The organism is Vibrio sp. B7 (assembly GCF_963888765.1).
Lineage (GTDB): Bacteria > Pseudomonadota > Gammaproteobacteria > Enterobacterales > Vibrionaceae > Vibrio > Vibrio anguillarum.
This window is the reverse complement of sequence record NZ_CAWPKR010000036.1, coordinates 1-115,343: the sequence shown is the minus strand read 5'-3', so window position 1 is coordinate 115,343 and position 115,343 is coordinate 1. Positions and strand designations below refer to the sequence as shown.

The following is a 115,343-nucleotide window of genomic DNA, read 5'->3' as shown; positions in this document are numbered from 1 at the left end:
CACGCATAAATAGGTACATCCATCATCAACTCATGTTTGATCAAATGTGTTGTTTCAACCCCACCTAAGTAAGGCAGTTGGTTATCCATTAAGATAAGATCCACTGGATGATCTTTCACATAATCAATCGCCTGTAGACCATCCTCTACTCTTGTCACTTCCATACCGTATTTTTTGCAAAATGCTTGAGCAATAAAAGCGTTGGTATGATTATCTTCGACTAGCAACACTTTGATTGGTTTTTCAAACATTTCATGTGGCGGCGCGCGCTCATAAGATGGTATATCCTTCCCGCAGTCACTGACGACAACCAGCGGGAGTTCAACAGAAAATGTAGTACCTACTCCAAATTGGCTTTTCACGTTTACGGCACCACCAAGCATCTCAATTAAGCTTTTGACAATCGCAAGCCCCAAACCACTACCGCCGTATTCTCGTGTGGTGTTTGATTCTACTTGAGTAAAAGGCTCAAAAATAAGCGCGAGATCTTGCTCTCTGATGCCAATACCTGTATCACTAATCGAAATAAACAATTGGTGGTTATTCTTTTGCTGGAACTCAATGCTAATCAACCCATTATGGGTAAACTTAGTCGCATTATTTAATAAATTAAACAGAATTTGGTTCAGGCGGACTTGATCGCTATGGATCATCATATCAGGCGGAATATTGCTCTTTAGGCTGAACTCAATCTCTTTTTCGGCACATAATGGCCGATAGATACTTTCCACGGCAGAGATGACCTCAACCAGCTTAAAGTCAGACTCTTGAATTCTAAACTGTCCCTGCTCTATCTTTGAAAAATCAAGGATATCATTCAGCACCGCCAATAAATGTTCACCACTGCTGCATAACACATTCACTTGTTCAAGTTGCTCATGGTCACTGATTTCACGCTTAAGTAATTGAGAAACCCCTAAAATTCCATTCAATGGTGTTCTCAGCTCATGGCTCATTTTTGCAAGAAATTCAGCACGAATACGCGCCGACTCTTCCGCTTCTTGCCTTGCGAGTCGGCTCTGTTTGGCCGCCTCAGCGATTGTCGTAATATCTTGTCCTTGAGTGATGATTGACTCAATTCTCTGCTCAAAAATAATGGGCGATAAATTCCAGCGAAAAACCTTGTTGCCAACTTCAACGTTTATCTCTCGGAACGTTTCTTGTTCAAGCGCAAGGCGTATCTTTGGCTGCAGTTCTTGCTTTAATGCATCAAGAATGCACTGCTGTTGATCATTGCGACGCATGAAATATTTCTTTGCTGATGGGTTCATTTTGATGATATCACCGTCGATACTCCATACTATGATGGGCGAAAGTGAAAAATTGAACAGATCTTCAAATTGTTTTTCTTGCTCAGATAAACGTTGAAATGTGTGTTCTAGCGTTCTGCCGAAGTGATCAAATTCATAGATTTTAGAACCAGAAAAAAGCTCATAACTCCCAGCTTCTGCAGCTTTGTGGGTGTAATTCATCAAGCTACTGATTTCATTTTTGACACGCTGCTGTAACCACCAACGAGTCAAAATAGAGACTATTACCATCGCAAAAAGGGCAAAAATCATCCAAAAAAAATAATTTTCACGTAATTGCAATACGTTCTCATTGCTCTGCACACTGAGGACGTTAATATAAATTGGTACGCCTTCTATGGTTAACGCGGTACGGCTTACCATGTAATCGGCAAAACTATAGGCGTCAAAATTATCTTCTAAAACATCACGTTCCGTGTAGGTCTCATCACCATTAATTGTTGAGGCTAAGACCTTTTCACCCGTCGTCATCACGAGATTTTCTGAGTTACTCCCTTCACGTAATGTTTCTGCCAGCACGTAATTGTTGTTAAGTACGGTAGCAAGATGCAAAAAACCAATCACCTCTCCGGACTGCGAGTCAATAACGGGAGTACGTCTGACCATTAGGTAGGCATAGCCCAATTGAGAGGGCGATTTGATCATATGCCAGTTATTACTTAACGCGACTTTACGAGACATGTTTACCAGCTCGTTTTGTTCAATACCATAAAACTGAGCATTGCCATCTTCCCACATCAGGCTATCAGAATCAGAAATGAAACGAATGTCAGGTGTGTTGGCTACTTCTAGCTGGTCAACTCCAAAAAAGAACTGATCAATGCTGTCATTATCGCCCTTACGAATTGCTTTAACTAAACCTGCATTTTTTGCGCTGCTATCTTGGTTTATCTGCAGTAATGAAAGACGGAAGTTAAAGAGGTTCTGGATGAGACTAGAGGTTTGAGAAGCCGTACGTTGTACTTCTTGAGCAATGATTTTGCTACTGATCTGATAACTTTGAAATAAAACGCTGAGCGTCAATGCGCCAATCACCGCAATCATTGATTTGGTGATCACGGTAGCTATCTTTTGTTTTTTCTTGACGGTGCTTGACCTTAAACTCATTAATGACTCGATATATCAATGGTCAGAGTAACGAAATGCTCGTTTTTTGAGCTTTTCAATATCCGCTGAAGAGACCTCTTTGGTTACCAACTCAAAATCACCTGAGTAAACCGTAGGTACCGGCTTTCCTTCAAGATCCCACTTAATGGCTTCCGCCATAGCAACACCGGCATCATCATTGACACGCATGATAGTCACATCAAGTGTGCTATTTTGCAGCGCGTCCAATTCAGCCTCACCACCGCCCCAGCCGTTTAACGTAATATCTTCTCTATTTTGCTGCTGCAACGCATCCATGGCACCGAGAGCAACATCAGTAGAGCATGCGTAAATAAAATTAATATCTGGTGTTTGTTTAAGAATACGCAAAGTTGCATCAAATGCACTATCTCGTGTCGCTTTTGTATAAAACGAAGAGGCCAAGTGATATTTGCGGTCTCGACTCATTTCTTGGATAAAACTATCGCCGCGTGCATCGCTAACATAGCCTTCAGAATAATAGAGTACGGAATAAGCACTATTCTTTGGCGCCGACTTTTTGTAGTAATCCACCAGTTTCATTGTGCCAATTTCATGATCAAACCCCACGTACATAAAAGGCTGGCGATCCCCCCAACTTTTTACTGGCGTAGTGATATTTTGCAGAATAATTTTGGTTTGATTTGAACTTAACAACTGCTCGATAAATTTACGGTGGCGGATGGTATCAAGCGTAAACACCAAGTAATCGGATTTGTTTCTGATCGCTTCCATCAACGATAAACTTTGTTGGCGAATATCGACATTCGGACGAGTGAAGACTTGGTTAATTTGGTATCTAATCCCAAGTTCGTCTAAACGCATCTCAAAGGCTTTGATATTGCGCGCCCAATAATCGGAAACTTGTTGACCTGGATAAACAACAGAAATATGAATAGGTTTATCTTGCTCTATTGAGAGTACAGCGGGAGGTTGACGCACTGCCTGTATCATCTGGTCGGTAAGAGCCTGTTGCGCAGGATTAAGATCTAAAAACTCTTGATATCGCCAATAGCCATTTAAAACTTGCGCTGCAGCCTGAGTGGAGGCTGCCAAACTGACACTGAACACAAATGAAAGGAGCAGGATTTTTCTCATGGCATTCTCATTACACTAACTTCTGGATTTAATGACACACAATGGCTGATTTCGCACTCATCATATTCTCGGACTACCCAATGAAGGATCAAACAAGTAGCCCGTATATCATCTTGATTATTAAGTATGTTCCTCATAAATGATAGTGCAAACCACTAAAAAAGCTGACTTGCACTCATAACCGCTCATTTACTAAACAAAAGTATCAGAATGCTTTCCTATACTTAAAAGGTGAAAGCTAAATTTCCAGAAATGCCAAATTGATTATCTCCAGCATAGTTTCCTGCAAGATCGAAACTGACAAGATCTCCGGGGCTGATGCCAATGCCAAACGTCACGGCGTTGTCCAAAGTGTCTTCTAAATCGATTTCATAACCCGCACGAAGCTGTGCCCATCCCCAAGCATTACCTTCTAAGCCAAAGCGTAGGTATTGTGTATCATCTTTTTGGTCTTGGAAACGACTCTGCTTTGTTGCATCTAAATCGATTGCAGCAGTGAAAAACTCAGTGACATATCCACCCGAGATTGTGACTTGCGTATCCAAATCATATGAGCTTAAACCATCAATGGTTTTTAATTCTTGAGCAAAAAGATCCTTTACCGCAACACCCACTCGAAAATCGTTAATTAACCATACAGCCCCTAAATCAAGATTGAAGGCATTATCGTTCGTTTCGCTTTTGTCATAATCAGCAAGATCGAATTCTTTTACCGAAACATTTTGCTTATAGGTTCTTAATTGTTGAATTTTAGGCGTAATGCCAAATGAAAATTGTTGGCCACGAATGTTGTATATTTTGGCCAGTGCTAGGCCAAATTCTGAGTAACCAAATGCAATCAGATCAACGGTTGAATTTTTATAACGATTCTCAACGTCGGTGCCGCTACTGCCTGTATTTGCCGCAATATCAGAACGCGCAATCACCTCCGCGTACCCACGCGCAAAAATATTAAGTGAAACTAGATCGAGAGGAATTGCTATCGCCATACCAATGCCCGCCGATGCAGCAAGAGGCTTGTCATCGGCAAGCTGGTCTAAATACTGATTGAGTTTATCAATATCACTTTGACTGGGTGTACCGGAATTTTCAAACGCTTTGATGCTATCTTGAAGGTCATCAATGGATTTTAGGCTTTTGTCTGGGTCTCTAGCCGCACCACCTATCGCAGGGAAAAGCACGCCAAACGTGTCATTATTCCGATACACGGCCACCAAAGCAGGATTATAGAATGGGGCTAGCAGATAATCGGCCGTTGTTACGCCAGTATTCCCCATTCCATTACCACGTGCGTCAGCTATCGTGTTCGCCGCTTGTGCAGAAGCACAAGCCAACAATAGCAACGATACCACTGACCATTTGTTGTAACTGTCCATATTGCAACCAACCTTGTTGTTATTATTCCCTAAACAAGGTTAATACAATTTTTTACATTGCACATGAAATTGGCGAATAATGCCGCTGACCAAACCTAATCGTCACTAAAATCATCCATACCACTAACAGAGAAATGAACATTCTCTTGCCCTGCCACCAACTGTTCTTTTTGCAATTTGGTCAGTTTTTTAATCGCTAGCTCAGTTTTTAAAGCGAGGCTTTTACCGCCTTCTACACGTTGAGACCAAACCAATAACAACGGTCCTTTACCTCGTAACGCTTTTGCACCCTTCCCTGTTTGGTGTTGTACAAAGCGTCGTTCAACATCCGTTGTAATACCGCAATACAGTGCTTGATGGCGGGTTCGAACCAAATAAACCCACCAGTCCGGGCTATCTTTGTGGGGAACCTTATTCACTTACAGTAAGCTTTCCACCAAAGCGCGTAACTCGGCGACTTCATTTTTTAGTGCGTGAACCTCATGTTCAAGCTGATCAATACGAGCAGTCGCCCCACCTTCCGGAGCATGAGCAAAGGTTTGCTCTAAACTTTCAACGTCAACCTCTCCAGAAAAGAGATGTTGATAACGCGACTCTCGCTTACCCGGTTCACGCGGCAGCTTCACCACCAGCGGGCCTGATTCACGGTTGGCTAAACCGTCTAGAATAGTTTCGACTTCTTTTACATCGGTAAAACTGCATAATCGGTTAGTGCGAGTACGCAACTCTCCCGGCGTTTGTGGCCCACGCAGCAGCATGCAGCACACCAAACCAAGCTCTTGATTTGACAGCTTTAAATCGCCAAATTCGGTGTTGCAGAAACGGTGCTGATATTTGCTCACTCGGCTATTAAAACCACTTTCATCACTCATCAGGTGACGAGCGATCAAGCCCTCAGCGGCATCTTGAACCTCAGCTTCGGTTAATGACAGCACTGGCTCACGGTTACTTTTTTGGTTACATGCGGTGGTCAAGCTGTTGAGCGTTAATGGGTAGTAATCAGGCGTGGTCACTTCTTTTTCAATTAAGCAGCCAATAATTCGTGCTTCTAGGGGAGAGAGCTCAATGTTCATTATAATTTCCTTTTTTCTAAGCGGAGTTTCCTAATCGAGGCCACAATCGATGTTGCATTAGTGTTCTAACAACAGTGAAATTCGGATGATTTTCCCATTGCTATCAATCATCACAATCTTTGCACGGTTTAACTCTAACTCGGTCATCTCCAGCTTCTCACGTTCGCTAATATAAGCTTCACGCAATTTAACACTGTGATGCAGTTCAGCGTTTGCAGGTACATCCTTTCTTTTAGGTACTAAAATTTCTGAAAGTTGCATCTCTAAATACCATAAGATAGCGATTTGAAAGGTACATGATATAGCGCCTATCCGTACCAATACAATCACTCATGACTAGAGTGATTATTTCTTAATCAAGAGTGAGTCAGGATTGATCTAAAGGCTGTTATGAATCAGCTCGATATGATTTAATCAATGGCATTGACATTCAAGTTGGGAAAAGGAACCTATGAGTATCGTATTTGAAATTGTTAACCAAGCTCGCCGTAAAAATAAACTGAAACGTGAACTGCTAGATAACGAGAAAAAAGTTCGTGATAACCGTAAAAGAGTTGAATTGCTTGAAAACTTACTCGATTACATGAAACCGGATATGACCCACGAAGAAGTCATGGCGATCATCAATAACATGAAAGCCGATTACGAAGATCGCGTCGATGATCACATCATCAAAAGCGCAGAAATTTCAAAAGAGCGCCGTGATATTAGCCGTCGTATTCGCGAGCTGACCGATAAAGATAAACAAATGACTCAAGGCAAAAAGTAAAATTGATGCCGACCATCTTCGAAACCCGTCTTAAGACGGGTTTTTTTATGGCCAAAACATTCACAAAACAAATCAATATTTCTATCAACAAAAAGTGCGATAAATTTTATGTGATAGACATTAAACGTTTGCGTAATCGCTAACCTTCACCGAACCTAGTTTTGAGTCTTTTATCACATATTAGCTATTGTTATATTTATACACAGTAAATCAATTATGACCATTCGAGGCACGGAGCTTCCTCACTTATCTCACGGCGAGAAGATTGGTACCGACATCGTTCGGCATATATTAAGAGGGTCAAATTATGGAAATGAATGTGGTTGAAATTTTGGGCTATGCAGCTTCGATCATGGTGGCAATCTCGCTGACAATGAAAGATATCGTTAAACTGCGTATTCTTAATTTTGTTGGTTGTGCACTGTTTACCGCTTACGGACTAATGATTGATTCATGGCCTGTAGTGCTCACCAACGGTTTTATCGCCTGCGTAAATATCTACTTTTTAGCAAAGATGCAACGAGAAAAAAAAACGGCTGACGCCAAAAGCGCTGCATGATAAACCCAAAATAATAAAAATTGACGTGTAAAAAAATGCTCTGCCACGATGACAGAGCATTTTTTATCGATAAATCAGAGAGCAAAAACATAAATAGCCAAGCAAAAAGCCTCTAGCAGGGGGATACATAGAGGCCATAAGGCTAAGTATTACTCTTCGTCATCGTGCATAGTTGCCCAAGCTTGAGCACATTTCACCGCACGTTTCCAACCTTTATAGCGACGATCGCGCTTCTCTTCATCTTGATGAGGAACGAATGTTTTATCGATCACGGCTTTATCAGCAAGCTCATCCAAGCTTCCCCAAAAGCCAACCGCAAGACCAGCTAAATAGGCTGCTCCTAGCGCGGTCACTTCCGTCACTTTAGGACGGTGTACTTCGGTATCAAGCACATCTGATTGGAATTGCATTAAGAAATTATTGGCTACCGCGCCACCGTCTACGCGTAATGCTGACAGTTTGATGCCAGAATCAGCTTGCATTGCATCAAGTACATCACGTGTTTGGTAAGCGACACTTTCCAAGGTCGCACGAATAATATGGTTCGAATTCACGCCACGCGTTAAACCAACAATCGTACCACGGGCATAAGCATCCCAATACGGCGCGCCTAAACCAGTAAACGCTGGCACAACATAAACGCCGTTGGCCGTATCAACTTTCGTAGCGAAATATTCTGAGTCATGCGCATCTGAAATCAGTTTCAATTCATCACGCAACCATTGAATCGATGCACCGCCCATAAAGACTGCACCTTCAAGCGCGTAGTAAGGTTCACCAGCAGGGCCACAAGCTAGAGTTGTTAGCAAGCCATTATGTGAGGTGACTTTCTCTTTACCTGTGTTCATCAATAAGAAACAACCAGTGCCGTAAGTATTTTTTGCTTGGCCCGCCTCAACACACATCTGCCCATAAAGCGCAGCTTGCTGGTCACCCGCAATTCCAGCAATAGGAATACGTGTCCCGCCTTTACCACCAATGTTGGTTTGGCCGTAAACTTCGGAAGATTTCTTCACTTCAGGCATCATAGACAAAGGAATATCAAACTCTTTTAGGATTTTCTCATCCCAATGCAAGTTGTTGATATTGAAAAGCATAGTGCGAGAGGCATTGGTATAATCCGTAACGTGAACACGGCCTTGTGTCATGTTCCAAACGAGCCACGAGTCAATTGTACCAAATAGCAGTTTTCCAGCCTCGGCATCTTCACGAGCCCCTTCGACATTATCCAAAATCCATTTGATTTTGGTGCCAGAGAAGTAAGGGTCAAGCACTAGGCCTGTATTCTCGCGAATGTACTCTTCTAGCCCTGGGCGTGCTTTCAATTCTTCACAAATGGATGCGGTACGTCGACATTGCCATACAATCGCGTTGTAGACTGGTTTACCCGTTTCTTTGTTCCACACCACCGTAGTTTCACGTTGGTTGGTAATACCAATCGCCGCAATTTCATCACTGCGAATACCAGCTTTGCCAAGTGCTTCTACTAGCGTCGAACTTTGCGTCGCATAAATTTCCAGTGGATCATGTTCAACCCAGCCAGCTTGAGGGTAGATCTGGGTAAATTCACGCTGAGAAACACTGACAATGTTAGCATCATGATCTAACACTACAGCACGTGAGCTTGTTGTTCCTTGGTCAAGGGCAACAATATATTTCTGCTCAGTCATGGTCTTTTCCTTATCTTTCACGTTAATCGTTTTATGAAGTGTTATCGTTATTTTAGACGTGAGCTTGCTCACTTTCTTCTACGTCATCACACTGGTTTGGAATGGTGCAGCCTACGCCGACAGTGGGTAAGTACGCGCCAATAAATTTAGGGTAAGCCCATGCCCCAAAACAGGCACCAGCAATAGGAGCAATGATAGGTACGATGAAGTATGGGATATCTTTTGCACCTGTTAGTGCGTAGTCCCAGCCAGCTAAGTAGGCAAACAATTTAGGGCCAAAATCACGTGCAGGGTTCATCGCAAAACCAGTCAATGGGCCAAGTGAACCACCGATAACCGCAATCAGAATACCAATCAGCAATGGGTTCATTGCATTGCGATGTGCGCCGTTATTTTCATCACCTAGTGCCAAAATAGCGAACATTAGTACTGCTGTGATGACAAATTCGACCGCCAATGCACCAACAAATGATAATGAAGCATTAGGGTAGGTAGAAAAAATACCCGCTGTGGCTAACGCTTCTTGACTGCTGCGTACAAAATTGTGTGCGATTTCATAATCAGTAAAAAGGTTGCTGTACAAGCCGTAAACCAGAGCAGCAGAGCAGAATGCACCGAGCATTTGCGCCGCAATATAGGGAAGTACTTTTGCTTTGTTGAAGCCGTGGAAGGCGGCCAGTGCAATGGTCACCGCCGGATTAATGTGAGCTCCAGAAACACCCGCAGTGCAATAGATGGCAATTGCCACACCTAAGCCCCACATGATGCTGATTTCCCACTGACCAAATTGTGCGCCAGTAAGAACTAAGGCAGCAACACAGCCTACACCGAAAAAAATCAGCAATCCGGTGCCGATAAACTCCGCGATACACTCTCCGAGAAGAGTATGTTGTTTTGTTCGAGTCATAGTAAGTGTCCTTGTTTATTTTTTGTGTACACAATGTTTGTGTGTGGCAAATTTTGCACATTTTTCTTCCCACGAAAATTAAAAAACAGCATTTATGAGCGTTCGAACACAATTTTGTTACTTGCAATATCGTTTTTTGTTAATTAACTCATTATTTTGATCTTCTGCTCATTAACGCAGAGCTTAACAAATGATAGGAAACTAAGGGTGTCTCTATAAACAACGACATAATCAAGTGCAATAACGGATAGAGATATGATTTCATACTGCCAAGAGAGGCATGATGATGAAGTCATCGGATCAGCTCGTAAGCGCATTTGTTCTCTAAAATCCACTCCAGTTGTTAAATTAACCCAACCTAAATTGTTAAACCGTTCATCATTTTGATATGAAATAACATACAAAGATGAAATTACCGCCAAAATGAAACACAATTTCGCTCATTCGCGCTTTTGTGAGCAATATATCGAACATTTTCTATTGAAAATGCCACACTAAATATAAGTTTTTCATCGAATAAGGTTTCACCATGACCACAACCACACGATTTGAAACCGATGTTGTTATCATTGGTGGCGGAGCAACCGGTACTGGGATCATGCGCGACTGCGCACTGCGCGGCATTGCGTGTATTTTGCTAGAAAAGGATGATATTGCTTCTGGTACCACCGGGCGAAATCACGGTTTATTACACTCAGGAGCACGTTACGCAGTTACCGATCCTGAATCGGCCAAAGAGTGCATCCAAGAGAATCAAATTTTAAAAAATATCGCTAGACATTGTGTAGAGAAAACCGACGGCCTGTTCATTACTCTGCCTGAAGACGATCTTGCTTTTCAGAGCACGTTTATCGACGCGTGCGCTCAAGCTGGGATCACAACCGAGCCGCTTTCTGCCAAAGAAGCACTGCGTTTAGAGCCTCACGTTAACCCAAACCTTGTTGGCGCGATCAAAGTACCCGATGGCACACTCGATCCTTTTCGTTTATGCGCTTCCAATGTGCTAGACGCCAAAGAGCATGGTGCGCGGATCATGAACAAAACCATTGTGACGTCGCTGATCCGCCAAGGTGACACAGTATTAGGCGTGCGCTGTTTACAGCTCAACACTCATCAACAATATGAGATTTTCGCCAAAGAAGTGATTAACGCAGCTGGAATATGGGGACAAAACATCTGTGAATACGCCGATCTCAACATCAAAATGTTCCCCGCGAAAGGCTCATTGTTGATCCTTGATTATCGTATCAACAACCTTGTGATCAACCGCTGTCGCAAGCCTTCTGATGCCGATATTCTTGTCCCTGGTGATACCATTTCACTGATCGGTACTACCTCTGAACACATTGACTACGACCAAATTGACAACCTGCACGTGACTGAAAAAGAGGTTGATATACTACTGGCCGAAGGCGCGAAACTGGCCCCCATCATGGCGAATACTCGTGTATTACGCGCTTATGCGGGTGTGCGTCCATTGGTCTCTATTAATGATGATGGCAGCGGCCGAAACATCAGTCGCGGCATCGTATTACTTGACCACGAACAACGCGATGGATTGAAAGGCCTCACCACGATTACAGGCGGTAAATTAATGACTTACCGCCTAATGGCAGAATGGGCGACCGATTTAGTCGCTAAAAAACTGGGCAACAATACTCCTTGCGAAACTCATACTCGCGCCCTACCCGGCTCCAACGAAACCCCAAAACAGGTCAAAAAAACCGCCAGCATTGCCAAACCCGTCTATGAATCGGCTCTTTATCGCCATGGTGAGCGCGCACAAAATTTCTTATCTGATGATGCAAAGAGCCAAGCGGTTATTTGTGAATGTGAAATGGTGACCGCGGGCGAAATTGAATACGCAATTAAACAACTCGATGTAAATAACTTGGTCGATTTACGTCGCCGCACTCGTTTAGGTATGGGGCCATGCCAAGGAGAGCTTTGCAGCTATCGCGCCGCCAGCTTATTTCAAGAATATGGTCACGTTTCGGGAAACCAATCGAGCCAACTGTTGGTTGAGTTTTTAGAAGAGCGCTGGAAAGGCATTAAACCGATTTTCTGGGGAGATGCACTGCGCGAAGCTGAATTCAGTTACTGGATTTATGAAGGCTTGTTCGGAGCCAATGACATTCCAACGCAACACAAGCAAAATGAAAGTGAGGAGACGTTATGATGAAATACGACGTCACAATTATCGGTGGTGGAATTGCAGGTTACAGTGCTGGTCTTCGCTGCTTACAAGCGGGTCTAAAAACTGCACTGATCAGTCAAGGCCAAAGTGCTCTGCATTTTTCATCCGGTTCCATCGATGTTCTGGGTAAACTGCCTAGCGGCGAAGCGGTTGAATCCCCTTTGCTCGCCATTGAAGCATTACGTCAACAAGCCCCGAATCACCCTTACAGTAAAATTGGCGCTGACACTATTTCGCAAGGGTTAATGTGGTTTCAAAAAACGCTGCAGCAGCGCGGCATGCCGCTGACACACCAAGCGGACAACAGTAACCACTATCGCATTACTCCGATGGGGACATTGAAAGCCACTTGGTTATCACAACCTTATGTTTATCAACATAAAGCAAATGCTGATTTCAAGCGTATTGTGCTGCTCGCCATCGATGGTTACCGAGATTTTCAACCACACATGCTGCAAGATAACTTACGCGCTCTACCTGCATTTTCGGCTATCCCAAGTGAGATCATCAATATCACGATTCCGGGTTTCGAAGCACTTCGCCATAATCCCAACGAACTGCGATCCATCGATATTGCTCGTTTGCTCAAACAACCACATGCATGGCGCAGTTTTTGTGATCAACTGATCCGTCATGCCACTGTGCAAGATCTAGTGATCCTACCTGCCATCATGGGCAATGGTGATGGGTTAACCTTACTGAACAAACTCAAATTGGAAACCAACTTGCAGTTGCATGAAGTCCCGACCATGCCGCCATCATTAATGGGCATCCGCATTGAAGAGACACTCAGCCGAGCTTTTTTAACCATGGGTGGTACCCATTTAAAAGGCGATAAAGTCATCAGTGGTGAATTTGATGGTAACCGTTTGACCGCCATTCATACTCAAAATCTCAATGATATGCCGATTCAAGCTGACCATTTCGTGATGGCTACAGGGAGCTATTTCAGCCAAGGTTTACAGGCTTCTCATCACGGTATTAGCGAACCCGTGTTCCAATTAGAGACGGAGAGCTGTCATGATCGCGCTCTATGGCGAAACCATGCCTTTTTCTCAGCAAACTCTCACCCTTTCATGACCTTTGGTGTGCTGACCAACACGTCACTGAACCCAACTCATCAAGGTAATATCATTACCAATTTATACTGCTGTGGTTCGATGCTCGCGGGTTATGATCCTGTCTTTGAAGGCAGCGGTGGAGGCGTTGCTATTGCCAGCGCTTACCACGCTACCTCTCAAATTATGGCTCAAACTCAATCTCGACCAGCCATTCAGGAGGTATTAGCATGAGCACCTCTTTTGTTGAAGCCGCACCCAAAAATACCTCTTTTGATCAATGCATCAAATGCACTGTTTGTACCGTTTATTGCCCGGTTGCTAAAGCAAACCCACTCTATCCGGGGCCAAAACAGTGCGGACCGGATGGCGAACGCTTGAGGATTAAAAGCGCAGAGTATTATGACGACCTACTCAAGCTCTGCACCAACTGCAAACGTTGTGAAACCGCCTGTCCTTCCGGAGTAAAAATTGGCGATATCATTGCTGTGGCGCGTGGCAAACATGGTAAAAAAACGCTGAGTCCAAAGCTGGTGCGTGATTACGTGCTGAGCCATACCGATCTTTTTGGCACGATCGCCACACCATTTGCACCGATAGTGAACGCTGCTACGGCTATGCCGATGGTAAAAAGACTGATGCACAAGACCATTGGTGTGCACGATCATAAATCACTTCCCAAATATTCACACGGCACGTTTCGTCGTTGGTTTAAGCAGAACTGCACACGCCAACCCCTGTATAACCGGCAAGTGACCTATTTCCACGGCTGCTACGTTAACTATAACCACCCGCAGTTAGGTAAAGATTTTGTCTCTGTGATGAATGCGATGAATATCGGCGTACGGTTACTGGATAACGAGAAATGCTGTGGTGTACCGCTGATTGCCAATGGTTTTCACGATAAAGCACGTAAAAATGCGCTATTGAATGTGAAAAATATCGAAGCCGCGGTAGTTGATCGTCAAACAACGCTCCTCTCCACCTCATCAACATGTTCATTTACCTTACAACAAGAATATCCTCATGTTTTAGGGGTTGATAATAGTAAGGTGGTCAAACAAATCGAGTACGTCACGCGCTTTCTACTCAAAGAGTTCATGAGCGGTAATGCGCCTAAAATGAAACCCGTTAACTTGAAAGTGGTTTACCACACCCCTTGCCACCTTGAACGCAGCGGTAATGTCATTTTTACCATTGAATTATTAAAAATGATCCCAGGATTGGAGTTAGTGGTCTTAGACAGCGAATGCTGCGGCTTAGCGGGAACCTACGGTTTTAAAGAAGAGAACTATGACGTTTCAATGAAAATTGGCGCGCACCTGTTTGATGCAATCAAAACATCGCAAGCTGACTATGCGATTACCGATTGTGAAACCTGTAAATGGCAAATTGAAGAAAATACCGCGTTAGAAACCATTCATCCAATTAGCCTGCTCGCCATGGCGATTGCCTAGTTTACACACCTAGCATTGAGAGTAAAACAGGCCACATTGTGGCCTGTTCTCATACTGCTTGTACTGTGTGAACATTCGTTTTCTAAACGTTATTTAGATAGCGGGCGCTGCTGGCAGTGCTCAATTGCATTGGCCAATAATTCTAACGCACTGGACTGACACTCTGGTAACTGCGCTTGGCTACGGCTAATCGCGGTAACACGCTCGCCCCATTTGATGTGCCCAGCCCCCCAAGTTAAGCCCGCCCCGAAAGCGGCCACCAGCAGGTTATCATTCGGTTTGATTTTCCCTTGTTCAACCGCTTCACACAATGCAATAGGTACGGTCGCGGCAGACGTATTACCATAGTGTTGAATGTTAACGAATGCTTTATCTTGGCTAATACCTGATAAGTCACACAAGGTTTGAATGATACGAATATTCGCTTGATGCGGGATCACCACATCAACTTGCTCGGTTGAAAGACCGGAACGCGCCAGCACAGTTTGCGCCGCTGCGCCCATGCCTCGAACCGCACGTTTAAAAATCTCTTTCCCAACAAAATCAAAATCCCAATACCCATTGTCAGCGGCAAAACGATCCATCGATGAGCCAAATTTAGGCACCGCCAAAATATCACGCCCTTCTGCATCACAGCCGATTTGTGCATCTTGCAAACCCACTACTTTATCGCTTTTACTCAAGACAACAGCGCCAGCACCGTCACCAAACAACACGGCGGTATCACGTTTGGTCCAATCAATGTAAAAAGAGAGACGCTCAGCACCCACCACTAACGCATGGCGGTAATGGCTTGCTTGCATTAAACGCGTCGCTGTTTCTAATCCATAAACAAAACCGGTACAGGCTGCATTTAAGTCAAAAGCGGCTGCATTTTTAATCCCAAGATTCTGTTGCACTTTCGAGGCAATATTCGGGATAAGAGAATCTGGCGAACAGGTTGCGATGATGATGAGATCAATCTCAGTTGCATCAATCCCAGCACAAGCGATGGCGTGTTGGGCGGCCACCGTAGCTAAATCCGAGGTATTCACATGGCTAATGCGGCGCTGTTCAATCCCGGTGCGAGTTTTAATCCACTCATCGGAAGTTTCAATAAAGGTGCTAAGATCATGGTTTGAGAGCGTTGAAGGTGGTAGGCATTTACCCCAACCTGTAATTTCGGCATAGAATTTTGTCATTGTTAACCTGTTTTTGTTGTATTTTCTAATGCAATCCAAAGACCTAAAATTAAAAACTCATTGTATGGAAGAGAAATGAGACTCAAAAGGTCTTTTTGATGTCAGTCAGTATACGCGCTTTTGCTCTGACGTTAAGTCTAGTGCGTTAAATGCGACTGGAGCAAAACACAAAAATAAAGAGAGGAAACCATGTCAACATTTAATACTCGTTGTCCTTCGTGTCACGCAATGAACCGAGTTCCGATAGAACGAGTGACAGAAAGCCCAAACTGCGGTAAATGCCAAGCTCCCCTATTTGATGGAGCGCCCATTGAAGGAACGGAAGCCAATTTCGAAGCACTACTTAATAGTCGCCAACCCGTTGTCGTCGATTTCTGGGCACCTTGGTGTAATCCGTGTGTGGGTTTTGCTCCGGTATTCAGTGATGCTGCGACGGAACGAAAAGGAAACATTCGCTTTATAAAAATTGATACTGAAAGTGAACAAAGCCTCGCCACAAAATTTCAAATTCGCAGCATTCCAACCATTATGGTGTTTAAAAATGGTCAACGAGTCGATATGATCAATGGCGCTTTACCAAAAAGTCAATTTGATCAATGGTTAAACCAAGCCATATTGAAATAATCCATCATTATAACCAATAATAAAGTTGGCATTTTTTATCGATTTATGCCAACTTTACTGCTCATTTCTCTTGCTTTATTTTCGATTAATAAAATTAATCGTTAAGAACATAATTTTTCGTTTTACCTTTCTCAATATCAGCTCCATATTCGCCGCAAAATATCCCATCAATTCTGGTTTTGAGGCAAAGTCAATGGACAACATTACTGTGAACGCGTCTTCACCTCGCATTTCCGTTCCGGTCATTGCGCTATCGCTTTATGCGATTGCCTCAGGCTATTTAATGAGCCTGATCCCATTGATGTTGCCGCACTACGGGCTTGAGAGCTCATTGGCAAGCTGGCTTGCCAGTGTCTTTTACGCTGGCTTATTGATCGGCGCATTAGTCGTTGAACCTGTTGTCAACCGAGTTGGCCACCGAAACGCTTTTGTATGGTGCTTAGCGCTACTCATGTTAACCATTTTTGCCTTACCTGCTCTGCACTATGCCAGTGCTTGGTTAGTGGCACGTTTTGTTGCTGGTATTGCGGTGGCTGGTGTCTTTGTCGTTGTCGAGTCTTGGCTATTGCATGGTGATGAAAAAGGCCGAGCAAAACGCCTTGGTATTTATATGGCGGCGCTTTACGGCGGCACGGCATTGGGCCAATTAGGGATTGGTTATTTAGGCGTATCAGGCGGCGTGCCTTTCATTGCCATCATTACCTTGCTATTAATCGCCAGTGTGGTGCTGATTTATGGCGAATCTGACCAACCGTCAACTCAGCATGCCGTCAGCCTATCACTGAAACAGGTACTCAAACTAAACCATGCCGCCTTGCTCGGTTGCGGAGTTTCAGGGCTCACTTTGGGGGCTATCTACGGTCTAATGCCTGTTGAATTGGAACAACGCGGTATCAGCCATACCGACATTGGCAGCTTAATGGCGCTTGTAGTTTTGGGTGGCATGGCGGTGCAACCTATGGTGCCTTGGCTATCAAAGTTTTTGGGCCGAACACTATTAATGGCACTGTTTTGCTTGATTGGCTCTGCGGCGATTACCATAACCTTGTTCGATTCAACGATGATGATATTAGCTGCCAGCTTGTTTTTTTTAGGCATGGCGACGTTTGCCCTGTACCCAATCGCCATCAACTTAGGTTGTGATAAGCTCGATGCCAATTACATTGTCTCGGCGACACAAGTTATGCTGTTTAGCTACAGTATCGGCTCTGTGGTTGGCCCCGTGATCGCTGATTGGTTTATGCAAAGATCGCAAGGCTTAATGGGTTATCTCTTTATTGCTTTACTTGCGACTTGTATTTATATGTTGGCTTCAAGCCTCAAAACCAAACGCCAGTGGGTGGCGGGGAAATAAGTCGCAGCAAAGCGGATCATATTTTATCGCAAGGCGCACGGTTCAATCGTTGATGGCGATTTGATGCATGCGCCTTTGGTTTTTCTGGTAGTGCACGTTTTTCATGCAGTAGATGGCGGATCGCCAATATAGGGTGAGAGAGCAACATTCTTGGCCCTGCGTAACGCATCACCAATCTCATTTGTTCTTTCGGCTCAGGCTTATAGCAATGAATTGGGCAACGGTTACAGGTGGGTTTATGTTGGCCATAAGGACAGCGATCTAAACGTACTTGCGCATATTCCAACAAGGTTTTGCAACACGTACAGAGGCCAGATTGACAGCGATGATGGCGCTGACAATAAATGTTCACCATCGCCTCTACGGTGCGAAACTCACTGAGCAGCTCTCCCGTTAAAAGATCACTATGCATTTTTTCCATTGCCAATAACTCCCATTGAGATCGCAGATAAAAACAAGTATCCTGCGCCACCTTGTTCCTCACGTACCCAGACTTTGTGTCAAAGAGCAGACGACTATGAACCGCAAAAAGAAAATTAACCAAACACTGCAAAAGCATCTTAAAAAGAAGCATGCCAAGCTGCACGGCAGCAATAAGCCTCGTTATATTTCAAAAGCTGAACGTGAAAAATTAGACGCTGAACAAGCCGCTTCAACCGGCACGGTAGATACTCAACATAGTGAGATTGTGCCTGCTGAAGGTGAGCTACAACAGTAAGTCTTGCTCGATTGGAACAAACTGGCTGGCGACATCAATAAGGCTTTGAGCCGTCAGCCTTGGTACTCCGTACACTTCTACTTTTTTGTTAAAACGCTGTTTAATCCGTTCGACCAATAGCTCGAAATCACCATCTCCTGATACCAGAACAATCACATCCGCTTGCTCTGCCAGCTCAATCGCATCGAGAGTAATACCGACATCCCAATCCCCTTTTGCACTGCCATCACGACGCTGAATGAAGGGCTTAAGCTGAACCTCAAAACCAATACCGCGCAAAATATGGTGGAACTGGCGCTGCTTAGGATCTTGGCTAGCAATCGCATAGGCATTGGCTTTGATCACCTCTCGTCCTTGAGTGGCTACATACCAAAATTGGTTGTAATCAAAATGCTGGCGGTACTTCTCTTTACAGGTGTAATAGACGTTTTGAACGTCGACAAGAATGGCAACTTTTTCCATGAGCTCTCTTCTCAAATAGAAACAAAAACAGCGGCCTGTTCGCCGCTGCTTTGCAAATTGCGCTTAGTATACGCCAAACCACTTCAATTTGTCGTGCAAGCGAGTCACACTGCCGAGCACAATCAAGGCTGGGCTTTGTGCTTGTTGCGCTAAAAGGGGTAAATCGTCAAGCGAGCCCGTCAATACTCTCTGTTTATCTGTAGTGCCGCGTTCGATAATCGCGCAAGGTGTTTCTGCGCTCAGGCCAGCATCCAACAAGTTTCGTGTGATATTCGGGCACTGCTTTAACCCCATATAAAAAACCAAGGTTTGATTGTCTTGCGCTAAACATCGCCAATTGATCGCTTTACCTTCTTTTTGTAAGTGACCCGTAATGAACTGCACACTTTGTGCGTGATCACGGTGCGTCAGCGGAATCCCCGCGTAAGCCGTGCAGCCTGCCGCCGCCGTGATCCCCGGAACCACTTCATAAGCGATATGATGTTCAGCCAGCGTTTCGAGCTCTTCACCACCTCGGCCAAAAATAAAGGAATCGCCGCCTTTCAAACGGACAACTTTTTTACCTTCTTTGGCTTTATCGACCAGAATTTGGTTGATCTGATCTTGCGGCACACAATGAAAATCCAACTGTTTGCCAACGTAGATCATCTCCGCGCTGCTTGGCGCCAGATCTAAAATCGCTTGCGAAACTAAACGATCATACACCACCACTTGCGCTTGGCTGATCACGCGTAGCCCCTTAACCGTCAGTAGATCGGGATCGCCTGGCCCTGCGCCCACTAAAGAGACAAAACCGCAACTCGTTACACTGCTTACCATGATTACTCTCTACCTTATCGACAAAAGGATATCGTCATTAAGCGAGGTTAAACCTCACTTAACAATGGTTAGCCAAGGTTGCGTTGTGGCAAGGTTTTACCGTGAGTCATGTAAAGACTTAACCCGGTAAATAACAAGCCGCCCACTAAGTTACCCAATGTGGCCGGAATTTGGTTCCATACTAACCAATCGACGATGGTGAATTTAGCGCCCAACATCATGCCAAGTGGGAACAGGTACATATTCACTACGGCGTGTTCAAAAACCAAACCGAAGAAAATAAAAATAGGTAGCCACATCGCGACCACTTTGCCGCTCACAGTAGTTGATGTCATAGCACCGACAACACCTAGACACACCATCCAGTTACACAAGATGCCTTTCACAAACACGGTGATCCAGCCATTAATACCGTGTTCGGCAAAGCCAAGAGTGCGAGCAGTAGACGCTTTGATAAACGCTTGCCCAACCGCGCTCGGCTCGATACTGAAATTCATGGTGAAGGTTAGCGCCACTAAAAAGGCGACGGCAACGGCACCGATTAAGTTACCTAGCCCAACCAAGCCCCAATTCCGTAGAACGCCCGCTTTGGTTACTCCGGCGCGTTTTTCAAACAAAGCTAAAGGTGCTAAAGCAAAAACACCCGTTAATAAATCAAAGCCCATTAGGTTCAAAATACAAAACCCCACAGGGAAGACCAGAGCGCCAACAATAGGCACTCCGGTTTGCACAGCCGCAGTAATGGCCACAGCGACGGCGATAGCAAGAATCGCCCCCGCCATAATGCCACGAATCAGGGTATCGCGCGTTGACATGAAGATTTTGCTTTCGCCAGCGTCAATCATTGTTTGCACAAAATCGGCAGGTTTTACATAAGACATAATGGTCCTTATTGTCACCAAAGTTAAAATTAAAAAGGGAAATTGAATAGATAAAGGCTCCCAACCATCAATGCATAATCAAGAGAACTTGATGAACAAGGAACCTTTTTGCTATTGAATCTCATCGTCTCAAAAGCGGCTGTTAAGCCGCGACTTCGACCACACCGTCGGTGACTCGCACGGCATAAGCTTTCACGCTAAAGCGTTCATCTTCCATACATTGGCCTGTTATGAGATTGAAACGCTGCTTTTTAAGCGGGCTTGCTATCCAGAACTGCTCTTGATGTTGGCAAATAAAACCGCGTGACAACACATTGGCTCGAGCAAAGGGATCCATATTGCTTATCGCCATCACTTCTTGCGCCTCAGTCGGACGGAAGAGAGCCACTTGCTCACCATTCACCAGTGCACACACACCCGTTCCGGGAACAATGTCATTAATGCCACAGATGGCTTGAAATACTGTGTTATTGGCCATAGTTATTTCTCCAAAACAGGGGTAGAGATTGCTGAATCAGCAAGCGCAATGTGGAATATATCGCCTTTCGCTTCTGGGTGTTTTTCGCTATAAGTCGCAGGACGGTGCTGCTCACGAGCGCTGACGAACACGACGTTCTCATCGCGTAAATCAGAATTAATGAAGTGAGTAAAACGAGTTAATTGCTCAGGATGATTAAGCGTTTCTGTCCATTCACAGCGATAATCAGCAATAAGCTTTGCCACATCTACTTCGAGTTGATCGTTAATGCCCAACTTATCGTCGACAATCACTTCACGCAGGTAATCAACGCCACCTTCTAGGTTGTCTAGCCACACTGAGGTGCGTTGTAATTTATCGGCTGTGCGAATGTAGAACATCATGAAACGGTCGATGTATTTCAGTAGTGTTGCTTCATCTAAATCAGAGGCCAGCAGATCGGCATGTCGAGGCTTCATACCACCATTACCGCAGACATACATATTCCAACCCGCATCGGTCGCGATCAGGCCTAAATCTTTCCCTTGCGCTTCGGCACATTCGCGGGTGCAACCTGAGACACCAAACTTCATCTTGTGTGGTGTACGGATACCTTTGTAGCGGTTTTCAATCAGCACACCCAAACCGACGCTGTCTTGCACACCAAAACGACACCACGTACTACCGACACACGTTTTTGCCATGCGCAGAGCTTTGGCATAGGCTTGGCCTGTCTCGTATCCAGCATCAATCAGTTTGCGCCAAATCTCAGGTAAATCGTCTTTTTGAGCACCAAACAGACCAATGCGCTGCGCGCCCGTCACTTTGGTGTAAAGTTTGTATTCCTGAGCGACATTCGCCAGCACCGCAAGCGCTTGTGGTGTGACTTCACCACCCGCCATGCGTGGGATCACCGAATAAGTACCGTCTTTTTGCATGTTACCCAAGAAGTTATCATTGGTGTCTTGCAAACTGACCAGCGATGGCGAGAGCACATGATCCCCCCAACACGAGGCCAGAATCGAACCAATTGTTGGCTTACAGACTTCGCACCCATAACCGCGTCCATGTTTTGCCAACATCTCATCAAAACGTTTGATACCGTTAATGCGGATCAAATGGAACAGCTCTTGGCGTGAATACGCAAAGTGCTCACAAATGTCGTTTTTGACTTCCACACCCGATTTAGCCAATTCAGCATTCAGAACCGACGTCACTAAAGGCACGCAACCACCACAACCTGTTCCTGCCCCTGTCACCGCTTTAATCGCGCCGAGCGTATGATGACCATCGGCCACGGCTTGGGCAATTTTCGCTTTAGTCACATCAAAACAAGAGCAGATCACCGCAGTATCAGGTAGTGCATCCGCGCCTAATGCCGGTTTTTCAGCGCCAGCATGCGCAGGTAGAATCAAGGTGTCAGGGTGTTTGGGCAGCTCAATATCATTGAGTTTGAGTTGCAGTAAATCGCCGTAATCTGACGTGTCGCCGACTAAAACTGCACCAAGCAGTTTTTTACCATCTTCAGAAACGATAATGCGCTTATAAACTTCATCTTCTTCATTTTGATAGACGTAGCTTTTACAACCCGGAGTTCGTCCATTGGCATCACCAATCGATCCCACCTTCACACCCAGCAGTTTGAGCTTGGCGCTCATGTCTGCACCACTAAATTGGCTCTCATTACCCACAAGATGATCAACCGCAACCGTTGCCATTTTGTAACCAGGAGCGACCAGCCCGAAGAAAGTTTGATTCCAAGAAGCACATTCGCCAATCGCGTAAATATCAGGATCGGATGTTTGGCAGTGATCGTTAATGGCAACGCCACCACGCGGCGCGATGTCTAGACCCATATCACGAGCTAATTTGTCCTGAGGACGTATCCCTGCGGAAAATACGATGAAGTCAACTTCCAAATCCGAACCGTCGGCAAACTTCATGGTATTACGAGCGGTCTCGCCTTGAGCAACGATCTCTAACGTATTTTTGCTAGTGTGAACTTGCACCCCCATCCGCTCAATTTTATTACGCAGTTGTAAACCGCCTTGCAAGTCAAGTTGCTCAGCCATTAATACCGGAGCAAACTCAATCACATGGGTTTGTACGCCCAACGCTTTCAGCGCACCAGCCGCTTCAAGGCCAAGTAAACCACCGCCTATCACTACGCCGCTTTTGCTCTTTTTCGCGCACGTTTCGATGGCCTTTAGATCTTCAATGGTGCGATAGACAAAGCAGTCTTTACTTTCATTGCCTTTGATCGGCGGTACAAAGGGATAAGAGCCCGTCGCCAAGACTAATTTGTCATAGCTCACTTCACGGCCAGTATTTGAATAGACCACGCGCTTTTCGCGATTAATGTTAACCGCCCGCTCGCCCATCAAGACATTAATCGCATGCTTTTGATAGAAACCCGGCTTAACAAGCGAAAGCTCTTCAGCGGTATGGTGTGAAAAGTAGGAAGAAAGATGGACGCGATCGTAGGCAACACGCGGTTCCTCACAAAAAACCGTGACATCAACAGCCGATGCCTCCATTTTTTCGACCAAATCTTCGATATAGCGATGGCCAACCATGCCATTACCGATGACAACCAGCTTCATCCTGCTCATATGGGTTCCTAATTATGGTAACGTTTCATTGAGCGAGATTTTTAATTATGAAAGAAAATGAATTACTGATGTAAATCAATTACAAACTCAAACTACCCTAAAGAGGTAGCCATAAAGAGGAATATCAGAGAGAAATAAACACCTTATCGTAAATACTAGGGGCCGACAGGTATAGGAAAATAATTAATATAGTATGATCCCTTCTAATCAAACTTGATCATTTACAACAAAATTTGTCAGTTTTCCTCTGTCAAAGCACTTGGCAGAAGTTATATACGCAACGTAAACACGCTGCCTTATTGTGCTTTAGAGTGGAAGATCATCACAGTGTTGTTCCTCCCCCTTTTAGGGGGAGGCTAGGAGGGGGTGTTCACCCCACCCTACCCCTCCCCTTGAAGGGGAGGGAATTATTGACATTCTTTCCTTCGCATCTTTATGGCTGACATCATTTAGATACCAATACTCCCCAACCTAAACTGCACCGTTCATAAAGTGTTCACATTCAATCGCTACGTTAGCTCAATATCTTCGAGAGCTGCCATGTGAAACCACTTAAACGCTATCAATACGAACGCTATGCCGTGCTGTGCAACCTTGCTTATCCCAGAGTGTTTAGGCAGACACGTTACGGTTTTGACCCGAACGGTCAGCACATCATCCGTAACCAGTTTGGTAAAATCATGATTCGAGTGCTGTGGAGTAAAAACCAAGAAGAGGCTGTGGTGGTCATCAAAGGTTCGCACTGTGTCAGTGATTGGCTTTTGAACTTTGCAATGTGGACACGCAGTTGTCAGCACTTAGGATTGGATTACCGTATTCATGCGGGCTTTTACCATCTCCTGCATCAAGAGAGCCTGCCAACGCGCAACGAAGATAAACTCGGCTTATCGGTTTTACAACGGCTGGAAGCCGTCGTTGTTCCTCTGATCGAGAGTGGCAAACGCATTGCTATTACTGGTCACTCTTCGGGTGGGGCTATTGGGTGTATCTTTGCTGACTACATCGAAAAGAAATACCCAAAATGCATCAAACGCATTGTGACATTCGGCCAACCCGCGATTGGTAATTGGCGTTTTCGTCAACGCTACGCGCTTAGTCACAAAACCTATCGTATCTGTTGTGACCTCGACATCGTCACCTTTATGCCACCCATTCCTTTAATCTATTGGCATGTGGGTAAATTGCTGTGGCTTTACAATGGGCGTATTTACGAAAACACACCAACGTTCATTCGATTAGGCAGGTCTTTATTGAGCTGGCTAGTTCGCCCCTTCTCTTATCACCTCATGAGTAAATACATCCGCAATAAAGATTTCTTCGATGAACGATAGAAGCTAGCACCGAACAAAAAACACGGTGACTTCAAATATTTTTCACACTAAACAATTATGGAAAATTAATTGTAATCAATTGAATTAAAATAATATTTATTATTAACCATGCAAATTCAATGGCGATTATTACGCAAAAATAGATTTGAACTCTAAGCATTATCATGGCATTTTATATTTAACTAATCGTTCAATATAAAATAATCAGGATGAATTATGCCAAAGGTAGGGATGCCAGACATACGCAAACCTCAACTTGTTGCCGCAACAATGGCAGTCATTGAGCGCGTTGGATTACATGGCGCAAGCATCGCTTTAATCAGCAAAGAAGCGGGGGTCTCGACAGGGATTATCAATCACTACTTTGGCGGCAAGCATGGATTATTGGAAGAGACAATGCGTGTTGTTTTACGTGAGCTTTCAACCACCATCACTCAGCATTTAAACCAACTCCCAAAAGAGGCTCATTACGAACGCATTAATGCCATCGTAACCGGCAATTTCAAAGGGTTCCAAGCGGAAAACCAAGTCGTTAAAACATGGTTAGCGTTTTGGGCTTACTCCATGCACGACGCACAGTTAAATCGCCTGCAATACGTCAATGAACAGCGTTTACTTTCTCATCTTAAGATTGAACTCAAGCCGCTGCTCCCATCAGAACAAGTCAACCTCGTGGCTCATGGTATCGCGTCACTGATTGATGGCATTTGGCTACGCGGAGCATTAAACCCCAAAGGGATCGCCCCTGCTCAAGCACATTCAATCATTAACGATTACCTCAATAAACAATTAGCGTTTTACGCGCAATAACAACTCACTTCAGGCCTTAAAATGGAAATACAATCGCTTTATATCAACGGAACGCTCCGATCTGCGACTTCAGGAGAACGTTTCGATACCTACAACCCAGCAACAGGTGAAGTGATAGCAAGATTGCAGCACGCCAATGCCAATGACGTTGAACAAGCCATCACCTCAGCCAAGCAAGGATTCGCGGTATGGTCAAGAATGACCGCGACAGAACGCAGCCGTATTTTGCTAAAAGCAGTAAAAATACTTAGAGAACGAAACGATGAACTTGCTGTACTTGAAGTTCTCGATACCGGTAAGCCGATTCAAGAAGCCAATTGCGTTGATATTGCGACTGGCGCAGACGTCATTGAGTACTTTGCAAACTTAGCCCCATCGCTTCAAGGCGAGCAACAGCCGCTCAATGGACATCAGTTTTTTTATACTCGCCGCGAGCCATTAGGCATCTGCGCGGGCATTGGCGCATGGAATTATCCGATTCAAATCGCGATGTGGAAATCAGCGCCAGCACTGGCTGCCGGCAATGTGATGATTTTCAAGCCCTCAGAGGAAACGCCATTAAGCGCATTAAAACTGGCAGAGATCTTCAGTGAAGCCGGAGTGCCAGACGGCGTCTTTAACGTGGTTCAAGGTGATTACCGCGTAGGTCAAATGCTGACGGCCCACCCAGATATTGCCAAAGTCTCTTTTACCGGTGAATCGGGTACCGGGAAAACCGTGATGGCAGACAGCGCTCGCAGCTTGAAGTCTGTCACCATGGAATTAGGCGGAAAGTCACCGCTCATTATTTTTGATGATGCCAAGCTTGATCAAGCTGTCTCCGCTGCCATGGTGGCAAATTTTTATACCCAAGGCGAAGTGTGTACCCATGGGACGCGCGTTTTCGTGCACGACAGCCTCTACGATGCGTTTGTCGCTCAGCTTAAGCTGCGTACTGAACAATTAGTGATTGGCGATCCTATGGATATCAACACCCAGATTGGCGCGTTAATTTCCAAACCTCATTTAAACAAAGTGCTCACAGCGATTGAGCAAGCCAAAACCAGCCAAGCAACTTTGCTCACTGGCGGTTATCAAGTTACCGATAACGGCCTAGATAAGGGCAACTTTGTTGCACCAACCGTTTTCATTGATTGCACTGATGACATGCCTCACGTGCAGCAAGAAATCTTTGGCCCTGTAATGTCAGTGCTTAAATTTAGCGATGAAGACGAAGTGATCGCGCGCGCGAATGGCACTCAATATGGCTTAGCTGCAGGAGTGTTCACACAGAACCTTTCACGTGCACACCGAGTAATTCACCAACTTCAAGCCGGGATCTGCTGGATAAATACTTGGGGAGACTCTCCGGCAGAAATGCCTGTTGGTGGTTATAAGCATTCCGGAATTGGTCGTGAAAATGGCATAGAAACCCTTAAGCACTATACCCAAACCAAGAGCATTTTAGTGGAGCTAGATGATTTTTCTAGTCCATATGCTTAATCGTCAAAGGAGCCTTCTATGTTAAATCACTTTGATTACATTATCGTCGGTGCGGGCTCAGCAGGTTGTGTTCTTGCCGATCGCTTAACCGAGTCTGGCGAACATCAAGTTTTACTGCTCGAAGCTGGTGGTAGCGATAAAAGCATTTTCATTCAAATGCCAACCGCCCTTTCTTACCCGATGAACAGCGAAAAATACGCATGGCAATTTGAAACCGAATCAGAATCCGATCTCGACGGGCGTCAGTTACATTGCCCACGGGGCAAAGTACTCGGTGGCAGCTCGTCTATTAATGGCATGGTGTACGTTCGTGGTCACGCTTGCGATTTTGATGAGTGGGAATCACTGGGCGCTGAGGGTTGGAATTATCAAAATTGTTTACCCTATTTTCGCCGCGCTGAATCTTGGATAGGTGGCGAGAACGCTTATCGTGGCGGCAACGGACCCGTCGGTACTTGTAATGGTAACGACATGCAATTGAACCCACTTTATCAAGCCTTCATCGATGCGGGCAAAGAAGCCGGTTATCCAGAAACTGACGATTACAATGCTTATCAGCAGGAAGGTTTCGGACCAATGCATATGACGGTAGATTCTGGAGTTCGCGCCTCAACGTCCAATGCCTATTTACGCCGCGCGATGAAGCGCCCGAACCTCACCGTAAAAACAGGAATTGTGGCACATAAGATCTTGATTGAAGAGCAAAAGGCCATCGGCGTTGAGTTTGAAAAATCAGGCAAGATCCAACAAGCGTTTTGCTTGCGAGAAGTGATCTCAAGTGCTGGTTCTATTGGCTCCCCTCAACTTTTGCAACTTTCAGGTATTGGCCCTAAAGCGCTGCTTGAACAAGTTGGTGTGAAACTGAAGCAAGACCTGCCTGGCGTGGGTGAAAACTTACAAGATCATTTAGAGATCTATTTTCAATACCACTGCAAACAGCCGATCACACTAAACAGTAAACTCGGTTTAATCAGCAAGGGGCTTATCGGCACTGAATGGATCTTAACTCGTAAAGGATTAGGGGCAACCAACCACTTCGAATCGTGCGCGTTTATTCGCTCTCGCGCAGGGCTCAAATGGCCAAATATTCAATACCACTTTTTACCTGCTGCGATGCGGTACGACGGCCAAGCGGCCTTTGATGGTCACGGCTTCCAAGTTCACGTGGGGCCCAATAAGCCAGAAAGCCGAGGACAAGTACAAATTGTCTCTCGCGATCCAACGGTTTCACCCTCTATCGCATTTAATTACCTATCAACCGAACAAGATCGCCAAGATTGGCGCGATTGCATTCGTCTCACCCGTGAAATTCTAGCGCAACCAGCATTGGATGCTTATCGGGGCGAAGAAATTCAACCGGGTGAAGAGATCCAAAGCGATAACGATATTGATTCATGGGTCAAACAGAATGTGGAAAGCGCTTATCACCCCTCTTGCAGCTGCAAAATGGGCGCAGATGACGACCCAATGGCCGTGGTGAATGACCAATGCCAAGTGCGCGGAATTCAAGCTTTACGCGTGGTGGATTCCTCGATATTCCCAAGCATTCCCAACGGGAACCTGAATGCGCCAACCATTATGGTCGCAGAGCGCGCCGCCGATCTTATTTTAGGCAAACCGCTATTAGCCAGTACTGAAGCTCCAGTATGGATTGCACCAGACTGGCAAACCAAACAAAGAATAAAACCACCAATGAGAAAGCCGGACGCTTACTCATAAAATTTATAAAGTCAGTCAAAAATACAAGGAAATAACATGTCTATTACTAAAAAAACCGTGCTCACACTTGCAATCACGACTCTGCTCAGCGCCAACGCTTACGCCAATCAATGCGATACGGTGCGCTTTGCTGATGTGGGTTGGACAGACATTACCGCCACGACGGCAATAACCACAGAGTTGCTCAAAGGGTTAGGCTATCAGACAAAAATCGATTTACTCTCAGTACCCGTGACCTACTCATCTATGGCGAACGGTGACATTGATGTATTCCTCGGTAATTGGATGCCAACCATGGAAGGCGATATTGCCAAATACCGTGAAGCTGGAACGGTTGAAACTCTGCGCGCTAACTTGGAAGGAGCAAAATACACACTCGCTGTGCCTAAGTACGTTTATGATGCAGGTGTCCAATCGTTTGCTGATATCGCTAAGTTTTCAGATAAATTTCGCAGCAAAATCTACGGTATTGAACCGGGCAATGACGGTAATCGCTTGATCCAATCGATGGTTGATGAAAACGCTTTTGAGCTGAAAGATTTTAGCGTTGTTGAGTCAAGTGAAGCGGGCATGGTGTCACAAGTGGCACGCTCGGTACGTCGTAATCAGTGGATTGTGTTTCTAGGTTGGGCTCCGCACCCAATGAACAGCAATGTTGAAATGGAATACCTTGATGGCGGTGACGATTACTTTGGCCCAAACTACGGTGGTGCAAATGTCTACACCAATGTTCGTCAGAACTACCTAGCACAATGCCCAAATGTCGGTAATTTATTAAAAAACCTATCCTTCTCGCTTGAAATGGAAAACCAACTGATGGAATCTATTCTCAACCAAGGCGTGTTACCAGAACAAGCCGCTCGCCAATGGTTAGCCAAACATCCAGAAAGTATTGTTCCATGGCTAAAGAATGTAAAAACCAAAGCTGGAACACCTGCACAACAAGCTATCAGCAACTATTTAGCGCCATTTAAAGCATAAATTAATTTAAAGGAGGAGGTGAGCATTTCACCTTCCAAAAGGCTATACCGTGAATTTTATTACAGAGAACAAAATCCCCTTAGGTCGTTGGATGGAAAGTGGCGTTGACTGGCTGACCATCCATGCAGCCACATTTTTTGATACTGTTTCCTACTTACTTGAGACCATCATTTTATCTTTAGTTGATGTGTTTAAATGGATGCCCCCTGCCGTGCCGATTTTAGTCACCGCAGCCATTGCATGGTATCTGCATCGTCAGATTTCATTGGTGGTATTTGTCATTGCTGCCCTACTGCTTATTCTAAACCTTGGCTACTGGCAAGAAATGCTGGAAACCTTTGTCTTGGTGTTTGCCGCGACAACGATTTCCGTATTAATTGGCGTACCATTGGGCATTATCGCCGCGCATCGACCATGGCTTTATACACTGATGCGCCCAATTCTTGACTTAATGCAAACGGTACCAACCTTTGTTTACCTCATTCCAACGCTAGTTCTGTTCGGTTTGGGTATTGTTCCGGGGCTCATTTCGACCATTATCTTTGCCATCGCCGCCCCCATTCGCCTCACCTATCTTGGGATAACTAAGGTACCGGAAGAGTTAGTTGAAGCGGGTAAAGCATTCGGCTCTAGCCGTATGAACTTACTGCTCAAAGTGGAGTTGCCAGCAGCGCTACCCAGCATAATGGCAGGGATCACTCAGTGCATTATGTTATCACTCTCAATGGTTGTGATTGCCGCCTTAGTTGGGGCTGACGGCCTTGGCAAACCCGTGATTCGTGCACTAAACACCGTCAATATTTCTCAAGGTTTTGAAGCTGGTTTAGCCATTGTTTTAGTTGCCATCATTCTCGATCGCTTATGCAAAACCCCACATCAAAATAATAAGGACGCATAATCATGGACGCAATTACCATTAAAAACCTCGATGTTGTCTTTGGTCAGAACCCAAATGAAGCACTGCAACGACTCGACGCGGGTGAATCTCGCCAAGAGATTATCGATGCCTGCGGTCAAATCGTAGGGGTAGACAATGTCAGCCTTACTGTTAAAGAAGGCGAAATTTGCGTCTTGATGGGGCTGTCTGGTTCAGGGAAATCGAGCTTGCTGCGCGCGGTGAATGGCTTGAATACCATCAGCCGGGGATCATTAGAATTAAAAGATGGCAAACGCTTTGTTGACCTTGCCAGCTGTGATAAAGCAACGCTTCAGCATTTAAGGACAAATCGTGTCTCGATGGTGTTTCAAAAGTTTGCCCTTATGCCTTGGTTATCGGTTTTAGATAACGTGGCGTTTGGCTTAGAAATGCAAGGAATGAGTAAGAAAAAACGCCACCAACGTGCTCGTGAACAGCTAACAATGGTTGGCCTTGCTGAATGGGAAGATAAATTCCCCCACGAACTTTCTGGCGGCATGCAGCAACGTGTCGGTTTAGCGCGTGCTTTTGCAATGGACAGTGACATCCTGTTAATGGACGAGCCATTCTCAGCACTTGATCCGCTGATTCGTGCGCAACTGCAAGATGAGTTATTAGATCTACAAAGCAAACTCAACAAAACCATCTTATTTGTTAGCCACGACTTAGATGAAGCACTAAAAATAGGTAATAACATCGCGATTATGGAGTCAGGAAAACTGATTCAGCACGGTAAACCAGAAGAAATTGTCCTTACACCCAAAACGGACTACGTTAAAGAGTTTGTGGCACACACTAACCCTCTTAACGTACTAAAAGGACGTTCGTTAATGCAGCCCATCGAACAGTTAAAGCAACAAGACGAACGTTGGCAGGTCTGCAAAAAACAGGATGTTTGGGTCGCACAACATGATAAAACTCTGACGCTATATGGAGCAACGTCGACCGCTCTTATCCACTGGGATACCCAAGTCAGCGATATGTCGAACATTGATTCATCGATGATGATTATTACAACACCTGATATTGATATGCGTAGCGCGATTGAGTTGAAACATCGAACTCAAAATCCGATTCTTCTGATGGAAAATAATCAGCTCGTCGGCGTCTTAAGCGACCAAGAAATTTACAGTGCCCTACTGGGAAATTATCAAACCGAAAAGGCGGCTTAACACTCACCTCTGTACATTGCTGTCAATGTCATGTTAACGCCATCATACCGATGGCGTTATTTTCTAAACAGGCTGTTGATTCTTAATCACATAGATCAAAAAAAGACGCTAAAAAGCGTCTTTTTTTGTTTTTGGAGGCGCGACCCGGAGTCGAACCGAGGTCCACGGATTTGCAATCCGCTGCATAACCAGTCTGCCATCGCGCCTTTAATTTTTTGTTGCCCTTAATGAGCAAAGAATAGATGGTGCCCCGGGCCGGACTTGAACCGGCACGACTCGAAAGTCGAGGGATTTTAAATCCCTTGTGTCTACCAATTTCACCACCAGGGCACGCAATTCTGGATTGCGATGCCGTCAACTGAATCAGTTACACACCATCGAAAATTTTTTGAAGTACATTCGCTAGCTTTGTTATTAACAACATTTGGTTATTAAAAACATTTGTTATTAAACATTGCTTTGCAGCTTTTAATAACTCTGCTCATCTTGCTGAGCAACTAACTCCTGACATTGTTCTTTCGGGCTTTGCCGTGAGAACGAGGCGTACTTTAACGGATTAAGAAAATGAGTCAACAATAAATTTTCCACTTATGAATCAAGTGACTAAGAATCGACCCACAAAGGATAGAAGGCGAACAATTAGAGCAACAATCCATCAGTTTTTCTCAAGTGATCGTTACCATTTTTTCATCAGTCGCCCGACGAGATTAGGATGGTATGCCCAGCAGTGATCAAACATCGCCATCAACTGTGGATTACCATAGCGAGACAAACTCACCGCATGGAAACGATTTTTTTGATGTTTTAAGGTCGCGATTTTTTCTAGCAGAGCTTCCGGCGGTTTAGGTGCGATGAAATCCGACAATACGACCAAATCTGCATTGCGGTATTTGTCACTGTTCATCAGTTCAACCGATTGTTCTAGTACAGGATCTAAATCCGTTCCGCCGTGAAATGAATAACTTAAAAAATCACTCGCTTCACGCAAGCCATCTTGCTTGGTCAGCTCATAGGTAATTTGCTGAGTAGAAAACAGCATCACGTAGCACTCGCGCCTCTCAGCGAGAGCGATCTGCATCAGAGCATAAGCCATCGCTTTTGCGCACTGTTCTGGGAAACCACTCATGGAACCAGAAGCGTCCACACATACGATGAACGGCCCTTTTTCAATCTCAAACTGTTTGTGCTCTGGTTGGTACGCTTTGACTTTACGCAAGGTGCGAGACTTGCCTTGCATGCGATAGTTCATCAAGCGCTTATCCACTAAATGCTTGTAGAAAACCACCTCAAGTTCAGGATAGGCAAGAAACATGGTTTCGTTGGGCAGCAGCTTGTTCAGATCATCACTTTCGTGGATGCCGACGATGTCATCCGTCGCTTCGTCCGATTTCTCCTCCACCATTTGCAGCGCTTCGGCTGGAGTGCGGTTGAGATCCGGGTCATCGACTTCGCCAGCCATGCGCCCAAGCTGTTCAGCAATCTCTTGCAATCCTTTGTTCTTTTTCAAAAATTCCGCATGGCGTTTCATGACACTAATGTCTGTTTTACTGAGCTTCGCCGATGCCATATCCCACAAGCGACCGACGCTGCTTTCATCGCCCGATTCCGTGACTTTATCCATGCTTTTCATGGTTTCCATACGCTGGTACAAATCGGCCAACACTTTTTCTTTGTTACTTTCAAGTTCGTTGATTTGCGCTTGTTTAATCGCATGGCAAAGGCTTTGATACCATTGATCACAAAAGAAATGAGGGAACATGGGGTTATGCAACCCCTTGTTTTTTTCGATTAAACGACGTGCTTGGAGATAAAATGCTGAGTGCCATTCCAACTGTTTGATTATCTCGTTAATCCGAGTAAAGAAGGTCTCTTCATCCCAGTGAATTACTTCTTGGTATAAGGTCAACTCTTGTTGAAAACGCTCAGTTTCACACACTTTTGTAATGCGTTTTTTGACACTACCACGCCACTTAGTTAGGTGATTTTTAACTGAATTCGCCACACCGCGGTTTTCAGCCATCATCATCACTTGCGAGCGCGCAAGCAAATCATTCACTGCCGTATCAATGATGCCCGAGTCGGCAATCATTAACGCTAAATTTAAACCATCGGCACCAAGCATCTTCTCTCCTTACGCAAAAAACTGGTTTAGGTTTTTAAAACGAAGCACCGTTTTTTCGCATTCGGTATGAGTCGATTCAAGTAATTGCTGTAGATGCTGCAGCGTCGCTTCCATAGCGGTGGGCAGCTCCGGATCAATGAAGTTATGCGGCAAAGCGCCGTGAAACTTAGAACGTACTTTACGCAAATGGTGTTCGGCATGTTGCAACTGTGCAACGGCTTGATCCGCTTTCGTAAGCCACTCTTGATAAAGACTTTCGTCTAAACCTTGCTCAGTCACCAAACTCACCAACACCGAGCGATTAGCAATATCTTTAAGAACGAGGTTATTACCAGCATCTAAATCAAATCTTAAACGGCACAAATTGGTATTTTGATTCACATAACCATACACATCGCCATGCCCCTCTTTGATCGTTCTTTCAAGCTCGCTTTTAGGCACATAAACCCAGCGGCTATCGCCTTTTTCGGCCTCAGAGACGGACATATTGCTTTGCAGCAATACCAATTTGACCAAGTCATGAGCGGTACCTACCTGATAGGTTTTTGCCGATTTGGTATCAAACTGATGCACTTGCTTTTTAATCAAACCGGATGATGTTTCCAGCGAGAGCAACATGCCAAATTCAGACTCTAGCTCTTCTTGAATCTCAGCCAGCTCTTCACGGCACACTACGATTTGATGTTCAACTTCTTGTTGGTCAAAAGCATGTTTCAACGCAAAGTCGCGTATAACGCGGCGCACAATATCGCGAGAATCGGGGCTATTCCAAAGACAATCTTGCAGCAGCAGTAAATCAAGCGGGTTGATTGAGTCGCGGCCATTAAAAAACGCACTCGCTTTGAGCAGCTTCACCGCTTTTTTCCAACGACGATCTGAAACGTACATATCAATACTTGCCGCAGCGGGCTGATTTTCAACGGCATGCTCTAGCATGTTTTTCAGCTCAAATAACTTTTCAAACACATCATCTGTCAACAGTAAATCGTCAAGTTGTCGCTGCCATGAGTGGTACTCTTCATCGGTAATCGCAAGCCCTTCAGGGATGCGCGCTTCTTGTGGCGTACCGACAGTCAGCATCGATTTGAAATTCTGCTTATTTTGAATACGGTTGACAAACACACGCACTAACATGCGATCGTACAAGGCATCTAAACCACTCTCTTCATCCGGTAATTCGTTCGATGCCGAAACCAGAAGACGCATTGGTACACATTCAATATCGCTCCCATTTTTGAAGGTTTTTTCATTCACAACCGTTAATAAGGTGTTCAAAATGGCGGGGCCTGCTTTCCAAATTTCATCAAGAAAAACCACTTGTGCGGTAGGAAGATAGCCTTTGGTTAGGCGAACATAGCGCCCATTATCTTTTAATTCTTGAATGCTTAATGGACCAAATACCTCTTCTGGTGTTGAGAAACGCGTCATGAGGTATTCAAAATAACTGCTGTTATCGAAGGCTTGGATCAGACGTTTCGCAATCAAACTTTTTGCAATACCAGGAGGGCCGAGTAGGAAAACACTTTCCCCCGCTAAAGCAGCCAGTAGACAAAGTTTGATGGTGTCTTCACGCTCATAAACACCATCCGATAAGGCCTTAGCAAGCTTATTTATGCGCTCTGAAAGTAGCGCTTTTTGCGCATGAGATGCAGGAGTAAAATTGATCACTTAAGCGCTCCAAATGGTTTGTATATATAACTTTATACGACTGTTATTGTTTTGTTACAAATAGATTTTAGTATAAGCGCCCACTTATAGCAGATCTCTTTTCTGTGAAATTCTTCGAAATCAATGTTTGCATATATGAGACTGACATCACTGATTGTGCAAGCAATATTGATACTTAGGTTATCGTTTTACTTTGTCTTAGCCACAGATTCTCGGTAAGGTTGAACCCTTATCACCATATCAGTCATTGGCTAGCCACAATTAAAGAAGAGTTTGCATGAGCAAAACCATACATACATGGAAAACCATTTCATTAGTGCAAGAGGATGTCACCCTTCCTACGGGCAAAAGCATTGAGCACACCACCATAGTCCATCCGGGCGCGGCCGTGATTTTGCCGATCACAGAACAAGGCGATATTATTCTGATTAATCAGTTTCGCCCCTCACTCAAAAAGTGGTTGTTAGAGCTCCCAGCAGGCACTTTAGAAAAGGGGGAGCTTCCAGCCGAATGCGCGCACCGTGAGCTTGAAGAAGAGACAGGATATAGCGCAAGTGAGCTGATCACTTTAGGGCAAGTCACACCATTAGCTGGATTTTGTGACGAAATACAGCACCTGTTTGTCGCTAAACAGTTAAGCAAAACTGCACGATTATCATGCGACGATGATGAAGTCATTGAGGTGGTGACGCTTTCGATCCAGGAATTGGAGCAAAAAATCATCACTGGGCAAATCACAGATTCAAAAACCATTGCCTGCCTAAGTAAGGCGAAGCTGTGTGGTTATCTATAAAATACTTAGCCATCAATAAAGGGCTTATTTATCAATAAAGTACAAGCACAGATAAACATTGAAGTGAAAAAGCTTCTAGCAAAAATAGAAAAACGCATGAGGAGATTATATGGATTTTCGATCAGATACCGTTACTAAACCCACCGCCGCGATGCGTGAAGCAATGGCTAATGCCGACGTGGGTGATGATGTGTATGGCGATGACCCAACCGTCAACGCCTTAGAAGAGTGGGCCGCGCAGCGACACGGTTTTGAAGCGGCGCTATTTACCACGTCAGGCACACAAGCCAACCTGCTGGGTTTAATGTCACATTGTGAGCGTGGCGATGAGTACCTGTGTGGCCAACAAGCGCACAACTACAAATATGAAGCGGGGGGCGCCGCGGTTCTTGGCTCTATTCAGCCGCAGCCAATCGAAAATAACCCTGATGGCACGTTAGACTTCGATAAACTGCGCGCGGCCATTAAACCTGATGATGCCCACTTTGCTCGCACGCGACTACTTAGCCTTGAAAACACCATCAATGGCAAAGTTCTACCACTCGCCTATTTAGCGCAAGCGCGAGCGTTTGTTGATCAACACCATTTGGCACTGCATTTAGATGGCGCGCGCGTATACAACGCCGCTGTAGCGCTGGATGTGGATGTTAAAGAGATTGCGCAATACTTTGACTCAATGACGGTCTGTTTATCTAAAGGGCTTTCAGCTCCTATCGGCTCGCTGCTGTTGGGTTCAAAAACCTACATTGCCAAGGCTCGACGTTTAAGAAAAATGCTCGGTGGCGGCATGCGTCAAGCCGGCATTTTGGCCGCAGCAGGCCATCTTGCATTGACTGAACAAGTCACTCAGCTGAAGACTGATCACGACAATGCCCAATATTTAGCGCGCAAATTAGCGGACTTAAACGGGTTTTCCGTCAATCCAGATTTAGTGCAAACTAACATCGTATTTGCCAAATTAGCTGATTCTATCGATATCCATACAATTACCAATCAGTTGGCGCAAGATGGAATAAAAGTTTCGCCAGGTAATCCGGTACGTTTTGTGACCCATAAAGACGTCTCACGCGATGATATTGATTTTCTAATCAGCAAACTCTCCCTTTATCTCCGATCCAATTAACATTGTGCAGTCATAACCTTATCATCGGCTATGACTGCCAAAGCGTTTTTTCCGTGAAACTACCTCTCAAATCTGGTACAACTGCGCTCGTTAAAAAATGAGACGAGTTAAAAAATGACCAAAAGACAAGGCCGCCGAAGTGCCACTGATGCCCAAAAAACCAAAAGAGACATTCTAGTGGTCGCTGCGGATCTGTTTTGCGAGCTAGGTTATGCACGAGTGTCATTACGAACGATCAGCGAAAAAGCTGGGGTTTCGCACAGTTTGCTGCGTCATCATTTCGGTAGTAAAGAGCAAATATGGCGCAGTATCAGCGATGGTCTCCATCTTTATATGGAGAATTATTTACGTCATATATTGAAAGAGATCCCAGCCAACACCCCCGCCAACGTGCAGTTGTATTTGTTCATTGTACGGCTGCTCGCGCATATGCTGACCGTCAAACAGCCGATTCAACTGATCGCCGATGCGGTAAGACAAGAAGATGCTCTGTTTGATTATTTTATCGACAGTGCAGGTGAAATTGAGCAGCTCGTCGAACAACTTGCCGAGCAATACAACCGTGAATTTTCAGCCACACCAATAAAGGTGTGGGAGATAAAATGGCAGATGATCATGTACGCGCACGGCGCGGCGAGCCTCACGCCATTTTTAAAAGAAACATGGTCAGATGAAACTCAAGATGTGAACCAATGCTTACTAAAACATTGGCAACTCTTTAATGACTTGATGATCGCCAAGTTCCATATCGACGAAGCTCAGACGCTCTGTCCGAACTCCATCAATGAGTTGCTGTATGATATTGAATGTGACTGGGCCAGATAAAGCGGGCGCTTTATCGCTTACCTCTACCTGCATGGATGTTTAGTTTTGCTTTCATCTTTCTTTTTTCCGCTGAACGGCTAGGTTTACGGCTGCTACGCTCAGTCGGTAAGGCTTCCAACAAACTCGGCTCAAACCCTTTTAACCACTCTTGTGGCAGGCGTTGATTGAGTAAGGCCTCTATCGCTTCAAGCAGATACTCTTCATCTCGGCTCATCAAAGAGACCGCGAAGCCCGTTAGCCCGGCCCGACCTGTGCGACCAATACGGTGCACGTAATCTTCCGCTTTATAGGGCATGTCGTAGTTAACCACTTGCTCAAGTTGCTGAATGTCAATTCCACGAGCTGCAACATCGGTAGCGATCAACGCTCTAACTTTACCTGATTTAAAATCATCCAATGCTTTTTGGCGCGCCCCTTGGCTTTTATCGCCATTGATCGAGGCCGCTTTGATGCCGTCCAATTTCAGTTCTTTGGCTAGTTCATCGCTACCTTGTTTAGTTTTGGTAAATACCAAGACTTGCTGCCAATTACGTGAACCAATTAGATAAGCTAATAACTCGCTTTTACGTTTTTTATCCACTGGATAAACGATCTGTTTTACAGTATCAGCGGTCGCGTTGGCCGGTGAAATTTGCACGCCGACAGGGTCGCGCATCATTTTGTGTGCTAATGCTTTGATTTTGTCATCAAAGGTGGCCGAGAAAAATAGCGTTTGGCGTTCATCATTCATGCGTTTCAAAATACGTTGGATATCAGGCAAAAAACCCATATCGAGCATGCGATCGGCTTCATCCAGCACCAACACTTCGGTTTGCGTCAGGATAATGTTGCGCACAAACAGATGGTCAATTAACCGCCCAGGCGTCGCAATTAAAATATCCGCACCGCCACGCAAGTTACGTGTTTGCACTTGCATGCTGGTTCCACCATACGCGGTGACAATCTTCAATGTAGTGCTTTGTGCATAAGCACTTAAGCTATCAAACACTTGTTGAGCCAGCTCACGAGTCGGAACCAAAACAAGCGCGCGCACAACTTTACTATTGGCTTCTCGCTCGGCTTGGTTATCAAGAAAACGTTGCAAAATAGGTAAACCGAAAGCTGCCGTTTTGCCAGTACCCGTTTGCGCCCCAGCCATGACATCTTTACCAGCCAAAACATGCGGGATAGCTTGAGATTGAACATCCGTCGGTTGTTCAAAACCTAAAGATTGCAGAGCGCTAACTAATGTGGTTGAAAGTCCTAAACGTTGGAATGGGTGCACAGTATCAGACATTGCAGCTTACCTATTGGAAATCAGGGCGCGGATTGTAACAAAGCGCAAGGTAATCGCCTATTCAAAATCAGCGGAAATCAGCAGTGTTAGGGAATTGATACATGAGGGGGGAATGTAAGGAGCATAGCCAGCATAGGCTGCTGGCTGGTACTATTCTGCGCTCTGTTCAGAGCATTCATGAGATACAGAGTCATAATCGGATAAATCAAATCCGATCTCCATGGCGTCGAGCCACTCTAAGCACTCATCGTTTTTATATTGGTCACTCATTAATCGACCTCCTTTGATATTTACTGAGACGGGATTATCACGTCGCAAGATCCTTTTTAAATGATTTATATGACAGTTTTTTGAAAGCGAATAGTCAAATTAATCATCACCACAATATCTATCACAGCGAAACGATTTCGACCACTCTTATTTAGCCGCCACCTTGCCATGTAAACAAAAAAATACACTCATGGATTTTTATTTTTACAAAGCTGTTGAAAATGAATCCGAAGTTCTACAATATAGCCCAAAATGAGTGGATTAATGGTCAACACCCCGTTGTATTCATATATATCACTCCCTGAAACACAACATAACGTATAAAGAACTTTACACCATGACTCAATCAAAGATTTTCGGCAGTACTTTGATCATCGCAGGGACCACTATCGGTGCAGGCATGCTAGCTCTACCGCTCGCTTCTGCAGGTATCGGCTTTGGCACATCATTACTGATTATGATCGCCCTCTGGGCATTAATGGCTTTCACTGCATTGTTAATGGTTGAAATCCATCAATATGCAGACAAAGACGCCACCTTACATACATTGGCTAAACAGATCTTAGGGCAAAAAGGAAAATGGGTAGCGAGCTTTGCTATGCTATTTTTGTTCTATTCGCTTTGTGCAGCTTACATTGCCGGTGGCGGCGCACAATTCACTCATCGCCTGACAGAGTTTGCTGGCATTGAGATCAGCAATCCGCTAGGCACCTTGCTTTTTACTTTACTGGTTGCACTTGTGGTGACGATCGGCACCAGCACGGTTGATAAAGTGAACCGCCTGCTGTTTGCCGGTAAAATGGTCGCGATGATTATAGTGCTCTCATTTCTTGCACCTAATGTTTCTCAGTCATACTTGCTTAGTATGCCACTTGAGCAAGGCTTAATCGTTGCTGCAATTCCCGTCATTTTCACCTCATTCGGTTTCCACGGCAGTATTCCGGCGATTGTGAATTACTTAGATGGCGACACCCCTTCGCTGCGCAAAGCCATCTTAATTGGTTCTGCTATCCCGTTGATTATTTACATTTTTTGGCAGATCGTCACGTTAGGTGTCGTTAGCCAACCTCAGCTGGTTGAGAATTCCGGCCTGAGTGCGCTAATTGTGACATTAGGGCAAACCGTTCATCAATCCAATTTAAGCAGCATTATTGGCGTGTTTGCCGACCTTGCACTTTTGACGTCATTCTTAGGCGTAAGCTTGGGCTTGTTTGAATTCATGGGCGATACGATTAAGAAAAAGAACATTCCATTGCACCGTATGGCTGCCTCCGTCATCACCTATCTGCCACCATTAGTCTTTGCGCTATTTTACCCTCAAGGCTTTATTATGGCGCTCGGTTACGCGGCTATTGCGTTGACTATTTTGGCCATATTCTTACCGATTGTGATGGTGATTAAAGTGCGTTCAAACCAAGTATTCCAACCGCAGGGTGGAACACAATATCAAGTCAGAGGCGGCAAACTGGCTCTGACCATGACAGCAACCATTGGTTTGATGATCGTCACTTCGCAAATCTTTATTAGCCTTGGTGTACTACCCGCTCTGGGTTAATCAATTAAAGTTAAAAGTGGGGAGAGTAATATTACTCTCCCCACTTTTAACCTAAAATAAGATCAAAGTCTCAATCTTGATATTTAAGTCAACATTCATTTCATAAAATTCTGCACGAACACACACATTTAGCCTTAGTATATTTATAAAATTTACTATTACTTTTTTGCATATCGGAGCAGCAATGAAAGAAGTTCAGTTCAGGACGATTGACCGCGTGTTCATTAAAATGTCAATTAATGACAAGATGTGGGTGATCTTCGCTTTATTCCTCACCGCTTTAAGCTTTGTCGCAGGAAATCGCTATGTTGATTCACTGGCCCAGATAGAAGCGCAATCGAAGTTGGCCGTTGAGTACAAACTGCAAGGTCTGCTTGCCAGCGGCGCAGATCCACAAACCCTTTCAGCGGTTGAAACTCGCCATTCTTTAGCCGCAACTAGTTATCAAAAAGGGGTGATTACCGCCACAGCAAAACACAGCGATGGCAAAGTTTACGCACTGACAGAGAATCTCTCTTATCTTGAAAAAGACGCTCGGCGATCGGCACTCTCGACTTTTCTGTTGAGCTATTTGTGGGCAATCCCTTTTGCTATTTTCCTCTATTGGGTCGCTACTTTTATTGGCGGTGCATTGTGGGTGCTATACACAACAACCTTGAAAATTTCAAAAGGTGATTTAACTTCACGATTAGGTTTTCATCCCGGTCGAGATGAGTTTGGTACCATCGGCTGCGCGCTCGATAACGCCATGGACACCTTGACCGAACTGGTAGTTTCAGTAAAACAAAACGCCACCACTCTCGGTGAGACATCCAGCTCTTTTGCCCATGAGATGAAAGAGAGCGAGCAACAAATCAGTAGCCAATACGCTTCCTTGGATTCCGTCGCCACGGCCATGGAAGAGATGACGGCCTCGGCGCAAGAAGTCTCCACAATTTCCCAACAAGCCAATCAGCAAGCCGATCAAGATTCAAAACAAGCGGAAGAGAGCTCACAACTAGTTCAGCAAGCGATTAATGAAATTTCCCAGTTGTCAAAGTTCATTGAACAAGCCTCTCATTCGGTGTCTACATTGAATGAAAATACAGCTCAGATTAACGATGTGATCACCACCATCAATGCCATTTCGCAACAGACGAACTTATTGGCACTGAACGCTGCAATAGAAGCGGCACGTGCTGGTGAACAAGGGCGCGGTTTTGCCGTGGTAGCTGATGAAGTTCGTACCTTAGCTAGCCGCACGCAAGCGGCTACTGTTGAAATTCAATCCATGATTGAGAAGCTGCAAACCGAAAGTCAAGATATCGCACGCATTACTGAGCAAACGGTTAGTCAAGCTCAAACCAGTAGTGATTTAGTCGCTAACATCGGCAATAACGTCAATCAAATTGCTGAATCAGCAAAAATGATCAATGACATGAGTATTCAAATTTCAACTTCAGCCGAAGAGCAAAGCGCCGTTGCTAATGATATTGCTGCTGAGCTGAGTGATATTCGTACACAATCCAATGCGATTCGCAGTGTTGCGCAAACCTCATCGCAAGGTGTCGCTAGCCTTGCAAACGCTTCGCGCAACCTTGGTGAAATTTTAAGCCGTTATCGGACTAACTGATCATTGGATTGCTTGAGTAACCAAGTCAGATCAAAATAGCCAGTCATTTGACTGGCTATTTATTTCATTCATCGCAGAGAAGTTGAAGCAAGAGCTTAAGACTCAGGATAACCTTGTGGATTATTTGACTGCCAACGCCACGTATCTTGTGTCATCGCTTCTAGGCTGCGAGTCGCTTTCCAACCTAGATCCGCCATCGCTTTGCTTGGATCTGCCCAACACTCCGCAATATCACCAGCGCGGCGTTCGACCAATTGGTACGGCACGCTTTTACCTGACGCTTGTTCAAACGCTTTCACCATCTCTAGTACACTGTAGCCATTTCCTGTGCCTAGGTTATAAATGTGCAAGCCTGCTTGTTGGCCTACTTTTTCCAGCGCAGCAATATGACCATCGGCTAGGTCCATTACGTGAATATAATCGCGAACCCCTGTGCCGTCTTTAGTGGAGTAATCACTGCCAAAAACAGAGAGAAATGCTCTTCGACCCACAGCCACTTGCGAGACAAAAGGCATTAGGTTGTTCGGAATACCTTGTGGATCTTCACCTAACTCGCCTGATGGATGTGAACCTACAGGGTTAAAATAGCGCAGCAGTGTAATGCTCCAATCTGGGTTGGCTTTATGGAAATCGGCCAAGCACTCTTCAACCATTAACTTACTACGCCCATAAGGGTTGGTCGCACTGGTTGGGAAATCTTCGGTAATAGGCACTGAGGCTGGGTCACCGTATACGGTTGCAGATGAACTAAAAACAAGTGCCTTCACGCCAGCTTCACGCATGGCCGCCACCAGTACCAATGTGCCATTCACATTGTTATCGTAATATTCCAATGGTTTTTCTACTGACTCACCGACTGCTTTTAAGCCTGCGAAATGGATCACCGCTTGAATATTTTGCGCTTTCATCACTTCAACCAGTTGTGCTTGGTTGCGTACATCACCATGGACGAACAGCGGCTTCACACCGGACACTTTTTCGATGCGCTCTAAAACCGATGCTTTACTATTGTATAAGTTATCAAAAATTACGGGTGTCATACCGGCGTGGATCATTTGAATGCAGGTATGGCTGCCGATATACCCCATCCCGCCTGTCACTAATACGTTCATTGTTTTTACCTTCTGACATTGGTTGTGCAAGTTTAACGACTTTCAACCTAAACTTCACTTATAAATCAATCTGCTTTAATGTTTGTCTATCAGGCCAATTCGCTCTCTTTCGGCCCATACTTATCGCCAAACAATGAATCGGATCACTGTATATTGCCTTTGATTACGGCAAGTTACTCAACATGGACACTCAAGGATGATGCAACCCGTGACAAGAAGAACAATCACTCTCAATTGTGACATGGGCGAGAGCTTCGGTGCATGGCAAATGGGCGCTGATGAGTTGGTGATGCCTTGGATTGACATGGCCAATATTGCGTGTGGCTTTCATGCCTCTGACCCACACGTGATGAGCCGAACGATTGAGCTGGCGATTCAATTTGATGTAATGATTGGCGCTCACCCGGGTTACCCCGATTTGCAAGGTTTTGGTCGCCGTTCAATGAGTTTTAGCGAAGAAGAGATCTGCGAGTTACTGATTTACCAGATTGGTGCACTCAAGGCATTATGTGAGAGCAAAAATGCCGAGATAAGCTACGTCAAACCTCATGGGGCTTTATATAACGATATGATGCGTGACAAATCTGTCTTTCGCGCAGTGGTCGATGCAGTTTCTTGCTTCAATGTGCCCTTGATGATCTTAGCTTCAGGCAATAACCAAGATTACCTTGATATCGCCGATATTTATGACGTGCCATTGCTGTTTGAAGCCTTTGCCGACCGAACTTATCTCGCTAATGGTATGCTCACTCCAAGAGGCCAAGCCAATGCGGTGCTGACTAATGAAGAGGCGATCATCAATCAAATTAAACAACTGGTTGATTACGGAAAAGTGACCAGTTCGGATGGCTTTGTGATCCCTATCGAAGCCGATACGATTTGCGTGCATGGCGATAATCCGGCAGCGATTGAACTGATAGAGAAAATCCGAATTTGTCTACGAGAGCGTTGAACCATTACTCGTATATCTCCTAGCAGCCACAACGTCATCACAAGGAGTGTTAAGTGGCATTGAACTACAGCATTGAACCCGTTGCGGAATGCAGCCTCTTATTGCGTTTTGCTCACCCGCCATCGGCCGATCTCTCACTCGATATCGGACAAATTGCGCAACAGATCATGGTGCAGTTTTCTGCTTACCTGATGAATGTCACCCCTTCTTACACTACCATTTTGATCGATTACCTTCCTTATCGTATAAGTCAAAGGGAGCTAGAGCAGCAATTGTTCACAGCGATCGCGGCCTTATCTTTAGCTGTGGAAGCCACCCACAATTTGGTTGAGCTTGGCGCTTACTACGATGAAAGTGTCGGCCCAGATTTGAAGCGCTACCATGCGCTTGGTTTATCCACGCAACAAGTTATCGCGCTACACACTCAAACGGTCTACACCGTTTGTGCCGTCGGTTTTGCACCAGGCTTTGCCTTTATGGCTGAAGTAGATGAACAATTACGCTTACCGCGCCATGCCACCCCACGCCTTAGTGTGGCCAAAGGCAGCGTCGCGATTGCAGAACAGCAAACGGCCGTCTATCCGAACAACTCTCCCGGGGGATGGAATATCATCGCTAATTGCCCCCATGCGCTCTTTTCTCCTCATCAAACACCAATGACGCCTTTTTCGATTGGAACTAAAGTGAAGTTTACAGCGATGACTCGCGAGGAATTTTTATCATTAGGAGGTGAAATACCTCAATTAGCCTCGCAGTGGGAGCACCATTCATGAGCCCCCTACTACAGGTGATAAAACCCGGTCAACTGAGCTTAATTCAAGATTTTGGCCGCTTTGGTCTCAGTCATATCGGTGTTACTCAATCAGGACCAGTCGATGATTACGCCTACAGTTGGGCCAACCATTTACTGGGTAACCGAGTCAATTTAGCAACGCTTGAAATCACGCTTGGTCAGGCGGAATTTCATGTTAAACATCCATGTATGCTGGCAATTGCAGGTGGTGATTTATCGGCCACGTTAGATGGAAAACTGATTGGTAATTGGCGAAGCTTTAGCGCGCAAGCCGGGCAAACACTGAAATTTGGCCTAGCCAAAAATGGCTTAAGAGCTTATTTGGCCGTGCGCGGAGGGTTCATTGTGCCTCACCATTTAGGTAGTGTTGCCACCGTACCCAAAGAACAGCTTGGTGGGTTAACGCAAAACGGTGTACCACTGCAAGCGGGCGATTCACTGCACTTTAATCCCCACGCTATCGATAACAAACCCGTACACATTACTTTTCGTTATAAGCCTGATTATAATCTGCCACTTAAATTACGCGTCATTGAAGGCTACCAAGCCCTGCAATTTTCATCGCAGCAACTCGATCGCTTTTATCAAACCAGCTTCACTGTCAGTCAGCATGCCGATCGCATGGGCTATCGTCTTAATGGCGATACGGTTACCCCACCCGCGACACCTATTTTATCGGAAGGAATTGCTTTGGGGGCGATTCAAATCCCGCCAGATGGCCAACCGATCATTTTACTCAACGATCGCCAAACCATCGGCGGTTACCCTAAATTAGGGTGTGTGGCTCGCATTGATCTGCCCCGTTTGGCACAAGCAAAACCGGGGCAGAAAATACGTTTTGTCAAAGGTGATATACAAGGCCTGCAAGAGGTTTGGTGCCAATGGGCGCGTTATTTCGGCTACTAACGACTATCACCTTGCTCCTTTAGAAAACCGCAAGGTGTCACCAATCAAACCATACCGACAATTTTTGCCAATGCTTCAGGATAAGCGCGTGCCTTAGCTAACGCGATGGCTTTCTCTTCCACCTGCTCAAGAGCCAAACTCATGCTGATTGGGTGACGAGCTTCTATCGATTGTAGCAAGTCTTCATCGTTCACTAACTGCCAATGCTGAACAATTTTAGTTGCCGCTTCCAACGCGGATGAACCTTTGACCACTTCGATTCGCGCATAATTATGAGCTTCAAACGTAACATCAGCGGCTCGTAATGTGGCATCTTGGCCAGGAATTTGCTGCGCACCAAACAGTGGCTTACCAGCCACTTGAGCTTGAATATACTGTGGGATGAACTGACTCATGTGGTGTATGGCTCGTTCACTGCGCTCTTGCAGTGCGTCCTGTTGCCAACCGTTCTTAATTTTGCGTTCGAGATAATCAGGCAATACGGGCTGTGATGATCCAGCTTGCGAGGCCACTAACCCATCTTTAAATAACGTGATTCCCTCGGTCATACCATGCAACTGAAATAGACCATCAGCATACGGTGTTAGCTGAGCCATTCCTTGTGGGGTGCCTCTTGGCCCGTGAAAAATCACTTCTGGCCATTGCTGGTCGCATTCTGCCCAACGGGTAACGTAGGCCGCTTTAAATTCCACCAAGCGTTGACGCGGAGCCTTAGCCAAATCATCGACTATTCCCGTTTCATAACCACATGCATTGACTAAATAATCGGCATGGATAACGTGTTCATGCTCTTGATCATCCAAATAAACGAGCTGCCATTGCTCATCAATAAAATCAGATTTGATTAATTTAGCGTGCGTTAAAACTTGGCAATGAGGCATCGCCGCTAACGCAAGCTCAGCACTGGCCGCCAGCCGAAAAACACTCCAACCGTATTCCTGCACCGCAATGACTGGGTACTTCAACTGATTTAAATCTGCATGTTGAGCAAAAGGGATCACCCAATCATCGAATGATGTCGGTTGATCACTCTGTTGCTGAGTTGCTAATACCTGCAGTGCTTCACGGCTGTAGAGTTTGAAATACTCTTGGGGTTGACCAAGCTGCTGATTACGTGGGTCTTCATCAACCAATTGTTGATAGCTGCGCTGAATAAGCTCTAGCCTTGGTAATAAGGCTTGCGGCTCACCGCCATCACTATGCGGAACAGCAATCACAGTCGGTCGCTTATTCAGCGTGTGTGGGTAGAGCCTGACGGTTTCAATCGATTGCTTAAGTAACTCAAGACACTGCTGCTGCGAAATTTCGCGATAGAGGTTACCGCCCGCGTGCAGATGGCAAATCGGCGGCCCATTAACGAGGCCAGCGCTTTTTTCCAAAAGCAGCACATTGAGCCCCAGTTCTCCCATATGAACGGCGGCAGTGGCACCAGCCACACCCCCACCAATAATTGCGACACATGGAGAATCTGTATTGAACTTTTTATATGACATAAGATACGAGTACTCTGGAAAACCCGGATGCATTCTAAAGCTTGTAAAGCGTTATTAAAATCACATTTTTCACGTGGTCTTATCTGTTTTACGACTAACAAGCAATACGCATAATCGACAAATAACTTAAAAAATTGCTTGACTCAATAAAGCCAAAACGACGTTTTTTCAACCTTGTGAATAACAAAACTGCGCAACCCAAGGTAACTACGGGGCTAAGCGCAAATAGGCCGTTATCAAGCCGTCGAGTTATCCCAAACTTTATCCACTGTTTTTGTGGATAACTCAGTCTGGGATTATCGATACCGCTAGTTAAAGTCTTTATTTATAGGGGTTAACAGCCGCTTAATTAAACTACTCACGACCAGCGATAATGTGCAAAACGTCGCCAAGGGTAGCACCAACCACATGCTGTAATGCGCCATAGGTTCTAGTTCAAAACCGAACTTCATGACGCTGGCCACCACCGCGTCAGAGCCAAGGCTTGCGACAACTCCGGCAATGAGCGCCATCAAACCGTATTCAGCCCAAATAGTCTGCTCAACGCGGCGCTTGCTGGCCCCTAAAGTGCGGTATAAGCGAATTTCTTGTTGCCTCTGGCTTAAACTTAAACGCAACAGGGTAAAAATCAGTAAAATACCAGCAATCACGCTCATTGCAGCCAGCACTGTCACTGACCAGATAATTTGCGTCAGCAAAGTTTGAATCTTATCGCCCATTGCCCGGATATCCATCAAACTGACCGTAGGGTAAGTGCGAGCAAGGGTGGCAAGCAAGGCGTTATCTTGATCTTGCGCTCTGAAACTCACCAGCCACGTGGCAGGGATCTCCTGCAATAGGTCTGGGGTAAAAATGAAATAGAAGTTAGGCTTCATTTCTCGCCACTCGACTTGGCGAATGGAATTTACTTTCGCTTCCACGGTTTGGCTATTGATCACAAAGCCTAAACTATCACCCAGTTTCAGCCCCAAATCACGAGCAACGTCCGATTCAACCGAAACGCCACCTTGCTCTGTCCACACTCCTGCCGTCAGTTGGTTATTGCTGGGTAGCGATTCTCCCCAAGTGAAATTGAGCTCTCGCCTCAACGCATCACTCCCCTCTTCACCTTGAGCTTGTTGCTTGGCCTCTATGCCATTAATAGTCGATAAACGCCCTCGGATGATCGGATAGGCTTGCGAACGCACAATGTTGGCGCTGTCTAACGTGTTAAGGTAATCATTAACTTCATTTGGTGAAATGTTGAGTGCAAATGCGTTATGAGCATCGCTGGGTAAGGTTCGCTGCCAATCAGAGAGTAAATCGGTACGCACTAACCAGATGATCGCCAATAACATTAACGATAGTCCTAACGCGCCGAACTGGACTCCGGTCGTGATTGCCGAACGATTGATTCGGCTGAGCGCTAATTTAAGCGCGGTAGAGAGCGGAAGACGTCCTAAACTACGAGCAACCAAAACACTGACCACAGCAAGCACTGCAAAAAGCGTCACTATCCCAGCCAACACAATCCACACTAAGAGATTATTCCAATAAGCCCACAGCATCGGCACTAACGGAATCAAGATGAGCAACCCATTACGGCGATGATTCGGTTTCGCTCGCTCTGTTTGCATGACATTGAGCGCACTGGTATCTAGCAAATGCAGTAAAGGAATGCCGAGTGCAGGAAAAGCGATCAATACACTCGCCATCAGCGCAATAAAAGCGGGTTTAGCGCCATAACTCGGTAAAGGCGTAGGCAATAAATCCACCAGCGGCACGCGTAATAAAGACTCTAGGCCAATGCCGATCAATACCCCAAGCACCGCAGCAGAAACAAACAAAATCACCACTTGTACGATCAACCATTGGCGGATCCAACGTTTGCTCGCTCCAAGGCTTTTTAACATGGCGATGGTTTTTTGCCGCGTAGAAACATAGTGCTGACAAGTCAGGACTAATGTGGTTGCCGCCATGATGATCACAATCGCTACGGTTAACGACAAATATTGCTCTGTGCGTTCAAAAACCTCATTCGTTCGGCTGGCGCTATTTCGGTCGCGCCAACGATCGCTAGGCGTTAAAGTAACGGGCTGTTTTACTGCTTCAATCTGTCCATCATCACCATTAATGAACACGCTAAATTGCACTCGGCTCCCCAATTGAAGTGCACCAGTACGAGCCACATCGTCTTGGTGGATCAACACCGCGGGCATCTGTTGAAACGGATTAAAGCTGAGTCCCGGCTCCTCAAGGATGCGTCCCGATACCGTAAAGTCGGCATCGCCCAGCGTGACCTGATCACCAATTTGAACGTCTAATTGCGCAAACACTCGTTCATCTAACCACAGTTGATTCGGCGCAAGGTGCTGAAATGTCGTCACATCATCAGAAAGACGCATTTCACCGCGTAGCGGATAAGCACTATCCACTGCTTTGACAGTGACTAACTGCATACCGCGCTCACTGAATGCCATTGTCGCGTAACGCGTAAGTTGTGAAGACGGCAATTGCAAGCGCTCGATCTGATCGAGCAATGACGCTGGGGGTGGGTTTGCGGAAACAAACACACTATCGGCAGTGAGTGCGTCTTTACCTTGTTTAACAATCACTTGCTCCATACGCTCAGCTAAGGCAGTCAGCGCAAAAATACAAGCAATGATCAAGGTTAGCGCCACTGAAATAGGCCACAACTGTCCGTGGCGGATTTCACCTAAGCTCCAGCGAATTAATCGTTTATTGAGTGAACGGCTCGACATCTCGCTCATTACCGCTCCTCCAACATACCAGCTTGCATGTGGAAAATACGATCACATTGAGCCGCAAGAGCGGGATCATGGGTAACCAGCACTAAGGTCGTTCCGTGCTGCTTATTTAATTCAAACAATAATGAAACCACTTTTGCCGCGGTTTCTTGATCAAGGTTGCCAGTAGGCTCATCGGCAAACAGCACTTTCGGATTGATCATAAAGGCTCTTGCTAGCGCGACTCGTTGCTGCTCGCCCCCTGAAAGTTGTGCAGGAGAGTGATGCATTCGATGCGATAAACCAACGGCCGTCAACAAGGATTTAGCACGATCCACATCCTCTTTTTCGCCTTTTAACAAACAAGGTAGCGTCACGTTCTCTAACGCAGACAAGCTTGGGATCAGCAAAAAGCTTTGAAACACAAAGCCAACCGATTGACTGCGGATCGCCGCACGTCCTTCATCGTCCAGTTGAGACAATGGCTGACCCAATAGCTCTACCTCTCCGCGTGTCGGCGTATCAAGCCCAGCCAACAGCGTCATCAGGGTTGATTTCCCCGCACCAGACGTTCCGACTATCGCCACGCTTTCACCACTTTTGATCTCTAGGTTTACCTCTTTTAGGATTGTTAAATGCTCTTGATTGGTAGAGACTGTTTTAGATAATGAATGTGCTCTAATAACGGATGTTTGCATGACTCGACTTCTTTCCTTGATTTGTATTTTATTATTCTCGGCTAGCGCTAGTAGTACCACACTCTTGATATTGGGTGATAGTTTAAGCGCTGGTTACCAAATGCCGATTGAAAACGCTTGGCCTAGCTTGCTACCTAATGCCTTGCAAGCTGAAGGTAAATCAGACATTGATGTCATTAATGCCAGTATTTCTGGCGATACAACGGGCAATGGCCTAGCCCGCTTACCGTCACTACTCACCCTACATACCCCTGATGCGGTGCTTATTGAGCTTGGTGCGAACGACGGATTGCGTGGCTTTCCACCTCAATTGATCAGCAGCAATTTAACCGCCATCATTGGCCAAATAAAAAAAGCAGGCTCAACCCCTCTTTTGATGCAGATCCGCATTCCACCAAACTATGGCAAACGCTACAGCGATGCCTTTTATAGCCTCTATTCTGAGCTTAGCCTCAAACACACTGTGCCGTTACTGCCCTTTTTCTTAGAGCAAGTGATCATTAAACCCGAGTGGATGATGGCTGATGGCTTACATCCGACGGTCGACGCTCAGCCGTGGATCGCCAATTTTGTTGCGCAACATTTAGCAGAGCATCTCTGATTTTAATGCCTCAGCTCAATGAACTTTACCTAGTTTTACGATATTTTTTAGACCATTCCCCTAACCGCAAAGGTACAAACTATGCACATTGAACCTGTGATCAAAGGTGTGGTCGCTCGCTCTGCTCATCCACTCGGATGCGAACAAGCTGTGTTACAACAGATTAATTACGTAAAATCTTGCAGACCGATCACTCACGGGCCAAAACGAGTTCTCATTTTAGGCGCATCTTCAGGCTTTGGGCTCGCCGCCCGCATTGCCCTGACCTTTGGTGGTTCAGAAGCCGATACGATTGGCGTTTCCTTTGAAAAAACGCCATCAGAAAAAGGGGTTGGTAGTGCTGGTTGGTACAACAATCTCTTTTTTAAACAACAGGCCGAACAAGCGGGTCGAGTCGCCGTCAATATCGATGGGGATGTTTTTTCACCATCAGTACGCGAGCAAGTGATTGAAGCGATAGAGACCTATTTTGAAGGGGAAGTCGATTTAGTCATTTACAGTATCGCCAGCGGCATGAGACCAAAACCCAATTCAGATCAGTATTGGCGCTCCGCCATCAAACCGATTGGTGAGGCCGTTTCTGGTGCGACGATATTACTAGAAAACGATACGTGGGTAGAAACCACCATTGCCCCTGCAAATGACGAAGAGATCGAAAGTACACTGAAAGTGATGGGTGGCGAGGATTGGGAAAACTGGATAGATACGCTGATCAACACTGAATCGATTGCACAAGGGTGTAAAACCATTGCTTTTTCATACATCGGCCCTCAGATTACTCACCCCATTTATCTTGACGGTACACTTGGACGCGCCAAAATTGATTTGCACCAAACCAGCCACTCTCTCAACCTAAAATTGTCTAACTATGGCGGCGGGGCTTATGCGACTGTTTGTAAAGCTTTAGTCACGAAGGCGAGCGTGTTCATTCCCAATTTAAGCCCTTACATTGTCGCATTGTATAAGGTGATGAAAGAAAAAGAGACGCACGAAGGATGTATCGAGCAGATGCAGCGTCTGTTTAGCGAAAAACTCTCTAGCAAAGGCAAAGTACCCGTTGATGGCGAACGACTGATCCGTATGGATGATTGGGAGCTCAACCCAGATACTCAGCAAAAAGTGGCCGATTTACTGGAGAAAATGGATCAGTACAACTTTAAGCAACTAGGTGATTACAAGGGCTTTAAGCAAGAATTCATGCAGCTCAATGGCTTCGACTTTGATTGTGTTGATTATGCTCAAGAAATTAATATCGACCATTATATCAAGCAAGCCGATTAACTCCTTCCGTATCATTTACGAGACACAGCTAACTATCTCAATGCCCCAATATTTTATTGGGGCTTTTTTTTGTTACATTGGCGGCGCGTTCTTATTCTTAATACCATACTATGGTCATAGGAGCGGATCTTGTCATCGTCAGTCTAGAGCAATGAATGCTCGGCTTTTTTAAGCTTTGTCATCCAAAGGAATTTGATAATATGTCGAAAATAAAGACACATGAGATGCTCATCCCCTCTTCAATGATGGATGGATGGCAGCGCATTGTGAATTTACTCGCTGAAATTTTAAACGTTCCGAGCGCATTAATCATGCGTGCTAGCCAGCAAAAACTCGAAATATTCTGTAAAAATACCAACGTCGACAACCCCTATCAAACCGGACATAAAGAACCCTTAGGACAAGGTCTGTACTGTGAAACTGTGATGCAAACACAGCAGGAACTATTGGTCCCGAATGCTTTAGCCGATAAAAAATGGATGCATAATCCAGATGTACCACTGGGCATGATTGCCTATTGTGGCATCCCATTAAAGTGGCCGAATGGTGATATATTTGGCACCATTTGCGTACTCGATAGCAAGGAGAACCATTTTGGCCCCACCTATCGGCAGTTACTGGAGAGTTTTCGCGATACCATTGAATCCCATCTCACCACCTTATACCAACAAGTAAGACTTCAGCAGCTCAATGATGAGCTTCAGCTTCGCGTCGATAACCGAACACAAGATCTTGCTGATCTCAACTACTCGCTCACGCAAGAGATCGATAAACGCCGCGCCGCAGAACAACAGATTCAATATCAAAAGTGGCATGACATCAGCACAGGTTTTTTAAATCGCAACGCACTTGAACTGGAGCTCAAAAATAGCCTTTTACAAGCAACAAAGCAGCACAGCGAAGTTGCCGCCATTCATATTGGTTTCACTAATGCTCGTCATATTCAATCTCACTTTGGCTACCGAGCATGGGATCAAGTCATCGCTCGATATCGTGAGCGACTAGGCCGCTGCGATAAAATTGAAATATTGACCGCTCGACCCACATCGACAGATTTAGTCTTGATCGTCAAAACAAAACTATTAGCGCGTCACTTGGAAAAGTTGTGCCATAAATTGGTCGAAATCGGTCATTCTGAATTTAAGCTCGATGACCATAATGTTCATCTTCATTCCTATATTGGTATTGCAACGAGTTTAGACACTGACAATGCTATAGAACTGCTCAAACAAGCTTCTGCTGCCATGGTCTCTTGCAAAGATTCCGGTCATAAATTTTGCTATCACTCGCAAGTATTCAGTGACTCACTCCGGCAAATCAACCAATTAGAAAGCTACTTATTACGAGCAGTGCGCAACGATGAGCTCATGCTCTATTTTCAACCTAAGGTCTCTCCAACCACTCATCGCTGGACGGGGGCAGAAGCACTACTACGTTGGCGGCACCCCGTATTGGGCGATATATCCAATGAAACCTTAATTCACATGGCCGAACAAAATGGACTGATTTTTGAAGTGGGTAACTTTGTCCTGCGATCGGCCATCGAAAAAACGAGCCAATGGGCAAAACAGGTCGATAATTTCAAAATGGCCATTAACGTTTCAGCCGTCCAATTGAAGAATGCCCAATTCGCAGACCAAGTTCGTGAGCTACTGAACACCTACCAACTTCCAGCTCGGTACTTAGAGTTGGAAGTAACAGAAAGCTGTTTGATTGCGGATGAAGTGGTGGCTCGCAACACACTGCGAATTCTACACCAACTAGGTGTGACGTTGTCACTTGATGATTTCGGCACGGGCTACGCCTCTTTCAGCTATTTGAAAAAATTTCCCTTCGATTGCATAAAAATAGATAAAAGCTTTGTACATCAATTGGATCAAAGTGAGGAAGATAAAGAAATTGTTCGCTCAATTATTCACGTTGCCAAAAAATTAAAGCTGAAAGTGATCCTCGAAGGGATTGAAAATCAAAGCCAAGAAGACTTTATCATCAGTGAAGGGTGTGAGTTTGGCCAAGGCTATTTCTATGGTAAACCGATGCCTTGTGACGAGTTTGAGGCTGGGCTACTGAACCAAAATTATGCACACCCTGTCGAGACAAAGGTTTTGTAGGATAAAGGAATCCCTTATCATGTCTTTACTCTCAGTGTGGCGGTTCCTATAATCGCCGCCTTTCCTTTCCAAACGAGCGATATCGAGATGGATTTATTAACATCAATTCTCAAAAAGCTAGAAAAACAGAACTACCGCGCCTATCAGCAGATCAAAGGTCAATACGAATTTGGTGATTTCACCTTGCATATCGATCATATCCAAGCGGACCCTTACGCTTCTGCATCTCGCTTTCGCGCTACTCGAGCATGGTCTCTGACCGGTCTGGAATGGTTAAAAGAGAAATCACCTGCTTATCAAATGGCTGCAAGAGATTTTATCGCTCGTAGTTTTGCGGAGTTTGCTAAGCAAGAGAACCATATTTCCATCGCATTGACGGGCCAAACGGTGCTTGATAGTACAGCTGTTCTCTTTACGGAGCATGGTATTGAGCTTCGTTTTCGCATCAATTTACCCGCTGAAGGTCGTGACATTCTGGCCAAGAAAGCGCTCAACATCATCACCTTCTACCTGCCAAAATTCATTCGCAGGGCCACCATTGAACGTGAACTGGATAAAGATGCCCTACTTGAGCATTGCGCTGTGATCGAAGATCAAGAAGCAATGCGTGCACAACTGGCACAGCACAATCTGGTTGCTTTTGTGGCCAATGGCAGCGTATTACCTCGCTTGGCAGGTAACTGTGATCTGCCGATGAAAGACGCCGTTACTTTCCAAGCCCCCACATCGCTAGAAGTCGAGCTTGAGACACCAAACCAAGGCAAAATTAAAGGACTCGGCATCCCCAAAGGTATAACCCTTATCGTCGGCGGTGGTTTTCACGGTAAATCGACTTTGTTAACGGCGATTGAGCGTTCAATTTACAACCATATTCCCGGTGATGGCCGTGAGCGAATTGTTACGGATCATCAAGCCATGAAAATTCGCGCTGAAGATGGCCGTTGCGTACATAATTTAAATTTGTCCAACTACATCAATCACCTACCTATGGGTAAAGAAACCTCCGATTTCAGCACTCAAGATGCGTCCGGTTCAACATCGCAAGCAGCGTGGTTACAAGAATCCATTGAATCTGGCGCTAGTACATTACTAATTGATGAAGATACTTCCGCCACCAACTTCATGATCCGTGATGAGCGTATGCAAGCGCTGGTTAGTAAAGGTGATGAGCCCATTACACCATTGGTTGATCGTATCGGGCAACTTCGCGATGATTTGGATATCTCAACACTGATCGTCATGGGGGGATCCGGTGATTACTTAGATGTCGCCGATACTGTCATCCAGATGCATGACTACCACGCTGTTGATGTGACTAACAAAGCTAAAGAAGTCATCAAACAGCACCCAACTGCTCGTCACAACGAATGTGAAACGCCACTGGCTATTTTCCCAGAACGCGCTGTGAATCGCACTGCGCTGCAAAAATTACTGGTTGATGGTAAATTCCGAGTCTCTGCCAAAGGCCTTGATTCGCTTCGCTTTGGCAAAGAATTTACCGATTTAAATGCGTTAGAACAATTGGAGTCACCTTCTGAAGTCAATGCGATTGGCTGGACTTGGTTCCAGTTTGCGCAGACTCCGGGGTGGTCAGCGCAACCAAGCAAAGAGATGATGGCTTTATTAGCAGGAACATGGCACCAAAATATGCCAAACCACGGTGACTTGGCGAAACCACGTGTCATCGATGTGATGGCGGCGTTGAACCGTATGCGCAAGTCGCAATTTAAAAACCACCAGTAAAGATTAACTCCCCTACAACAAAAGCCAAAAGAAGCGAGAGATCGCTTCTTTTTTACTTCAGTACCTTATTGCTTCAGTACATTACAGGTAGTTAGCTTAGGTATGCCTTACAGTGCCAGTTGACCTTATTCGACAAATATCTTGTCTAGAGTTTAAGGTTTGGGCTTTAACTATTTTGCCGCAAAATATTCCATGCTTCACACAACACTCGAAACGTTTCAGCATTGCCATTGTCTCTATCTGGATGCCACTTTAGTGCCAACTTGCGCCATGTTTTCCGGATTTCAATTTGCGTCGCTTCCACTGGTAATTTAAACAGCCTCAATGCTTGAAGACGATTCATATTAAGGTTACTCGTTCCACCCATTGCTTCACGGTAACGAGTCCAAAATTCGTTCAACAAGCGGCGCACTTCTCCTTCATCAGCCTCATAATTTTTCCACTGAGTGTAATAATCACGCAATGGTTCATCTGGGTCGATTTCACAATTAACGGCACGATGCGCAGGCATTAGTACAATGTCCATTGCTGATACTTGTAACCACTTTTCAGGGTAAAGCGTCTCTTGAAGCTGATAGAGCGCGTTCATGATCAAAAAATTACGCTTAAAGAGGTCTTTTTCAGGTGCGCTATCAAGTACAGGCATGAATCCCTGTTCACTTAAATGTGCCGCTAACGTATGGACTTTCCAACCGGAAGGCTGTTTACGCAACACCTCCAACATTGGCCAAAGCAGCGGATTTTCCATGTAAGATTGAAACTGAGCGGTAAGTTCTAAACTTTCAGACATACTTTCGGGCCTACTTTGGGACATAGTCTCGACGTTCACATTAAGGTTCTCTCTTCATTCAAATCCAATATCGCTTTTTTGTCGAGTTTCTTACCGCATATTATCTTGGCTTTTTGAACTAGAGTCCGTTTATCACACGCACTATCTATCAATACATAAAAAGAGAAAGATCGAGTTGTTGCATGATCTTCTCCACCTTGCAGATCTCTTTGCCAAGACAATGCGAAAATCAATCACAAAACGAAGGTAGATACGCACATCTCAAACACAAATTTCTACGTCTATAAGATACAGAATTCAACAAAATTGAACATCGTGCAAAATAGTGGCACTATCCATCGGTATTTTGTGATAGGAAAAACCATGTCTCTCAACTTCTCACGCACGCTTTTATTTTTGACGGCGATCTACGGTGTACTCTTTCTATTTTCAGCGATCGCGCCGGTTTCTCGTGCTGTCTGGTTAGCAGAAATCATCCCTGCGCTAGGGATCTTAGCACTCGTCTATTGGGCTTCAACAAAACTACGCTTTAGCTCAACGGCTTATATTCTGATGTTTGTGTGGCTTAGTTTGCATACCATTGGGGCTAAATATACATTTGCAGATGTTCCGTTTGCTTGGTTCAACGAACTGATCGGATCATCTCGTAATAATTTTGATCGCGTCGCTCATTTCTCAATTGGCTTTTATGCCTACCCTATCGCTGAATATTTAATTAGAAAGCAGCTCTGTAAACCGCTAATTGCCTCATTGTTCGGGCTTTTCTCTATCATGAGTATCGCAGCAGGTTACGAAATTCTTGAATGGTGGTATGCCTCAATCGCGGGTGGTGATGAGGGAATCGCTTTTCTGGGTTCACAAGGCGACATTTGGGACGCACAAAAAGACATGTTATGCGATACCCTTGGGGCAATGACGGCACTTTGCCTATTATGGTTTAGGCCAAAATCAAACATTCCTTACAGTGAAGTATGAAATGCCTCTAATTTTTGGAACTAAGGTAAATATTACCGAGAGCAAGTTTTGATTAGTGTTTATTCTGTGAGTACGGAGAACATGACTCTCCCTTTTTGCTGCTGAGAATTGATTATGAAAAATATAAATAAAACACTTGAAAAAATAGACTGCTGTCCACTTTGTCAACATGATGAATACTTTATTTCCACAAACAATGAAAAGTTTATCTGCGCACAATGTGGTTTTAAAACCGACCACTTACAAAGCGTCCAGCAAATGATTGGTGTACACACAGCGCTAATCAGTCATAAACACATTCATTGCTTGGCCAACAATGTGCATTGAGCCATGGTTTAAGCTCGAGTAATGTGTCGATAACAACGACATTAGGCGCTTGAGAAAAACCCTGTGGGTTAAGAGGTGCTAGCTGAACGGTTGGTACCTCTGCATTGATACCCGCTTCAACCCCTTTTGCTGAATCATCCACATAAATGCATTCTTGCAAAAGAAATCCCATATTCATCGCACAATAACGAATCAAATCAGGTTCAGGCTTCCAGCTATTCGCATCAAAGGCTGAAAAAATGCGTCCTTCAAACAAAGGGAGCAAACCGCTCCGTTGTAAAATTGATGATATTTTTTCTTTAGGTGCATTAGAGGTAACACAGTATTCAATACCCTGCTGGCGTAAATACTCAAGTAGTTCTATCGCACCATCCATGGGTGAAAGATATTGCTGGAAGAGCTCATTAACTTTATCCCGATAAAGGTTCTCTAAAAGATCAAGATCGGCGTTAATGTTCGTATGTTCAAGCGCCTGAAACAGTATGTCCGCAATCTTCCCACCTTCAAAATGGTTAATCACTTGTGCAAAAGTAAGGTGGGCTCCTAGTTGGTTCAATACATTGACTAGCGCTTCGCAGCACAAACGCTCACTATCAACTAAAGTACCTTCACAGTCGAAAATAATACATTTTATTTTTTTCTCAGTCATAAACACTTCCTTCATCCAATGCTTAATTTTAACCGTTGGGTGAATGTATAAAATGATTGAGTTAACAGAATGAAACGAAGATAAGAGTTGATATGCATAACTTATAGCCACATCACTCTTTTACGCTCAGTACGATGTTGCAGCTGACGTTATCACCACCTGTCGTGTCGAAGTGCAAATTCAGAATAAATATGATTCTAGACTCTGAATGAAGCACTTTAACAGGACAATCTACTGTTCTATAAAAACATTACCATTGCACTCATGATTAGCACGCCATTTTGCGAGCAACAACCGCGTGAATACATCTTCACCTCCAAATGCATTTTTATCCAGAGTCACGATGTCAGAGATGAGTATCTCATGTGAAGTGGAGGTGACGATACCAGCAGCCACAGGCTCCCCATTTTGAAAACCTAAGTAAAGCTCGCAAGGTGCTGAATAAATGATTTGGGTAAAGAATTCGATAACTTTTGATTGATCGTTTTTATCGCTCCATAAGCTTGCTTGCAACAGAGCAAACCATATTGTCATCCGATGAAAATCAACCAAATAAACCTCTTCGAGCAACGATAGGTTAGGCTCCTCAGTGAGCTCAATAAAAGGGCGAGAACTGCGTTGAACAACCGCTTTTTGGTAGAGATCTCGACCTTGTAAGCTCTCTTCTGTTGGAAATTCGACATTCACTTGGTCAAATAGCCATTGGTTTTTAATGGCGGCAACGTCAGGTTGGTTAATCATTGTTATTTACTTCTTCTTCTAATTGTTGCAAGCAGGATACTGACCAGATCGATATGCGACAAGCCATTACTCACATTATCCTCATCTAAACTGCAGATATGCTGGCCAAAACATCAACATAACAGCCTATATCATTCTCCTTTGATGCTGCTATCATGTGCAGAAAGATGGATAAATGGATTATAGACATGAACAAGAAACTCATCACCACCGCATTCATACTTAGCTTTGGTTTAGTTGGCTGCGATAGCAATGAAGTTGGCGATGTATCGCTCGGATTTTTCACGCTTAAAGACGTAAAAATCGAAAATCTAAGTGATGATATTGTGACTGGTGTTACGTGCCATATTGCTTCAATTGAGGCTAATTTAAGTCTTTCTGATCCAAGTGATAGCTCAATCTCGTGTCGTCAGACTGGTGACATTACGCCAGAGATGATTGCAAAAATTGATAAGAGCAAATCAGGCGAAATCGTGTTTAAGAAGTCAAAAAGCATTTTCTTCAAGTCAATGAAAGTCAGACGTATCTACGATGCAGAAAATCAAACCCTGATCTACTTGTCTTATACTACCAAAGAAACAGATGGTAGCTTCAAGCACAGCCTATCGACCGTACCGCTTTGGGGGACTAAGGCTTATAGTACGGACATAACGCTCACTAAATAGCCGCTAACGCCTCGGCGATCTGGATTTAGCTCACTTTTTTATGTAATAAAAATGAAAGGAACCTTTCATATCCGTGATATGATGCGGGAAATTTTCAATTCTCATTTTTCAACATGAAGTTTCCTGGACAGCGTAAATCTAAGCACTATTTTCCGACTCATGCTCGTGACCCTCTCGTCAATCAAATTCAACAAACGGCTATGCTCCACCGCCCAACAGTGGTCGGTGTTGGGCAAACCATTGTTGATATTGAAGCTCGTGTAGACAATGAGTTCTTAGAGAAACATCAATTGAGTAAAGGTCACTCACTGGTGCTCGAAGAGAGCAAAGCCGATGCGCTCTATGAAGAGCTAGTCGAACGAGGTTTAATTACTCACCAATACCCGGGAGATACGATTGGCAACACACTGCACAACTACTCTGTGTTGGCCGATAGCAAATCCGTTTTGCTCGGCGTGATGTCCAAAAATATTGAAGTCGGCTCATATAGCTATCGTTATTTGTGTAGAACCTCATCGCGCATGAACCTAAACCATCTTCAAACTGTCGATGGTCCTATCGGGCGTTGCTACACCCTAATTTCTGATGATGGAGAGCGTACCTTCGCCATTAATGAAGGGCATATGAATAAACTTCGCCCTGATAGTGTTCCTGAAGAGGTTTTTGAAAAAGCTTCCGCTTTAGTTGTTTCTTCTTACTTAATGCGTGGAAAGCCCGAAGATCCAATGCCACTTGCGGTCAAACGCGCTATTGAGATCGCTAAATCCAAGCACATTCCAGTGGTGTTAACCCTAGGCACTAAGTATGTAATTGAAGGTAATGCGAAGTGGTGGCAAGGCTACATCAAAGAAAACATCACAGTCGTCGCCATGAATGAAGAAGAAGGTGAAGCGTTAACTGGTGAGAAAGATCCACTGCTTGCGGCTAACAAAGCACTCGAATGGGTAGATTTAATCCTCTGCACCGCGGGGCCCGTGGGTCTTTATATGGCTAGCTACACCGATGAAAGTGCAAAGCGCGAAACTGAACTACCTCTCCTACCGGGTAATATTGCTGAATTTAACAAGTACGAATTTAGCCGTGCGATGCGAAAACAAGACTGCCTCAACCCAATAAAAGTGTATTCACACATTGGCCCTTACTTGGGTGGCCCATTGGAAATCAAAAACACTAACGGAGCGGGAGACGGAGCGCTATCGGCTTTATTGCACGATATGGCCGCGAATAGTTATCATCAACGCAATGTTCCAAACTCTGCCAAACATGATGTGCCGTATCTCACTTACTCTTCGTTATCTCAGATCTGCAAATATGCAAACCGTGTCAGCTACGAAGTGCTCACACAGCACTCTCCTCGTTTATCACGAGCATTACCAGAACGTGAAGATAGCCTAGAAGAAGCGTATTGGGATCGTTAAATCGTATGACTTCTACATGAATAAAAGCGACAATTTGTCGCTTTTATTATTTCCACAACGAATAAACCGCACGATGCGATCCTACGTTATTTAAGTCTCACCATTTCGTTTCAGAAATAACAACTTCCGTGAAATAAACTGATAACTTGTGCCTAATTGATGAATCAATAGTTTTATAATTGAGACATCTTAGTACAAGCGTTATAGTACTCTTTAAAGATGAGTCATAGAGCAATGTTTTGGATCAAGACTCACAATTATCATCCATTGCTGCTTTCGCTTGAATTAGGATTAACATGACAATGTCATTTCCGCAGGAAGAGTATTCAATTTCAGACCTAGACAGTGCCGTTGCAAAGCAGCGTCTGGTTCATATTCTCGATTTTTTTAGTCAAGGTCTGTTTTATATGAGCAGCGATGGAAACATGGTGCTCTATAATCCAACATTTTATGTACAATTTGGTGTAAACAGCGAAACTATTTCCTATGCTGATTGGCTGAGTTTGGTTCACCCTATGGATCGTGCACTGCTCAATAGCCGCGTAGACGAGCATATCAGTACCACTGAATCAAGGGAAACGATTCAATACCGAGTCAAAAAAGCAAATGGTCAATATATCTGGTTAGAGGGGAATGCGGTCACAAAAAGTGTGAACGGTGAACATTTTATGGTGGGTAGCCATAAAGATATCTCCGATCAAAAATTGATGGAAGATTACATTCATCAAGCTGCATTTTTTGACAGCTCATCAGGCCTCTATAATCGAAGTAAATTACTGCTCGATATTGATGAGAAAGCACTCAAAATTGGAGAGCCTTATTCACTTATCTACATCCAACTTGAAGATATTAAGTCTTATCTCAATCAATACGGCTCAGATATTGTTAAAGATTTACTGAATCACGTCGTAAGTGCACTGCGTGAACTGCCCGATGAATTTGCTGATTTTTACCGTATTCGTTCTGACGATTTTGCCATATTACTTAGAGGAGAACGCTCATACGATGAGCTCAAGCATATCTGCTCTCAAATAATGAAGCACTACTCGAAATCAGCCACAGAGCATGGGCACCTCTATGGTAATGATATTAGCATTGGTGTCTATCCTGAGATAAACCGTACTATATCTGCCGATGAGTTGTTAAATATTGCATCACGAACTTGCCAATTTGCTAGTGCCAAAAATCATTCTCGTATCGAAATTTACAGTGGCCGAATTCAAAAAAACGTTGATCGTTATTTCTTCATCGAAAGAGGCTTAAAGGAAGCATTAGATCAACGTTCATTGTCCGTGAAATTCCAACCCATTATTCATGCACAATCAGGACAGATATCCAGCTTTGAAGCCTTAGTCCGCTGGCGATCAAAAGAGTTTGGTGAGATTTTCCCGGACGAATTTATTCCCGTTGCAGAAAAAAAGGGGCTGATTGTTGATTTAGGCTATTTTGTCTTCAAAAAAGCCTGTGAGTTTATTGGCCGTTACAATAAACAAAATGGGGTTAATATTCGGGTTAATATTAATGTTTCAGTCCTTCAACTTCTGAAAAGTGACTTCCCACAACAGATACTAACAATGGCTAATGCTTCCGGTGTATTGCCCTCTTCTATTGTGTTAGAACTGACGGAAACTGTCATACTCGATGGCGATAAAAATGCGATTAACCAGCTTCACTCCTTAAATGAAATGGGGTTTCAACTGTCGCTGGATGATTTTGGAGCTGGTTTTAGCTCACTCAATAGCTTCTTTGATTTGCCCCTCAATCAAATTAAAATAGACAAAAGCATTGTATGGAAAACACTGACTAACCCAGCATCAGAACAATATTTAGCCTTTCTCATCCAGTTTTGTCACACCAATGGCGTCGACATTGTTATTGAGGGGGTTGAAAATGGCGACATGTACCAAAAATTTAAAGAGATGGGGGCAACTTATTTACAAGGCTATTGGTTTTCAAAACCACTATCTTTAGCCAGTGCAAGCCGCTATACATTAAATGCTGTCAATGAATAAGCACAAAAAATAGCTTAGCTAAATTAATCACTTATACCTAAATTTTGAAGAAGCAGAGCGGAAAGGAAATAGTAAACCCTGTGAGCCCGACTGCGACTTCAAATCGCTCAAAGAGCGTTGTTATTCTTTTTCTAGCACTAAGCGAGCATTGTGAGCTTGTATGGGCCGATTGTTATTTCCCATCACACTATGTAGTGCTGCACTTTGTTGCTGTGACAAACTTTTCGGCTGCTTGACCACAAACCATCTCACGCCTTCACTGCAAGGTGGCGTTGTGAGTGACCCATTAAAACGGTAATACTCATCTAGCTTAGGTAACAGTGACTGTACTGCTAACTCTTTTGCTAACGGCACACTCGCCCCAACTTTAGGCAACTCCGCAGTAAGCTGGGCTAATGGTTCGTTCTGTGCGCCCGTTTCAAACATCACCGCCAAAACTGCCAGATTGCCAGCCGCATCAGCATGCACAAAATGCGCTTCTAAAGGATATTGATGTCCTTTAATTAAGTTTTCAGAAGGGGTATGGAAGTGAAATTGTTTGAGTTCAAATTCTGTACCATCCACTACCAGTGTATTTTTCCCTGAAACTGAGGCTTGCAGCGTGTGTCCATTGTTGGTCAATGCACCCACAACGCCTGAATAGTGGATATCTAAAGATTTTAAATCAGCTTCAACGAGGCCATTGATATCAATTGGGCTTTGATTTTTGCCCATTTCACAAATTTTAGAAACATGTCCCCAATGTTCAGGGCCACGTTCACCTTCATATCCCCATTCATTTGCTTGCGCCACATAGGTAAAGCAAACGCTAATTGCTAGGGTCAACAGTTGTTTTTTCATTATCGTTCCTTGAGACAGCTTGTTATCTAAAATGTAACATTCAGGTTAATATCACGCGCACATGGTAATACATTCTTCACACCGCATCCGTGGTGAAAAATAACATTACATTGACGTGACTAGTCATTCATTTCAGTTCGCGCTCACCCTTTCCATGGCTAGCGCCGAACAATGTTTTGGCAAAACTGTTCGATATGTTTTCGGGTGGTATTGGGGTTCATTAAAACCGCTTTTTCTCCCGGAATATGTAAGCAATGTCCAGTGTCATCATAATGAGTGCGCGCAATCGAATCGACCCAATTGGTGTTGAGATGCTGGCCTTTATGAGATAAAAACTGATGACGATGGTAGAGCGTATTCTCTACTATCGAATCAACCATAGAACCCTGACGTGCGACGTTCATTTCTTGCTCAAACATCGATTCAGCACACGTCACTTTCTGTGGGTCATAGAGGCGAAAAGTAACACTTGGCCCTTGGTTTTCTACTGCTGCCACCTTGCAGTGTGGTAGAGCGGCTAATTGGCAGCGTAAATAATTAGCATTTTGCAATGTATGACCAATCACGGTTTGGTAGCCTTCTATACCTAAATGTTGCAATGCTGAATAGGCAGAAAAAACACCCACGGCACTGCGTGAACATTCAATGGTCGATTGCAAATGGCTCTCTTCTCTTTGAGCATGTTCAAAGTAGGAGTAATAACCGGGGTCTGTTTTTAATACAGCGAGATCGTGTTTGTTTTTGAGCATCACCAAGCTGGAAGTATAAGGGACATAACCCCATTTTTGAAAATCGACCGTAAATGAATCCGCTAATTGTAAACTTTTAATCCTCGGCAGTAAGGATTCAATACCCGTCAGTGTTGCCCGATTAAGCGATAAAGGGTTGCGTTCAAAATCATACTCTTGAAAAAACAACATACTCCACCCAACAGCAGCATCAACATGAATGTGTGGTTTTATCGAAATCGCATATTCTTGGCATCTTCTTTCTCTTATCGCATAAACCTGTTCAATATCATCAATCGCGAAGGTATCGGTACTGCCAAATGTCAGCATTATGCTAGGAACAGCAATGCCATTTTTAAAACAGAAAATCAATTGTTGGTCTAATTCAGCCAAATCCATTTCATTGTTATCTTTAACTTTGATCCGAATCGCTTTACCTTGAACATCAACCCCCAACAACGACAAATTTGTCATGTTTGAATAGTGACCTGCTTCTGAATTGAATATCCTGTAATCTTCTCCCGCCAAACCATTCAGAGCTGACTTTGGCAACGCTTTTCGAATACCTAATAGATAGCCGTACAAATTACAAAATGTACCTCCTTGTGTGAATACTCCAGTCGCTTGATCACTATCATAGCCAGCTAAATGCGCGATTTGCCGCACGACTAATTTTTCCAGTTCAATGGCATCTCCCGCATATTCGCTATAAACCAAGTTAGAGTTGGCAATAGTCGCAAGTAGCGCACCGTGAATGGCCGGGTCACAAGGTGTCGAAATCACATTTTCCACTGAGCGAGGGTCATCCCAGTTTTTTGAACGTTTGGCTGCATAAAGCGCTAAGTCGTTAAAAGGGTGAATGGCGTGGCTCGAGTGTTGAGGAATGGTGTTTGAATGCCGTAATTGTTGCTGCAATGCAGTATTTACCACGGTTGGCGCATCAATTTTTCGCTCTTCAAGCCAACGAGCGATCTCGTGAATACGATACAAAGGCCAACGATTGGGATCGCGAGCAAAAAAATGCGCTTTCACTGTCTGGAAAATTTGCTCAAACGCAGGGTTCAGTTGATTGGCGTGCTCATCTATCCACACGCTATAGTACGCTGTTTTCATGATGCTCTCTCCATGCTCAATCCCAAATAAAACGCCGCGTTAGCGGCGTTTTATTACTTTAATTTAAAGTTGGAAACCAAGCGGTCAAGCTCATGGTTTGAGTAAGAGAGTGACTCTGTAGCACTGACGGTTTGTCTGCCACTCACCACCAATGATTCAACGATGTCTCTTATCGCTAGCATATTGCGACTGAGCTCTTCTGCGACGGTACTTTGCTGTTCGGTCGCAGCTGCGATCTGCGTACTCAAATCATCAATTTCGGAAACGGAAGTACTCATGATGTTTAAACTACCAGAAACTTCGGACGTTTTATCTGCTGTGGTTTGACATTGGTTTTTAGTTTTGTCCATTGCGGCTACAACGCTATCCGTCCCTTCAAGTAGCTTGGCCAGCATATCTGATATTTCAGTAGTGCTGTTTTGCGTTCTCGCTGCTAAAGCACGAACTTCATCTGCAACCACCGCAAACCCACGGCCTTGCTCACCCGCACGCGCCGCTTCGATCGCCGCATTCAACGCAAGCAAGTTCGTTTGCTCTGAAATAGCGCCAATCACGGTCAATACTTCGCTGATCTTGATTGCATCTTTGTTCATATTGGCAATGCGCTCAGACATCTGTTCGACGTCACTCACCAATGAGCTGACCGTTTCAACCGCATTATTCACAATAATAATCGATTGTTTGGCCTCTTCGCTCGCCGAGTCAGTAATGTGATTCGATTGCGTAACGCTCTCTGCCACAGTACGTGCACTTTCACTCATTTCAGTAATGGCCGTCACCACTTGCTCTGTTTCAGATGAGTGCGAAAGCAGCATGCGCTCATTTTCCTTTGCCGTTTGACCTAACTGCTCAATATTAGAGGAGATGTTTTGACTGGCATCAGATATTTGCAACATCATTTTTTGTAGATTTTCTGAGAATAAATTGAAGCCTTGGCTTATCTGCGCTAAATCATCATCACCATTCACCTCCAAGCGGCGTGTCAAATCACCGGAGCCTTTCGAAAGATCAAGCACCGCTTTTTTCAGGCGTAGCAAAGGCTTGTAGATATAATTAAGAATGACGAAGATTGCCGCGACGCTGATAATGAGCAAAGTCACTCCAGTGTAAATAGCACTACTTTGCGCTTCATACACATTAGCTAACGCTGTACCTTTGTCGACGAACACCATCATGGTCCAGTACATGTTATCGGTTAGGTTAACGCGCTTGAAATAACCATCAAACTCAATACCTAAATAAGGAAATGACAAATGACCAGCATCTTGCTGGCTAAAAAGTTTCTCCATTTCGAGGAAATTAGGGCTGACTTGCGAGGGCGTTCGTCCAATATCACTAGGATCATCACTAGCAAAAAAGACAGCATTCTTGTCGGTTAGTGTCGCTGCACCGCCGGCAAAGCGCATATTACTGACTTGGACAATGACTTCATCCAGTTGGATATCTCCCAGCAAAACACCAATGAAACGGCTTTGTTGGTAGACAGGCATAACTACACTAATAACCTGTTTACCGGTGATTTTATCTTCATAAATTTCAGTTACCTGAGCAGTTCGAGAGGTTTTTGCTTGCTGATACCAATCCCTACTGGTGAAATTTTGTTGACCTGTAACAACTCCGTTGTCTTTGTCAAACGACATATAGGCACGGCCATCGTCATACGCCATAATGACATTTGAAATTTGCGCACTCTCAGCTAACAATCGAACTAAGTTGACATTCTCTTGATCAGAAAGAGCAGATCGGAAATGTTGTGAACCTTTAACTACGGCTTGATAACGTGTTTTCACCCAAGATTCGAGTTCAGAAACGTGATAGTTGAGCTTGTTTTGAGTTTCTGTGGTTAAAGAGGTAATCATCTTCTCTTTTAACGACAGCATGTTGATAGTGCCCAAAACGATTAAAGAAATCGCAACGAGCAGTGCTACGCTCACATATATTCTGCTTTTAAAACCTAAAGTCATAGATTCACCCTCACCGTATAACAGCTAGAAAGATTAAGGTGAAACTTGATCATATTATTAATATGAATGGTAGACCAATGAGACACCTAGCCAACCTAATAAAATTGGTACACGGCGAACACTTATGCAAGTTATGTCATTAATATTTAGTATTGAGTGCGCAAAATGAATTTTACATTGAAAGACAAGATGATGATTTTTAATGGAAATACGTTGAGATGATGGTTAAGAAAAACGCGCAGTGGTGATGCTGCGCGCTGACTTATTTTTTATGACGCCACGTTTGGCTTAGAAGCCCAAACGTAAAGCAGCTCTAGAGCAATTGTCGCACCAGCCAAAGCAGTTAGCTCACTTTGATCGTACGGAGGAGAAACTTCAACAACATCCATTCCCACCAAATTAATACCGGCCAATGCACGAATGATTTTCAGCACTTTATCGGAATTCAATCCACCACATACTGGCGTACCCGTTCCAGGAGCAAAAGCGGGATCTAAGCAGTCAATATCAAACGTTAGGTATACGGGTTTATCACCAATAGTTTGACGAATATTAGCGACGATCTCTTCCACTGACATATCATTCGCTTGCATCGCATTGATGACATTAAAACCGTGGCCTTCCTGTTTGTATTCGGTACGAATACCCACTTGCACAGAATGCTTGGCTGAGATTAACCCTTCCTTCGGCGCATGATAGAACATAGTGCCGTGATCATAAGCGCTGCCATTGGCATAGGTGTCTGTATGAGCATCAAAGTGAATCAATGCCATTTCGCCATAATATTTGGCATAAGCGCGCAATATAGGCAGCGTGATAAAGTGGTCACCACCTAAAGCAAGCATGGTTTTGCCACTTTTTAGAATTTCGCTAGTCGCCGCTTCTAAGCGATAAGTGAAATCTTCAGCGTCACCACAATCAAAAACCAAATCGCCCGCGTCGATCACTTTGGTATCTTGGAACAAGTTAAAGTTCCAAGGAAACTTTTTACCTTCCCATGCAAGGTTCACTGAAGCGCGACGAATCGCATCTGGACCCATTCTCGCCCCCGGGCGACCTGATGTAGCCATATCCAAAGGTACGCCCAGTACCACGACATCGGCATCTGCACTTACTGGGTCTTTAACATAAGGACGACGTACAAACGTCATCGCATTGGAATACAGGGAATAATCAGTTTTAGTAAACAAATCATTCATTTAGAAATCCTCTAGATAGGTATAACCGCTCAAGCCTTGCTCAAGCTCTTGCAATACATTTTCTTGTTCTTCAATCGCCACACGCTGGCTAACTAATTCGCGGTAGTTTTTACGGATGGCATCCACATCAATATGAACATAGCGCATCATATCTTCAACCGTGTCTCCTTCGTTGATCGATACGATTTCAGTTTCGCCATTCTCTGCCATGTTCACCACCACGCTGTGTGTGTCGCCAAATAGGTTATGCATATCACCTAAGATCTCTTGATAGGCCCCTACAAGGAAGAATCCCATCAAATACGGTTCATCGGCATTCCATGCTGGCACTGGCAGCGTTGTTTCAATACCTTGCCCCTCGACGTACTGCTCGATTGCACCATCAGAATCACAGGTGATATCCAGCATCACGGCGCGGCGATCTTCCACTTTTTCAAGGCCAGACAATGGCAACACAGGGAAAACTTGGTCGATTCCCCACGCATCTGGCAATGATTGAAACAGTGAAAAGTTAACAAAAAACTTATCCGCCAAACGCTCATTCAGTTCATCCAAAATAGGACGATGGAAGCGGTTTTTGGTGCTCATTTGCAGTGTCAGTTCGTGATAAATGCGCAGCGATAGCTGTTCAGCCCAAGCACGGTGCTGAAGGTTAATAACGCCAGTCGAAAACTGGTTGTGCGCTTCCGACAGATCGCTTTGCGTATCGTTGTAAATTTCAATCAGTGCACGCGCATCAGAGCCTTCACTTAAGCTTTGCCAGTTACGCCACATGTTTTGTAGCAATACCGGAGCTTCTTCACCGACTTCTGGAATCTCTTCTGGGTAATACGCTTCTGTACCAATAACATTAGTGATAAGTACGGCGTGGTGCGCGGTAATCGAGCGGCCTGATTCAGAAATAATGACTGGCCTTGGCTGACTATATAACTGGCACACATCGCTCACCGTACTTACGATATTGCGTGCATATTCAGCTAAACCATAGTTCATCGAGTTGGATGATTGACTGCGTGTACCGTCGTAGTCCACCGCCAAACCGCCACCCACATCGAAGAAGTCAATCTCCGCACCAATATCACGCAGCTCGCAGTAAAAACGCGCCGCTTCGTTCACGCCATTACGCACATCACGAATATTCGCCATTTGCGAACCTAAGTGGAAATGCACCAGTTGCAATGCTTCTAATTGCTGCTCTTTTTTAAGGCGTTCGATAACGGTCAACACTTGAGAGGCAGAGAGCCCAAACTTCGATTTTTCACCACCACTCGCCTGCCATTTCCCCGCGCCTTGAGAAGCTAAACGAATACGGAGCCCTAAACGTGGTTTCACGCCTAGGCTTTTCGCTTCTTTCAGCACGAGATCCAGCTCAGACAATTTTTCCAAAACGATGAATACTTTATGGCCAAGCTTTTCACCAATCAGGGCCAGACGAATGTACTCTCTGTCTTTGTAGCCGTTACATACAATCACTGAACTTGCTTGTTGGGCTAAAGCCAATACCGCCAATAATTCTGGCTTACTGCCCGCTTCCAATCCAAGCTGTTTAGTCTCTAGCTGCGCTTGGCTGGCTAAAATCTCATCTACCACTTCTTTTTGTTGGTTCACTTTGATTGGGTAGACCAACAGGTAGTTGTTTGGATATTGGTATTCTTCAATCGCCTGATTAAAGGCGTCACAAATGTTATGTACGCGTTGATGCAGGATCTGCGGAAAACGTACAAGCACAGGCAAATTTAAATCACGCGCTTCAAGCTGCTTTACGATCGAACTCAAGGGGGTTTGGTGCGCCTTATCATGGCGCGGCGAAACATAAACTTCGCCTTGATTGTCAATACCGAAGAAGCCTTGGCTCCAATAATGAACATTGTAGTCAGCGCGAACGCGATCTAATTTGGATGGTTGTTCCACATCTAATCTCACAAAAACAGAGAGTAAAAAGTGAATCAGAAAGTCTGATATCACGACTTGACGCCTGTAACGTCAGGCGCATTAACGGTTAAAAGCGTATGTGTGTCTAATGATAATAATTTGTCGTTAAGATTACGTTTGATTATCACCAGTTCGCTATAAAAAGTGGATGAAATTTAATACAAAATCAAATGTTGCTACTGATAAGCTCGTCAAACTTCTTATTGCCGTGTAGCCCTTCTAAATCAGCTTCTTCTGCAATTAAATCTCGCAATGAAGCGCTAATTTCCGTGGCTCTTTGTAAATCCTCAATCGCTTGTTCTTCGGCTCCGATACGCGCATACGCACATGCTCGTTGGTACAAGGCTGGCGCATTAGCATCATCTAACTCTAGCACGCGATTACATAGACTCAGTGCCCAGTAGTATTCTCGAATTTCCATCGCAGCATCTGCTTTGTATGTCAACGCTTCCAAATCTCCGGGACGGATTTTTAAAATTTCGTCATACACTTCAATACGCTGTTCTGGTGTTTGGACACTTTGCGCTCTCAACCATAAGTTATGGATTTCATTAATAATTTCAATTTCACGGTTGTTTTCGGTAATGATGCGTGTTTTGCGCTTGAGATCTCGCTCCAAGGCGAGGAATTTTTTCTCATATTCCTGCGCAATTTGATTTAGCCGTTTATCGGCCAGTTCACGCGTGTTGTGCTTCACTTCTTTAAGTGACTGCCAACCAATTAATGCAACTAATGAGGCAACACCAGCGATGACATAGAAAAAATAGGTCACCGTCACATTCGAGTAATTCAGTGACTTGTCTGCAACGGACAATTCTCTGTCGGTAATTTGAATCGTGAGTCGCCGTTCAAGATCTTGTTGATCTTGTCTTAACGCTTTCAGCTCATCCAATATGTAGCGCTCAACCAAAGGACGATCCAGTATTGGCGATTCAGAATAAGACTCTTCCTGTGCCAGTGTTGGGAAAGACGTTAGTACTATCAGGAACAAGAATAGCTGCAATAATTGCCGCACAATCGGTTGCTCATTTATTTTTCTCACTCTCTACCTCTTTCATCAGACACGTTGTCGATTTATTCGTCGCCATTTTCAGTTCTTCACACCAATAAAGCCAAGCCTCTCAGGCTTACCATTTTCACACAACAATTTCAGCTCAAACTATTTTTCATTTCTTACGTTTTATTTTATACATAAAAAATCAATAACTTAATGACAAAAAGACCAATAAATATTCAGTTAAAACTTGAAATCCGTCAAACTAATGTTTAGTGTACTATACATATTTACGGCTAAACATTAAATAGCCATGAAGAACAAAGGATGTAAATCATGTCACCCGTGTTAGAAGTTAAGAACCTCTACAAGGTATTTGGAGAGACTCCACAACAGGCTTTCCCGCTGTTAGAAAAAGGGTTGGATAAGGACCAAATTTTCGAGCAAACCGGGCTCACTGTTGGGGTCAAGGATGTGTCTCTTTCAATCAATGAAGGGGAGATTTTTGTCATTATGGGTTTGTCCGGTTCGGGCAAGTCCACTTTAGTTCGATTGTTGAACCGCCTGATTGAGCCAACCCAAGGAAGTGTTTTACTGAAGGGTAAGGATATTGCTCATATTTCAGAGCAAGAGCTGCGCGATGTAAGACGTAAAAATATCTCAATGGTATTTCAGAACTTCGCACTCATGCCACATATGACCGTTCTTGAAAACGCTGCCTTTGGATTAGAACTATCAGGAGTGGTGGCTCATGAACGTAATAAAAGTGCAAAAGAAGCGCTCGCTCGGGTTGGCTTAGACGCCTACTGTGAGTCATTCCCTGATGAGTTATCGGGTGGGATGAAACAACGCGTTGGTTTGGCTCGTGCACTCGCCAACGACCCTGACATTTTGTTAATGGACGAAGCATTTTCCGCACTCGACCCGTTAATCCGCACCGAAATGCAAGATGAACTAATCCGCCTGCAAAATGATGATAAGCGAACCATCGTTTTTATTTCTCATGACCTTGATGAAGCAATGAGAATTGGTGACCGTATCGCCATCATGCAAGATGGCATCGTCGTACAAACGGGCACGCCCGATGAAATATTGCATCATCCTGCTAACGATTACGTCAGTTCATTCTTTCGTGGCGTTAATGTTGCCAGTGTTTTTTCAGCTAAAGACATTGCCCGTAAAAAACCCGCGGCCGTTTTTAAAAAACACGACAATGATGGCCCGGCTGCAGCAATGCAGTTACTGATGGATCATGACCGAGACTACGGAATTGTAGTTGACCGTACGAATAAATACTCTGGCATTGTGTCGCTCGACTCTCTGAAACAAGCTCTCAAGCAACAAACATCACTTAGCGCGGCACTACTGCCTGACATTGTGACGGTTGATCCGGAGCTGTCTGTTAGTGAATTAATCAGCCAAGTTGCTGAAGTCCCCTACGCCGTTCCTGTTGTCGATCAGCAGGGAAATTATTACGGCGTGATCACCAAATCACGCTTATTGCAGACTTTGGATAGGGAATAATTATGACAACGGAAACCAACATTCAATCCACAGAGGCGCTTGACCCATGGGCGTCTGCCGCGCAAACGCCTGTCAGCAGCGATCCTTGGTCAGCGACTACTGCATCCCCAACTACAGCAGGTGATTGGTTAAATGGCGCAACCGACGCTCCCGCGCCTTTCGATTGGCTGCACCCATTTCAAGATGCAATTATCCCCTTTGATCACTGGGTTGAAACCGGGCTGGGTTGGTTAGTGGAACACGGTAGGCCATTATTTCAAGCTGTCAGAGTACCTGTTGATTTTATTTTAAGTTCATTTGAAACCACGTTAGTTTCAACGCCAGCGCCTGTGATGTTGTTGATTTTATTTTTGATCACATGGCAACTTGCTGGACCTAAAATGGGTATAGCTTCATTAGCCTCACTGATTACAATTGGATTAATCGGAGCGTGGTCACAAGCAATGGTCACCCTCGCCTTGGTCATGACCTCGGTATTCTTTTGCCTATTGATTGGCTTGCCACTTGGGATTTGGCTGGCCAGAAATCAAACGGCTGCAAAATTCATCCGCCCCGTTTTGGATGCGATGCAAACCACGCCCGCATTCGTGTATTTAGTCCCGATCGTGATGCTGTTCGGAATTGGCAACGTACCTGGCGTGGTGGTAACCATTATTTTCGCCCTGCCACCGATTGTTCGTTTAACCATCTTAGGTATTCAACAAGTTCCCGAAGAGCTTATCGAAGCAGGCCATGCATTCGGCGCAAGCCCAAAACAGATGCTCTACCGTATTCAGTTACCACTAGCCATGCCGACCATTATGGCTGGTGTCAACCAAACACTGATGCTATCGCTGTCGATGGTTGTAATTGCCTCCATGATTGCTGTCGGTGGCTTGGGGCAAATGGTTTTGCGTGGTATTGGCCGACTTGATATGGGACTCGCTGCCGTGGGGGGACTTGGCATTGTCATTCTCGCCATCTTACTTGATCGCCTAACTCAGCATATCGGTACAGAAAATCGCGATAAAAAAGTACGCTGGTATCAAACCGGCCCTATCTCACCCTTTTATTTACTGAAGCAAAAACTGACTCATCAGAGTGCCAACAATCTAGGAGAACAGAAATGAATTACGCATGGAAGACGTTAATCTCAACCAGTTTAATCGCATCGGCGGCATTACCCATCAGCGCTTGGGCTGATAAACTTCCTGGCAAAGGTATTAGTGTACAACCCGTACAATCGACAGTGGCTGAAGAAACATTTCAAACTCTCATCGTGAACAAAGCGATGGAAGCGCTGGGGTACGATGTCAAACCGACCAAAGAAGTCGACTACAACGTGGCTTATACTTCGATTGCCGAAGGCGATGCAACCTATCTCGCCGTTGGGTGGTTTCCTTTACACGCCGACAAATACTCGATGGCGGGCGGCGACGCTAAGTTCTATCGAAAAGGTCAATATATATCAGGAGCAGCGCAAGGCTACTTGATTGATAAAAAAACGGCAGATAAGTACGGTATTACTAATATTGCTCAGTTAAAAGACCCTAAAATCGCCAAGCTGTTTGATGCAAATGGCGATGGTAAAGCAGACTTAACTGGCTGCACACCCGGCTGGGGTTGTGAGATGGTGATTGAGGAGCACTTAACCGCCTACGGTTTACGACCGACCGTTACTCACAACCAAGGTAACTATGCCGCTATCATTGCCGATACGATTTCACGCTACAAAAAAGGCGACCCTATCCTTTATTACACTTGGACACCTTATTGGGTGAGTGGGGTTTTGGTCCCTGGTAAAGATGTCACTTGGCTTGAAGTCCCTTTCTCTGCCCTACCTGGTGAGCGCAAAAATATCGATACAACCCTACCCAACGGAAAGAACTTCGGCTTTGAGATGAACAGTATGCTGATTGTCGCCAATAAAAAATTCGCTCTAGAAAACCCAGCCGCAGCAAAACTTTTTGAAATCATGAAGTTGAATATTAATGATATCAGTGCGCAAAACATGATCATGAGTAAAGGTAAAAACTCTGCCAAAGATATTGAAGCTCATGCCAATGGTTGGATAAAAGCTCACCAATCTGAATTCGATTCGTGGATAAAAACCGCCAAAGAAGCCGCTAAGTAAGAGAGTATGGAGCCGCCCATATCAAAAGGGTGGCTCTGCTTATTTTCAAGGAGGAAAGTATTGGATATTCATGAAGAAGTACTGGTCGCTATACGCCAAATTATTCGTGCGACAGATCTCCATTCCAAAAAAATAAACAAAGATTTTGGCCTCACTAGCCCCCAACTATTGTTAATGCGTGCGATCCAAAACTCGGCCGATATGACCATAAAGCAACTCTCCGATCATACTAATATGAGCCAAGCTACAGCGACCAGCATTTTGGATCGCTTAGAAAAACGCGCACTGATCATTCGAGAGCGAGATCAACAAGATAAACGTAAAGTTCATGCGTTGTTAACCCCAACAGGAGATGAATTATTACTCAAAGCACCCACACTGCTAAAAGATAGCTTTATTGAACAATTTCAGGCGTTAAACGCATGGGAACAAACTCTCATTCTCTCCACTTTACAGCGGTTATCGATGATGATGAAAACACCAGAAATAGAAGCATCGACGCTATTGTCTAGTCTAGAACCCGATGACCCTCTCTAGTTTTTATTCGACCGACTAAAGCAAATTGGTTACTTTTTTCTCAACCCAATTCCAATTATCAACCTCAGCCAGATTAGAGGTTGTAATTGACTGAATTTCGGTTATTTTGAACCAAATCTCCTTTTTCTGATTCGTCATGGAATACTTAGACTTATTTCAAAAAAATTATCAATGGATCATCACGATCATGGCGTTGCTTATTTATCCTAAAACAGCCAGCTACACCGTGCGATGGTTTGAGAATATGGTCATAGGCAAAGTCGATATTCATCGGCTTAAACGAGCACGTTGGCTGGTGAAGACCTTACTCTTCTTGGTGTTAGTGTTGACTCTGCTAATGATGTGGGGCGTGGAACTGCGTGGGTTATTGGTTGTTGGCTCATCACTTTTTGCGTTGCTTGGCGTCGGTTTGTTTGCAGGTTGGTCTTTGCTGAGCAACGTCACCTCATTTCTGGTTTTATTTGTACAAAACCACTGTCGCATCGGTTTATGGGTACGAGTGGTGGATGGCGCAAATTTTGTTGAAGGTAAAATCGTCGACATGAATCTACTCAATGTCGTATTAGAGAATGTTGATGGCAATACAGTGCTCTATCCAAACAACCTCTTTATTGTTCGCCCTGTAATTGTATTAAACAAAACTCCAGAAAAAGCCGTGAAAAAAATCGAGAAGAAACAACTTCCTATCGGAGTAAAACGTTGAACGAATATCAAGACCTTTCACTGCATATTGAAACGATTTCAAAAGCCGATGAGCAGCAACAAATCGACTTACTCGGCGAGTACGTGGAAAGTGGGCTTGATGAAAGCTCGATCGCAATCATCTTAGAAGCTTTTCCTGTCGAGCAGCGGGTACGTCTGTGGCGTAGCCTACCCTTAGAGCTACACATTGATGTACTGACAGAGATGCGTGCTGAAGTACGTTTTTCTATCATCAACGCACTGTCAGAAATAGAACTAAAACTGACTCTCGCCAAACTCGATAACTTATCTCTGCTCGAATGGGCCGATTCTCTGCCTGATGAAATCATCAGTGAAGCGCTGCGCTTAATTAGTCGCGACGAGCTTGAATTATATGATCAAGCCAATGCCTATGAAGATACTGAAGTTGGCCACTGGGCAAACCGTAAAGTGTATACCTTGCCTTTCAGCATCAGTGTCGACAAAGCCAAGATACTATTGGAGAAATATCATTATGACTCTCCACAACATATCTATTTGATCAACAAAGCAAAAAAATTCCAAGGTATCGTGAGTTATACAGAAATTTTGCTTGCTGAAAGCAAAACTTTACTGAAAAACATCAAGCAAGATGATCTCTTTACGCTGAATGCTCACCAGTCACTTTATGAAGCAGTAGAAGCGTTAGAACATTCCCAATTGCCGACTGTCGCCATCATTGATAACCATGAAATCTTAGTGGGTGAAATTGACTGGCAATTTGCCCTGAGTACACAACGAGAGATTTACGAATCGCGCTTAATGGCCGGTACGGGTATGGATGAAGGAGATGACTTATTTGCACCCATCATTAAAAGTTCCAAAAAACGAGGCCTTTGGCTCGGGATCAACCTGCTGACCGCCATCCTCGCTTCGGTCACTATAGGGATGTTTGAAACGGTCATCTCGCAAGTTGTCGCGTTAGCGGTGTTGATGCCAATTGTTGCCTCGATGGGTGGTATTGCGGGAAGTCAAACCTTAACCTTGATGGTACGTGCCATGGCATTGAACCAAATTACACCGGGTAACCGTTTTGCGTTGCTCAAAAATGAAATTGGTATTGGTTCCATTAACGGTTTGTTATGGGCGTTGATCATTGGTGCTTTGGCAGGGCTCTGGTTCCAGTCAGCGATGATTGGCGCCACCATTTCACTGGCCATTGTTGTAAATATCATTACCGCCGCGCTGTTTGGGGTACTCATCCCGATCACGCTTGATAAGTTTAAGCTTGACCCAGCATTAGCGGGCTCTGTCATCTTAACCACAGTAACGGATGTTGTCGGCTTCTTTGCCTTCTTGGGCACAGCAAGTTTAGTGATGTTGTAGCTTTCCAAACCGCTTGAAACCTAAGCGAGCTAAACCACTTAAAAAACAGCCGCTCAGAAAATAAATCCCCAATCACGTAGATTACTATGTGATTGGGGGGGGAACGATGCTTCAATCTGAACCGCTAAGCCGCTTTTTTGGTAGATAGCAGTTTCGCAATCAACACATCATGTAAAACACAAATCGCGCGATTGTAATCGTTGTCTTCTACGACGAATTGTACATTGACATTACGCATCGATGAGTGAGCGGCAATAGGGCTAATTTTTGCGTTAACTAATGCTTGCATGCCTTGCGTTAATGCGTTGTTGGTGTTCATTGATGCACCGATTGCGGAAATGAGGGCGACCATTTTTCCTGATACGGATGCATTCGGGTAGCGCTTCTCTATTTTGTACAACACGTGGTTTAAGTTATCGCTGCTGCCACTGAGGTAATACGTCATCGAGTTTGCATTCATCTCTTTACCAACGAGATGTACCTTAGCTTCGGCGATCACTTCCATCAATTCATAACTGGCATTATCAATTTTCCCGACCATACTTTGGTCAAAAATATGCAAGGCAAACACTTTGTCCTTACCCGCAATAATCTCTACCTTATTGTTCTGAGGCTTATGAACATTGGAAATGAGAGTACCTTTATGCTCTGGTTCGAACGTATTTTTGATTCTGAGCTCAATCCCCTGCTGACGCAGCCCAGCTGCCGCATTCGGATGAATCGCTTCCATACCTAAATTAGCCAGTTGGTCTGCTACGTCAAAGTTCGTCAATCCCATCGGGCTAACCTTATCCGCACCTACAATTCTCGGGTCTGCGGAGCTTAAGTGATACTCTTTATGGATGATCGCTTGCGTTGCGTTGGTTAATGCGGCAATGCGGCTAAAGGTCATTTCACTATAGCCACGATCATAGGTTTTCATTAATCCTTCATTACAGTAGGCGTAGCCAGTCACGATTGGCAATTGCGTTGCTACATCAATGTCTTCGAAGGCAGCCAAAATCACCTCATCTAAGCTTCCTGCTTGCCCATTATTCCACCCAGAGAGATCAATGAAGCATGCATTAATCCCAAGAGTTTTTAGCTTCAAACTGGTGTTATAGGCACTATGAGCCTCGCCTATTGAAGATAAAAATTCTCGCACCTGAGGCAAATACTGACGCAATGAAAACTGCCCGTATTGACACGTTTCTAGAATATTATTAATGCAGTTGACCGCTTCTGAGATCCGCGAACGAATAAATTTATCCGCGCGAATACGACTCATAGGATCGGCGAACAAATGCTCATTAATCAGCAACATGCGCTGTTCAAGTTGGTACATAGCTTCTTGCCATTGCGTATCATGTTTCGCGATCATCTGGTAAATGCCGGGCTTGCCAGTGCGTTTGCATTCCAGTAGAGCATCGGTAATGGTTGCATACGCTGATACCACAAACACTCGATCATAAGGGTGATGAGGCCTTAGTAAAATATTGTCGAGCACAGCATCAAAAGCGCTCATTGATGTTCCACCGATTTTTTCTACGGTGTAAGACATGGGATCTCCTTTTCTTTTAAATTGAATGCAGTGAATCGTCGCGAGTGATTACTCAATGATTGGGTAAACACCTTTTTCATCATGCGTTTCAGTTCCTGTCAGTGGTGGGTTAAAAACACATGCCATAACCATATCTGCACCAGAATAAGCTCTTAAATAGTGTTCATCATGTTGATCAAGGATGTACAAAGTGCCGGGCTTTATCGGGTAAGTTTCCCCTCCTATCACTTCGATCTCCCCTTCACCTGACATGCAATACACGGATTCCAAATGGTTTTGATAGTGAATATGGGTCTCGCCGCCTTTAAAAATGGTCGTAACATGGAATGAAAAACCCATATTGTCATCTTTCAGCAGCATACGAACGCTTTCCCAAGTTTGAGCAACAACCCGGCGCTCACTTTGGCGACACTCTTCTAATGTTCTAACAATCATTTTTTATTCCTAAGATGCTTTTTTAATTAACTGAGAGGCTAGCTCTTCTACCGCTTGAGCAAAAATATCTAAACCTTGGTCGAGTTCGGTTTCCGTGATAGTGAGTGGACAGAAAAACTTAATCACTTCGTCATTTGGGCCTGCGGTTTCAATCACCATCCCTAGTTGAAAACAACGACGAGCAATTTTATGGGCGATCTCACCACTGCTACATTCAATGCCTTGCATTAGTCCACGTCCTTTGTGGCGGTTAAACAGTGTGGGGAAACGACGCAGTGTGGTTTGAATGACATGCGTCACTTGCTTGGCTCGATGTGCGATATGAGTGGTAAAATCATCATTTGACCAATAGGTTTCCAGCGCTTTTGTAGCAGTTACAAAGGCGTGATTATTACCGCGAAAGGTTCCGTTGTGCTCTCCCGGTTTCCACACATCTAACTCAGGTTTCAGCAGCACAATCGCCATAGGTAACCCATAACCACTGAGCGATTTCGATAGCGTCACTATATCCGGTTTTATTGCTGATGGCTCAAAACTGAAAAAGGTTCCCGTACGTCCACAACCAGCTTGAATATCGTCAACGATAAGCAAAATGTCGTTTTTCTTACAGAGACGACTTAAGCGTTGCAACCACTCGTTGGACGCGCAATTCAAGCCACCTTCGCCTTGGACAACCTCCAATAATACCGCAGCCGGTTTGTCTAAACCCGATGAGTTATCATTCAGCATATTTTCAAATAGCGACAGGCCATCAATATTGGCATAGCCATCATAAGGGAGCCGCGTCACGCCACCTAAGCTAAGCCCAGCGCCGCCTCGATGATGTTGATTTCCTGTTGCGGCAAGTGCGCCATAAGAGCAACCATGAAAGCCGTTAGTGAAAGCCACAATATTACTTCTGCCCGTGGCTTTTCTGGCCAGCTTCATTGCCGCCTCTACAGCATTAGTCCCAGTTGGACCAGTAAACTGCACTTTGTAGTCGAGGTTTCTTGGTTCAAGAATGAGACTTTCAAATACCGCGAGGAACTCAGCCTTAGCAGAGGAGTGCATATCCAAGCCGTGAGTAATGCCGTCTTTATCAATGTACTCCAATAGAGCCTGCTTAAAGAGGGCGTTATTGTGACCATAATTTAACGAACCAGCTCCAGCCAAAAAATCTAAGTAGCGATCACCAGAATCGGTAAATAGCCAGCTCCCTTTTGCCGTAGAGAAAACCACGGGAAAGTGATTGGCATAAGATTGCACGTTTGATTCTTTCTTTTTAAAAATGTCCATAACGATGATAGTTATCCTGTTAAGTTAGAACGAGGTTTGAGCGGAATACGGTATAAATACTCGGTATCATGTTCGCCTTCAAAGTGACGAGTTTGATCGAGAAAGGTCGATACCTCTCCTTGCTCGCCATGTGCTCGATCAAACTTCTTAAAGAGGCTCCATGAACCTTGATTGTTTTTCGTGATAGTCGTTTCCAATACACGAACATCAGCCATAACGTCACGAGCGAGCAATTCATGTAACAAATGTGAGGCAAGCCCTAGCCCACGAGCATTTGGATGCACGGCCACTTGCCAAATAAACAATTCATCAGAATTGTCAGGCTTTAAATAGGCCGAAATAAACCCCACGGTTTCGCCATTTCTTTCCGCTAAGATGCAAGTCTCTTGAAAGTGAATCGCTTGTAGGAAATTACAGTATGAGGAGTTTTCATCTAAGGGAGGACACAGCCCAATCAAATCATGTACACGCTGCCCGTCGGCTTGATTAGGGGTACGAAACGTCCATTGTTCTGTCTTTGTTTGCATAATTTCCGGGTATGCAACCCAAGGTGCTGCTGTAATCATTGTCTGCCACATGAATAGTTAGAGCTCTAATTAAAAACCTCTATATAAACTAACAGCACAAATGAAAAATTCAACCAAAAAATTCAAACAAATAGCAATCATAGGTATAGATTGCTGATTTAAAACGAATAAATAATTTTTAACATTTAACCAAAAAACCACCAATTAGTTAGATGTGTAATTAAATAAAAGTAAGATAGCAGAGCGAATGTGATTGAACCTAGCGGCATTAGCAATCTGAGTCGTTTTTGCAGTTTGCATTTTCAGTCTGCAAAAATTTTCTTGGGGAAGTTTGAAAAAACAAGGAAACAATAGCAACTAAGCGCTATAAAACTTGGCACGTATGCTGCAATAACTATATCGACCCTTCTTAAGCCGAGGGTCACCTAGCCAACTGACGTTGTTAGTGAATACTCTTTGTTCACAATTTACATAGGCCAATCGCGAATATTGCGGTTGGCTTTTTTGTTTTCTGAGGGAGTGTGTTTACTGAGGGAAAACGTTAGAAGGGAACTTCAATTTGCATCATGACAACGCTGTCGAAATCTTCATGCCAACGATAGTCAAAACGCATGCGCGGCTCACCCGCTTTTTTCTCGCCAAAACCGATACTTAGCTGTAAGCCGTGACTCATTAACCACTCTTCGGTTGACATATCACTTTGCTCGTCAAGCAATTCAGAGGGTATCCAGACTCCAAAGCCAATGTAGCTTGTGGCCAATTTCTGAGTAAACAGGGGATCAGAATCGGCTTTTAAAAACCAATCGGCCCAGTAAGAAGAGTCGGCTGGAGATTCTTCAAATAAACCTAAAGCCAGCAGTTGTTTCGATGCGTAGCCCATACTATCTAATATAGAAAAGCAGACGCCCGATGCTGGTAACATTGCAGGGCTACTATCTGCACCTAGTGTTAATTCTAACTCTGGCGTTAATAATGAACCGGAATAGAGATCGCAAGCTTCCGTCAGCGACGAAAACATGATTAACGCACAAACAGCCACATTTAACTTCATGAATACAAACAGCTCCGACCACGAAAAGGGCGTGGATTGTCTAGTAAAGTTTTCTTTGCTGCAAGATTTTCCTAACAGAGATAGTCGTTAAATCGGTAATGTCTAAATTTTCAGCTAACCGCTGACGAATATCAGTACTACGAATCGCGACTTTTTCAGGACAGGCCATGACTGACCAGCGTTGCAAGATATCTTGAGCTTTATAGAATTTCGCAAAATTGAACAGATTATCCGGGCCCATTACAAAAGTAATGTCAGCATCAGGTGATTGTTTTTGCAGTAATGACAAAACAGCATGAGTTGTGACGCTCTGCCCGGGCTGTTGCAGTTCCTCTTCGACTATTGAGCGGTGTATCTTATCTGACTGCAAATCACGAATAAAAGCATCAATAAGTTCACAACGGATCTCATAACTGAGCATCTGCTTACCCCAAGCGTGTGAAATGCTCGGTACCAACAGAATTAAATCGAAATGGCTTAGCGATTCAATCACACTTTTATGTCCTAAGCTCGGAGGGTTAAAAGCACTCCCAAAGACGGCAATTTTGGTCATAGCAATCCTATTCAAGTCTGAAAACCATTTTCTCGGTTTTCTAATCTGATGATTTCGGTATGATACACCAAAGATTTATATTGCTTGCAGGAAAAGGAACCCTAATGGAACAAATGATCCGTGATGAGATGCGTGTTCTCTCATCCATTGACCCTGTTTATGAAATTGAACGGCGCGTTGAGTTTATTAAACGCAAATTGGTAGAATCTGGTTGTAAGTCTTTAGTGCTTGGCATCAGTGGTGGCGTCGACTCAACAACGTGCGGCCGTCTAGCCCAGCTCGCCGTGACACAACTCAACCAAGAATACGCTGTTAACGACTATCAGTTTATCGCCGTTCGTTTACCCTATGGCGAACAAAAAGATGAGGATGAAGCGCAGCTTGCTCTCTCCTTCATTCAACCTACACACTCAATTTCGGTCAATATTAAAACGGGTGTAGATGGCCTGCACTCAGCCTCTCTTGATGCGCTACAAGGCACAAGCTTAACTCCAACTGACAGTACCAAAATTGATTTCGTGAAAGGAAATGTAAAGGCGCGCGCTCGCATGGTCGCGCAGTACGAAATTGCAGGTTTTGTTGGTGCGTTAGTACTCGGCACGGATCATTCCGCAGAAAACATCACCGGTTTTTATACTAAATTTGGTGATGGCGCGTGTGATTTAGCACCACTGTTTGGCTTGAGTAAACGTCAAGTGCGCGCGGTAGCGGCTCAATTAGGTGCACCACAACAATTGGTTCAAAAAACACCCACTGCGGATTTAGAAGAGCTCGTACCACAAAAAGCAGATGAAGATGCGTTAAACTTAAGTTATGACCAAATCGATGATTTTTTAGAAGGGAAGCCTGTTTCCCAGCACGTGATTGACCGTCTTGTTGCGATTTACACAGCAACTCAGCATAAACGTCAACCGATCCCAACGTTGTACGACTGATCGACACAATCTCTCTATAAAAAGCACTAAAGCCAACCTCTCAGTTGGCTTTAGTGTTAAAGTCGACAATACAAGCTTGCACAAAGTGCCAAATTATTGACTCATTTTAATCAGTGATTTACCAATCAGCCACTCAAGCTCCCTTGCGCTCTCTTTGCCAAACTGTACAGCCACCGTTTTGTATAACCGATCGACACCGTTTGCTGCAAATTCATCCGCATTTTCAGTCGTCACAACATGATGAAATAATAAACGCAAAATAGCCAAAAATTGTGCATTTTCCAGCGCATTTATCCAGCTATTTGAAAAGCTTGAAAGGTCATTTTCAAAATCTAAATGCTCAACAAACAGCTTAAAAATCCGCCCATCTAAAGCGGCCGTAAAATCGGTTTTCTTTGGAAAATGGTGGCTAATCCCCGTTCGTGAAACCCCTGTTTGCTGACTCAACGTGGTATACGACATTTTGTCGTAACCTAGTCTCAATAGCTGATCGACAACAGCATCCATTATTCTCTGAATGGTGATTTCAGTATCTTCTTTACTACGCTTTGGCATGGTCCAGACTCTTCTCTTTTTTATTAATCCATCTAACTCAATTGCGATTATAGTGCCGTTTCGCGAATCACCCCTCGTGGTATGGCATTTTCTGTCTAAAAAACCATCCCTTAAAACAGTAAATTCAAACCAGAATTATCTTGTTAAAAGCGTTATCTACTGGCTTGTTACTGTCACTCCTTTAGCTATCACTAATAAAACCTAAATTTCCAGTTTGTTAGTCATCACCACTAATGGATGAAGCGCAATTTATAATATTAATAATTGTTTCAACCGAATAATCGTACAATCATCAACAATTCGCAACGAACTGAACACTGTTCTGACAAATTTATGACACAAAAACTAGTGATTATTTGAGCAGTATCACACTCATTAATTCATAACGATGGTTAAAAACTTTCGAACAACCAAAATAAGACGCGATTTGCCCCAAACCTGATTGGCTTTTTGTGGCTGATAAACGATTTGCCCGTTAGAATGTCCATACATTTACTAAGAGGATTCACAATGAGTATCGAAAAAGACGTTGATATCCAAGTCTGCGAAGCATGTGGCTGCGCTGGCGAAATTGGCTTTATTATCAAAGAAGGTGATGAAGTTGCAGAAGTGATGGTCATGGCACCCAACAAAGCTCAGCTAGAAGCTGAATTTGAGAAGTACCTCGCTCTTGCCAAACAGGTTTCAGATAATGTTGAGTTTGAAGTTTCACCGTTAGATGATAACTCTACTGAATTGCATGCACGTTTCAAATTTGAAGTCAGTGCTGAAAAGCTTATTTTTGAACTGAAGTCGCGCTCTTTGGCTCGTTAATCTAATTGCTCTTAGCGGGCCTAATCATGGCTCGCTTTTTTATCGCCCAAGCACTTTGCTTTCTCATCCTAGGCAATGCATTATTGAAGCTTAACCGTAATCTGCCGATACTTTAGGTATCGTGTCTTCATCTGCAGGCTTTATGAATAAGTTTTCGCTTTTACTAACATTATGCAACCTTCTCTATGCCTCTTGTGCATGGTCACAGCCGCTCGATCAATATCAAATCCTTAACCACCTTGATAATTATGGCAATCTCTATTTGCGTAATAAACCCTACACAACACTACCCGAAAATCTCACGCTCAAAGGCAACCTAAATATTGCTAAGACATCGATAAAATCCCTGCCTAAGGGCTTGAATGTGCAGGGTAGTTTAGAAGCATCTAATAGCTTGCTAGAGAATATTCCCAAAGGCACCACTATTCGTGGTTATGCGAACTTACTGGGTAGTAAAATCAAATCGTGGCCAATGAGAATCAAGGTCGGTGGTTACCTGAATTTCACGGACACACCGCTTGAAACGCTACCTACGAATCTCTTAGTCAAGGGGGATTTGAGCGTAATTCGAACGCCATTAACCCAATTGCCCGAAGGTTTAGTCGTGGAAGGGAGTTTGTATATTGGCGGTTCCAAAATCACCGAATTTCCTGACACGATGACCGTCAATGGTAATATTTATTTGGGAGGTAATGTCATCAGTAAATGGCCAAGCAAACTAACCCTTGGCGGCGCGGTCGCAAGATAGGCTAGAAAAAGAGAAGAGAAGAGAAGAGAAGAGAAGAGAAGAGAAGAGAAGAAGCCGTGAGCCCCTCTCTTCATCGTTTAATGATTATTGCTGATTCTTTACTGGGTTGGCGTAGCTATCGAGTAAATAGCGCTGTGCCCCTTCAGGGATCTGAGTCAGCTTGCTTTCTAAGTGAGCGCGGATATCTGGCGTGATATCACTACTTTCTATCCCAGCCGCTAACTTATTTATCGGGAATAATTTGTAGTTTGCGTGAATTTGGCGATCGATCTCTTGCGCCAATGCTTCTGGCGTTTCAAATGCTTGAGTAATCACTTCACCAAAGCCAACATGCACTCGGCCTTTCTCACCGACAATGCCTTGGACAATGCTTTCAATATCTTCAAATTCCCCTTTTTCATAACGCCCATGTGTCGCTTTTTCATATAACTCACACGCTTTGGCCATATCGCACGGATCATTTTCATATGAAATCGCGACCGGGACAATTTTGAGCGATTGAATATACTGAGCAAACTCTATTTTCTGCTTGCGCCCTTCCACATGGAACATTTTCAAAATGGCCGGATCGGTAAAATCGTTACCATCTTTTGCTCGTCCCTCTTTTTGCGCTATCCAGATAGAATTTCCAGTTTCAAGTGAGTGTTTAATGTAAGCAGATAAGGTACTGAGCGCTTTCATCATCTCGCGCGGGCCTTTAGCCGAGCGTTTCACAATAAAGCTCTTATTAAGACGCATCAGCTCTGTAGCACAAGGCTTTTTCAATAAGTTATCACCAATCGCAATACGCACAGTTTTATGCCCAGACATATACAGACCATAATTGACCAATGCTGGGTCCATCGCGATATCACGGTGGTTCGAGATAAATAAATAAGCCGTCTGTTTATCCAATTTATCGAGACCACTGAAGGTGACACCTTGTGTCGTTGATTCTAGTGTTTTCGTGAGGTATTTCTTCACTTCAAGTTGGATTGCTTCCACGGACGTGAGTTTGGCCCATTTAAACTTTAAGTATGCTTTTACAAAAGGGCTCAGTATCGATTTTAGCCAAGCAGATCGTTTGTCAAAACGATGTTGCAAAATAGCTGAGATAAATTCTTCATCATTGATTAAGCGGTCAATAGCCGCTGGAATCTCATCGTCGTTGTAAGGACGGATATCTACATAAGGATCAGTTGTGGTGGTCATATATTCATACATCAAATAAAAATCTGGCTCATTCTACGCATAGTTGACGTAGCTCGCAGCTACAGTCGTAACAGATTCACTAAGGTCAGACCAGAATAAGGTGATTTTAGTTCGCATATTTGGCATTTTCTGTGAGACAAGGTACTCTTAGCGCCCCAAAATCAGTGAGAAGTACCATGAACTACGCGATTCAATTTGAAGCCTTACTGTCTGCTAACTTAGTTATCACCCCTCGCAAGAAAGTCATCAAACACAGTTTAATTCGAGTAATGAGCGGATTAGTACTGTGTAAACTTGGCAAACATGAATATTCAGTTGAAGCAAAGCAGAGTTTTTGGATCCCTTTTGACTGTTTATGCTCGCTGACTATTTTTCCTAATACGCAGTGGCAGCGTGTCGATTTTTCAGTACGTTTAACCGCCGATTTTTCCCATCAAGCGGGTTACGTCACCTTATCTGAACTGAGCCAAGCCGCTTGTGATCACCTGAGTCAATGTCAACCTAACGATGAAATCTATTCGCACCTTCTTCATGTACTAAAAAGTGAAGCCACGCATTTTAAACCCAAATTATCGTTAAACAACTTCAGCGAAAAGCTATCAGCGTGGCAACCACATCAAGTAAGTGAGCTACCAATTGAATGTCAAATAGCACTACGTGTTCGTGAGGCACAAAAGCGCAAACTATCTGGCATCAAGCTGAACCAAATCGTCGATGAGCTTTTCCAAGGAAATGAACAAGAGTGCCAACAACTTGCGCTTTTAGTTCTCGGGCGAAATTTGTAATTTTTCGCTTAAAAATGGATTGTTTACTGGCTGAATGATCAATCCCTAACTATACATTTATTAATAATATTAATATTTATTGATGGAAGGGATTGCCATGAAATTCAGCCATAAGATCGTCGCGGCGTCATCTTTGCTGCTGTTGGTCACCGTTACTCTGCTGACGATACAACAATACTTCACCGTCCAAAAAGAAGTGAAGTCACAAGTTGAAGCGAGTGTAACTGAAATAGTGGATGGGGTTAGCAATACAGCTGGTGCAGAGATCAATAGCCGCAAGGCCATTGCCGCTTACGCCACTAGCATGTTGGAAGTCGACATTAACCGAGAAAGTATGTCTAAGGTCATCACAAGGCCGATTGTCAAACAAACTTTTTTACTGGCTGGGGTCGGTTTTGAGAGTGATGGCTCTTACATCAGTAATGATCCTACTTGGAACCCAGGCGTATCATGGAATCCACGCGTGCGCCCTTGGTATATTGATGCAAAAAACGCCGACAAACTGATTATTACTGCGCCTTACGCCGACTCTGCCACTAATGAAATATTGGTGTCTATTGCTACCCCAGTTAAAGATAACGGCAAATTTATCGGTGCCATCTTCTACGATGTTAGCCTTGCTGGGTTAGCAGAATTGGTCAACACCGTAAAATTATTTGATGCAGGCTATGTGTTTATTGTTTCATCCGACGGCACAACCATAGCCCACCCCCGAGCAGAGATGAACGGCAAGCCAATGAAAGAATACTTAGGCAATGCCGTTATCGCCGAAGAGCCTAAACAAGTGCTGATTGATGGCAAACACTACACACTCGATTTTTCAAAAGTCCCTGGAGAGGACTGGTATGTCGGTGTCGTTTTGGATGAAGAGATCGCCTATGCGTCTTTAGCAACACTGCGCAACAGTTCGATCATCTATACGTTAATCGCTTTAGTCTTCAGTATTGCGATACTGCTTGTGCTTATCCGTCTGTTGATGAAACCGCTTGATGCACTCAATAATGCAATACAGAACGTTGCCTCTGGTAGTGGTGACTTAACCCAACGCTTAGCCACCGACACGGATAAAGAATTCTCGGTATTAGCGGTCGGTTTCAATACCTTTACTGAAGCCTTACAACAACAAATTACCCAGTCTAAAGCCATCGGTTCAGAAATTTTACGCGGTTCGGAAATGACCTCGATGGGGTTGCAAGAATCGGCCGAAGCGATGCGTGATCAACTGCATGAACTTGAGCAATTAGCCACAGCCATGCATGAGATGGCCACCACTTCTGGCGATGTCGCCAACAACGCGCAAGGCGCGGCGTCGGCGGCAAAAGATGCTGATGATGCGACAGAATTTGGTACCAATGTTGTGACCCAAACCACTCAAGCGATTGATAATCTTTCGACGCGTATTGATGAAGCAGTAACAGAGGTAAGTGCACTAGAAAATGCAACGGCAAACATCGAAACCATTTTGAAAGTGATCAACGACATTGCCGACCAAACCAACTTGCTGGCACTAAACGCAGCGATAGAGGCGGCTCGGGCTGGAGAGTCAGGCCGAGGCTTTGCGGTCGTTGCAGACGAAGTGCGTACGCTGGCGCAAAGAACGCAGCAATCCACGACGGAGATCCGTAATATGATTGAGAAGTTGCAGTCGAGCGCTACTTCTGTTGCCAATGCGATGAATCAGAGTAAAACAACGGCAGCTGAGGCGGTCAATCGTGCCGAAGAAGCAAATAATGCTCTGCTAAAAATCCGCGATGCTATTCAGCAAATTAGTGATATGAATATCCAAATAGCTTCGGCAGCCGAAGAACAAAGCTTGGTAGCAGAAGAGATCAACAACAACACGGTTAAGATCAAAGATCTTTCCGTTCAAGTTGCAGACGCAGCTGACAATGCCAACATAGCCATGCAAGCTCAAACCGAAAATATCAGAGAGCAAGATGCTATATTGAATAAATTTATCGTTTAATCCTCTACCGCAGCAACTGGGTAGACCAGTAAAGGCGCTGATTACGCGCCTTTACTTTTCTAACGACTCACCGTTTTATTCACCATCATTTGATAGCCGACAAAGCATCGCGCTAGAGCGAGCGGCGATATCCATGACAATCTTTTGGTTATTGGGTTGATACTGCTGCTTCGTAAACAATTCTAGCATTGGATTTGTCCAATCAATTTCAACGCGCTGACTGCGTTGAGATTTGTTCAAAACCACTATCCCTTCCTTACCGCGGCTGAACACTAACAAGTCATCGCTCGCTTCTAGCGTTTTCATTGGCAACGCATGCATTTTATTATGAAAAACAATACACGCCGCCATTTGTGGCGAACACCATGCCTCTTGCCAGCGCGGAAGACTAGCATGGTTCAGAATGCCACTGGTGTTTAAATCGGTGTAAATTAATGGCACTCCCCCATCGCGACCAAGAATGTAGCTGTAGGCGATATTTTCTAAGGCTTCATCCATGACGAGGTCGGCAAACACAGCGTTGTTGGGGATATCATGCGTAATGGTGAACGTAATCGCTCGGTTGTTGGAAAGCGCCTGACCAAAACAATAAGGGTCAATCAGCCATTTCAGGCTACCTTTTGTTTGTAACGCATCGTATACCGTTTGAAATAGTGGAAAATCATAAGCACCCAACTTGGTTTCTTGCAGATAAGGCTCGAGAAAAAGTTGGTACTCTTCTTTGGTTGCACCGCCATCAGTAATGATCTCGCCAAAAGTATGCATGCCTTGCGTAATGTCATCGGCCCATACTTTCTTCAAATGCTCAATAGACATATGCTTAGCAGCATCAATTCGAAATCCTTTGACTCCTAACGCTTTCAACGCCCTTAAATAAGCCTGTTGTTGTACAACCACATGTTCATTATCACGCAACGTGGGTAGGCCCGGATCATGCGCCCCTCCAGTAATGCGGCCATTTTGCACTTGCCAACGATCCTTCCAATCTTTTATGCCAAACGCTTCCACAAAGTCATCTTTATCAAAGAGTGGCTGGGTCAGATCACCAAAGAGGCGCAACGCTTGGTACTCATCGCTTTTATTCTGGTAGGAAGCTAAGTCTTGTGCGCTCGGGTATTGTAAATCCAAACGCAATTTGGATTCGTTGGCCATATGGTTGAACACTACATCGGCATAAATTCGCAAGCCTAATGCGGTTAAGGTTTCAACCATCTGTTTAAAATCATGGGTATTGCCCAGTTGATTATCAATGATGCGATAATCTTGCGGCTGGTAACGTTGCCACCATTTTGTACCTTGAGCGGTTTTGAACGATTTCATCGGCGGTGAAATCAACACCGTTTTATAACCCAGTTGGAAAATTTGCTCTGCACGCTCAGCGACTAAACGATACGGCCAATCAAAAGCATGCAAAATCACATCGGTTGGTTGAACATTTGTCATACGTCAATGTCCCTGTTCATCATGGTTAACTCACAAGTTGAAAGAGGCGAAACCTCACAATACGTCACTTGTTTCTCAAAGCGCAGTTTAATTCTCTGCATTTAACGTTTTTAGAGTATAGAGAGCGTTTCAGCAATTCCATCAGCCTTATTGCAATATTGTTTGTATGAGAGAAAAGGCGTAGAGCGATAAAAAAGCGCCTAGCTTTCCAAAGGGCTACACAACAAGTCACAGTTTATGCTGATAATCTCGCTATAATTAAGGTCAGTGAATTGCCAATCGCGGTAGGGAAGAAAATGAAAAAACTACGCATTGATATCGTGTCAGATGTTGTCTGCCCTTGGTGCATCATTGGCTATAAGCGGTTAGAGCAAGCGCTGCTGGCTCTCAGCGATACGATCGATGCAGACATCCATTGGCACCCTTTTGAACTCAACCCTGCTATGCCTATAGGTGGTGAACACCTACAGCAACATTTAGCCAAAAAATATGGCACGTCGATAGAAGCAAGTTTACAAGCACGCCAAACCCTCAGCGCCCTAGGGCAAGAAGTCGGCTTTCAATTCAACTTTAGTGACGACATGCGTATTTATAATACCCGTAAAGCGCATCAATTATTAATGTGGGCGAATAGCCAAGGAAAACAATTAGAGCTGGAAATGGCACTATTTCGTGCTTATTTCACTTTCGGGCAAGCCTTAGATGACGATGATGTATTGCTCGACCTAGTACAGAGCCTTGGTTTAGACAGAGAAATCTGCCGCGCAGTTTTAACTGATGAGTCGTGGGCGAAAACCGTTTCTGTCACAGAGCAGCAGTGGTTAGAGGCAGGAATTCAAGCTGTGCCAGCCTTGATCATTGAGCAACGCCATCTTATCTCAGGCGCGCAAACGACAGAGATCCTTCAACAGGCACTCGAAGATATCGCGCAACAGCTTCCTATGACTCAATAACGTTTTCTGATAAAAAAGGGCACCACTACTGTGTGCCCTAAATACTATTGTGTACTCTAAATAAACTTGTGTGCTCTAAATTAAATAAAGTGGGTTTGAATTAATGGACGGGGGTATCCGTTTCTGTAAAGAATTGTCCAAAATGCTTTTCCAGCACTTCTGGCGTCAGCTTGCCTTCCGCTTCTAGCTGCTTAAGCTCAGCCACAATCACTTTTTGCTCTTCCAACGAAGGCAGTTTCACTTCAGGTTCACCCGCCACCTGTTGCGACAATTGTGCTAACTCTTTTTCGAAATCACTCATTTTACTTACCTAAACATAAACATAATGGGGGAAGTGTACCGATTTCCCCCTCATGATTCTAGAGCTTAAAGCTACCCACCATTTTATCTAAACGGCCAGACAGATCACGCAGCTCTTGGCTCGCTTCTGCCAACTCTTCTGCGGTGCTGGTGGTCACTTCATTGATGGCGTTGATCTCTTCTATATTTTGATTGATTGTGTGCACCACCGTTGATTGTTCCTCAGTCGCCGTGGCAACCTGAGTGTTGCGATCGGAAATATCGTGGATCCTGTTTGAAATATTCACTAAAACGTTCACCGCTTCATCGGAAGCGTCAACCCCTTCCTGTGTAACAGCCTTACCGGAAGACATCGCCGAGACCGCATCTTTTACATCGTTTTGTAATTGATTGATCATCTTTTGAATTTCTTCCGTTGAAGAGGCCGTGCGGCTGGCCAAATTGCGTACTTCGTCTGCCACCACAGCAAAACCTCGGCCTTGCTCTCCAGCTCTCGCCGCTTCAATTGCAGCGTTTAATGCCAGCAAGTTGGTTTGTTCAGAAATACCACGGATAACACCTAAAATAGAGCCAATGTCTTGGGTGGTCGATGCTAGCTGCTCCACCACTTTACCCGTATTTTCGATATCCGCGGCTAAACGACTGATGGCATCTTTGGCTTTGCTTACCACTTCACGTCCTACTTCAGTGTTATCAGCCGCGTGATTTGCTGTTTCAGCTGCCGTCGCCGCGTTAGAAGCAATTTCACTGATAGTGGCCCCCATTTGATTGATCGCCGCCACCACTTGTATAGTTTGGTCACGCTGTTCTTGGCTATTGTCATGAGTTCGCGTCGATTTTTCCGACACCCGACCCGCCGCCGACTGCAATGCATGACTGGTAGAAGCAACTTCTTTCATCGATTGATGAATCTTCTTAATAAAACCGTTGAAGCCCGCTGATAATTGAGCGATTTCATCGCGGCCCAATACCTCAATCCGTTGCGATAAATCACCATCGCCTTTACCTAAATCGGTAAAGCGTTGTGCAATCTGTTTAATTGGGTTAGCAATACTATTCGCGAGAAAAAGGCCCATCAAAATAAACAAACCCGCCACAGCTAAGGTTGTGAACAACATTTTTTGCGCAACGGCATTTAATTCGGCGAAGACTTCCGACACAGGTACTGAACCAATCACAAACCAGTCCATCGATTTCACGTAGACACTAGCGACAAAAACATCTTGGTTTTGATAGGTTGTCGAAATCAGGTTGAAGCGGCTTTTATTCAATAGTTGGTTTGCGTTTGAGCCGTACAATTGTGTTAATGAGGCTTTAGCTTTCTCTTTTTGGCGATGGATTTGCACTTCCCCTTTCGAGTTGGTCAAAAAGACAAAACCTGTGTCCTCGATTTTAAATCCATTGAGCAGGTTCACCATGTCATCCATTGATTTCGACAAACCAGACATCGTATCGCCACTGACATTTTGATAGTTGGCAAACATTTTCACTTCGCCACTTGCCTCTTGGAACATACTGACCATGGTCTTTTGTCCCGATTGCGTAAAACCAAAAAACCAGCCATCTTGCTGTTGATTAAGCTGACGCAGAAAACCATTTTGGTTCCAGTAATACGCCGTTTTTCGGTTAGCCACAGAAGCATCATTTAACGAATATTGATCGCGTACATTATTGAGCTGCTTAATCAGCATCGCCTCTGCGTCAGCATTAATATCGGTCGTCTGAACGGCTTGCTTGATGAATTCATTATTGGCTAGTTGCTCAGCAGAAAAGAGCAATTGCGATACTTCTCGATCTATCTGGCTACTGATTTGATCAAGTAACGAGGGAAGTTCGATATCAATTAATCGGTGCTCCAGTACCTCTCGAGCTTGACGCTGCGCCATTACACCAACGATAACCGTCGAAGCGAGTACCGCGAACGTAATTCCTAATACAACCTTTTGCTTAATACTCATCGAATTAAGTTTGAACATTATTTGCGCTCTTTATTATTGGCTTGTCATGAATAACTTTTTTGTATCGGCAACAAACCCTCTCTCTTGAGAAATTTATCGATAGAATCGATTTATCTTCACGTAGAATGTGATCATGGCCAACAATGGTTGTTCCTAAGCATAGTCGAGTGTGGTGACCAAACATTCTTTCGTTTCGCCAAATGGATAATAATTCGCCAATCAGTTGATGCATCACACTTTTCATGGAACTTTTCGAATCAATAAATTACTAATTCAGCAAAACAGCAGGAGACCCATTCAATGCCATCGCACGCGTTTCAATCGCTACAACACTATTTAAATCAGCAAGTCATAGGCCAGACAGGTTTGGTTAAGCAGTTATTAGTTGCACTTCTTGCTGATGGGCACATTTTGGTCGAGGGGCCTCCTGGCCTTGCAAAAACCCGTGCTGTGAAATCACTCGCCGATTGCATTGAAGGTGATTTTCATCGAATTCAATTTACGCCAGATCTACTCCCTGCCGATTTAACCGGTACCGATATCTTCCGCCCTGAAACGGGGGAGTTCACCTTTCAAGCGGGCCCAATTTTTAACTCATTAGTGTTGGCTGACGAAATCAACCGCGCTCCAGCCAAGGTACAAGCTGCAATGCTCGAGGCGATGGCCGAAAAACAGATCACGGCAGGTCGAAAAACCTACCCGTTACCTGAACTTTTTTTAGTAATGGCTACCCAAAACCCGATCGAGCAAGAGGGTACTTATCCTCTACCCGAAGCGCAGTTGGATCGTTTTTTATTGCATTTAAATGTTGATTATCCAGACGCTGAAAATGAACTCGCCATTTTACGTTTGAACCGCGGGGAAGCGCAGGGAATTGAGAAAGTCTCTCCGCCAACATTAAGCCAAAGCGATATTTTCAGTGCTCGGCAAGCAGTGCTGAACATTCACATGGCCGAACCTATTGATCAATATATTATTCGCCTGATCATGGCAACGCGTAAACCCGCAGACTACGATGCCACGTTAGCACAATGGCTAGAGATGGGCGTCAGCCCGCGAGCAACCATCGCTCTTGATCGATGCGCTCGCGCTCATGCATGGCTCAGTGGGCGTGATTTTGTCAGCCCTGAAGATGTTCAAGCGATGGTATTTCCGGTTTTGCGCCACCGTCTATTATTGAGCTACCAAGCACAGGCTGAGGGCGTACATCCCAACCAAGTTATCACTCACTTACTGTCACTGGTTGGTAGTGCTTAGCACTAAGACTAAGGTTTACTATGCAAGAGTCACTTCCACCGTTTAGTACGGGTGTCACACTTTCATTGGCTGAACTGTTGCCTTACAAGCAGCACGCTATTCGCTGGCTGCCACCTGCTAAAAGTTTATGGGCGCAAGTATTGGGGCAGCATCAGAGCAAGCAACTCGGCCGAGGAATGGACTTTGCTGAGGTCAGGCAATACCAAGCAGGAGATGATATTCGGACCATCGACTGGCGCGTTACTGCGCGTACGGGAAAGCCTCATACCAAACTGTTCAGTGAAGAACGAGAAAAACCCGTCATTCTTTACGTTGATCTGAGCCGCTCTATGCAGTTTGGATCGCAGTTAATGCTCAAATCAGTGCAAGCGGCGCACATGGCAAGCTTGCTCAGTTGGTTAAGCATTGCCAATAAGGACCGAGTGGGCGCGGTGATTGATACTGGTTCGACACTGGTTGAGTTAAAACCGACTAGCCGCCAAAAAGGGCCATTACAGCTGTTGCAACAGTTAGTGACACTACAAAACCAACAGCTGCTGGAGCTTGATAAAACGAAATCACACAGCATGCAGCGCGGCCTAACTGCGTTGAATCGTTTGTGTCCTAAAGGCAGTGAAGTGATTTTGATCAGTGACTTCGTCCATTTCAATGCCACATTACAACCAATACTCAACCAATTGCAGCGACATAATCGTGTAAAAATTGTGCACATTTACGATCCATTAGAGCAAGGAGAGACCCAATTTCGCGGTGTAGAACGCGTAACCGATGACCAACAGACGAGCTGGCTCAACTTTTCGAAAAATAGTACGCGCTTAGGGTTAAAAAAAGCCTTTGAATCTCAAAAAGAAAAACTAAAATCATTGAGTCAAACTATGGCAATTTCTTATACCTCACTCTCTAGTGAGAAACCTTTGTTGCAACAACTATCCGGATATAAAGAATGAAGGAATCATCAATAGCTACACTTTTAGATTTAAGCGCGATGCAACTGCCTGAGCTACCCTCTTGGTTTCCCTTGGCTTGGGGATGGTGGGCAAGCGCGGCGGGCATACTGCTCTGTCTGCTGATTCTGGTGTTAGCCATTCGTTGGCGTCGTAAACGCTTAGCCCCGAAAAAAACGGCGCTGCGTTTACTCAACCCCCAATTTGGGCATTTAACTCCTTCTTCAGCGATTGAGCTACTTCGTCAAGCCGCGCTTTGTTACTACCCTCGAATGGAAATCGCACATCTTACCGGCAAAGAGTGGTACACCTTTTTAGATTCACAAATTTCTTACCCTCTTTTTGTTCCCAATGAAACATTGTGGCAGCAAGCGTTATACCAAAAGCAGAAAACAGAAAACAGTCAAGAGCTGATTAATCACTGCTATCAATGGGTTAATGATGCTTTGCCGCCTAAAAAACGGAGATAGCTAGGCTTTGGCAAATATAGAGTTATTGTGGTGGTGGATGCTATGTCTGCTGCCACTCCCGCTGGTCGTTTATCGATTCTTACCACCAGCAAAAGAAAGGGCAGCGATTCACCTGCCCTACCTTCCTAAAGATAATCAGCGTCAAGCACCAAACCAGATCATCGCTAAAATCATTGCGAGCGTTATTTGGTGCTTAGTATTGATCGCCGCAGCCCGTCCAGTGTGGTTTGGCGACCCGGTTATTGCTCAGCCCAAACACCGAGATCTGATGCTGGTGGTTGACCTCTCTGACTCCATGAGCCAAGAAGATATGCTGCTTGGCGATCAGTACATTGATCGTTTGAGCGCCGTTAAAAATGTGCTCTCTGATTTTATTGACAAGCGCGAAGGTGATCGCCTTGGGTTAGTCTTATTTGCCGATCACGCCTATCTACAAACGCCTCTGACTCTGGATAGAAACACCATTCGCCAGCAGCTTAATCAAGCCGTCCTTAAGCTGATCGGCACCCAAACCGCCATTGGTGAAGGGATTGGGCTTGCGACCAAAACGTTTATCGATAGTGATGCCCCACAGCGGGTGATGATTTTACTCAGCGATGGCAGCAATACCGCTGGCGTGCTCGACCCAATCGAAGCTGCGAAAATTGCCCAAAAATACAATGCCACCATTTACACAGTCGGTGTTGGCGCTGGCGAAATGATGGTCAAAGAGTTTTTTATGACTCGAAAAATCAATACCGCGGAAGATTTAGATGAGAAGACGTTAACACAAATAGCGACCATGACTGGTGGCCAATATTTTCGCGCACGAAATAGCCAAGATCTGGCCAAAATATACGACACCATTAATCAATTAGAACCCATAAGCCAAGCAAGCCAAACTTGGCGTCCACAAAGCGAATGGTTTGGTTATCCGTTGGCGATAGCGCTCGCGCTTTCTGTACTCTTAGCGCTACTAAGGAGAAATCATGTCTGAGTTTGTTTTTCTTACACCTTGGTGGTTAACCGCACTATCCCCCTTAGCACTACTGCTGGGCTGGTTCACTCTGCGTGCCAAACGACACTCTTTGATAGCACCTCATCTGGCTAAGGCGATGGGTTTGAGCGATAAAAAGCATAACGCGACCATTGTGATCATCAGCATCAGTTGGCTGCTCGCAGTACTGGCGCTAGCTGGTCCGAGTTTTGAATCTCAAACACGCCCCAGTTACAGCAATAGTAACGCGCGCGTATTAGTGATGGACATGTCACTATCGATGTACGCTACTGATATAAAACCCAACCGCTTAACGCAAGCGCGTTATAAAGCGCTCGACTTACTCACACAATGGCAAGAAGGTAGTACAGGGCTTGTCGCCTATGCTGGTGATGCCTATACCGTTAGCCCATTAACCACCGACACCGCAACCCTAAGCAACTTAGTGCCCAATCTATCGCCCGATATTATGCCCTACCCCGGCGCAGATGCGGCTCGCGCGGTTCAATTAGCCATCGACATGATGAAAAATGCCGGCCTTGCACAAGGTGACATTGTGTTATTGACCGATGACATCGACTCACAAGAGCAAGCTCAGATTGAAACACAGCTTACCAATACGCGTTGGAAATTAGTGATCTTAGGCATTGGTACACAAGCGGGCGCGCCTATTACGCTCAGCGATGGCAGCTTACTGAAAAATGCACAAGGGCAGACCGTGGTGGCCAAGACCAACTTTGCCAATATGCAGTCGCTCGCGCAGAATATAAATGGATTATTTACGCCAATCAGCTTAGACAATAGCGATGTTGCAATGATCGCTAAGCTAGACCAAAACGAACAACCACACAGTACAACCAAGAGTCAACAAATGGTGAAAGAGCGCGTTAACAATGGCTATTGGTTAGTGCTGATCCTCATTATCCCGTGTTTGCTTTTGTTTCGCCGTAGCGTCATTTTTTCTTTGTTACTGCTCTTCATCCCTACACTGCACAGCAATAGTGTACAGGCTTCACCTTGGCTAAATAGCAATCAACAAGCCAAAAAAGCGTTTGATGCAAAGGAGTATCAAGCGGCCAGTGAACAATTTACAGACTTAGAGTGGAAAGGCATCGCTCAATATCAGGCTGGAGAATATCAGGCAGCGGTGGAGACCCTCTCTCAACTGCCACAAGACAGTGTGCGAGTGCAATACAACTTGGCCAACGCCTACGCGCAAAATGGAGAATTGGAAAAGGCCCAAACCTTGTATGAAGAGGTGTTAAAACGCGACCCAAACCATAAAGATGCTCAGCATAATTTGGAAATCGTAAAAAAAGCACAGCAACAGCAACAGCAACAGCAACAGCAACAGCAACAGCAACAGTCTGGTGAGCCTTCTGATCCAAATCAAGATCAAAATCGGTCGGAAAATAAAAATAATGAACAGAATAAAAATAATGAACAGAATAAAAACGATGCACAACAACAAGATGGCGAACAAACCGGAGATAAACCTGACGACCAAAGCGATGGCTCACCGCAAGATGACGGCTCTCAGTCTTCGCCTCAATCGGCACAAAGTAAAGATGAGCAAAGTGAGCGATCCAAGGCCAACACGGCGGATGAATCGCCTGCCTCTCAACAGCCGACTGAAGCGACTCAAACAAATGAATCAATGAACAACGAAGATGAGGTCAGTAACAAAGAAGCCTCTGAACAGCAAACACAAAAGCAATCGCAACAGCAAGGCGATAGCCAAACCGTTGACCCGCAACTTCGTAAGCTAGAACAAGTCGAAAGTGCACGAGATCCTAGTGGCTTACTCAAAGCACAATTGTTGCTACAAGCAAGACAACGGCAAGAAGACCAAGCACAACCTCCACAAAATAACAGCAAGAAGTGGTAAGTATGAAATCGATCAAGCGTTCATTTTGGGCTGCGATTATCAGCCTAGTTTCTGTTGCTCTACTGAGCTCGGCCGCTAACGCGGCTGCACTTTACGCCAGCGTCAGTAAAAATAAGGTCGCGAAAAATGAAGTATTCCAATTACGAATTGTTGCCGATGAAAAAGTATCGACCGATGCGATCGACTTTAAGGTGTTAGAAGGCGATTTTTTTCTCGGCCGCCCAAGTTTTGGTACTTCGGTGAACATCATCAATGGCGATCGCAGCACGCGCAGTGAATGGAATGTATCGTTGGCAGCCAACAAACTCGGCATACTGACCATTCCTAGTTTTAGCGTCAATGGGGCAACTACTCAACCGATCGCGATTCAAGTTATCGCTGATGGTGAAGCGCCCAAGCAATCTGACCTTGTTGAAATACAAGCCGATCTAGAACGTAGCAAACTCTACCCGAGTGAAAGCACTTTTCTCAATGCTCGCCTAATCATCAAAGCTGACCCAAGAAGGCTGCAAAATCCACAAATTACACCACCCGCTGTACAAGGATTAGAACTGACGACCGAGGGAGAAGCTAACCAATACCAAAGCTTATTGGATGGGGTTGAAGTCACCGTTGTAGACCAAAAATTTAGAGTCACGGCCCAAGAGGCAGGAACTTTCACGTTATCCGGCCCTGCGTTTAAAGCTGGCCTCATCTATGGTAACAACCAAACGGGCAGCACCCGCTTGCTGCAAGTCGATATTCCGGCCAAAACCTTTTCGCTCACCGTACTGCCGAAACCAGATAGCTATCAAGGCACTTGGCTACCTACACCAAAACTAACACTCAACCAAACGTGGCGAGATGCCACAGGGCAGATCATCACCGCCGAGAGCTTTAAAACCAAAGTAGGTGAATCGTTGACTCGTGAATGGATTCTGACAGTGAAAGACCTTACGCAGACGCAGTTGCCTAACCTCTCAGTGCAATATCCAGACTCAATTCGGCTCTATGCTGAAAAGCCTCAGTTTAAAAGCTTAGATAATGGCGATGTGCAAATGACGCTAAAACAAGTACTCATCCCAAAAACCGTCGGTAAGGTTGAGCTAGCGGATCTCTCCGTCAGTTGGTGGGACACCAAAAACGAATCTCAGCAAAGCGCGCAAGCCAAAGGATTAAAGCTAGAGGTTTCGCCAGGTGAATTACTCAACCCATCCACCTCTGTGCTGACACCACCAACAGTACAAACCGTCACCATTAAAGATGCAGGATACTGGCCCTACTTTACCGCATTTTTTGCACTGTTATGGATGGCTACTATGGTCGTTGCTTGGTCATTTCGTAACGCGCCACAGACAGCAGCACTGGGAACCAACGCTCATCATCAACCGCTTGAAGGCCACCCATATCAACAGTTAAAAGAAGCGGTACAAAGCCAAGATGGTGCCAAAATCAGCTATTACTTCACCCTCTGGCGCGATTCAGTCATATTAAGTGATGAAGAGAAAACCGCACTAGATGCACAAGTCAACCAGCAACTTAAAACTTTGTACGCACCTCAGAAAAGTGATTGGGATGGCTCAGCGTTAATCTCTATGATTGATGCCATTCAAAAAAAGCAAACTAAGCGCCAGAATAAAAAGTTAGAATCTCTGGCAAAACTCTAACCGAAAATAGCTGTCGAAATCACAATATCAAATCTAAGGTGTGTTGTTATATCCAAACGACTAGCCGCTGTGACTTCAAGTCATTTTGGGACTGTTGCCAACAAAAGGAAAACAAGGCATGCAAATAAAAAGTAGCGCTTCATTGATCATCGGTTTGAGTTTAATACTCGGGCTCGCAACCCTCGGTTACTTTGTGCAGCAAACGGCTGTGAAATATAAAGAGTATGAGCGCGTGGTGACCGTTAAAGGATTATCAGAGCGAGAATATCCCGCCGACACCGTTGTTTGGCCGATCCAATTTAGTGTGGCCGATAATGATTTACCCACCATGTTCAACACGATTGAAAAACAGAGCCAACTGGTTACCGCATTTTTAGCTCAACAAGGCATTGATGAAAAAAGTGTCTCGCTATCATCGCCAGCGGTGATCGACAAAAAAGCACAGCAGTATGGTGGAGAAAATTTAGTCGAGTTTCGTTATTTAGCGAACCAAACCATTACGGTGTACAGCAATCAAGTTGACCTAGTGCGCGAGGCCATTAATAAGCTCGGCAATTTAGGAAAACAAGGCATCGTTTTTAATCAAGATCCTTACAACAACCGCGTTGATTATTCATTCTCTGGACTGAATGAAATCAAACCCGACATGATTGAAGAAGCGACCAAACAGGCAAGAGAAGTCGCAGAGAAATTTGCCAAAGATTCGCAAAGCTCACTTGGCAAGATTAAACGTGCTTCACAGGGACAATTTAGTATTGTGGATCGTGATAACAATACTCCTTACATCAAAAAAGTACGCGTCGTTTCAACGGTTGAATATTACCTCTCAGACTGAGTAATCTGCTGTTCTCATTATCCTTGTCATGACTCGCCGCGCCAACACTATGAATTTGGCGCGGCGACTTTATCACTTCGAGTATGGTGTTTTTGCTCAGAGTAACCAACGACTTGGTTTCTGCCATTATCTTTTGCTTGGTAAAGTGCCTTATCCGCTTTGCTGTACATCTCCTCAAACTTAAGTTCACTGGGAAGGTACTGAGCAATAGTGTAACCAATCGAGACACTTAAGCAGTCACCATCAGGGTTCTCACTATGTTCAATCTGCTCTCGTTCAATACTAAAGCATATGCTTTCAGCCAACGCTTTCACTTCTGCTGCATCACGGTTGGCCACCAACAATATAAATTCTTCACCACCAATTCGGCAAAAGAGTTCATTCTCTGCCTGAGCATGTTGGTTAAGAATATGGCCAATACGAATCAAAGCAATATCCCCTTCCAAGTGACCGTAGTAATTATTAAATAAACCAAAGTGATCAATATCAAGCAAAATTAAACCATAACTTACGGTCTCCGTTTGTACTCTCGAACCGATGCGTTCCAATAAATGAGCTAACATCCGACGATTTCCAAGGCGAGTTAATGGATCCATTTTGGCCATTAAGTCCAGTTTGTCGTTCACTTTTTGTAACTCATAGGTACGGTTACGCACCTCAATTTCTAAATTCTCATTCAGTTCACTGATCGCCTGCTGAGCACTGGTGCGCATCAATACTTCGGTTAAATTAGAGGCGAACATGCGGATCACTTCTCGCAGTTGTGAGGTCAGTGGTGAGCGGCGGATCAAATTGTCCGCAGCAATAAAAGCAATAGGTTCGCCATTGTTGGTAAGCATGGTCATGGCTGTCCAGCCAAAACCAACAATGTTGCTGTCATGATAAATAGGGACTGACTCTTCAAACACCACCTCATTGGGGTTGGCTTTGGCCATATCAACAATCATATTATTGGTGGTCCCAGAACGAAAATACGATTCATCCACAATGTTGCCTTGGATATCGGTTCCCCACGTTCCTTGAATGTACGAGCAGTGTTTATCGGTCAAAAAAACTGCCATCCGATCAATGCCCATGCGGTTAATCGCAAAACTGACCGCCGATTTGCACACGTCACTCACCGTCATACAACGTGACAGTTCAACCATGCTCGCATGCAACATGCGAACATTTTGCTCCTGACGCTTGCGAATATAAATTTGCGCAAGCAATGAACCAAAAGATTCCAACATCTGCTTTTGGTATTCAGTAATGGGCTGTCGATTAATGTAGTTATCAATCGCGATCCAACCAATGGTTTCATTACCATCACGTAGGATTAACATCCCATTCCACCCTTGTCCTACCACATTGCCCGCCGTGTATAGAGGGGCATCGTCGATCAGCACCAAACTTTTAGTATCATCAGAAAGACCGCTTAAATAACTTTCTTCTAGCTGGTGCAAATCGTATTGGGTATGGTGTTCGCTCACCGTTTTTCCGCTTTCATCCGTACCATAAGTTCCGCTAAAACAACGTTTTTTCATATCAAGAACTAAAAAAGCGGCTCGATCAAATCCTAAGCGTGTTTTCGTTACATCAACGGCCGCTCTGTGCAGCGCATCTAAATTGTCTGGGTTAGCCAGTTCAATCGCTAATTGATGAACCAGCTTCATATTATCAATGAACATTTCGCGCTGTTTAATTTCATCCAAATACTTTGCTTCGCGGATATCTCTATTTTTAAACTCCTTTGCCGCTTCTGATTCCGCGCGAAGACATTGCCAACGAGCCGCAATCAGTTGTATACAATCGAGCTCTCCGGATTCTGTTTTCGCATGAATGTTGACGTTATCAATTGCCTCAAGCAGCAAATAGGTTCTTAAATCAGGGTGGTTATCTAACATAAAAAGATAAGACTCACCGCCCATCACACTACGGTAGTCCCAATTGCAGGTGTTGATCGCTAGTGGAATTAGACCATCAGAGGTGTCAAATTGTGCGGCCCAATTCCAAAAGGTATTTGGATAATTTTGCAGAGCAGTCGGTAAGTTGTACTCAAATAATGACTCATGGCGCTTGTTTAATGTTGGTGCATGAAAGATCCGCATTGATTTTGGAGAAATGAAACTTTGAAGAAAATCAAACGTTGCTTCCGCGAGCATACGGTGGCTGCGAGCAGAAGAAATCTGTTTGAGTAAAGTACGAGAAAACATATGAGCGGCCTGACATTGTAATAATTTTCATTGCAAAATTAGACAAAAGATCATGTGCAATCAAACTCTTAAGAAAGTCACTGTTAAGTCGGCCGCAAATTTGCACTCTATGTTTTTACATCCTAGAGTTAACCTACATTTTTGAGATTCTGTTTCCATTTATTACATGGTTAACCCTATTATTTTTAGCATTGTCTTATTTACAAGACACCATTGACAACTAGCCACGTTCATTCTTCCGCTGCATAATGTCTCTCTTTTTGCCACCTTATCAGTACTGACACTCGCTTATGACCCGATACTTTAGGCTACTTTTGTTTCTATGTTTTTCACTCAACAGCGCAGCGGCTGAGATTGATCTGGTCAAAGTGGATAAATCTAAACGTCGCATGTACTTAATCTCGGGACAGCAGATCATTCAAGAGTATCGAATTGCCTTGGGTAAAGAACCCAAAGGACATAAACAGCAAGAAGGCGATCAACGCACCCCAGAAGGTCGATACTATCTTGAAGCTATCAGTAATGATTCTGGCTATTATCGTTCGATTCATATCAGTTACCCGAATCATCAAGATAAAGTGCATGCACAGCGCTTAAGCATCAATCCCGGTGGTGATATAAAAATCCATGGTCTAAAAAATGGCGACAAGCAACGACCAGAATATGTGCAAAGTTTTGATTGGACTAATGGGTGTATTGCACTGACTAACTCAGAAATGGATGAATTTTTGAGCCTAGTCAAAGAAGGCACGCCGATTGAGATTGAGTGGTAAAAGTGACTTACGCTAAGGTGTGAGGGAGTGCATTAAAATAAATCACACAAACTTTGATTAGCGCAGATTTTTGGTTTTTAATATCGAAAAAGTATTTTTAATCAATGGTTGGAATTAACATGTCGTCAGATTTTTATGGTTCAAGTGCCAATTATGCTCGTAAAGAGAGCGGTTACCGAGAAAAAGCACTTAAACTTTACCCTTGGGTGTGTGGCAATTGCGCGCGTGAATTTGTTTATTCAAATTTACGGGAATTAACTGTGCACCACAAAGATCACGATCACACAAATAACCCTGAAGATGGCAGTAACTGGGAACTTTTATGCCTCTATTGTCACGATCATGAGCACTCTAAATATTCAGACCACGACCGATTTGGCGCTGAGCCTGTTGCGAGATTAGACGATCATCAAAGCGCGACCTATAACCCCTTTGCCGATCTCGCCAAACTGATGAAAAAATAACGCGGTTAGCCACTAGATCACATACGCTTTAGTGGCTTAACCACGCTATCCAATCCTTCAATTTTCAACGCTAAGCAAAGTTGCAGCAAACGCCCGAGCTCCCCTTCAGGGAAGCCCTTCTTATCAAACCACAGCAAATACTCTTCTGGTAAGTCGATAAGCGCTCGCCCTGCATACTTACCAAACGGCATTGGCATACGCGCAAGTTTAATCAGGTTCTCTTTTTCTAACATTTTGCGTCTCACAAACTGGCTAAACTTGTTTAAGTCCAACCAGTTTATGTTTCTCAGCCACTTTTGGGTACTGATTTATCGCATAACGCTGTAGGTGGATAAAAATATAATCAATATGAATCAGATGCAGTGTAGTAGTTTTCTTTAAACGCTAAGCTTCCCCACATAGCATTGGCATGAGCACGTTTAACCACTTCTGGATCCAACTCTTTTTCTGTCAGGGTATCTGATTTAAAATCATATTGATAAGTAGAAATACCTTGCTCAGGCCGAATAACAACCAGTTGGTTGTCTGCTGTCATATAGCCATAGTTTTTATCTCGTTGCATCATTACTCGCTGCTTCTCAGCAGGAACATCATGAGTTAAATCGAACCCAATCATTGGGTTTTGGCTACTGATACCGGCCAAAGAAAGCAGTGTGGGTGCAAGGTCAATTTGACTAACTAGACGATCGTCAATGCGGTGTTCAATGCCGCCACCAAAAATCACCGCTGGAATTCGAAAGTAATCGACTGGTACAGGCTGATTACCCTGTGTTCTAGCATCATGATCTGCCACAGCAACAAACACCGTGTTATCCCAATATGGTGACTTTTTCGCTTTTTCAATGAACTGTCCAAGCGCATAGTCTGCATATTTCACCGCATTTTCCACCGTTTGCTTTGGCTCATTATACGGTTCAATCACGTTATCAGGGTATTCAAATGGGCTGTGGTTCGATGAGCTAAAAACTAAGCTAAAGAACGGTTTACCTTCACGACTCATCTTCGTAAATTGCTGATCTGCCTTATTGTAGAGATCTCCATCTGACGCGCCCCATGAACCAACATATTTAGGCGAATCAAAAGTTGGGAAATCTTGCATATCGACAAAACCGTTACCTAAGAAGAAACTCTTCATATTGTCAAAGTGGCTTTCACCACCGTAAATAAATTGTGTGTGGTAATTTCGAGACTTTAATAAATCAGCAATTGAAAAGAAATTCGTTTGGCTTTTACCTAACTTGACCACCGAACGTGCAGGAGTCGGAGAAAACCCAGTGGTCACCGCTTCAATACCACGAACAGAACGCGTTCCCGTTGCGTACAAACGGGTGAATGCCCACCCCTCATCAATCAATTTATCGATATTGGGTGACGCATCGATACCACCAAGACGGCTAACATAACGTGCACCGTGACTTTCAAGCAAAAGGATTACGATATTTTTAGGCTGGCCTTGATAGGTCGCTTGGTGCATTGCCATGCTAGGTTGTTGTGCAGAGACAAAGTCTTTATTGTCGACATTCATGGATGCACGAATTTCTTGGACGATCTCCTCCTTATCCATTTTCGGGTAAAACTCGAAAGCACTCGCTTCAGATTTCATCTGTTTGGCAGCAAAAATCGCTGAAAATGAGGAGTTTAACGTTAAATCATTCACCAAAGGGTCACTAGAAAAAGCCACCATCGCCGGATTTAATGGACGGTGTCCCAGTGAAGAACGCGCCCCCAAAATACCAATAGCCACAACAAAAATAGCAATCAGCGGACGCCAATACCATTTAGGAAAGCTTAAGTTCGAAACAAGCTGCTTGCTCCATTTCCAACCGACAAAAAGTGTGAACGTGGAAACTACGGCACCAAGGAAAAGTTCAAATTTATAGCCACTCCAAAGCATACTGAAAACTTCTTTGGGATAAATGAGATATTCGATAAAAATTCGATTAGGTCGCAGATCGTACTCAATAATAAATGGCGGTGTTGCTGCTTCCATGTAAACAATCAACCACAAACCGCCGGTAATCCACACACGTAAAAACCAATGCCAAACCCGACCGACAGCATGATCGCCAGACAGTAGGCTAGATAACAACGCTGGTAAAATGAGCAAATAGCAAAGAGAAACAATATCAACTCGCAGACCACTTAAGAAAATGGTGAGCCATCCACCAGCATCACTCACCCGTTCAAAATGCCAGATAGCCAGTCCTAAACGAGAAACAAAAAAGATAACTAGCCCCACCACGAATACGGCAGCAATCGGATAGAGAGGCCCTAAGTAGGGTTTGATTTTATTGAGCATAAATTTCAACAACTATTAAGATTAAATGAATGATTAGATAATACGTTAAGGCATTGATAAAAGAAATAAGTTCCATTTCATTTTGTAAAACGAAAAACTATCGCCTATTTTATCTTCATGCGTTAAATGTCTTAAGTTTTTCTTAAGATTAATATGGCAAATTCCTTTATCGAACACTGACAGAATTAAGAATGGCGGGATTTATTTAGATTAATTAAACGACAGAAATCCATTTCAATCTTGATAATATAAACAAAATAGAGGAACGCTAAAATGCCTAAAACTTACAAATGGGATCTATTTGTTCGCTTGACACATTGGATTGTGGCGGGATCTTTCTTAACCAACTACCTCATAACAGAAGAAGGTAGTAAAACACACCAATGGATTGGCTATCTACTGATGATCACAATATGCCTTCGTCTCATTTGGGGTCTTATTGTCCATTCCCCTGCTCGTTTGTCTACCTTTAAGCCTTCAATACACAATGCGTTTATTCACATAAAGCAAGTTATAGAAACAAAAGAAGATCACCATGAAGGGCACAACCCAGCTGGAGCTGTTATGGTCTGGATCTTGTGGTCTGGCCTCCTCCTAACAGGATTTAGCGGCTGGGCAACACAACTGGACATGTTATGGGCAAATGACTGGCTCAGCGAATTGCATGGAGCGCTCACAAATCTAACGATGCTGGCAACGATAAGCCATATAGCCGCCATTGTGATAATGAGCCACTGGACTGACCACAATTATTTAAAAAATATGCTGTTACATAAAAAATAGAAATATGTTCATTGAACCTGAGTGCTTAGGTTCATCAGGTTTAATCGACTAAGTAACAGGGGTGTCTTTACAAAAAGATCCGTATTTAATGCTCTATTTAACTTTTAATTAGTATTCATGACTGAAGAGGCCGTCTAAATTTTAATCATTACTATGGCGATTTTTGTTAATAGGGATAACATCAACTTTGTATTATTTCAAAAAAGTGACATGGCAATGAATTTTCATATAGAAAAATAATAGATAGATACAGTATGCTACATCCGATAGCACTTTTTAATAAGATGAGAGCCAACTCAAGCTATCGACATTTTTATTATATCATTATTAACTATTAGGTTACTCACTTTATGAAACCAGGCCGTACAGGAATAAGTCGTTTATTTTACGCTACAGGTTATTCAATGAAAGGCCTTCAGGCTGCATGGAAAAATGAAGCCGCCTTTAGGCAAGAAATCGTCGCTTCTATCATTCTAATTGCGATCACTTTTTTCTTGCCGGTCAATGAATTAGAACAGTTAATGATGATCGGTAGCTTAGTGCTGATTGTCATCGTTGAGCTTATGAATTCAGCCGTGGAAGCTGTAGTTGATCGCGTAGGTAGTGAGTGGCATGAGCTCAGTGGCCGTGCGAAGGATATAGGATCAGCTGCAGTTTTGATTGCACTACTTTTTGCTGCATTTACATGGATTTTTATTTTGGTACGCTAAATGAAATGAGCGTTTGAAAATTATTCGTTTTCTTACATCGGTATTAGTTTTCTCCTAGCGCTATATTTTGCCACCGCCGTTAACTTGCTTGTTTATTCTGTAGTCGCAGAGTAAATGCTGTTCAAAAAAAGCGCCCAACCGGAGTAATGCCAGTCAGCTAAGCTGACTGGCATTACTCCGGTAAGTCTACCGAAAATTTGCACTCTATGTTTTACATCCTAAATGTTAACATACACTTATGATGTTCTGTTTCCACTTATTACATGGTTAGCCATATTAGTTCTTCCGCTGCATAAAAGCATACCGATTGAGATCGAGTGATAAAAGTGGCACTTATATATGCTCAGATAAGATTTACAGCCACTGAATTACTTACAACTGCCTTGATAATTCCAATACCAATAATTATCAAATGGCTCGGCTCCCCAATTATCTTGAATTGCAGTAAATCGATGTCCGTAGTATTGAACTTGCATACCCGTAGGGTAGTAATAAGAAGGCGACCATTCGCTCAGAGTAGTACATAAATCTTGAGGTTCGGGTGGAGCGGGTAATAAACCTTCTGCAATCACAACAAGGTGAGTATCTACAGAACGGTCAGCGCCAGTAACTAATACATAAATATCCGTTCCTTTTATACCACTAAAACCACAATATTCGTCATTAGTCTGATTACGAGAAACGCAATCAAAGTCATTCACTGATGCAGGTCTATTAATTGCTACATAAAGATCAACGTTGCCATGACCATGGTATGTATAAACTGAGGCTTCATCTGTTGAAAGATTTTTCAGAACATAATGTTGTTCATTACCATAATTAGCATCGATGATTACTGGTTTATTACTCGATAATGTAACAATGTTAGGTTCTGGTTGTGGAGTAGGCTCTGGTCGGCTTGAACCACAGTTTTGTACTTGGATCCCAACTTGAGCAAAGGCACTGCTTACGGCAGAGCTTTCATAACCGAGTTTATGTGCTGCTTTGCAAACGCCATCTGCACCTTGCTGAAAGTTTGAATTTGGTCGCCAATACAGTTGATTCGCCGTTGCATAAGCAATGAAGGCTTGCTTAATATTCCAGCCATGGCTGGTTGCAAGATGGTAAAACGCTTTGTTGAAAATCCCTGAGCTATGGTGGACGTCTATACCTTGATAATACTGGTTAATATGGTCAATCGAACTGCCGTCTCGACTTGGGCGAATGAAATAACGCATCGCGTCTGAATATTTCATCACGTGCTCACCCATCTTCCAGTTAAAGCTACCATGAACATATTCACTTAATGCTGCGGCTGCTACATCAGAAAAGGATTCATTCATCCCGCCAGACATTCCACGATACTCTAGACCTGAATTTTGCTCAGTAAAACCATGACTCACTTCATGTGCAATCACATCCCACGTCGCAAGTGGATACATTGATTGATTACCATCACCAAAGGTCATCTGACGGCCATCCCAGAATGCATTACCGTAGTTATAACCGTAATGAACACGCATAGTGAGTTTCTGCTGAATAGGTCGAGTATTGAGCCACTCCATATACATGTCAAAAACACGTTGGCCAAAATAGTGAGCGTCATTCATTGGTGCATAAGCTCCGTTAACAGCCCGATGGTTGTTGACGTGACAATCAAATTGATGGACCCATCCACCATACTCTTGATTATTCATATTGAGCGTAACAACATTAGCGCTATCCATGCGGCAGTCTTTGCTAACCTGGAAACCACCATATTTTGTATTAGCACCAAAGTAGTAGCGACCACTTTTTTGATTACCGCCTGGGCCCTCGGCTTCAATAAAAGTCAGCCCCTCCCACTCATCAAGTATTTGTCCTGATTTAGCATCGACTAAGGAGATTGGGCGAGATGGGGTCATTCCATTCTTAGAGAGAAAATCGACTTTATAGACCAAATAAGCGGTTTGCTGATCATCTATCCAAATCATCAATTCAGTCTGTGCATCCTGCACACTTGTAGCAGCAATACCTTGTAGCTTTCCTTTGGCGGCATCGATTGCTTGGTCAACATTAATCATCGGTAAAGTTGAACCAATATCTGATTCAATCCCCGTTAAGACATGGCCATCAATTGCCTTTGCAAAACCACGATTAGAAACATCTGTGACCACAAAATGACCGTAGACCGGAAGCCCATAATGGAGCTGCTGTTTACGAACGAGTGTTTCCTGTCCTACTCTAACGACATTCGCATCACGATAGCTAAGTGACCGAGAAGAAGCAGAGAATCCTTTTGTATTATTTTCGTTGATCACCTTTGAGAGATCGATTTGTGAATAGTCAATTAAATTGGCGGCCTGTACCGAAAATACGGCCGACAATAATATTAATATAATAATAGGCATAGCTTACCTTTGTCTTTTTATTGTGTATTTAAATGCATAATGCCCACCTATGTTACGGATAACTCAACTCAACAATTAAGTGCAAATAGTTTGATATATGATATTGATTCAGAATAATTTTTTATCCCCTAAAATAATGTGATCTTATTTCCAAACCAACTAGAATTAAGGCAACTCGATACGCTCAAAAATACAAACAAAAACGAAACCACCACTCCCCTTATTACGAACAAATGCGTATTTCGGAGCATTCCGAACAGCCATTTCGGTATGACCCGAACACCTATTTCGGTTTAATCCGAACGTACATTCCGCGATTATCCGAACACTTTTAAGCGAACTCCGAAATCAGCGTTCGGAA

Annotated in this window: 101 protein-coding genes and 2 tRNA genes (1 of these 103 running past the window's edge); 55 read left to right on the top strand and 48 right to left on the bottom strand. The window is 44.3% G+C overall.

Annotation, left to right across the window (positions count from 1 at the left end; all coding sequences use genetic code 11):
- The 6 genes from luxQ to AACV32_RS12870 all read right to left on the bottom strand — a co-directional run.
- Positions 1-2,417: the 5' portion of a quorum-sensing autoinducer 2 sensor kinase/phosphatase LuxQ gene (luxQ, locus tag AACV32_RS12895; protein WP_170895220.1), read on the bottom strand. It extends 130 nt beyond the left edge of the window; the window shows 2,417 of its 2,547 coding nt (coding positions 1-2,417); it begins with the start codon at positions 2,415-2,417; the stop codon falls past the left edge of the window.
- A 15-nt stretch (positions 2,418-2,432) separates the two neighbouring features.
- Positions 2,433-3,533 carry an autoinducer 2-binding periplasmic protein LuxP gene (locus AACV32_RS12890; RefSeq protein ID WP_170895219.1) on the bottom strand — a complete coding sequence of 367 codons (1,101 nt, stop codon included), beginning with the start codon at positions 3,531-3,533 and terminating at the stop codon, positions 2,433-2,435.
- A 224-nt stretch (positions 3,534-3,757) separates the two neighbouring features.
- Complete coding sequence (locus tag AACV32_RS12885) at positions 3,758-4,909, bottom strand: conjugal transfer protein TraF (protein WP_170895218.1); 1,152 nt, start codon at positions 4,907-4,909, stop codon at positions 3,758-3,760.
- 95 nt (positions 4,910-5,004) lie between these two features.
- Positions 5,005-5,328: a GIY-YIG nuclease family protein gene (locus AACV32_RS12880; RefSeq protein ID WP_170895217.1), complete on the bottom strand. Its 324-nt coding sequence runs from the start codon at positions 5,326-5,328 to the stop codon at positions 5,005-5,007.
- Positions 5,329-5,982 (bottom strand): YceH family protein, encoded by a 654-nt coding sequence (locus AACV32_RS12875; RefSeq protein ID WP_088733427.1) that lies wholly within the window; start codon positions 5,980-5,982, stop codon positions 5,329-5,331.
- A gap of 57 nt (positions 5,983-6,039) precedes the next feature.
- Entirely contained in the window at positions 6,040-6,243 is a 204-nt protein-coding gene (locus AACV32_RS12870) for a hypothetical protein (RefSeq protein WP_026028336.1), read from the bottom strand.
- 190 nt (positions 6,244-6,433) lie between these two features.
- Between AACV32_RS12870 and AACV32_RS12865 the strand changes: the two genes are divergently transcribed.
- On the top strand, positions 6,434-6,751 hold the full coding sequence (locus tag AACV32_RS12865; RefSeq protein WP_010319897.1) for a DUF496 family protein: 318 nt from the start codon (positions 6,434-6,436) through the stop codon (positions 6,749-6,751).
- A gap of 307 nt (positions 6,752-7,058) precedes the next feature.
- Entirely contained in the window at positions 7,059-7,310 is a 252-nt protein-coding gene (locus AACV32_RS12860; protein ID WP_013867916.1) for a YgjV family protein, read from the top strand.
- 149 nt (positions 7,311-7,459) lie between these two features.
- On the opposite strand, the gene glpK is transcribed toward AACV32_RS12860, so the two are convergent.
- Both glpK and AACV32_RS12850 read right to left on the bottom strand, forming a co-directional pair.
- Complete coding sequence (gene glpK / locus AACV32_RS12855; RefSeq protein WP_026027877.1) at positions 7,460-8,980, bottom strand: glycerol kinase GlpK; 1,521 nt, start codon at positions 8,978-8,980, stop codon at positions 7,460-7,462.
- A gap of 52 nt (positions 8,981-9,032) precedes the next feature.
- Entirely contained in the window at positions 9,033-9,887 is an 855-nt protein-coding gene (locus AACV32_RS12850) for an MIP/aquaporin family protein (protein ID WP_010319894.1), read from the bottom strand.
- Between the two features lie 529 nt (positions 9,888-10,416).
- On the opposite strand from AACV32_RS12850, the gene glpA reads away from it, so the two are divergent.
- The 3 genes from glpA to glpC are packed head-to-tail and all read left to right on the top strand — an operon-like array spanning position 10,417 to position 14,599.
- A complete protein-coding gene (glpA, locus tag AACV32_RS12845; RefSeq protein WP_017046393.1) occupies positions 10,417-12,066 on the top strand; it encodes an anaerobic glycerol-3-phosphate dehydrogenase subunit A in 1,650 nt (549 codons plus the stop codon).
- Positions 12,063-13,376 carry a glycerol-3-phosphate dehydrogenase subunit GlpB gene (gene glpB / locus AACV32_RS12840; protein ID WP_017046392.1) on the top strand — a complete coding sequence of 438 codons (1,314 nt, stop codon included), beginning with the start codon at positions 12,063-12,065 and terminating at the stop codon, positions 13,374-13,376. The genes glpA and glpB overlap by 4 nt, the downstream gene beginning before the upstream one ends.
- A complete protein-coding gene (gene glpC / locus AACV32_RS12835; protein ID WP_094130348.1) occupies positions 13,373-14,599 on the top strand; it encodes an anaerobic glycerol-3-phosphate dehydrogenase subunit GlpC in 1,227 nt (408 codons plus the stop codon). The genes glpB and glpC overlap by 4 nt, the downstream gene beginning before the upstream one ends.
- An 89-nt stretch (positions 14,600-14,688) precedes the next feature.
- On the opposite strand, the gene AACV32_RS12830 is transcribed toward glpC, so the two are convergent.
- The gene (locus tag AACV32_RS12830; RefSeq protein ID WP_170895216.1) at positions 14,689-15,780 is read right to left on the bottom strand and encodes a ketoacyl-ACP synthase III; all 1,092 of its coding nucleotides are present in this window, start codon (positions 15,778-15,780) and stop codon (positions 14,689-14,691) included.
- Positions 15,781-15,969: 189 nt separating this feature from the next.
- Here AACV32_RS12830 and trxC point away from each other — a divergent pair, with 189 nt between their 5' ends.
- Entirely contained in the window at positions 15,970-16,404 is a 435-nt protein-coding gene (trxC, locus tag AACV32_RS12825) for a thioredoxin TrxC (RefSeq protein WP_017043322.1), read from the top strand.
- A 193-nt stretch (positions 16,405-16,597) separates the two neighbouring features.
- A complete protein-coding gene (locus AACV32_RS12820) occupies positions 16,598-17,758 on the top strand; it encodes an MFS transporter (protein WP_047689642.1) in 1,161 nt (386 codons plus the stop codon).
- Positions 17,759-17,774: 16 nt separating this feature from the next.
- Here AACV32_RS12820 and AACV32_RS12815 read toward each other — a convergent pair whose 3' ends face one another.
- A complete protein-coding gene (locus tag AACV32_RS12815) occupies positions 17,775-18,179 on the bottom strand; it encodes a nitrous oxide-stimulated promoter family protein (RefSeq protein WP_202599014.1) in 405 nt (134 codons plus the stop codon).
- 96 nt (positions 18,180-18,275) lie between these two features.
- Here AACV32_RS12815 and AACV32_RS12810 point away from each other — a divergent pair, with 96 nt between their 5' ends.
- A complete protein-coding gene (locus AACV32_RS12810; RefSeq protein WP_064626251.1) occupies positions 18,276-18,476 on the top strand; it encodes a DUF2986 domain-containing protein in 201 nt (66 codons plus the stop codon).
- On the opposite strand, the gene AACV32_RS12805 is transcribed toward AACV32_RS12810, so the two are convergent.
- The 5 genes from AACV32_RS12805 to nirB form a co-directional block, all read right to left on the bottom strand.
- Positions 18,465-18,938 carry a LabA-like NYN domain-containing protein gene (locus AACV32_RS12805; protein WP_010319683.1) on the bottom strand — a complete coding sequence of 158 codons (474 nt, stop codon included), beginning with the start codon at positions 18,936-18,938 and terminating at the stop codon, positions 18,465-18,467. The two genes, AACV32_RS12810 and AACV32_RS12805, sit on opposite strands and share 12 nt — an antisense overlap.
- 63 nt (positions 18,939-19,001) lie before the next feature.
- Positions 19,002-19,757: a uroporphyrinogen-III C-methyltransferase gene (cobA, locus tag AACV32_RS12800; RefSeq protein WP_170895215.1), complete on the bottom strand. Its 756-nt coding sequence runs from the start codon at positions 19,755-19,757 to the stop codon at positions 19,002-19,004.
- 68 nt (positions 19,758-19,825) lie between these two features.
- Positions 19,826-20,638, bottom strand: coding sequence for a formate/nitrite transporter family protein (locus AACV32_RS12795; protein ID WP_029189754.1), 813 nt, complete (start codon positions 20,636-20,638; stop codon positions 19,826-19,828).
- A gap of 142 nt (positions 20,639-20,780) precedes the next feature.
- Positions 20,781-21,116 carry a nitrite reductase small subunit NirD gene (gene nirD, locus AACV32_RS12790; RefSeq protein WP_094130364.1) on the bottom strand — a complete coding sequence of 112 codons (336 nt, stop codon included), beginning with the start codon at positions 21,114-21,116 and terminating at the stop codon, positions 20,781-20,783.
- Between the two features lie 2 nt (positions 21,117-21,118).
- The gene (gene nirB, locus AACV32_RS12785; protein WP_170895214.1) at positions 21,119-23,707 is read right to left on the bottom strand and encodes a nitrite reductase large subunit NirB; all 2,589 of its coding nucleotides are present in this window, start codon (positions 23,705-23,707) and stop codon (positions 21,119-21,121) included.
- Positions 23,708-24,249: 542 nt separating this feature from the next.
- Between nirB and AACV32_RS12780 the strand changes: the two genes are divergently transcribed.
- From AACV32_RS12780 to choV, 7 genes are all read left to right on the top strand, one after another.
- Positions 24,250-25,038: a lipase family protein gene (locus AACV32_RS12780; protein WP_017048783.1), complete on the top strand. Its 789-nt coding sequence runs from the start codon at positions 24,250-24,252 to the stop codon at positions 25,036-25,038.
- A gap of 216 nt (positions 25,039-25,254) precedes the next feature.
- Positions 25,255-25,848 carry a transcriptional regulator BetI gene (gene betI / locus AACV32_RS12775; RefSeq protein WP_170895213.1) on the top strand — a complete coding sequence of 198 codons (594 nt, stop codon included), beginning with the start codon at positions 25,255-25,257 and terminating at the stop codon, positions 25,846-25,848.
- A gap of 21 nt (positions 25,849-25,869) precedes the next feature.
- A complete protein-coding gene (gene betB, locus AACV32_RS12770) occupies positions 25,870-27,330 on the top strand; it encodes a betaine-aldehyde dehydrogenase (RefSeq protein ID WP_170895212.1) in 1,461 nt (486 codons plus the stop codon).
- Between the two features lie 18 nt (positions 27,331-27,348).
- Entirely contained in the window at positions 27,349-29,049 is a 1,701-nt protein-coding gene (gene betA / locus AACV32_RS12765) for a choline dehydrogenase (protein ID WP_017048785.1), read from the top strand.
- 36 nt (positions 29,050-29,085) lie between these two features.
- Complete coding sequence (locus AACV32_RS12760; protein ID WP_017048786.1) at positions 29,086-30,030, top strand: choline ABC transporter substrate-binding protein; 945 nt, start codon at positions 29,086-29,088, stop codon at positions 30,028-30,030.
- A 49-nt stretch (positions 30,031-30,079) separates the two neighbouring features.
- Positions 30,080-30,928: a choline ABC transporter permease subunit gene (choW, locus tag AACV32_RS12755; RefSeq protein WP_017048787.1), complete on the top strand. Its 849-nt coding sequence runs from the start codon at positions 30,080-30,082 to the stop codon at positions 30,926-30,928.
- Between the two features lie 2 nt (positions 30,929-30,930).
- Complete coding sequence (gene choV, locus AACV32_RS12750) at positions 30,931-32,118, top strand: choline ABC transporter ATP-binding protein (protein WP_017048788.1); 1,188 nt, start codon at positions 30,931-30,933, stop codon at positions 32,116-32,118.
- 132 nt (positions 32,119-32,250) lie between these two features.
- Here choV and AACV32_RS12745 read toward each other — a convergent pair.
- From AACV32_RS12745 to AACV32_RS12730, 4 genes are all read right to left on the bottom strand, one after another.
- Positions 32,251-32,324, bottom strand: a tRNA-Cys gene (locus AACV32_RS12745).
- Positions 32,325-32,361: 37 nt separating this feature from the next.
- Positions 32,362-32,448, bottom strand: a tRNA-Leu gene (locus AACV32_RS12740).
- A gap of 346 nt (positions 32,449-32,794) precedes the next feature.
- A complete protein-coding gene (gene viaA / locus AACV32_RS12735) occupies positions 32,795-34,240 on the bottom strand; it encodes an ATPase RavA stimulator ViaA (RefSeq protein ID WP_017048789.1) in 1,446 nt (481 codons plus the stop codon).
- 9 nt (positions 34,241-34,249) lie between these two features.
- Positions 34,250-35,908, bottom strand: a complete 1,659-nt coding sequence (locus AACV32_RS12730; protein ID WP_094123446.1) for an ATPase RavA domain-containing protein — start codon at positions 35,906-35,908, stop codon at positions 34,250-34,252.
- A 277-nt stretch (positions 35,909-36,185) separates the two neighbouring features.
- On the opposite strand from AACV32_RS12730, the gene AACV32_RS12725 reads away from it, so the two are divergent.
- The 3 genes from AACV32_RS12725 to AACV32_RS12715 all read left to right on the top strand — a co-directional run bounded on the left by AACV32_RS12725 (position 36,186) and on the right by AACV32_RS12715 (position 38,649).
- Complete coding sequence (locus AACV32_RS12725; protein ID WP_017048791.1) at positions 36,186-36,701, top strand: NUDIX hydrolase; 516 nt, start codon at positions 36,186-36,188, stop codon at positions 36,699-36,701.
- Positions 36,702-36,810: 109 nt separating this feature from the next.
- On the top strand, positions 36,811-37,824 hold the full coding sequence (ltaE, locus tag AACV32_RS12720; protein ID WP_094145109.1) for a low-specificity L-threonine aldolase: 1,014 nt from the start codon (positions 36,811-36,813) through the stop codon (positions 37,822-37,824).
- A gap of 114 nt (positions 37,825-37,938) precedes the next feature.
- Entirely contained in the window at positions 37,939-38,649 is a 711-nt protein-coding gene (locus AACV32_RS12715) for a TetR/AcrR family transcriptional regulator (RefSeq protein WP_013867941.1), read from the top strand.
- Between the two features lie 10 nt (positions 38,650-38,659).
- On the opposite strand, the gene AACV32_RS12710 is transcribed toward AACV32_RS12715, so the two are convergent.
- Complete coding sequence (locus AACV32_RS12710) at positions 38,660-39,925, bottom strand: DEAD/DEAH box helicase (RefSeq protein ID WP_017047353.1); 1,266 nt, start codon at positions 39,923-39,925, stop codon at positions 38,660-38,662.
- Between the two features lie 607 nt (positions 39,926-40,532).
- Between AACV32_RS12710 and AACV32_RS12705 the strand changes: the two genes are divergently transcribed.
- Both AACV32_RS12705 and AACV32_RS12700 read left to right on the top strand, forming a co-directional pair.
- The gene (locus AACV32_RS12705; RefSeq protein ID WP_017047351.1) at positions 40,533-41,750 is read left to right on the top strand and encodes an aromatic amino acid transport family protein; all 1,218 of its coding nucleotides are present in this window, start codon (positions 40,533-40,535) and stop codon (positions 41,748-41,750) included.
- A gap of 184 nt (positions 41,751-41,934) precedes the next feature.
- Complete coding sequence (locus tag AACV32_RS12700; RefSeq protein WP_026028337.1) at positions 41,935-43,362, top strand: methyl-accepting chemotaxis protein; 1,428 nt, start codon at positions 41,935-41,937, stop codon at positions 43,360-43,362.
- A 95-nt stretch (positions 43,363-43,457) separates the two neighbouring features.
- Here the strand turns inward: AACV32_RS12700 and galE are convergent, their stop codons facing one another.
- On the bottom strand, positions 43,458-44,474 hold the full coding sequence (galE, locus tag AACV32_RS12695; protein WP_026028338.1) for a UDP-glucose 4-epimerase GalE: 1,017 nt from the start codon (positions 44,472-44,474) through the stop codon (positions 43,458-43,460).
- A 208-nt stretch (positions 44,475-44,682) separates the two neighbouring features.
- On the opposite strand from galE, the gene AACV32_RS12690 reads away from it, so the two are divergent.
- The 3 genes from AACV32_RS12690 to AACV32_RS12680 are packed head-to-tail and all read left to right on the top strand — an operon-like array spanning position 44,683 to position 47,125.
- Positions 44,683-45,426 (top strand): 5-oxoprolinase subunit PxpA, encoded by a 744-nt coding sequence (locus AACV32_RS12690; RefSeq protein ID WP_026028339.1) that lies wholly within the window; start codon positions 44,683-44,685, stop codon positions 45,424-45,426.
- 53 nt (positions 45,427-45,479) lie between these two features.
- Entirely contained in the window at positions 45,480-46,199 is a 720-nt protein-coding gene (locus tag AACV32_RS12685; protein WP_017048796.1) for a 5-oxoprolinase subunit B family protein, read from the top strand.
- Positions 46,196-47,125, top strand: a complete 930-nt coding sequence (locus AACV32_RS12680) for a 5-oxoprolinase subunit C family protein (RefSeq protein ID WP_170895211.1) — start codon at positions 46,196-46,198, stop codon at positions 47,123-47,125. The genes AACV32_RS12685 and AACV32_RS12680 overlap by 4 nt, the downstream gene beginning before the upstream one ends.
- Before the next feature lie 44 nt (positions 47,126-47,169).
- On the opposite strand, the gene AACV32_RS12675 is transcribed toward AACV32_RS12680, so the two are convergent.
- From AACV32_RS12675 to AACV32_RS12665, 3 genes are all read right to left on the bottom strand, one after another.
- Positions 47,170-48,651: an FAD-dependent oxidoreductase gene (locus tag AACV32_RS12675; protein ID WP_017046088.1), complete on the bottom strand. Its 1,482-nt coding sequence runs from the start codon at positions 48,649-48,651 to the stop codon at positions 47,170-47,172.
- A gap of 275 nt (positions 48,652-48,926) precedes the next feature.
- Positions 48,927-51,368, bottom strand: a complete 2,442-nt coding sequence (locus AACV32_RS12670) for an ABC transporter permease (RefSeq protein WP_017049001.1) — start codon at positions 51,366-51,368, stop codon at positions 48,927-48,929.
- Positions 51,368-52,042, bottom strand: a complete 675-nt coding sequence (locus AACV32_RS12665; protein ID WP_013867953.1) for an ABC transporter ATP-binding protein — start codon at positions 52,040-52,042, stop codon at positions 51,368-51,370. The genes AACV32_RS12670 and AACV32_RS12665 overlap by 1 nt, the downstream gene beginning before the upstream one ends.
- On the opposite strand from AACV32_RS12665, the gene tesA reads away from it, so the two are divergent.
- The 4 genes from tesA to AACV32_RS12645 all read left to right on the top strand — a co-directional run bounded on the left by tesA (position 52,041) and on the right by AACV32_RS12645 (position 57,778).
- Positions 52,041-52,643, top strand: a complete 603-nt coding sequence (tesA, locus tag AACV32_RS12660; RefSeq protein ID WP_017049000.1) for a multifunctional acyl-CoA thioesterase I/protease I/lysophospholipase L1 — start codon at positions 52,041-52,043, stop codon at positions 52,641-52,643. The genes AACV32_RS12665 and tesA overlap by 2 nt on opposite strands.
- 81 nt (positions 52,644-52,724) lie before the next feature.
- Positions 52,725-53,924, top strand: a complete 1,200-nt coding sequence (fabV, locus tag AACV32_RS12655) for an enoyl-ACP reductase FabV (protein WP_170895210.1) — start codon at positions 52,725-52,727, stop codon at positions 53,922-53,924.
- Between the two features lie 200 nt (positions 53,925-54,124).
- Positions 54,125-56,035 (top strand): sensor domain-containing phosphodiesterase, encoded by a 1,911-nt coding sequence (locus AACV32_RS12650; RefSeq protein WP_170895209.1) that lies wholly within the window; start codon positions 54,125-54,127, stop codon positions 56,033-56,035.
- An 87-nt stretch (positions 56,036-56,122) separates the two neighbouring features.
- On the top strand, positions 56,123-57,778 hold the full coding sequence (locus tag AACV32_RS12645) for an ABC-ATPase domain-containing protein (protein WP_026028383.1): 1,656 nt from the start codon (positions 56,123-56,125) through the stop codon (positions 57,776-57,778).
- A gap of 166 nt (positions 57,779-57,944) precedes the next feature.
- On the opposite strand, the gene AACV32_RS12640 is transcribed toward AACV32_RS12645, so the two are convergent.
- Complete coding sequence (locus AACV32_RS12640) at positions 57,945-58,568, bottom strand: DNA-J related domain-containing protein (protein ID WP_170895208.1); 624 nt, start codon at positions 58,566-58,568, stop codon at positions 57,945-57,947.
- Between the two features lie 306 nt (positions 58,569-58,874).
- Here AACV32_RS12640 and AACV32_RS12635 point away from each other — a divergent pair, with 306 nt between their 5' ends.
- Complete coding sequence (locus tag AACV32_RS12635; RefSeq protein WP_170895207.1) at positions 58,875-59,543, top strand: DUF2238 domain-containing protein; 669 nt, start codon at positions 58,875-58,877, stop codon at positions 59,541-59,543.
- A gap of 114 nt (positions 59,544-59,657) precedes the next feature.
- Complete coding sequence (locus tag AACV32_RS12630; protein ID WP_010318303.1) at positions 59,658-59,870, top strand: hypothetical protein; 213 nt, start codon at positions 59,658-59,660, stop codon at positions 59,868-59,870.
- On the opposite strand, the gene AACV32_RS12625 is transcribed toward AACV32_RS12630, so the two are convergent.
- On the bottom strand, positions 59,827-60,519 hold the full coding sequence (locus AACV32_RS12625) for an HAD family hydrolase (RefSeq protein ID WP_026028382.1): 693 nt from the start codon (positions 60,517-60,519) through the stop codon (positions 59,827-59,829). The two genes, AACV32_RS12630 and AACV32_RS12625, sit on opposite strands and share 44 nt — an antisense overlap.
- Positions 60,520-60,750: 231 nt before the next feature.
- Positions 60,751-61,260 (bottom strand): hypothetical protein, encoded by a 510-nt coding sequence (locus AACV32_RS12620; protein ID WP_013867962.1) that lies wholly within the window; start codon positions 61,258-61,260, stop codon positions 60,751-60,753.
- Between the two features lie 188 nt (positions 61,261-61,448).
- Between AACV32_RS12620 and AACV32_RS12615 the strand changes: the two genes are divergently transcribed.
- From AACV32_RS12615 to AACV32_RS12605, 3 genes are all read left to right on the top strand, one after another.
- On the top strand, positions 61,449-61,925 hold the full coding sequence (locus tag AACV32_RS12615) for a CreA family protein (protein ID WP_026028212.1): 477 nt from the start codon (positions 61,449-61,451) through the stop codon (positions 61,923-61,925).
- 113 nt (positions 61,926-62,038) lie between these two features.
- A complete protein-coding gene (locus AACV32_RS12610; protein WP_170895206.1) occupies positions 62,039-63,343 on the top strand; it encodes an inosine/guanosine kinase in 1,305 nt (434 codons plus the stop codon).
- 296 nt (positions 63,344-63,639) lie between these two features.
- Complete coding sequence (locus AACV32_RS12605; protein WP_170895205.1) at positions 63,640-65,355, top strand: putative bifunctional diguanylate cyclase/phosphodiesterase; 1,716 nt, start codon at positions 63,640-63,642, stop codon at positions 65,353-65,355.
- Positions 65,356-65,475: 120 nt separating this feature from the next.
- Here AACV32_RS12605 and AACV32_RS12600 read toward each other — a convergent pair whose 3' ends face one another.
- The 6 genes from AACV32_RS12600 to AACV32_RS12575 form a co-directional block, all read right to left on the bottom strand.
- Positions 65,476-66,195: a carbonic anhydrase gene (locus tag AACV32_RS12600; RefSeq protein WP_170895204.1), complete on the bottom strand. Its 720-nt coding sequence runs from the start codon at positions 66,193-66,195 to the stop codon at positions 65,476-65,478.
- A gap of 158 nt (positions 66,196-66,353) precedes the next feature.
- Positions 66,354-68,036, bottom strand: coding sequence for a pyridoxal phosphate-dependent decarboxylase family protein (locus tag AACV32_RS12595; RefSeq protein WP_170895203.1), 1,683 nt, complete (start codon positions 68,034-68,036; stop codon positions 66,354-66,356).
- A 53-nt stretch (positions 68,037-68,089) separates the two neighbouring features.
- Positions 68,090-70,000 (bottom strand): methyl-accepting chemotaxis protein, encoded by a 1,911-nt coding sequence (locus tag AACV32_RS12590; protein WP_170895202.1) that lies wholly within the window; start codon positions 69,998-70,000, stop codon positions 68,090-68,092.
- Positions 70,001-70,269: 269 nt separating this feature from the next.
- A complete protein-coding gene (gene speB, locus AACV32_RS12585; RefSeq protein ID WP_013867969.1) occupies positions 70,270-71,199 on the bottom strand; it encodes an agmatinase in 930 nt (309 codons plus the stop codon).
- Positions 71,200-73,110: an arginine decarboxylase gene (gene speA / locus AACV32_RS12580; RefSeq protein ID WP_026028213.1), complete on the bottom strand. Its 1,911-nt coding sequence runs from the start codon at positions 73,108-73,110 to the stop codon at positions 71,200-71,202.
- 187 nt (positions 73,111-73,297) lie between these two features.
- Positions 73,298-74,134, bottom strand: a complete 837-nt coding sequence (locus tag AACV32_RS12575; RefSeq protein WP_202599017.1) for a tetratricopeptide repeat protein — start codon at positions 74,132-74,134, stop codon at positions 73,298-73,300.
- A 327-nt stretch (positions 74,135-74,461) separates the two neighbouring features.
- Between AACV32_RS12575 and proV the strand changes: the two genes are divergently transcribed.
- The 6 genes from proV (at position 74,462) to AACV32_RS12545 (ending at position 80,345) form a co-directional block, all read left to right on the top strand.
- Positions 74,462-75,649, top strand: a complete 1,188-nt coding sequence (gene proV / locus AACV32_RS12570) for a glycine betaine/L-proline ABC transporter ATP-binding protein ProV (protein WP_013867972.1) — start codon at positions 74,462-74,464, stop codon at positions 75,647-75,649.
- A 2-nt stretch (positions 75,650-75,651) separates the two neighbouring features.
- The gene (gene proW / locus AACV32_RS12565) at positions 75,652-76,758 is read left to right on the top strand and encodes a glycine betaine/L-proline ABC transporter permease ProW (RefSeq protein ID WP_170895201.1); all 1,107 of its coding nucleotides are present in this window, start codon (positions 75,652-75,654) and stop codon (positions 76,756-76,758) included.
- A complete protein-coding gene (gene proX / locus AACV32_RS12560; protein ID WP_017043349.1) occupies positions 76,755-77,762 on the top strand; it encodes a glycine betaine/L-proline ABC transporter substrate-binding protein ProX in 1,008 nt (335 codons plus the stop codon). Before proW ends, proX begins: the two co-directional genes overlap by 4 nt.
- Positions 77,763-77,768: 6 nt before the next feature.
- A complete protein-coding gene (locus AACV32_RS12555; protein ID WP_013867975.1) occupies positions 77,769-78,299 on the top strand; it encodes a MarR family winged helix-turn-helix transcriptional regulator in 531 nt (176 codons plus the stop codon).
- A 136-nt stretch (positions 78,300-78,435) separates the two neighbouring features.
- The gene (locus tag AACV32_RS12550; protein WP_013867977.1) at positions 78,436-79,002 is read left to right on the top strand and encodes a mechanosensitive ion channel domain-containing protein; all 567 of its coding nucleotides are present in this window, start codon (positions 78,436-78,438) and stop codon (positions 79,000-79,002) included.
- Positions 78,999-80,345, top strand: coding sequence for a magnesium transporter (locus tag AACV32_RS12545; protein WP_170895200.1), 1,347 nt, complete (start codon positions 78,999-79,001; stop codon positions 80,343-80,345). The genes AACV32_RS12550 and AACV32_RS12545 overlap by 4 nt, the downstream gene beginning before the upstream one ends.
- 124 nt (positions 80,346-80,469) lie before the next feature.
- Here AACV32_RS12545 and AACV32_RS12540 read toward each other — a convergent pair whose 3' ends face one another.
- The 6 genes from AACV32_RS12540 to AACV32_RS12515 all read right to left on the bottom strand — a co-directional run bounded on the left by AACV32_RS12540 (position 80,470) and on the right by AACV32_RS12515 (position 85,726).
- Positions 80,470-81,885 (bottom strand): aspartate kinase, encoded by a 1,416-nt coding sequence (locus AACV32_RS12540; protein WP_170895199.1) that lies wholly within the window; start codon positions 81,883-81,885, stop codon positions 80,470-80,472.
- 48 nt (positions 81,886-81,933) lie between these two features.
- Complete coding sequence (locus tag AACV32_RS12535) at positions 81,934-82,320, bottom strand: ectoine synthase (RefSeq protein WP_013867980.1); 387 nt, start codon at positions 82,318-82,320, stop codon at positions 81,934-81,936.
- Between the two features lie 9 nt (positions 82,321-82,329).
- Positions 82,330-83,595 (bottom strand): diaminobutyrate--2-oxoglutarate transaminase, encoded by a 1,266-nt coding sequence (gene ectB / locus AACV32_RS12530; protein ID WP_047689962.1) that lies wholly within the window; start codon positions 83,593-83,595, stop codon positions 82,330-82,332.
- A gap of 11 nt (positions 83,596-83,606) precedes the next feature.
- Positions 83,607-84,173, bottom strand: coding sequence for a diaminobutyrate acetyltransferase (gene ectA, locus AACV32_RS12525; RefSeq protein WP_017046068.1), 567 nt, complete (start codon positions 84,171-84,173; stop codon positions 83,607-83,609).
- 490 nt (positions 84,174-84,663) lie between these two features.
- Positions 84,664-85,173: a hypothetical protein gene (locus AACV32_RS12520; RefSeq protein WP_064626298.1), complete on the bottom strand. Its 510-nt coding sequence runs from the start codon at positions 85,171-85,173 to the stop codon at positions 84,664-84,666.
- A 40-nt stretch (positions 85,174-85,213) separates the two neighbouring features.
- Positions 85,214-85,726: a nicotinate-nicotinamide nucleotide adenylyltransferase gene (locus AACV32_RS12515; RefSeq protein ID WP_026028214.1), complete on the bottom strand. Its 513-nt coding sequence runs from the start codon at positions 85,724-85,726 to the stop codon at positions 85,214-85,216.
- Positions 85,727-85,830: 104 nt separating this feature from the next.
- On the opposite strand from AACV32_RS12515, the gene nadE reads away from it, so the two are divergent.
- The gene (nadE, locus tag AACV32_RS12510; RefSeq protein WP_170895198.1) at positions 85,831-86,661 is read left to right on the top strand and encodes an ammonia-dependent NAD(+) synthetase; all 831 of its coding nucleotides are present in this window, start codon (positions 85,831-85,833) and stop codon (positions 86,659-86,661) included.
- Between the two features lie 93 nt (positions 86,662-86,754).
- On the opposite strand, the gene AACV32_RS12505 is transcribed toward nadE, so the two are convergent.
- Positions 86,755-87,216: a TetR/AcrR family transcriptional regulator gene (locus AACV32_RS12505; protein ID WP_013867986.1), complete on the bottom strand. Its 462-nt coding sequence runs from the start codon at positions 87,214-87,216 to the stop codon at positions 86,755-86,757.
- 510 nt (positions 87,217-87,726) lie between these two features.
- On the opposite strand from AACV32_RS12505, the gene AACV32_RS12500 reads away from it, so the two are divergent.
- Together AACV32_RS12500 and AACV32_RS12495 are read left to right on the top strand one after the other, a co-directional pair.
- Positions 87,727-88,029, top strand: coding sequence for a YfcZ/YiiS family protein (locus AACV32_RS12500; RefSeq protein ID WP_010318562.1), 303 nt, complete (start codon positions 87,727-87,729; stop codon positions 88,027-88,029).
- A 121-nt stretch (positions 88,030-88,150) separates the two neighbouring features.
- The gene (locus tag AACV32_RS12495; RefSeq protein WP_170895197.1) at positions 88,151-88,777 is read left to right on the top strand and encodes a hypothetical protein; all 627 of its coding nucleotides are present in this window, start codon (positions 88,151-88,153) and stop codon (positions 88,775-88,777) included.
- An 84-nt stretch (positions 88,778-88,861) separates the two neighbouring features.
- Here the strand turns inward: AACV32_RS12495 and AACV32_RS12490 are convergent, their stop codons facing one another.
- Positions 88,862-89,968: a 1-acyl-sn-glycerol-3-phosphate acyltransferase gene (locus AACV32_RS12490; protein ID WP_026028217.1), complete on the bottom strand. Its 1,107-nt coding sequence runs from the start codon at positions 89,966-89,968 to the stop codon at positions 88,862-88,864.
- Positions 89,969-90,144: 176 nt separating this feature from the next.
- Between AACV32_RS12490 and AACV32_RS12485 the strand changes: the two genes are divergently transcribed.
- Both AACV32_RS12485 and AACV32_RS12480 read left to right on the top strand, forming a co-directional pair.
- The gene (locus AACV32_RS12485) at positions 90,145-90,753 is read left to right on the top strand and encodes a hypothetical protein (protein ID WP_170895196.1); all 609 of its coding nucleotides are present in this window, start codon (positions 90,145-90,147) and stop codon (positions 90,751-90,753) included.
- A 97-nt stretch (positions 90,754-90,850) separates the two neighbouring features.
- Positions 90,851-92,719: a methyl-accepting chemotaxis protein gene (locus AACV32_RS12480; protein ID WP_170895195.1), complete on the top strand. Its 1,869-nt coding sequence runs from the start codon at positions 90,851-90,853 to the stop codon at positions 92,717-92,719.
- A gap of 75 nt (positions 92,720-92,794) precedes the next feature.
- Here the strand turns inward: AACV32_RS12480 and AACV32_RS12475 are convergent, their stop codons facing one another.
- The gene (locus tag AACV32_RS12475) at positions 92,795-94,162 is read right to left on the bottom strand and encodes an alpha-amylase family protein (RefSeq protein WP_170895194.1); all 1,368 of its coding nucleotides are present in this window, start codon (positions 94,160-94,162) and stop codon (positions 92,795-92,797) included.
- Between the two features lie 272 nt (positions 94,163-94,434).
- Here AACV32_RS12475 and AACV32_RS12470 point away from each other — a divergent pair, with 272 nt between their 5' ends.
- Complete coding sequence (locus tag AACV32_RS12470; protein ID WP_013867994.1) at positions 94,435-95,115, top strand: DsbA family oxidoreductase; 681 nt, start codon at positions 94,435-94,437, stop codon at positions 95,113-95,115.
- A gap of 100 nt (positions 95,116-95,215) precedes the next feature.
- Here AACV32_RS12470 and AACV32_RS12465 read toward each other — a convergent pair whose 3' ends face one another.
- Positions 95,216-95,416 carry a restriction endonuclease subunit S gene (locus AACV32_RS12465; RefSeq protein WP_170895193.1) on the bottom strand — a complete coding sequence of 67 codons (201 nt, stop codon included), beginning with the start codon at positions 95,414-95,416 and terminating at the stop codon, positions 95,216-95,218.
- A gap of 58 nt (positions 95,417-95,474) precedes the next feature.
- Positions 95,475-97,391, bottom strand: a complete 1,917-nt coding sequence (locus AACV32_RS12460; protein ID WP_170895192.1) for a methyl-accepting chemotaxis protein — start codon at positions 97,389-97,391, stop codon at positions 95,475-95,477.
- A 282-nt stretch (positions 97,392-97,673) separates the two neighbouring features.
- On the opposite strand from AACV32_RS12460, the gene AACV32_RS12455 reads away from it, so the two are divergent.
- From AACV32_RS12455 to AACV32_RS12425, 7 genes are all read left to right on the top strand, one after another.
- Positions 97,674-98,630 (top strand): AAA family ATPase, encoded by a 957-nt coding sequence (locus AACV32_RS12455; RefSeq protein ID WP_170895191.1) that lies wholly within the window; start codon positions 97,674-97,676, stop codon positions 98,628-98,630.
- A 20-nt stretch (positions 98,631-98,650) separates the two neighbouring features.
- Positions 98,651-99,577, top strand: coding sequence for a DUF58 domain-containing protein (locus AACV32_RS12450; protein ID WP_017048975.1), 927 nt, complete (start codon positions 98,651-98,653; stop codon positions 99,575-99,577).
- A complete protein-coding gene (locus tag AACV32_RS12445) occupies positions 99,574-100,044 on the top strand; it encodes a DUF4381 domain-containing protein (RefSeq protein WP_013867999.1) in 471 nt (156 codons plus the stop codon). Before AACV32_RS12450 ends, AACV32_RS12445 begins: the two co-directional genes overlap by 4 nt.
- 7 nt (positions 100,045-100,051) lie before the next feature.
- Positions 100,052-101,020, top strand: coding sequence for a vWA domain-containing protein (locus tag AACV32_RS12440; protein ID WP_094127206.1), 969 nt, complete (start codon positions 100,052-100,054; stop codon positions 101,018-101,020).
- Positions 101,013-102,908, top strand: coding sequence for a vWA domain-containing protein (locus AACV32_RS12435; protein WP_170895190.1), 1,896 nt, complete (start codon positions 101,013-101,015; stop codon positions 102,906-102,908). The genes AACV32_RS12440 and AACV32_RS12435 overlap by 8 nt, the downstream gene beginning before the upstream one ends.
- A complete protein-coding gene (locus AACV32_RS12430; protein WP_170895189.1) occupies positions 102,902-104,554 on the top strand; it encodes a BatD family protein in 1,653 nt (550 codons plus the stop codon). Before AACV32_RS12435 ends, AACV32_RS12430 begins: the two co-directional genes overlap by 7 nt.
- 118 nt (positions 104,555-104,672) lie before the next feature.
- Positions 104,673-105,389 (top strand): SIMPL domain-containing protein, encoded by a 717-nt coding sequence (locus tag AACV32_RS12425; RefSeq protein ID WP_026027736.1) that lies wholly within the window; start codon positions 104,673-104,675, stop codon positions 105,387-105,389.
- 47 nt (positions 105,390-105,436) lie between these two features.
- On the opposite strand, the gene AACV32_RS12420 is transcribed toward AACV32_RS12425, so the two are convergent.
- Positions 105,437-107,584, bottom strand: a complete 2,148-nt coding sequence (locus AACV32_RS12420) for a GGDEF domain-containing protein (RefSeq protein WP_170895188.1) — start codon at positions 107,582-107,584, stop codon at positions 105,437-105,439.
- A 290-nt stretch (positions 107,585-107,874) separates the two neighbouring features.
- Here AACV32_RS12420 and AACV32_RS12415 point away from each other — a divergent pair, with 290 nt between their 5' ends.
- Positions 107,875-108,357, top strand: coding sequence for a L,D-transpeptidase family protein (locus tag AACV32_RS12415; protein ID WP_088733472.1), 483 nt, complete (start codon positions 107,875-107,877; stop codon positions 108,355-108,357).
- Between the two features lie 119 nt (positions 108,358-108,476).
- Positions 108,477-108,821, top strand: coding sequence for a YajD family HNH nuclease (locus AACV32_RS12410; protein ID WP_010318547.1), 345 nt, complete (start codon positions 108,477-108,479; stop codon positions 108,819-108,821).
- Positions 108,822-108,838: 17 nt separating this feature from the next.
- Here the strand turns inward: AACV32_RS12410 and AACV32_RS12405 are convergent, their stop codons facing one another.
- Together AACV32_RS12405 and AACV32_RS12400 are read right to left on the bottom strand one after the other, a co-directional pair.
- Positions 108,839-109,054 carry a DUF3820 family protein gene (locus AACV32_RS12405; RefSeq protein ID WP_026028221.1) on the bottom strand — a complete coding sequence of 72 codons (216 nt, stop codon included), beginning with the start codon at positions 109,052-109,054 and terminating at the stop codon, positions 108,839-108,841.
- A 110-nt stretch (positions 109,055-109,164) separates the two neighbouring features.
- On the bottom strand, positions 109,165-111,120 hold the full coding sequence (locus AACV32_RS12400) for an LTA synthase family protein (protein ID WP_038148334.1): 1,956 nt from the start codon (positions 111,118-111,120) through the stop codon (positions 109,165-109,167).
- A gap of 273 nt (positions 111,121-111,393) precedes the next feature.
- On the opposite strand from AACV32_RS12400, the gene AACV32_RS12395 reads away from it, so the two are divergent.
- Together AACV32_RS12395 and AACV32_RS12390 are read left to right on the top strand one after the other, a co-directional pair.
- Positions 111,394-111,903, top strand: a complete 510-nt coding sequence (locus AACV32_RS12395; RefSeq protein WP_170895187.1) for a cytochrome b/b6 domain-containing protein — start codon at positions 111,394-111,396, stop codon at positions 111,901-111,903.
- Positions 111,904-112,253: 350 nt separating this feature from the next.
- Entirely contained in the window at positions 112,254-112,613 is a 360-nt protein-coding gene (locus tag AACV32_RS12390) for a diacylglycerol kinase (protein ID WP_013868010.1), read from the top strand.
- Between the two features lie 368 nt (positions 112,614-112,981).
- On the opposite strand, the gene AACV32_RS12385 is transcribed toward AACV32_RS12390, so the two are convergent.
- The gene (locus AACV32_RS12385) at positions 112,982-114,982 is read right to left on the bottom strand and encodes a M4 family metallopeptidase (RefSeq protein WP_170895186.1); all 2,001 of its coding nucleotides are present in this window, start codon (positions 114,980-114,982) and stop codon (positions 112,982-112,984) included.
- Between the last annotated feature and the right edge of the window lie 361 nt (positions 114,983-115,343).

Bases quoted from the DNA above. Each gene is read 5' to 3' on its own strand.
- AACV32_RS12395 (WP_170895187.1), top strand. From the start codon at position 111,394: ATGCCTAAAACTTACAAATGGGATCTATTTGTTCGCTTGACACATTGG.
- ectB (WP_047689962.1), bottom strand. From the start codon at position 83,595: ATGGACATTTTTAAAAAGAAAGAATCAAACGTGCAATCTTATGCCAAT.
- AACV32_RS12630 (WP_010318303.1), top strand. From the start codon at position 59,658: ATGAAAAATATAAATAAAACACTTGAAAAAATAGACTGCTGTCCACTT.
- AACV32_RS12650 (WP_170895209.1), top strand. From the start codon at position 54,125: ATGTCGAAAATAAAGACACATGAGATGCTCATCCCCTCTTCAATGATG.
- AACV32_RS12475 (WP_170895194.1), bottom strand. From the start codon at position 94,162: ATGACAAATGTTCAACCAACCGATGTGATTTTGCATGCTTTTGATTGG.
- AACV32_RS12870 (WP_026028336.1), bottom strand. From the start codon at position 6,243: ATGCAACTTTCAGAAATTTTAGTACCTAAAAGAAAGGATGTACCTGCA.
- AACV32_RS12885 (WP_170895218.1), bottom strand. From the start codon at position 4,909: ATGGACAGTTACAACAAATGGTCAGTGGTATCGTTGCTATTGTTGGCT.
- AACV32_RS12390 (WP_013868010.1), top strand. From the start codon at position 112,254: ATGAAACCAGGCCGTACAGGAATAAGTCGTTTATTTTACGCTACAGGT.
- AACV32_RS12555 (WP_013867975.1), top strand. From the start codon at position 77,769: ATGGAGCCGCCCATATCAAAAGGGTGGCTCTGCTTATTTTCAAGGAGG.
- ectA (WP_017046068.1), bottom strand. From the start codon at position 84,173: ATGTGGCAGACAATGATTACAGCAGCACCTTGGGTTGCATACCCGGAA.
- AACV32_RS12435 (WP_170895190.1), top strand. From the start codon at position 101,013: ATGTCTGAGTTTGTTTTTCTTACACCTTGGTGGTTAACCGCACTATCC.
- AACV32_RS12850 (WP_010319894.1), bottom strand. From the start codon at position 9,887: ATGACTCGAACAAAACAACATACTCTTCTCGGAGAGTGTATCGCGGAG.
- fabV (WP_170895210.1), top strand. From the start codon at position 52,725: ATGCACATTGAACCTGTGATCAAAGGTGTGGTCGCTCGCTCTGCTCAT.
- viaA (WP_017048789.1), bottom strand. From the start codon at position 34,240: ATGCTTGGTGCCGATGGTTTAAATTTAGCGTTAATGATTGCCGACTCG.
- AACV32_RS12640 (WP_170895208.1), bottom strand. From the start codon at position 58,568: ATGTCTGAAAGTTTAGAACTTACCGCTCAGTTTCAATCTTACATGGAA.
- proX (WP_017043349.1), top strand. From the start codon at position 76,755: ATGAATTACGCATGGAAGACGTTAATCTCAACCAGTTTAATCGCATCG.
- AACV32_RS12705 (WP_017047351.1), top strand. From the start codon at position 40,533: ATGACTCAATCAAAGATTTTCGGCAGTACTTTGATCATCGCAGGGACC.
- AACV32_RS12820 (WP_047689642.1), top strand. From the start codon at position 16,598: ATGGACAACATTACTGTGAACGCGTCTTCACCTCGCATTTCCGTTCCG.
- AACV32_RS12810 (WP_064626251.1), top strand. From the start codon at position 18,276: ATGAACCGCAAAAAGAAAATTAACCAAACACTGCAAAAGCATCTTAAA.
- AACV32_RS12595 (WP_170895203.1), bottom strand. From the start codon at position 68,036: ATGAAAACAGCGTACTATAGCGTGTGGATAGATGAGCACGCCAATCAA.
- AACV32_RS12625 (WP_026028382.1), bottom strand. From the start codon at position 60,519: ATGACTGAGAAAAAAATAAAATGTATTATTTTCGACTGTGAAGGTACT.
- AACV32_RS12425 (WP_026027736.1), top strand. From the start codon at position 104,673: ATGCAAATAAAAAGTAGCGCTTCATTGATCATCGGTTTGAGTTTAATA.
- speB (WP_013867969.1), bottom strand. From the start codon at position 71,199: ATGAATGATTTGTTTACTAAAACTGATTATTCCCTGTATTCCAATGCG.
- AACV32_RS12670 (WP_017049001.1), bottom strand. From the start codon at position 51,368: ATGAGCGAGATGTCGAGCCGTTCACTCAATAAACGATTAATTCGCTGG.
- proV (WP_013867972.1), top strand. From the start codon at position 74,462: ATGTCACCCGTGTTAGAAGTTAAGAACCTCTACAAGGTATTTGGAGAG.
- AACV32_RS12815 (WP_202599014.1), bottom strand. From the start codon at position 18,179: ATGGAAAAAATGCATAGTGATCTTTTAACGGGAGAGCTGCTCAGTGAG.
- AACV32_RS12535 (WP_013867980.1), bottom strand. From the start codon at position 82,320: ATGATTGTTAGAACATTAGAAGAGTGTCGCCAAAGTGAGCGCCGGGTT.
- AACV32_RS12515 (WP_026028214.1), bottom strand. From the start codon at position 85,726: ATGACCAAAATTGCCGTCTTTGGGAGTGCTTTTAACCCTCCGAGCTTA.
- AACV32_RS12445 (WP_013867999.1), top strand. From the start codon at position 99,574: ATGAAGGAATCATCAATAGCTACACTTTTAGATTTAAGCGCGATGCAA.
- AACV32_RS12700 (WP_026028337.1), top strand. From the start codon at position 41,935: ATGAAAGAAGTTCAGTTCAGGACGATTGACCGCGTGTTCATTAAAATG.
- AACV32_RS12415 (WP_088733472.1), top strand. From the start codon at position 107,875: ATGACCCGATACTTTAGGCTACTTTTGTTTCTATGTTTTTCACTCAAC.
- AACV32_RS12615 (WP_026028212.1), top strand. From the start codon at position 61,449: ATGAACAAGAAACTCATCACCACCGCATTCATACTTAGCTTTGGTTTA.
- AACV32_RS12760 (WP_017048786.1), top strand. From the start codon at position 29,086: ATGTCTATTACTAAAAAAACCGTGCTCACACTTGCAATCACGACTCTG.
- proW (WP_170895201.1), top strand. From the start codon at position 75,652: ATGACAACGGAAACCAACATTCAATCCACAGAGGCGCTTGACCCATGG.
- AACV32_RS12505 (WP_013867986.1), bottom strand. From the start codon at position 87,216: ATGCCAAAGCGTAGTAAAGAAGATACTGAAATCACCATTCAGAGAATA.
- glpK (WP_026027877.1), bottom strand. From the start codon at position 8,980: ATGACTGAGCAGAAATATATTGTTGCCCTTGACCAAGGAACAACAAGC.
- AACV32_RS12520 (WP_064626298.1), bottom strand. From the start codon at position 85,173: ATGAAGTTAAATGTGGCTGTTTGTGCGTTAATCATGTTTTCGTCGCTG.
- AACV32_RS12450 (WP_017048975.1), top strand. From the start codon at position 98,651: ATGCAAGAGTCACTTCCACCGTTTAGTACGGGTGTCACACTTTCATTG.
- AACV32_RS12680 (WP_170895211.1), top strand. From the start codon at position 46,196: ATGAGCCCCCTACTACAGGTGATAAAACCCGGTCAACTGAGCTTAATT.
- AACV32_RS12465 (WP_170895193.1), bottom strand. From the start codon at position 95,416: ATGAGTGATTTCGAAAAAGAGTTAGCACAATTGTCGCAACAGGTGGCG.
- AACV32_RS12725 (WP_017048791.1), top strand. From the start codon at position 36,186: ATGAGCAAAACCATACATACATGGAAAACCATTTCATTAGTGCAAGAG.
- AACV32_RS12860 (WP_013867916.1), top strand. From the start codon at position 7,059: ATGGAAATGAATGTGGTTGAAATTTTGGGCTATGCAGCTTCGATCATG.
- AACV32_RS12480 (WP_170895195.1), top strand. From the start codon at position 90,851: ATGAAATTCAGCCATAAGATCGTCGCGGCGTCATCTTTGCTGCTGTTG.
- AACV32_RS12420 (WP_170895188.1), bottom strand. From the start codon at position 107,584: ATGTTTTCTCGTACTTTACTCAAACAGATTTCTTCTGCTCGCAGCCAC.
- trxC (WP_017043322.1), top strand. From the start codon at position 15,970: ATGTCAACATTTAATACTCGTTGTCCTTCGTGTCACGCAATGAACCGA.
- galE (WP_026028338.1), bottom strand. From the start codon at position 44,474: ATGAACGTATTAGTGACAGGCGGGATGGGGTATATCGGCAGCCATACC.
- AACV32_RS12400 (WP_038148334.1), bottom strand. From the start codon at position 111,120: ATGCTCAATAAAATCAAACCCTACTTAGGGCCTCTCTATCCGATTGCT.
- AACV32_RS12600 (WP_170895204.1), bottom strand. From the start codon at position 66,195: ATGAAAAAACAACTGTTGACCCTAGCAATTAGCGTTTGCTTTACCTAT.
- nirB (WP_170895214.1), bottom strand. From the start codon at position 23,707: ATGAGCAGGATGAAGCTGGTTGTCATCGGTAATGGCATGGTTGGCCAT.
- AACV32_RS12715 (WP_013867941.1), top strand. From the start codon at position 37,939: ATGACCAAAAGACAAGGCCGCCGAAGTGCCACTGATGCCCAAAAAACC.
- AACV32_RS12805 (WP_010319683.1), bottom strand. From the start codon at position 18,938: ATGGAAAAAGTTGCCATTCTTGTCGACGTTCAAAACGTCTATTACACC.
- glpC (WP_094130348.1), top strand. From the start codon at position 13,373: ATGAGCACCTCTTTTGTTGAAGCCGCACCCAAAAATACCTCTTTTGAT.
- betB (WP_170895212.1), top strand. From the start codon at position 25,870: ATGGAAATACAATCGCTTTATATCAACGGAACGCTCCGATCTGCGACT.
- betA (WP_017048785.1), top strand. From the start codon at position 27,349: ATGTTAAATCACTTTGATTACATTATCGTCGGTGCGGGCTCAGCAGGT.
- AACV32_RS12875 (WP_088733427.1), bottom strand. From the start codon at position 5,982: ATGAACATTGAGCTCTCTCCCCTAGAAGCACGAATTATTGGCTGCTTA.
- glpA (WP_017046393.1), top strand. From the start codon at position 10,417: ATGACCACAACCACACGATTTGAAACCGATGTTGTTATCATTGGTGGC.
- AACV32_RS12405 (WP_026028221.1), bottom strand. From the start codon at position 109,054: ATGTTAGAAAAAGAGAACCTGATTAAACTTGCGCGTATGCCAATGCCG.
- AACV32_RS12610 (WP_170895206.1), top strand. From the start codon at position 62,039: ATGAAGTTTCCTGGACAGCGTAAATCTAAGCACTATTTTCCGACTCAT.
- glpB (WP_017046392.1), top strand. From the start codon at position 12,063: ATGATGAAATACGACGTCACAATTATCGGTGGTGGAATTGCAGGTTAC.
- AACV32_RS12795 (WP_029189754.1), bottom strand. From the start codon at position 20,638: ATGTCTTATGTAAAACCTGCCGATTTTGTGCAAACAATGATTGACGCT.
- ltaE (WP_094145109.1), top strand. From the start codon at position 36,811: ATGGATTTTCGATCAGATACCGTTACTAAACCCACCGCCGCGATGCGT.
- AACV32_RS12540 (WP_170895199.1), bottom strand. From the start codon at position 81,885: ATGTCTTACACCGTAGAAAAAATCGGTGGAACATCAATGAGCGCTTTT.
- cobA (WP_170895215.1), bottom strand. From the start codon at position 19,757: ATGGTAAGCAGTGTAACGAGTTGCGGTTTTGTCTCTTTAGTGGGCGCA.
- choV (WP_017048788.1), top strand. From the start codon at position 30,931: ATGGACGCAATTACCATTAAAAACCTCGATGTTGTCTTTGGTCAGAAC.
- AACV32_RS12490 (WP_026028217.1), bottom strand. From the start codon at position 89,968: ATGACCACCACAACTGATCCTTATGTAGATATCCGTCCTTACAACGAC.
- AACV32_RS12385 (WP_170895186.1), bottom strand. From the start codon at position 114,982: ATGCCTATTATTATATTAATATTATTGTCGGCCGTATTTTCGGTACAG.
- AACV32_RS12830 (WP_170895216.1), bottom strand. From the start codon at position 15,780: ATGACAAAATTCTATGCCGAAATTACAGGTTGGGGTAAATGCCTACCA.
- AACV32_RS12710 (WP_017047353.1), bottom strand. From the start codon at position 39,925: ATGTCTGATACTGTGCACCCATTCCAACGTTTAGGACTTTCAACCACA.
- AACV32_RS12500 (WP_010318562.1), top strand. From the start codon at position 87,727: ATGAGTATCGAAAAAGACGTTGATATCCAAGTCTGCGAAGCATGTGGC.
- AACV32_RS12665 (WP_013867953.1), bottom strand. From the start codon at position 52,042: ATGCAAACATCCGTTATTAGAGCACATTCATTATCTAAAACAGTCTCT.
- AACV32_RS12550 (WP_013867977.1), top strand. From the start codon at position 78,436: ATGGAATACTTAGACTTATTTCAAAAAAATTATCAATGGATCATCACG.
- tesA (WP_017049000.1), top strand. From the start codon at position 52,041: ATGACTCGACTTCTTTCCTTGATTTGTATTTTATTATTCTCGGCTAGC.
- AACV32_RS12410 (WP_010318547.1), top strand. From the start codon at position 108,477: ATGTCGTCAGATTTTTATGGTTCAAGTGCCAATTATGCTCGTAAAGAG.
- nirD (WP_094130364.1), bottom strand. From the start codon at position 21,116: ATGGCCAATAACACAGTATTTCAAGCCATCTGTGGCATTAATGACATT.
- AACV32_RS12645 (WP_026028383.1), top strand. From the start codon at position 56,123: ATGGATTTATTAACATCAATTCTCAAAAAGCTAGAAAAACAGAACTAC.
- AACV32_RS12590 (WP_170895202.1), bottom strand. From the start codon at position 70,000: ATGACTTTAGGTTTTAAAAGCAGAATATATGTGAGCGTAGCACTGCTC.
- AACV32_RS12460 (WP_170895192.1), bottom strand. From the start codon at position 97,391: ATGTTCAAACTTAATTCGATGAGTATTAAGCAAAAGGTTGTATTAGGA.
- AACV32_RS12890 (WP_170895219.1), bottom strand. From the start codon at position 3,533: ATGAGAAAAATCCTGCTCCTTTCATTTGTGTTCAGTGTCAGTTTGGCA.
- betI (WP_170895213.1), top strand. From the start codon at position 25,255: ATGCCAAAGGTAGGGATGCCAGACATACGCAAACCTCAACTTGTTGCC.
- AACV32_RS12455 (WP_170895191.1), top strand. From the start codon at position 97,674: ATGCCATCGCACGCGTTTCAATCGCTACAACACTATTTAAATCAGCAA.
- AACV32_RS12485 (WP_170895196.1), top strand. From the start codon at position 90,145: ATGAACTACGCGATTCAATTTGAAGCCTTACTGTCTGCTAACTTAGTT.
- AACV32_RS12620 (WP_013867962.1), bottom strand. From the start codon at position 61,260: ATGATTAACCAACCTGACGTTGCCGCCATTAAAAACCAATGGCTATTT.
- AACV32_RS12865 (WP_010319897.1), top strand. From the start codon at position 6,434: ATGAGTATCGTATTTGAAATTGTTAACCAAGCTCGCCGTAAAAATAAA.
- AACV32_RS12675 (WP_017046088.1), bottom strand. From the start codon at position 48,651: ATGCATCCGGGTTTTCCAGAGTACTCGTATCTTATGTCATATAAAAAG.
- AACV32_RS12605 (WP_170895205.1), top strand. From the start codon at position 63,640: ATGACAATGTCATTTCCGCAGGAAGAGTATTCAATTTCAGACCTAGAC.
- nadE (WP_170895198.1), top strand. From the start codon at position 85,831: ATGGAACAAATGATCCGTGATGAGATGCGTGTTCTCTCATCCATTGAC.